Consider the following 115343-nt stretch of genomic DNA (forward strand, 5'->3'; position numbering starts at 1 on the left):
AAGTATCAGGAGCTGTTCGTTTACCGAACGGTAACACCTTAATTACCGAAGGTGATTTTGGTATTTGGGAAGTTACCCGACAAGGTGAAATAGTTTGGAGATTTTCTGCGCAAGGTTTTTTCTGGAGAGCATACCACTATGCAAAAGACGATCCGGCAATATTGGCTCTTGACCTGTAACTATTTGAAAAATATTTAATCTTATTATTTAAAACCGCCCTACAAATATTGGGCGGTTTTTATTTACCTTTGCCCCATGCAAAAAACCACTCAAATTTATGGCTTAAGAGCCATTATAGAAGCTGTCAATTCAAATGAAGAGATAGATAAGGTATTTCTACAAAAAGGTCTTAAAGGCGACCTTATGAAAGAATTGGAAAGTTTATTGCGTCGTAATGAAATCAATATGGTCTATGTACCTATTGAAAAATTAAACAGACTTACCAAAAGCAACCATCAAGGTGCTGTTGCCAACATCTCCCCTATCGAATTTCATACACTCGAAGATTTAGTTGAGAAAGCGAATGAAAAAGAAGGTCCGGCTTTATTTTTATTGCTCGATCAGCTTTCTGATGTACGTAATTTCGGAGCGATAATTAGAACGGCAGAATGTACTGGTGTCGATGGTATTATTGTTCAAAAGAAAGGTGCTGCTCCTGTAACGGCAGATACTATTAAAACCTCAGCTGGTGCCGCATATAGAGTGCCAATTGCAAAGGTTGATCATTTAAAAGATGCCGTTTTCTATTTACAGGCATCGGGTATTAAAATTGTATCGGCTACCGAAAAAACAGATGATTCTGTGTATGATGTACCCTTTACCGATTCTATTGCAATTGTAATGGGGGCTGAAGATCGTGGTATTACACCTTCTATTTTGAAAGCTTCAGATTATAGAGCGAAATTACCGCTACTTGGTGAAATAGAATCATTGAATGTTTCTGTGGCTTGTGCCGTATTCTTGTACGAAGCAGTACGTCAACGCTTATAATTCTATATTATTTATCAGATTCATTTTCGGGATTTTCCTTAAAGATGTAGTTAATTTTCAAACTATTATCTTCATCGATATCTTTCTCTTTGGGTAATTCCCTAAAGTTTCCGTTTTCGTCAAAGTGTCTCAAAAAAAGGTCATCATCCTCATTAAAACCTTCTTTTTCCCATTCATATTTTTTGGTTGGTGGTATACGGGCTTTTACGACCTTAGCTAAAAACAATCCGGTTAAGAAACCTCCCAAATGTCCTTCCCAAGACATACCTTCTTTTACCGGGAATATATACCACAGCATACTTCCGTATATAAAAACAACAATCAGCGACAGGGCTACCAATCTAAAGTAAGAGCTAAATATCCCCTTAAAAAAAATAAAGCTTGCTAGAACATAAATGAGTCCGCTTGCACCAATATGGTATGATGTTCGCCCGATCATCCATGTTAAAAATCCTGATAATAGTATTCCATATAAAACCACCTTCCACGCGACATCTCTATAAAAATACCACAAGGCGGCGAGTAAGATTGCTAAAGAGATCGTATTGTTATATAAGTGTTCAAGTGATCCATGGATAAACGGACTTAATACAACCCCGCGTAAGCCAAGTGCCGTTCTGGGCATTACTCCCATCTCGTTAAAATTGACACCCATAACTATTTCTAGCCAATACACGCCCCATATCAAAATCATTGCTAATAGCGGAATAGCAATTACTTTGTTAGAAAAATTATAATGTGCCATTTCAGACATACGTTCGATTTTGTTTTTGAATAACAATTATACTACCAACGTTTACAAATTGGTCATATTGTCATTCTAAACCTTACTTAACAATCAATTGGCACGCTACTTTTTTATTCTCATTTAAGTTTAGTATACTTTTGTACTATGAACGAACCTTTAGCAGAACGGGTACGCCCTAAAACATTAGATGAGTATATTAGTCAACACCATTTGGTGGGTGAAAAGGGCTCATTAACGCATCAAATTAAAAGGGGTATTATTCCTTCTTTAATACTTTGGGGACCTCCAGGTACAGGAAAAACCACTTTAGCTAATATTATTGCCGAGCAAAGCAAAAGACCTTTTTATATTTTAAGTGCTATTAATAGTGGTGTTAAAGATATTAGAGACGTCATCGATAAAGCAAAACAAGCTGGTGGATTATTTACTGCTAAAAACCCCATTTTATTTATTGATGAGATACACCGTTTCAGTAAATCTCAACAAGATTCTCTTTTAGCTGCCGTTGAAAAAGGATGGGTGACGTTAATTGGTGCTACTACAGAAAACCCTAGTTTCGAAGTTATACCTGCACTACTCTCTCGTTGTCAAGTTTATGTTCTAAATGCCTTCGGAAAAGAAGATTTAGAAAACCTCATAAAAAGGGCAATGGAGAAAGACACACTGCTTAAGTCTAAAAAAATTGAACTTAAAGAAACGGAAGCTTTACTTCGTTTATCTGGAGGTGATGGCAGAAAATTACTTAATATTTTTGAGCTAGTCGTAAATTCCGAAGCAGGCGACACTATCGTTATTACCAACGAATTGGTATTATCTAAAGTTCAGAAAAATACGGTGTTGTATGATAAAACAGGCGAGCAACATTATGATATTATATCGGCTTTTATAAAATCTATTAGAGGTAGCGACCCAAACGGGGCCGTATATTGGTTGGCACGTATGATCGAAGGTGGTGAAGATGTAAAATTCATTGCCCGTAGAATGCTTATTTCTGCATCTGAAGATATCGGCTTGGCAAACCCTACAGCTTTGGTAATGGCAAATACTACTTTTCAAGCAGTAACAGCTATTGGTTACCCCGAAGCGCGAATAGTGTTAAGTCAATGTGCAATTTACCTTGCAACCTCAGCAAAAAGTAACGCAAGTTATATGGCGATCGGTAAAGCGCAACAAGCTGTAAAACAAACCGGAAACCTTACTGTACCATTACCGTTAAGAAATGCACCTACTAAACTAATGAAAGATCTGGGATACGGACAAGAGTATAAATATGCCCATGATTATCAGAATAACTTTGTAGATGCCGAATTTTTACCCGATGAAATAAAAGGAACTACATTCTATAAACCTGGCAATAATGCCAGAGAAAAAGCCCTTAGCGATTTTCTAAAAAACAGGTGGAAGTCAAAATATGATTTTTAGAATTTGATATTTAGTTCTTCTTGAACCAATTTATCATTCTCATAATATTCAAAGACCCAGTTACCATCTTTTTGGTACACCAAACCATTTTTAGTATCGGTCTTGGCCATAAAGACATTATCAGCTGAGCTTTTTAATAAATTCATTCTAACCTTAGGCGAACTATCTACCAACTGATATCCATTATCAGTTGCTTGCGCATACCACATGTCTTTTGTACTTGGCTTTTTAAGTTCTAAACTTTTGAATTCAGGTTTTTCGATTTCTGTTTTCTTAATGTTCGATTCAACTGGAGTATTGTCTTTATAATACTGAGTTTTCTCAGTTTCTTCAGAAATTACTGTGGGTTCTTTTTTTACATTTACTTCTTCCGTTGCCTTTTCTGCTTGTAGAATTTTATAGGCTTTAGACACATCGAGCTTTTTAACGTCATTTCTAAAATTAACGGTTACTGTTTCATCTTTTTTGTCCTTGGCAGTATAACTATAATTCACACCGTTAAATGAGCGCATAGACTCTCTGATTGCTTCATTATAAGCTGATTTATATTCTTTCTCTTTACTGCTGCCCTGCATGGTACTGAAAACAATTTTATCATTACAATCTTTTAGGTTGATAATGGTCTTGGTAGAAAACATACTACTGTCATCTTTCAAGTCTGCAATTACACCTAGGCATCTATTAAATTTTAAATCTTCTGGCAATTGATCGTCATACACGGTATTAAATCCTTTTCCTGTAAAAAGATGCTTTACCAATGTACTAGTCTGGTATTCGTTCATATTCTTGAATGCATCAAACTTTTTTGGAACGATGACATACTTGTAATCATCTAAATTAGTTTGGGCAAAAGTAGAATATCCTATAAATGTAAATAGAAGTGCGATAACTGTTTTCAAAACGTTGTAAATTTTAAATTCACGGTAATATATGAAAAAAGCATGCCAAAAAAATAAAAAGTAGCGTTGAAGCTATGTTACTTTTTACGCCCCCACGATATAATGTTCACTCCGAATTGAAATGACGCATAGTTACTTGCTGCGATATTATTATAAGACAGCAAGTTATCTGCCATCATGTATAAATTAACAGGACCGGCTTGCAAGTTCATTCCTAGACCTACATTGGTATAAGAAAATTTATCGACCGTATATGTACCCTTAAGTGCTAAAATATTTCCTATTCTGCGCGTATAAAATCCGGTGAGTGCCATTTGCGGACCTCTTGGTCGATTGATTATGTAAAGTTGACCGCCAATAGAATTTCTATATTTTGTACGCAATTCTCCACCGCCAGAAGAACCGGCTGTACAATCGCAACTTTGCGACCCACCATTACCAAAGGGCTCACCAAAATCGTTTCTTAATGATGCATACAGTTTTGTCGGTCTGAAGGAAATATAGCTCTTTGTATCGGTTTCAAAAGGTAATTCAGCTTCGATCTCATCTACAAGATCTTGCCAAAAATCTCTATCGAGGTTAGCGAAATTATTTAAGATATCTATTTCAATACCTTCAACCGTGGTATTCCCTTTTAGGCTATAACTTTTTGGATCACTAGAATGATATATAAATCCGACATCTAATAAACTACCGGTTACTGTGGTACGTTCAGACAAGTGATATGTAAAACCAAAATCTAGACCTAAACCTAGATCACCGCCTAAAAGTGCTCTACTTATAATTTCATTACCTAAAGTTTCAGAATCATTGGCATCATCTAAAGCTTGAAACCCCGATGTTCGTAAAAGTAAATCGGCATTAAGATTACTAGCGATCGTGTTGTTTTGACCTTCTACATTACGTAAATGCCCGTTGTTGGTAGAAGAACTATAATCTGCTATTGCTGAATACAATTTAGCTCTTGCACCAATCGTTAAATTGCGGTCTATTATTTTATTGATACCGAAATGAAAAACATTAATTAGAGAACCACGAACTTTTAAATCACCCAAATCGTAACTTCTACCCAATTGATCTGCATTTCCATCAAATAACAAATAGGCATAATCTTGAGGCCAGTAGCTTATATTGTCTAGCTCAAGGTAACCGCCAAATGAATAGAATATATTCGGGTTCTCACTTCTGAATCCGCCGTTTAAATACTCCATTTGAATAGTAGTACTGAATTCGTCTTTAGGGGTAAGTACATCTAAAGCCCGCGCTCTAAATTTTACATTAATGTCAACACCATCGTTTGCGAAAATATCATTGATAGAAATCGCATTAAAACCTGCATACCCAGAAATACCAGATAACAAAGGCACCCCTGCATACCATTTAAAATCAGATTCTACACCAGGGTTAACAGATAATGATTGCGGTATTTCATTAAAATCATAAAGTATTTGCTTATTCTGAGCCTTAAGACTCAAAGTAAATAGCATACTTATAATAATAAGGCAACGGAATAATCTCATCGCAATTCTAATGTGAATTTTGCGCTAGAACGAAGCACTATTGAAGGGTCTGCCAAATTAGACTCACTACTGTTATCGCCAAGATTAATGGCCGTCAATCTAATTTTAGAAGTTATTTTTATAATATCGAGACTTTTACCTGTTGGTCCATAAGCCACATCTCGCATTAAGACCGACGTAGGTGCTGCATCCATATTAAAAACTTCGGTATCTAAAATATTCTCTGCCTCATCTAAAAATTCAAGTCTAATTTCTATGGGTTTGCTGGTCGTATTTTCTAACTCATAGCTAATGACGCCAGATATAACTCTTTTGGTAAAAAAAGGCTCTTCAAAAGCATCAAAATTAAATTCTTGGGTATAAAAACTTAATCCCGATACCCTATTAATTAAACTCTCTTGAGCTTTAACGTAAAAAATACTTGCTTCTAAAGTTGGCGTAACTGCCAAAGCATCTATCTGGTCAAAATCTTGATTCTCAGAACAAGAAGTTACCAGTAGAAAACCGAAAAATAGTAAAAATAGAATACGTACCTCTTTCATCGCCACTGCAGAATTTAAATGCCAAAGCATTAATCTATAGTAGTAGTAACTCTATAAAAACGATTTTATTTCTTGCAAATCATAAATAATTGGTGCTACAGTATGCGTTTTTTCTTTGTGGGCATTAAAGTGTATGGTGTGCAGGCCTACCGATTGTGCTCCCATAATATCAGCTTCTAAACTATCGCCGATCATTAATGATTTTTCTGGTAGTGCGTCAGCTCTGCTTAATGCCAAGTTAAAAATTATCGGATTGGGTTTTTTCACCCCAGCCATTTCCGAGTCTATAATCTGATCAAAATAGCTATGAATACCAGAGTTTCTAAGCTTCTTATCTTGAACTTCTTGAAAACCATTGGTAATGATGTGCAATTTATATTTAGGTTGTAAATAATCTAACACCTCGATAGTATTAGGAAAAAGGGTGTTGAAAGAGGATAAGTGATTTATATATTCTTCTGATAACAGGTTTATTAAATCATCGGAGGCAACATAACCCATAATATCAAAAACAGATTTTAACCGCTGATATCTCAATTCCGTTTTTGTGATTTTTTCTTCACGAAACAATTTCCAGAATTTCAAATTGGCAGGCATATATACTTCTAAAAAATCAGGAAGGGCTATGTCTAATTTTTGATCCTTAAATATCTTTTGAAATGTAAGTGCCGAGTTTTTATCGAAATCCCAAAGGGTGTGATCTAAATCAAAAAATACATCTGTTACCCTATTTTCAAACATGCTGTTGCTTTATTATTTCAGTGTACATACTCATCCAATCTCTATCTTCAGTGTTACCCAATACTTCATTTGAAAACATAGCGATCAGGGTTCCATTAACCTTTTTAACCTCGTTCGTTATTAGTTCAATTTGACGAAACACATCTTGATCTTTTTTTATTTTTGACAGCGATATATCATGAATCGCAAACGGATGCACTTTTATAGGCTGCTTTACTTCTAACGGTATATCGTAAAACTGAAAAGTAGTGCACGTACCCGCTCTAAACCCAAGCTCAAAGGTATAGCCCATGGTATAGTCATTGGTAAATTCGGCTGCAATTAAATTACGATATGTTTGTGGTACATCTACCCTATTATAACGCATTTTAGAGTTATTTACCGGTCTGTTAATCACTTCTTCTAAATTTGCCTTTTCTTTTTTCAAAAGCTCTAAATTTGTAAAAGAACTGTAACTAGCTGCCAATGATACCGGCACATAATCTGCTACATATTTTATAAGTGACTTAAATTTGATACTATTAGTAGATACGTTTTTATCATACTTTGAGTAATCTGCAAACTGAAAAAAGAAATTACATTTAACCTTGTATTTTTTGTGTAGTGCAATTAATTCTGCATAATTATCATAGGGGTCTTTCATCCTATTAAACCCTACTGCAATTCTATCAACGACTCTTTTAATCTTAAATGTACCTAGATCCATCAGCATACCAAACATCCCACGTACAATTCCCCTATTGGCGTAACAATGAGAATTTGCCACATCAATTACAGAAATATAATCATATGTTTTCTGTTTATGTTCTAAATCAGGAAAACGCTCTTTTAACGCATCCAAAAGTTTGAATGCCCAAATATCCACTACGGGTTTTTGAAGGAATCCGTTTTGGAAAGCAATACTATCTTTCGGAGAAAATCTACCGTGAATATCCTTTACATGAGGCAAGTACTCTTCATACCTTGAAAGCAGAAAAAAACTAGCGGCAAAAATATCAAACGGTAGGTTACTACGCTCCCCTGCCTGAAAAAAACAAGGTACATCTTCCCACGCCGCAATATTTAATTCAATATCATTAATGCCCTGCTCAAAAAGCAACTCGTTACTCCGAACAAAAAATTCATTCTGTAGTGGTTGTTTTGTATACGTTATTTTTGGCCCGGTATGTTTTATAAACTCCTCTACCTTAGTGGTAAAATCAAGTTCTACACCCAATATATTCACGAAGATATGCCTCATGATATAGGTAAGACGTGGTGTGATTTTATGTGTATAAATCAATAACATCTATAGAATTTTTTCATCTGCAAAGCTATAGTAACTTTTTTGGGTAATGATCAAATGATCTAACACTTTAATATCTAAAGTTTCACTAGCAACTTTTATCTTTTGAGTAATCTGTTTGTCTGCAGCACTAGGTCTTAATGTACCTGAAGGGTGATTATGAGCAAGTATAATTGCTACTGCGCCTAATTCTAATGCCTGTTTCATAACTATACGAACATCTACCAAAGTACCTGTAATCCCACCTTTACTTAACTGCGCTTTATGCAATACTTTGTTGGAATTGTTGAGAAAAAGAATCCAGAATTCTTCATGTTCTAAATCACCCAACAGCGGTTGTAAAATCTCGTAAACATCTTTACTACTCCCTATTTTTTCAATTTTGGCGGCATCTTCTCCCCTTCTTCTTCTTCCTACTTCTAAAGCAGCTGCTATGCTTACTGCTTTTGCTTCGCCAATACCTTTAAAGGTCATGAGTTGTTTTATAGAAAGTCTACCTAATTCATTGAGGTTGTTATCTACAGATGCCAAAATACGTTTAGACAGTTCAACCGCACTTTCTGATCTACTACCCGAACCTATTAAAATGGCAATCAATTCAGCATCAGATAATACCGAACGACCTTTATGTACTAGCTTTTCTCTTGGCTTATCATCATCTGACCAATTTTTAATAGATAACGAAGTTGGTTTATCATGCATTGGCTAAAGATACAGAACAAATTATTTTATGGTAAATTTACGCGACAATTAAAAAACCAACCATGAAATCGATTTTAAACGAAGAGGCGTACCTAGAAATTAAAGGTAGAATAGAGCAACTCTCAGAAACCTCTGAGAAAGGTTGGGGTAAGATGACCGTTGGGCAAATGTGTTGGCATTGTCAATATCCTTTAAAATTAGCTATTAAAAATACACCCAACACTTCTAAAGGCAATTGGTTCATAAAAACCTTCTTTAAAAAGTCGTTATATAATGATAAGCCATGGCGAAAAAATTTACCGACTGCACCTCGGCTAAAAACAAAAGAAGCTAAAGTGTTCAGTACTGAACATGAAACCCTCAAAACTTTGGTGAATGATTTTTATGCGGTTCGTAATCGTGAAGAATGGTATCCGCACCCTGCATTCGGACCTTTTACCAAAGAGCAATGGGGACAAATGCAATACAAACATTTAGATCATCATTTAAAGCAATTCGGAGTGTAACTTGGTTGTTGGTTGTTGGTTATTGGTTGTTGGAAAAAAACAAGTTCAAGTTCAAGCTCAAAAATCAAGTTCAAAAAGACTCAGTATTTTTTACTTATTACTTTGTACTCTTTAATTTATTTTCTTTCCTCTATTTTCTCTATTCCAACATTGTACCTCGTACTTTGTACTTAATACTGTACTTCCATCTTAACTCATCAACTGTTGAAATTTGTTCAAATCGAATCCGCCGTAATTACCTGAGCTCATAAGTAACAATGTGGTGTTATCGTACGGCTGACTTTCCAAGTATTCATGAAAGGAAGCTGCATCGGTAAATATCTTTAAGTCTTGTCTTTGAAAGGCTTCTGAAATTTGTTCGGGAGTAACTGCCTCTAGCTTCTTAATAGCTACAGATTCTGGCAAGAAGAATATAACCGCCTCGTCGGCAGCATCTAAAGCACCTTTGTATTCCTTTAAAAATTCAGGATTAAAACTACTGTACGTGTGCAACTCTAAACAAGCAATCAATTTTCTATTTGGGTATTGCTCTTTCACCGCTTTTGTAGTAGCAGCAACTTTACTTGGGGAGTGTGCAAAATCTTTATACGCAATACTTGAATTACCTTCAGCTATTTTTTCTAAACGTTTAGATGCGCCTTTAAAAGTTGCAATAGCTTCATAGAAATCATCTTCATCAACACCCATATTTTGGCAAATCCACTTTGCACCTGCCAAATTGCTTAGGTTATGTTTCCCAAAAACCTCAATAGGCATTGGTCCTTCATTCGTTTCCAAAAGAGTTTCTCCGTCTTCAACACTATATTCAGGTGTGGTATACGGTAATTTTCTAATGGCATTTTCAGAGGCTTCAACGATTTCTTTTACTGTTTCATCTTCTATATTATATGTTATGGAACCACCATTTACAATACTATCAACGAATATTTTAAACTGCTCTACGTAATTCTCAAAAGTGGGGAATACGTTGATATGATCCCAAGCTATACCACTTAACAAAGCAATATTAGGTTGGTATAAATGAAATTTAGGTCTGCGATCTATTGGTGAAGACAAATACTCATCGCCTTCTAGCACGATAAAATCATTATCTTCTGTCAAATGCACCATTCTATCAAAACCGTCTAATTGTGCACCTACCATATAATCAACCTCAATATCATGAAAGTTAAGCACATGAAGTATCATTGAAGTAATGGTTGTTTTACCATGGCTACCACCAATAACTACTCGGGTTTTATTTTTAGATTGCTCATATAAAAACTCAGGATAAGAATAAATTGTAATCCCTAATTCTTGCGCCTTCAACAATTCTGGATTATCAGCTTTGGCGTGCATACCTAATACAATAGCATCTAAATCACCAGTAATTTTATCAGAAAACCAACCAAACTTTTCGGGTAGTAATCCTTTTGCTGCCAATCTAGATTTAGAAGGTTCAAAAATAACATCGTCACTACCAGTAATAACATATCCTTTATGTTCTAGGGCCAACGCTAAATTGTGCATGGCACTTCCTCCTATTGCAATAAAATGTATTCGCATTCCTAAATTTTAGGTGGCAAAGATACGTATTGTGCATGTATTATTATGGAATCCACACAAAACTAGAGCCTATAAAATCCTTCGAAAAGAGACATTCTCATCGATGAAATACGTTAATTTTTAACACTTTTTATCACATTTGGTAGTATTCACCCTACATAATGATACTTTCACAACATATAATTTCCTACAAATATTAAGGGAAATACCTTTAAACCCTATTCATATATTTAACAACCAACCCCCTATTAATGAATAAATTAAAACTTAGGTTCTTTGCTGTTGTGATTTTTTTAATCGGTTTTTCAAACTTAGCCGAAGCACAATGTGCAGGTAATGATGCAAGCATAATAGTCTGTGAAAAAGATGCAGATGATGCAAATCGTAATTTTGCATTATTCCCACGCTTAAATGGCACACCTACAGCCGGTGGATCATGGTCAACCACGAACCCAGAAAATTTCTACGCATTAAACCAAAGCACCGGTATTGTAGATCTCTGGCGCATAAATAATTATGGTACCCATTCATTTGTATACACCAATACTGATTGTAATGAAAATGCCACTGTAACTATTACCTTAGGTGGTTACCCAGGCGAAGATAATATTGATGGTAGTGCGAATGCCTGTGGAGATGACAATAATGTAAACCTACACGGCTTTCTAGGAAGTAATATTGATGGAAAAGTACAAGATTTTAATGGTCTTTGGGAAGAAGACCCTAGTACCTTTACCGGTTTTTTAGAGGATAATATTTTCAATGCCCAAGCCGCTGGTACAGGTATATACATTTTCACCTACACGGTACCCGATGTAAATACTTGTGCAAGCAGAACGGCTACTGTCATTTTAGAAGTACACCCACCACCAAACCCTGGTTTTGCAACAAGCGTTAACTTTTGTGCCAACGATGATTTTTCACCCTATACCAATTTTGACCTCAACGGTCAATTAACGGGGGAAGACCCTAATGGAACATGGTCAGAAACCGGTACCAATCAACTAAGTGATCTAAACGATTCATTTATCGATATTCAAGACCTGTACGACAATTTCGGTTACAACTCATTCTCATTTACCTATACAGTTTTTCCTACACACCCAGTTTGCGAAAAGAGGGAAGTATCCGTCATTATCGATATTCTTCCTGTGTTAGTTGGAGATATTATTGCCGATGATATTTGTGTTGGACAGGACTATATAGTTGACCTAGAATATGATGCTAATCTTTTGCATAACGGATCTTTCTTGATAGGATATACAGTTGATGGTATTAATGGCGTCGCAGCCGCATCATTATCTGGAGGTACCGGTGACTTTATAGTCGATCCAGACCTAGTGCCCCTTAATCAGACGGTTACTTTAGAAATAATAGGAATTACAAGCGTTACACCTATTAGGGACGTGTGTTCAAGAGTTTTCGTGCCACCAACAACATTTTTGGTCGCGAGCTCACAAGCAGATATAGAAGATATTTGTGTGCAGAACGATGCCACCGTACAAATAACAGAAATACTTGACACCAGTGGTAATTTTGCCAACGGCACTTTTACTACGCAATATGTATTAATAAGACCAGATAATAGTACAGAGACATCTGCCTCTTTTGATTTAGAGTTTATAAATGGTAATGCGACGTTTAGCATAGCAGGCACCAATTTTTCGGAAGGTGGAGAATATGAAGTTAGACCTACCATATTAAATACATTTCCAACCAATTGTCCTTTAGCAGATATTTTTATCGTAACCCCATTACCAGATGCTATTCAGTTAGATTTGATTATAGACAACAATTGCGATGCCACACAGATAGATGTGCTTGTTGATGCACCTATACTACCAGACGGCACATACACTATAACATATGATGTTACCGAATTAGGTTCCAATACCGTGCTAACCACCAATACTATAAATTTTACAGGTGGTACGGCAGCCTATCAAATAGATGTTGATGCTTTACCAATTGGTAATTACACCGCAAGTGTTCGAAGTATTCAAAACGATACTACACCCTGCCGATTAGATTTTGAGTTCGAAGAGAGCGAAAATTTCTCAAGAGGCGGCGTACCTGAAGCTCCCGTAGCCGATGCCAGCCAGACTTTTTGTTTGAGTGATTTTAGTGAAGCACCTACATTGATGGATATTAATGTTACCGCAGAAGGCGATATCTTATTTTACGATACTGATACAGACACTAATATTCTACCGATTTCTACTACACTGATAGACGGTGAAGATTATTTTGTAACCAATAGCGACCCACTTACTAATTGTGAAGGTACCCAACGTGTTCAAATAACGGTCATTTTTAGTAATCCTGATGCTCCTACGAGTGATAATAGTACTCCGTTGTTCTGTGCAGAAACGAATCCGACGTTGTTGAGTATTACTGTAAATGTAAGTGCAGGCAGTTCGGTTTCATGGTTTAGTGCGCTCTCTGGCGGTATTGCTTTAGACAATGCTACAATTTTAGTCGATGGTCAAACTTATTTTGCTGCTACCAATAATGGAGGTTGTACAAGCACTGAGCGATTAGAAATTACGCCGACCGTAATTACCGTAACACCAACAGCTATTTCTTCAGATGTATTATCTGTTTGTGGTTTAGATGACCCTACAGTTGTAGCATTAAGAACCTTAGAAAACGAAACAGAAAATGAAGTATTCTGGTTTATAACAGAAACTGGCGGTACAGCGCTTACAGATGATATCCCTTTAGTAACAGATACTACGTACTATGCTGAAAATTATAATTCCGTTACCGGATGTTCTTCTGCAACACGTGTTCCTGTAACTGTAGATTTCAGCAATTGTGATCCCAAAAATTATGACTTTTTCATACCCGACGGGTTCTCACCAAATGCCGATGGCAGAAACGATACATTTTTCATTCCTAATATAGAAACCATATTCCCAAATTTCACTTTAGAGATTTTGAACAGATACGGCACAACTTTATTTACAGGTGACAAAACAAACCCCGCTTGGGACGGTAGAAAAGGATCATCTACGGCACCAAACGGAGTCTACTTCTATATTATCAATTATAACAAAGGCAATTCAGAACCTATTCAAGGTCGCTTATACTTAAACAGATAACCCATGCACAAGAAATTAACAAACACACCTTGGGGTATTTGCATAGTTATGCTTTTGTTCCTTTTAAAAACACAGGCACAGCAAGACCCGCAGTATACGCAGTATATGTATAACATGAATGTGGTCAACCCTGCTTACACAACCAATGAACCTGGCATGCTTAATTTTGGTACGCTATACAGAACCCAATGGGAAAATGCCGTGGGTGCACCAAAAACGCTGACCTTTTTCGCCCATACTCCGTTATCAGAAAAAATTGAAATGGGGGCATCTATTATATCAGATGATATTGGCGATGGTTCGTTGAAAGAAAATAACATTTATGTCGATTTCGCTTATATTCTTAAGCTAGATGAGCAAAGTAATTTAAGCTTAGGTCTAAAAGGTGGCATCACCACGTTCGAGACCAATTTTAACGGATTCAGACTACCAGATGTTCAAGATGACCCTGCTTTTAATGAAAATATGAATAACACCTTCCCAAATGTGGGTATTGGTGCATTTTATAATAGAGATAAATTTTACGCAGGTTTGTCCATTCCAAATTTATTGACTTCTAAACATTTAGAAAATAGAGATGGTCTAAACCGTATTGGGTCAGAAGCTATTCACCTTTTTGGTATGGCGGGTTATGTATTTGACATTAATCCTAACCTGAAACTAAAGCCGTCTGTATTAACCAAAATGGTATCGGGTGCACCAATTACTGCAGATGTCTCTTTCAACGCTTTATTCAATAATCGTTTTGAAGGTGGTGTATCGTATAGGTTAGATGATTCTGTCAATGCCATGTTCAATATTGCGGTTATACCTTCTGTACGAATAGGCTATGCTTATGATTACACCTTGTCTAATTTAGGCGCATTCAATAATGGATCACATGAAATTTTCGTGCTGTTCGACCTAGACCTTTGGGGACTCAAAAAAGGCTATGATAAATCTCCTAGATTCTACTAAAATGAAAAACTTACATATTTATATCATCCTATTATTAGGCATTTTTCAATCTGCCTGGTCACAAGACTTAAAACGTGCCAACGACCTATTTGAAAAGAAATATTATGCAGATGCCATTGCTTTGTACGAAGCGGCATTACCTAGCAACAAAAGCAGTCTGGTCGTAAAAAACTTGGCAGACAGCTATTACCATACTTTTGATCTAAATGCTTCGGCACGTTGGTATCGCTACCTTATTTCCAATTATGGCGATACGGTAGATGAGCAATATTATTTTAAGCTAAACCAGTCTTTAAAAGCCATTGGTGAGTATGACGAAGCCGCACAGGTATTTTTTGATTATTACACCAAAGAAGGTAATACGGCGCTATTGCAACAATTGAAAGAAGAAAATATATACCTAGAAAATGTAAAAGCAATTGGTGATCGTTTCACAATTGCAAACAGTAACCTGAATACGACTACATCAGAATTTGGGGCAATGCAGGTAGGCGATGCTATTTGGTACACTGCAGCACATAAAAACTCAGCTTCGAAAACATACCGGTGGAACAATCAGCAGTATCTAGATATTTACACACACCCAATAGATCAAGAACAACTGGGCGATAGTATTAGCGTTAGCTTATCAAATACTATTAATACAAAATTGCACGAAGGCTCTTTTACGGTTTCACCCAACGGAAACACCATGTACTTTACCCGTAACAACTATAACCATGGTAAGCGTAAAACCGATGATCAAAAGGTTTCTAATTTAAAGATTTACAGCGCTAGTTTAGTTGATGGCGAATGGAAGAATATTACCGAGCTCTCATTCAATAGCGACGATTATTCTAATGAGCACCCTGCTTTAAATGCTGATGGTACAAAATTATATTTTTCTTCGGATAGACCTGGCGGATTCGGTTCTTTTGACATTTATGAAACAAGCCTACAAGCCGATAATACATTTAGCACTCCTGTTAATTTAGGTAGTGTAATTAATACAGACAAGAAGGAGCAATTCCCTTTTATATCTTCAGATAATTCTCTTTATTTTTCATCGAACGGACACCCAGGTTTCGGACTTTTAGATGTTTTTATTTCAAAAAATAAGAATGGCACTTTTCAGCATCCAGATAATTTAGGGTTACCAGTTAACAGTGGGTATGATGATTTCTCGTATGTATTAAATACTGATAATGCATCGGGTTATTTTGCAAGTAACAGACCATCTGGTAAGGGAAGTGATGATATCTATAGTTTTAGCGTAACCAAAGAGTTATCAATTGAAGATTGTGAACAATTTATTACCGGTATTATAACAGATCGTACCACTACCCTACCATTAGCCTTTGCAAAAGTGACATTACTAAATACAGAAAACGAGGTAATATCAACATGCATTACTAAAGAAAATGGCGTGTTTGATTTTGATATTGTCTGTGAAGCATCCTACGAAGTAAAAGCAGAAAAAGACGGTTATGAAGGTAATGCCAAGAACATCCGCAGTTCAAAAGAAAGAAATGCCGAACATGACGCTTCTATGCCTTTATATTCCGTCCTAGAAAAACAAAAAACAGAAGCACTGGCATTACAAGAAAAGCAAGAAGCCGAAAAGCTACGTACAGAACAGATAGCTGCTAAAAAGCTAGAAACAGATAAAAAAGCGGCACTGTTAGCAGAAAAACAAGGTATAGAAGAAGCAGCACGTTTAACTCAACAGCGTATAGCCGAAAAAGCAAAGGCAGAAAAAGCATTGGCAAAGAAAGTAGAGGATGCCATAAAGACCGAAAATGCACTTGTAAAAGAAGAAGATAGAACAGTAATACAGACCGAAGAAATACATTTCGATTATAGCCTTTGGTACCTAAGAAGAGAATCGCGCGAACGTTTACAGACCGTAATCGATATCATGAAAAAGAACCCAGGTATGATTATAGAAATTGGCACCCATACCGATATTCGGGGTAACAAAGGGTATAACAAAGACCTATCGCAAAAACGAGCCGATTCTGCCAAAGACTTCTTAATTAAAAACGGAATTGAATCTGGCAGAGTGGTTTCAAAAGGATACGGAGAGTCAAAACCTATTGTAATTTGTGCAACAGAAGAAGCCTGTTCAGAAGAAGACCATGAGTGGAACCGACGTTGCGAATTTGTAGTTATTGGGTGGGATTATGTTGAATAACCGCATACCAAAAACCAGATTTAAATACGCATTTTAAGAACAGCTACTTTACGATTGCGATAGATTCGAGTATCTTTAGTTTAAAAATCAACAATCGATGAACTTGAATCTATCTACCATACCATCAAAAGAAATTATGCCCGGTTTACATGGCAAATTGGTACACTCAGAACTGATGAGTATAGCCTTTTGGGATGTAGAAAAAGGCGCAACAGTACCTGAACATTCTCACATGAACGAGCAGATCATGCATGTTATGGAGGGTGATTTTGAATTTACACTAGATGGCACTACCAAAATATACCGCCCTGGCGATATTGTAATAATTGCCGCGCACAAAAAACACAGCGGTGTTGCCTTGACCGCTTGTAAATTGTTAGATGTATTTAGTCCTACAAGAGAAGAGTATCGTTAGTTATTGGTTGTTTACTTTGACTACGCTCAGTTACCCAATCTAAAATAATAAGAAATGAACATATCGTTAAAAAATAAAAAAGCATTAGTGGGTGGCAGTAGCGCAGGTATCGGCAAAGCAATTGCGATACAGTTAGCGGCAAGTGGCGCCAGCGTAACTCTAATGTCTCATAGCGAAGAAAAGTTAAACCATATCGTTAATGACTTGCCAACAGACCAAGGTCAGCAACATCAATATCTAGCCGTTGATTTCAATAATTTTAAAGATTATAAAAAGGTAATCAGCACCTATTTTGAAAATAATACGGTAGATATATTGGTAAACAATACTCAAGGTCCGACAGCAGGTAGTGCTTTAGAGAAAAAAGTAGATGATTACCAAGTAGCTTTTGACCTTTTGTTCAAAACAGTAGTCTTTACTACAGAATTGGCATTGCGGTCAATGATGAAGAACAATTGGGGCAGGGTTATTAATGTTGCCTCTGTGTCTGTTAAAGAACCATTATCATACTTAGCACTATCTAACTCTATTAGAGCTGCCGTAGTCACTTGGGCCAAATCTTTAGCTACCGATGTTGGCAAACATAATATTACCGTAAATAACGTGCTAACCGGGTATTTTGATACTGACCGTATTGCGCAACTTAATGCCAAAAAAGCGGAACAATTAGGTATTGAACAAAGCCAGGTAAGAAAAGAAATGGAATCTAGAGTTGCAGTGCAACGAATTGGCGACCCAAAAGAATATGGTTATTTAGTTGCATTTTTAGCATCTGATAACGCCGCTTATATTACGGGTATAAATATGCCAATTGATGGCGGACTTTTAAAATCGCTGTAGTTATTCAATATTTAGTATTTACCATTTTCAACAGTATTTTAGGGATACGAATAAAACAATCGTACAGCAACTAGTTTGTCAATCGGAGATTTTAGTATGTAACAAAAGTTACGTGTTAGTCACAAAAACCTTTAATTATTGAATTTGATTTTAAAATAATCAAGTAAAAACAAGAAAATAAAAGAAATCAGAACAAACCTGAAAACTCAGTGCTTTCTATTAACTTGCCAATTATAGCCAAACCTTGCAACTAATTAAAAATGAAACCGAAACTACTAAAAACAAAAATTCAACTTGAAAATGATCGTGTACTCTTACTCCCTTTTGAGGATAAACGAAATCAAGAACTCAAAGAAATAATCTTCGATAAGGATATCTGGGAATTTATGGGTATAAGTATAAATAACGAACAGGGCTTTGAAAATTACATCAATAAAACCATTAAAGATAAGAACAATGGTTTGTGCTATCCTTTTCTTGTTATTGACAAACTAACCAATAAAGTTTCTGGAAGCACCAGATACGGCAACCTGAATACCGCGAGCCAAAAATGTGAAATTGGCTGGACTTGGTACGGAACCGAATTTCAAGGCACCGGTATAAATAAAGCCTGTAAATATGAATTATTGAAATATGGCTTTGAAAAAATCGGATTTAGAAGAATACAGTTTAGTGCTGACAAAGCTAACTTAAGATCATTAAAAGCAATTGAAAAACTTGGCGCACAAAAAGAAGGGGTTTTTAGAAATAATTACATTGCATCTAATGGCGAAAGTAGAACCGATGTATATTATAGTATAATAAAAGAAGAGTGGAGTAGTCTTAAAGATGAACTCTTTTCTGAATTCGAAACCTATTAAGATTTTTAAAGTAATAGCTACAGAATTTCTAAATAGAAAATGAAAAAAATAGCAATTGGTTGCGGAATATTTTTAGTGCTGGTCATTGGTACTGTTACTTTACTATTCTATATAATTACTAGACCTAAATACAGAGATGTATCTACAGAGCAACCATTTTCTGATATTTTAAGCCAGCAATTAACTACGAAAAGACCTACTTTAATTTTAAATGATGATTTGCCTAGATATGAAGACTACAACTATCATTTAGAAGATGGTAGTAGTTTTGGCATGAACTCTAGTTTAGAGGTAATTGCCGAAATACACACTGGCACAGAAATACACATAGACAAAATAGAAATACATACCAATAGAGTTAGCGGCACATCTAGCGCTTATATTTTTGGCACAGTGTATAGTAAAGAAAAACAAGAATCCTATGCTTTTCAATATACTTGGGGCGATTACCATCTGTTATATGAAGACAAGCCTTACTGGACTTTTGACCTTGCCTTTTGGCAAGACGAACCATTGACTGAGAAGTATTTTATAGATCTACCTTGATATTTATAAAGAAACGATGTTATAATGAAACGTTTTATTCATGTTACCTTTTTACTTTTTATGATTTTAAGTACTATTTCGTGCGATAAATCTACCATCGATGGTGAATGGGATGATAACATACATCTTTCTGAAAAAAACATAACTATTTCAGCGGAAGCAACTACTGTTCTCATTACTACAGAAGGTAGTTCTTGGTGGATTGCCGGAATACTATTTTATGATGATTCAGATTATGATATTTCTGATACTGATACTACACAAGAAGATTTTGTGATAGCAACGGAAGACTTTAGCATTGAAAGAAAAAATGCGAAAGAGATACATGTCTCAATGACGCAAAATAACACAGGTTCAGAAAGAACCTTAACAGTATCGCTAAAAGCTGGTAATTATTTTGACGGATTTAAAGTACATCAATCTGCCGACTAATTCTTAGGTGCTGAACATAGTAGCATCAAACGTTCAATAATTCAGCGCATCTTCAGCATTATCAGTGCGTGATTTTGACAATCAATAAACAGTCAATGTATGTGATGGAAATTACATTACCCTATTCTTATTATTATCGCCTTCTAAAACTTTGAACAACCTTACCTACCTAATCGAAAAGTACGTTTCACTCATTAATCATTGCATATAAAATTAACTTGGCACAGTTTTGTATCGTAATTTTATAATGATGAAAAAGATATATCTAATTTTAACGGTGTTCATGTTTTCACAGTTTGGTAATTCTCAACAGAACACTTCTTTCGACCAACTTTGGAAACAGGTTAGAGATTTTGAAGATGAGAACCTTTCCAAATCTGCTTTGAAGCAGATAGAAGCCATATTTAAAAAGGCGAAAAGTGAAAAAAATGAGGTACAGACTATAAAGGCACTTCTTTATAAATCTGGCTTCATTAATAAACTTGAAGAAGATGCCAACTTAAATATTGTCAATGATTTCAAATCAGAAATAGCAACTGCAGATAGTGCAACGAAAAGCATTCTGCATAGCCATTTGGCAAACTTATATTGGCAATATTACCAACAGAACCGATATCAATTTAATAATAGAACCAAGACAGATGATAAGGTTGATTCTGTAGATTTTAGAACCTGGGATTTAGATACGATTTTTAAAGAAATAGATTATCATTTTACTACATCCTTAGAAAATGCTAGTACTACTCAGCAACTTATTATTTCAGATTTTGATGAAATTTTAGACAAAAAAGAAGAAAATCGAAAGTATAGACCATCGCTGTTTGACGTTCTCGCACATACCGCTTTACAATTTTACACGACTAGCGAAAATAGCATCAATAAACCTGCGGATACTTTTGAGATTGACAACGAAGCTATTTTATGCGAGGCATATACTGCTAGCTTTTTAAATTTTGATGATGGTAAAAATCTGTCATTACAATCTAGAGCACTTGAAATTTACCAACAACTAGTAGTATTCCATTTTGGCAATCCAGATATGAGTCCGTTAGTATTGGTAGATATAGACCGATTACGCTTTATTCATGCAAATGCAACTTTCAATAATAAAGACAATCTATTTCTTGAGGTTTTGCAGAATTCAGCCGAAAACATAAAACATAGTCCGCTATCGAGTTTATACACTTTTGAAATTGCACTTCAATACCAAAAATTAGGAATCACCTATGCTCCTAAGACAAATGAAGAAAACCAATGGAAATTAAAAGAAGCCATTGCACTTTGCGATGATGTAATTGCGAGATTTCCTAAGAGTTTAGGTGCTCAGAAATGCATGGTCTTAAAATCTGAAATTCAAAATACCAATATTCAAATCACATCAGAAAAGCATATACCGACCAACACGGTAAGCCGAATATTGGTTAGTTATAAAAATATGGAGCGTCTGTCGTTAAAGGCTTACCAAATTACTCAGAAACAATTAAAAGAGCTTAAAGAATTATATCAAGACAACAAGAAACAAGACTATATAAAAAATCTGCCTGTCGCTAAAACTTGGTCGGCATCTTTAAAAACAGAATACGATTATCAGACGCATAGTACTGAAATCTCTATGCCTGCTTTAGAAAATGGAAATTATGTGATAGTTGCAGAATCTGGCGATAAAAAAGCGAATACATTTAGCTTCACTATTGTTCAGGTAACCAATTTAGCAGTAATAGAAACGCAAAACCTTACACATCAGTTCTATCAAGTAATCGATCGTAATAACGGCAAACCTATTGCTGGTGCAGAAGTTATTTTGAGTTATCGAAAAAATTATAAAGAAACCATAAAGCGTAAAACGTATACCACAGATAAACATGGTAACATCACTATCGAAAAAAACGAAGAAAATTGGAACGACATTTCTATAACCGCTAAAAAGAATAATGATACTGCATATTTTGGAGAGTACTACGTAAACAGAAGGTATGCGCAAAATGAAGAACGAATTAACTATTCGTGCTTTCTATTTACTGACAGAAGTATTTACAGACCAGGTCATCCCATATATTTTAAGGGTATAGCCATTAGCCAAGATAAAGGTGTATCTAAAGTTTTAGAGAACACTGAAATTAAAGTTACGCTGGCAGATGTTAACGGACAAGAATTAGAAACTCTCCCGTTGACCACCAATGATTATGGTTCTATTTCGGGTGAATTTATACTTCCAAATTCCGGACTCACAGGTCAGTTTTCTATTCGTGTTTCTTCAACAAAATATAGTTTAAACGGTTATACCGGCATTTCAGTTGAGGAGTATAAACGACCTAAATTCGAAACAAATTTCGAACCAGTTAAAGACACCTATAAGGTCAATGATAGTATAACGGTAATTGGTAAAGCAACCGCATATTCAGGTAGTTCCATCTCAGATGCAAAAGTAGTTTACCGTGTAAAAAGAGTCGTGAATTTACCAAGATGGTATTATTGGTTCAGACCCTATTTTAATGGCTCTTCTCAAGAAATTAAGCAAGGCGAGACCGTTACCGATGCAGCAGGTAATTATAAAATAAATTTTAAGGCAATACCCGATAATAGTATTAAGAAAGAAAATCTGCCCACTTTTAATTATGAAGTAACAGCAGATGTAACCGATATAAATGGAGAAACTAGAAGTACAGTTACGAATGTTGCAGTTGGCTATCATGCGTTAAACGTAAATTTAGATGTTCAAGAATCTATTGACAAAACCCTAAAGGGTACAGGCTTTACTATTACCAGTAAAAATTTAAACGGAAAATTTGTAGCGGCAACAGGCGATGTAAAATTATATAAGTTACAGGCACCTGAAAATGTAATACGCCCCAGACAATGGGTAGCCCCAGATTACCAAAGTTTTTCAAAAGATGAATTCCTGACGCTTTATCCGCATGACGCTTTTGAAGACGAAGATAATTCTGCCAATTGGATAAAGGGTAAAATGATTTGGCAAACAAACTTTGATACTCAAAACTCAAAGGAAATCAATTTCGGTAAAACCAAGAATTGGGAGTCAGGAAAATATAGATTAGAATTAAACTCAAAAGATAAATTCGGGCAAGCAGTAAAAGATATCGCCATTATTACATTTACTGGTGACGAGCAAACATTAGCTGATAACCAGTTATTTCAAATAAAAACAGATAAAGCACAATATAAGATTGGGGATAAAGCGCAAATAACATTTCTTTCAAGTGCTGAAAATCTGAATATTTATGTAAGGGTTGAAAAAAGTAATACCATAGTTGACGAAAAGTTAATTACGTTGAACAACAATTCAAAAACCATATCGATACCTGTTACCGAAAATGATTTAGGCGGATTTGTAGTTACTTACGGTTATGCATTTGCCAATTATTATGAATGGAACACACATAATATTCTTGTACCCTACCCTTCTAGCGATTTACAAATAGAGACTACGACCTTTAGAGATAACATTGCTCCGGGTGTTGATGAAACTTGGTCTTTTAAGATTAAAGGTCCTAAAGGTGAAAAAGTAAGTGCAGAGTTATTGGCAAGTATGTACGATGCTTCTTTAGACCAGTTCAGACCTCATTTTTGGAGCTTTTATCCGCTAAAAAGACCATATTACTATTCGCGAATTAGAACGAATGCTCATGACAGCTTTTCGACCAGCAGCTTCTATACATTTTCGAACTATGAAAACATGAGCTACCCAAGTCTAAATTTTGATTCGTTCAATTCGTTCGGGTTAGATTTTATGTCACAAGGGAACTTCTATGAATCGAGAGCTATTAGTTATAGTTCTGCACCCATGAGAAAATCAATGATGGCAGACGATGCTGCATTAGATGAAACTGTCGTTGTTGGCTATGGTTCTATTGAAAAAGAAAGTGAATTATCAGGTGCTGTTGCCGGTGTTAAACCTACAGCATTAGAACCTGAGAAAGAGAAAGAAGATTTTGGATCCGTTACTATTCGTGAAAATCTACAAGAAACCGCTTTTTTCTTCCCTACTTTACAGACAGATAAAGAAGGGAATGTATCATTTAATTTTACCACACCTGAAGCATTGACCCGTTGGAATTTACAACTCTTGGCACATACCAAAAATTTGGAAAGCACGATAACAAATTTATCTACGGTAACCCAAAAAGAATTGATGGTGACGCCAAATGCACCACGATTTTTACGTGGGGGCGATGAGATAATAATTAGTACTAAAATTTCTAACCTAACAGAAAAACTACTTTCTGGTCAGGCAAAATTAGAATTGACAGATGCGGTAACAGGTGCAGATATTTCAAAACAATTGTTAGCGACTTCTAATACACTAGAGACAAACTCTTTTGAAGTGGATGCTATGGGGAATACCCAAGTATCATGGAGATTGAATATTCCTGAAGGATTGCAATCCGTTCAATATAAATTCATAGCAAAGGCAGGTGATTTCTCTGATGGTGAACAAAACATGTTGCCTGTATTATCAAACAGAACTTTGGTAACTGAATCATTACCAATGTGGATTCGCAGCAACCAAACCAAGACGTTTACTTTAAACAAGTTAAAAAATACCTCATCGACTACACTGAAACACCATAAGCTGACTTTAGAAATGACATCTAACCCAGCTTGGTATGCAGTACAGGCTTTGCCGTATTTAATGGAGTACCCGTATGATTGTAACGAGCAGACATTCTCAAGGTATTACGCAAATTCATTGGCTAGCCATATTGCAAATAGCAACCCAAGAATTCGTGAAGTATTTGATCAATGGGCAAATTCAGATGCCTTACTAAGCAATCTAGAAAAGAACGAAGAACTGAAATCCCTTCTCATTCAAGAAACACCTTGGTTACGCGATGCACAATCTGAAACCCAACAAAAGAAAAGAGTCGGTTTATTGTTCAATTTAAACAAGATGAAGAACGAGCAACAATCAGCTTTAAACAAGCTTGTTCAAAATCAGAATTCAAATGGTGCATGGTCTTGGTTCAATGGTGGTCCAGATAACAGATACATCACCCAACATATAATTTCGGGTATGGGTCATTTGAATCATTTGGTTACTTCGGCTACGCTAAGCGACCAAAAATCGTCAACTTTGTTCAACTCTCAATCAGAAATGATTGAAAATGCAATTTCATATTTAGATGAGGAGTTTGTGAAAGAATACGAACAAATGAAGAAACATACATCGAATATTAACGATGATCACTTAAGTGCAAATCAGGTTCACTATTTATACATGCGTAGCTTTTTTAAGGATATTAAAACCTCTAAGAAAGTAGATGAGATATCTAGTTACTACATAACCCAAGCAAAGAATTATTGGGCAAAAAGAGGTTTGTATGCACAGGGAATGCTTGCTTTAATATTACATAGGAAGGATGACGCAAAAACATCTGCTAAAATTCTACGGGCATTAGAAGAAAATAGTATTACCAGCGATGAATTGGGCATGTATTGGAAAAGTAATATCAGCTCATGGTTTTGGTATCAAGCACCTATAGAAACACAAGCTTTGCTGATTGAAGCCTTCTCTGAAATTCGCCCGGCGGATATTGAAACGGTTGATAATCTTAAAATATGGTTACTTAAAAATAAGCAGACCAATCAATGGAGCACCACCAAAGCAACGACCGAAGCAGTATACGCTTTATTACTACAAGGTAGCGAGTGGTTATCGGTTACAGATGCTGTTGAGGTTTTGGTGGGCGGAGAGAAAATTAACCCTTCAAGATTAGAAGATGTAAAGGTCGAAGCAGGAACAGGCTATTTTAAAACTTCTTGGAACACCACTGAAATTAAACCAAAAATGGGTGAAGTACAAATTAGCAAAAAAGGCAACGGAATTGCTTGGGGAGCTATGTACTGGCAATATTTTGAGGACTTAGATAAAATTACAAGCGCTGAGACTCCGTTAAAATTAAAGAAGAAAATATTCTTAAAAAAGAATACAGATTCTGGCGAAGTAATTTCTGAAGTAACCGACAACACTACATTAAAAGTAGGCGACTTGGTTAAGATTAGAATTGAACTGAGATCCGACCGAGATATGGAATTTATACATATGAAAGATATGCGTGCAGCAGGGTTTGAACCTGTAAATGTTATCTCTAGATACAAATGGCAAGACGGCTTAGGGTATTACGAAAGCACAAAAGATGCAAGTACCAATTTCTTCTTTGACTATTTACCAAAAGGGATTTATGTATTTGAATATGATGTACGTGTAAATAATGCCGGAGATTTCAGTAATGGCATTACTACCATACAAAGTATGTATGCACCAGAGTTCAGTAGTCATAATGAAGGAGTTCGTGTAACGGTGGAAAATTAACCCAATTACGAACAAAGTGAAGTAATCTACTTATGAGCAGACTAAAAACTCACCAACCACTGAAAACAAACAGATTCACACGTCGCGAAAAACTCCACGCAAAAACGTATTGGAACAAAAAAAAGGCGCTACAATGTAGCGCCTTTTCTTTATAAGATTATTAAAGTCTTACCAAATACTAACTCTCTTTTCAGGAGCTAAATACATAGCATCGCCTTCTTTAATATCAAAAGCATCGTAAAACTCTTGAATGTTTAATAGAGGTTGTGTAGCTCTAACCATACCAGGAGAGTGTGGATCAGTTTTGATTTGAGTTCTTAAAGCCTCATCTCTACTCTTAGTTCTCCAAACTGTAGCCCAAGACATAAAGAAACGTTGTTCTGCAGTAAAGCCATCAATATCTTCAGGACGACCGTTTTCAGCGTAGTATTTTTGAAGTCCGTCATAAGCACCTAGCAATCCGCCTAAGTCACCGATATTTTCACCTAAAGTGAATTTACCGTTTACATAAACTTCTGGCAATACCATAACACTATCATACTGTACCGCTAAAGCATCAGCTCTTTCAGTAAAAGCAGCTAAATCAGCTTCTGTCCACCAGTTTTTAAGATTTCCATCAGCATCGAAACGGGAACCACTATCATCAAAAGCATGCGAAATTTCATGTCCAATAACAGCACCGATTCCACCATAATTTACAGCCTCATCAGCAGTATAGTTATAGAAAGGTGGTTGTAGGATCGCAGCCGGAAAAACAATCTCATTGTTCAACGGATTGAAATAAGCATTTACAGTCTGTGGAGACATTCCCCATTCTGTTTTATCAACAGGCTCACCAATTTCTGAATAATTCTTTAACTCGCCCCACTTACTAACAGCAGTCATATTATCAAAGTAAGACTTATCAGCAGAAACTTCCATCGTAGAATAATCTTCCCATTTATCTGGATAAGCAATCTTCACAGTGAATTTATCTAATTTCTCGATTGCCTTTGTTTTTGTAGAATCGCTCATCCAATCTAAAACAGAGATACGTTCTTTAAAAGCATCGATAACATTGGCAATCATTAATTCAGCTTTAGCCTTAGCTTCTGGCGGAAATTTAGCATCAACATATAATTGACCTAAAGCTTCACCAACAGTACCGTTTACAGTTGCCAATGCGCGCTCATCTGCAGCACGTTGCTCTTTGGCACCACTTAAATATTTGCTGTAGAATTCCCAATCGGCAGTTTCGATATCTGTGGTCAGTTTACCAGCAGCACTATTAAAAGTATCCCATCTTACTAAAGTTTTAATATCATCAATAGGTGTAGTTTTTAAAAACTTGTCTAAAGCTTCGGTATATCTTAATTGCGTAACCAAAAGTGTATCGAACTTTTTAGTAATACCTAAATCAGCGATTAGTTTTTTCATGTCGATAGTAGACATCATCTTATCAACCTCAGCAATAGTTCTAGGATTATTATAATTTCTAGCATCTCTACGTTCGACTTTATTTAAACGTGGCTCAGCCAATTGCGTTTCTAAAGCCAAAATTTTATCTGCAGCTTTCGTTGCATCAGCTTCAGAATCACCTAATTTCTGTAACATTTTAGATACGTGCTTTTTGTACTCTTCACGTATTTCAACAGATTTCTCATCTTCATCTAAGTAGAAATCACGATCAGGCAATCCTAATCCGTTAGCACCTAAATACACAGCATTCATGCTACTGTTATTTAAATCTGCACCTGCACCAATGTTCAAGAACGGAGAAGATACAGCTGCATTGGTTGCCAATACCGTTTGTAAATCATTTAAATTCTTTACCGAAGCAATTGCTTCAAAGGCTGACGTTAATGGCGTAATACCTGCTTTGTTTCTAGCTGCAGAATCTAACTTAGTATCAAAAATCGCCAAAGCTTTCGCTTGATCGGTATCTGCAGCGTAGTTTCCACTTTCTTTCGCAGTAGCCAATATTTTTAATACATCGTCATCGGTTGATTTACGAAGTACACTGAAACCACCCCAGCTTGTTCTGTCATCTGGAATTTCGGTAAACTTCATCCAATTTCCATTCACGTAGTTGTAGAAATCTGATTTAGGACTTTGAGTGGTATCCATGTTCGCTAGAACGATACCAGGTATTGTTTCTACTTCAGCAGTAGGTTTCGCTTCCTCTTTACAAGAAGCCAGCGCTACCAAACCGGCAGCAAAAAAATAAATTTTTTTCATTTTGTGTGAGTTAGTTTTAAACGTGTCTATAATATGACGTTTGTTTTGAGTTTTGTTACAAAAATAACAGGATTTTACTGTCAAAAAATTTATTTAGCTATCATTTGATAACATTAACATTTGATAACCATCCTTTTAACCCTTTAAATAAGCGCATAAAAAATTAAAAATAGCTTCAAAATCATGTTGACTCATTGAAAGTGCCACTACACTCATTCTACATTTTATAAGAATGAGGTTCACCATACTTTAGAGGTGTACTAATAAAACAACCGTATTATGAAAAGCACATTAACAATTGACGTAAAAAAACCATGCAAAGAAAAATTCACTAATTTTAGTAAAACCGAAAAAGGTGGTTTTTGCCAAAGCTGTGAAAAAGAGGTTGTTGATTTTACCAAGTTATCAGACAGTGAGATGATCAGTTACATCACCTCTACCAATAAAAAGAACTGTGGTATGTTCAAACCATCGCAACTAAAAACCTATGAAACCAATACATTACAACATATGACCAATTCTATGTTACATAAAGGAATAGCAATGATGAGTTTTTCTCTACTTGCATTATGCGCTACCGAAGTTAAAGGTCAAGAATCTGCAAGTATAGAACCCCCAATTGAAGTAGTATCTACAGACATTATGGGCGATATATCATATGTTGAAATTTTTCAAGAAAAGCACACTGTAACCGGTACCATTGTCGATGAAGCAAATGAACCATTACCTGGTGTAAATGTGGTATTGAAAGGAACCACAGTAGGAACACAGACAGATTTTGACGGTAAATTTGAATTTCCTCAACAACTAGTAGAAAATGACATTCTAGTACTTAGCTTTATAGGTTACAAAACTAAAATCTACAAAGTCGCAGCAAATGGGAATTCTATCATAGATATCAATATTACATTTGATGAATACGATATGGTAATGATGGGCGATATAGTGATTGGCGGAACTTACAAAAGCAAAAGGAATATTTTTCAAAAGATTGGAGATATTTTTAAATAATGAGAATTTCCATATTATCTTTTTTCCTCTCATTTTCGTTAATGAGTTTTGCCCAACGCACAGATTTTAATCATATAGATTTTAAAAAGGCAGATAGCGTAGCTCATTATTATAAAGATGCCAGCTTAAAAAATTTACCCGTTCTTACCCATAATTTAACAGTAGCATTAGAAACCGATGTAGAAAAATTTAGGGCAATATATACGTGGATAAGCTCCAACATTGCCAATGATTATTCTTCTTATATAAAAATAAGCAACAAGAGAAAAAGGCTTGCCAAAGACAGGCAAGCCTACTTAGATTGGAACACAAGTATTACACCAAAAGTATTTAAAAGTTTGTTAGAGGATCGAAAAACTGCCTGTACCGGTTATGCATATTTAGTAAAAGAAATGGCAAATCTTGCAGGGTTTACATGTAATATTATTGATGGCTACGGCCGTACACCTAACCTATTGTTAAAAGAAGATAGCCCACCCAACCATTCTTGGAACAGTATTGAAATAAATGACAAATGGTATCTATGTGATGCGACTTGGTCTGCCGGGCAAACAATGGTCATTAATGGTACGCCATTATTTCAACCAGATTATTTCGATGGATATTTTCTTGCTGATCCTGAGTTATTCGCAAAAAATCATTTTCCAATACATAAAGAAGAAGTTCAACCTATAAATAAGGACAATCTAAATACTTTTATTGCGGGACCAGTAATTTATAAAGAAGCTTTTTTAACACCGATAATTCCTGTTGCACCAACAGAAATGTATCGCAATATTCAAAAAGGCAGGTCGGTTACTTTTAAACTGCAGGTTCCTAAAGATTTTATTGGAAATGCGCAGCTTTTTCTTAATACAGGTGGGAACCAAAAAAATGGGAATCCGAATATTATAAGGAAAGAAGGTGAAATAAATTTAGTACAACACTTTGAAAAGAAAGGGCTGTACGACGTGCATATTTCAGTCGAAGATCAACTGATAGCTACTTATGTCATTAAGGTAAAATAGGGTTATTCTGGAGGATACTTGCTAAATATCTTATCGACAACCACCTGTAGTTTTTCTGATTTTTCTTGAGGTGTATCACCCTCACGAAACGGACTCTCGCTAACGGCTTGCCAAATCAACATATCTTTGTTAGAATCAACAAAATCAATTTGTAGTTCTCTGGTCATTTTTGGTCCGCCTACAGGAATACCGATAGATACTCCACCTCCGATACCACCATTACCACCACCGAGTCCGACACCAACATTATTTGCTGGTTGCGATTTAAAAACGCTACTTTTTATATTGATAAAAATATCTGGTTCTTCAGCAAACTGGTATCCTTTTTCGCCCAAGGTAGCATCTAAAGCATCCATTAATCTTTTCTCGTCCAATTCACTTAGACCAGTTTCCATATCACCAAAATAGTTATAGGTAGCATATGCCGTAAAATCGGTCTGATTATCGTAATCATAATTAACCCTCGCTGATCCGCAAGAAGTTAAAATTAGTAGTAGAACACTAAAAAAAAGGATTCTCATGATATTGGCTTTCCTTAAAATTAAAGAAAATAAAAGAGTAAGATACTATTTTATGAAGGTATTCGATTAAGCGTTAAGCATCGCCCAAAGCTTATCTTTCAATTCTACGATACCCATTTGTGCCACAGATGAAATAAACATAAATGGAGTACCATTTAAATCTTTATTGAGTTCTTCTCTCATTTCATCCATTAATTCATCATCTAGCATATCGCTTTTTGAGATACAGATAAGGCGTTCTTTATCTAACAATTCTGGATTATACCTTCTTAACTCATCGAGTAGAATCTCATACTCCTTGCTAATGTCTTTGCTATCTGCAGGAATCAAGAACAACAAATTGGCGTTACGCTCAATATGTCTTAAAAAGTAGTGACCTAAACCTTTACCTTCAGCAGCACCTTCTATAATACCAGGTATATCTGCCATTACGAAACTCTTGAAATCGCGGTATTCTACGATACCTAAGTTAGGTTTCAAGGTAGTAAACTCGTAATCTGCAATTTTAGGTTTTGCAGAAGTAATTACAGATAATAAAGTAGATTTACCCGCATTAGGGAAACCAACAAGACCAACGTCTGCCAATACTTTAAGTTCTAAAAGAAACTCACCTTCAAGACCGTCCATACCAGGTTGTGCATATCTTGGTGTTTGGTTTGTTGCTGTTCTAAAATGCCAGTTACCACGACCACCCATACCGCCTTTCAGCAGAATTTTCTCTTCGCCATGTTCTGTAATTTCAAAAAGCACATCTTTGGTTTCAAAATCTTTAACAACGGTGCCTAACGGCACATCTAAATAAACATCTTCCCCATCTGCCCCTGTACTACGACTTTTACTACCGTGCTCACCATGACCGGCTTTAAAATGTTTGGTATATTTAAAGTTGATCAAAGTCCAAAGATTCTCGTTACCTCGCACAATTATATGTCCGCCACGACCTCCATCACCACCATCAGGTCCACCTTTGGTAATAAATTTTTCTCGGTGCAAATGCACAGATCCCTTGCCTCCTTTACCAGAAGTCAAACCCACCTTTACATAATCTACAAAATTGCCTTCTGTCATGGTATACTTTTAATTATTCGATACACCCATTATTTGGGGTGTACAGCTAGCAAATTATTTACGAAATAAATGAATATTGCTGGTCGTTGTTCTATAAGCCAAAATCTAAAGAGTCATCTATGTAAAAAACATAAATTAGATATATTATGGCAATTATTATAAATGTCAAAATAGCAAAACCTACCGTAAGCATGCAACTCTTTAAACCATCCTTAGGTCTTATTACTTCGTCTGGCATAGGTATGTTCTATAATCCGTTTTAGAAATTCTTTACTCTAAATCTTCTATCACCTTTGTTAAACGCTCGGTAATTTCAGCTAAAGTCCCGATTCCGTCCACACTATAGAATTTATCTTGAGATTCGTAAAACTCCTTAACAGGGGTAGTTTTTACATTATACTCTTCAAAACGGTTTCTAATTTTGGCAACATCTTGATCATCACTACGACCACTAACTTTACCACGTTCTAATAGGCGCTCCAATAACACTTCATCGTTGGCTTCTAATGCAATGGTAGCATTGATTTTCATGTCTTTAGACTCCAAAAAATTATCAAGAGCTTCGGCTTGTGCTGCAGTTCTTGGGAAACCGTCAAAAATAAATCCGTCTGCATCAGGGTTCTTCTCCACCTCTTCTTGTAACATTTTAATGGTCACCTCATCTGGAACCAAATCTCCTTTATCAATATATGACTTGGCTAAAGTTCCTAAATCCGTTCCGTTTTTGATATTGAATCTAAAAACATCTCCGGTAGAAATATGCTTCAAATTATATTTTTCTTTTAGGAATTCTGCTTGCGTGCCCTTGCCGGCTCCTGGCTTACCAAAGAGTACAAGATTAATCATATGTTTCTGGTTTAGTTGGTATACTTCTTTTAAATTTCTTCCTTGTTCTTTATAATCTAGACCATAACCAACAATAAAATTATCGGGTATTGCCAAGCCAAAATAGTCAATTGCGTATTCGCCTTTATATACATCTGGCTTATAAAAAAGACTGGCTATTTTAAATTCTTTCACCTTGGTTTTAGAAAATAAATGCACCAATTTCTGCAAGGTACGCCCTGTATCAATAATATCTTCTAAAATAATAACACTACGCCCTTCAATATTTTCTGGCACATCTAACAATGTCTCTACAATGCCCGTAGATGTTAAGCCTTGGTAAGAGCTAAGTCTTACAAAAGAAACTTCGCAAGGGTGCTCATAGGCTTTCATTAAATCTGAAATGAACATGAATGACCCGTTCAACACACCAACAAAAATGGGTGTCTCATCTTTGTAATCTTCGGCAATTTTATCGGCAACCGTTTTTACGGCCTGTAAAATTTCAGATTCGCTTAGATAAGGTTTAAAAAACTTGTCGTGAATTTGTATCAATTTTCATAAATTATCAAGGTTTGCAAAGATAAGGTATTGCCTTGTGTTTTTGATTAGAAAGGAATTGGTTTCTAAGATTTAACCGTATTTTTGTTGTACTTAAGGCGTTTTCTCAACTGCCAAAAGCAACAATTATATGGATTATTTTTCTTCAGGTTTTAAATTAGGCATTTTAGGTGGTGGTCAACTCGGTAAAATGATGTTGTACGAAACCCGAAAATGGGATATTTACACTAAAGTATTAGATGCTTCTTCTGAAGCACCAAGTAGAATGTCGTGTAATGAATTTGTACAAGGCAGTCTATTAGATTTTGATACGGTATACAATTTTGGTAAAGACGTAGATGTACTAACCATAGAGATAGAAAATGTAAATCTTGATGCTTTAGAAAAATTAGAGGATGAAGGTGTAAAAGTATACCCGCAACCAAAAGCATTACGCATTATTCAAAATAAGGCAAAACAGAAATTGTTTTATGTAGATAACGAAATACCTACTGCAGATTTTCAGCGCTTTGCCTACTTGAGTGAAATTGAAGATAGTATTGAAAACGGAGGATTACAATTTCCATTTGTGTGGAAAGTAGCTCGATTTGGGTATGACGGACAAGGAGTTAAAGTTGTTCGTAGTTTAGCCGATTTGAAAGGATTACCTGCAGGAGAATGTATTACCGAAACTATGATTCCGTTTAAAAATGAACTAGCGGTTATTGTTTCTAGAAATGCTGAAGGTGAAATTAAAACATACCCAGTGGTAGAGATGGAATTTCACCCAGAAGCAAATCAAGTAGAGTATGTTATTTGCCCTGCTCGTATTGATGAAAAAGTAGCTGAAAAAGCACGCTCATTGGCATTGAAAGTTGCTGAGAAAATCGGACTCACAGGTTTGTTGGCTGTCGAAATGTTTCAGACAGTAGATGATAAAATATTGGTAAACGAAGTAGCACCAAGACCACATAACAGTGGGCATTATAGTATAGAAGCTAGCTACACGAACCAATTCGAACAACATATACGTAGTATTCTAGGCTTACCGTTAGGTAACACCGATAGTAAAGTTGCAGGTGTTATGGTCAACTTAGTAGGCGCCGAGGGTCATACAGGTGATGTTGTTTACAAAAATATAGAAGAAATTTTAGCGATGGAAGGTGTTACTCCGCATATTTACGGAAAAGCACAAACAAGACCGTTTCGTAAAATGGGTCATGTTACCATAGTTAACAATGATTTAGCAAAAGCAAGAGCAATTGCTGAAAAAGTAAAGGAAACAATTCAAGTGATTTCAAAATAAAAAACATGAGTAAAGTAGCCGTAGTAATGGGTAGTACAAGTGACATGCCCGTAATGCAAGATGCCATAGATATTTTAAGAGGATTTGATATAGAGGTCGATGTAGATATTGTATCTGCCCATAGAACACCAGAAAAATTATTCGATTTTAGTAAAAATGCACACACTAACGGCTATTCTGTTATTATCGCAGGTGCTGGTGGTGCCGCACATTTGCCTGGTATGGTTGCTTCTATGTCTCCGTTACCTGTAATCGGAGTTCCTGTAAAAAGCAGCAATTCTATCGATGGCTGGGATTCTATTCTTTCTATTCTTCAAATGCCCGGTGGTGTACCGGTTGCTACTGTTGCGCTAAATGGCGCAAAAAACGCGGGAATTTTAGCTGCACAGATTATTGGTAGTTCAGACAAATGTGTTTTAGATAAAATTATTCTATATAAAGAAGGTCTGAAGCAAAAAGTTATCGATGGCGCAAAAGCAGTAAACGGTAAACAATAAACAGTTAATACAACGAATTTTAATCTATTTGATTGGTCTTGAATTTGACCCCTTGAACTTGAACTTGAAATATGAATCCATTATTATCCCCTTTCGATACCGCTCCGTTTTCACAAATAAAAAATGAGCATTTTAAGCCTGCATTTTTACAATCTATAGAAGATGCAAGAGCAGAAATAGATGCCATTACAGAAAATACAGATGCTCCGACATTTGAAAATACATTAGAAGCATTAGAATTTTCTGGTCAGCAATTGGACAGAATATCAAGTGTATTTTTCAACCTGAATTCCGCCGAAACAAATGAGGAGATTCAGAAAATAGCGCAAGAGGTTTCTCCGTTATTATCAGAATTCGGAAATGATATTACATTAAACGAAGCATTATTCAAAAGAGTAAAAACTATCTATGACCAAAAGGATTCTTTAGACCTTACGGTGGAACAAAAAACATTACTAGATAAAAAATACAAGAGCTTTAGTAGAAACGGTGCTAATTTATCCGAAGAGAAGAAAAATCGCTTAAGAGCTATAGATGCCAAGCTTGCCAAGTTGAAATTGACGTTCGGCGAGAATGTACTTGCTGAAACCAATAAATATCAATTGCACCTAACGGATGAAGTTGATTTAGACGGATTACCAGAAGGTGAAAAGGAAGCTGCAGCACAGTTGGCAATTTCAAAAGGAAAAGAAGATGGTTGGATGATCACGTTAGATTACCCAAGCTATATTCCGTTTATGAAATATGCCAAAAACAGAGAGTTAAGAAAAGAACTTTCAATGGCGTTCGGTAGTAGAGCATTTCATAATGACGAATTAGACAATCAAAAAAATGTTCTTGAAATTGCAAAATTACGTTTTGAAAGAGCCAATTTATTAGGCTACAAAACACACGCTAATTTTGTTCTTGAAGAGCGCATGGCAGAGACTCCAGAAAAAGTACATTCATTTTTAAACGAATTGCTTTCGAAAGCCAAACCTGCTGCAGAGCGTGAGTTTAAGCAATTAGAAGATTTTGCAAAAAAACTAGATAATATCGACCGTTTAGAAAAATGGGACAGCAGTTATTATTCTGAAAAACTAAAGCAAGAATTATTCAATTTAGATGACGAAAAGCTGAAGCCGTATTTTAAGCTTGAAAATGTCATTAACGGTGTTTTTAAAGTAGCAGAAAACTTATTTGATTTACAGTTCGAAGAAGTACATGACATTGAAAAATACCATGACGAGGTTAAAACGTATAAGGTTTACGATGCCGATAAAAATTTCGTATCACTTTTTTATGCCGATTTTCACCCAAGAGCAGGTAAACGAGGTGGCGCATGGATGACCTCATACAAATCGCAATGGAAGCGAAATGGCGAAAATGTGCGTCCGCATATATCGAACGTGTGCAACTTTACTCCGTCAACAAAAAGCAAGCCATCATTACTGACTTTTAACGAGGTTACTACTTTGTTTCATGAATTTGGTCATGGTTTACATGGCATGCTAGCAAACACCACCTACCCTAGCCTATCTGGAACATCTGTATTTTGGGATTTTGTAGAATTACCGAGTCAAGTTTTAGAAAACTGGTGTTATGAAAAAGAAGCATTAGAATTGTTTGCAAAACATTATGCAACCGGGGAAACCATACCTATGCAGCTGGTTGAAAAAATAAAAGAATCTGCCACTTTTCAAGAAGGGATGCAGACCTTACGTCAATTAAGCTTCGGATTATTAGACATGTCTTGGCATGGTGTTGACCCTACAGGCATTACCAATGTAAAAGCACATGAAGATGAAGCTTTTAAAGATACAAGCCTTTACCCAGAAACACCGGATACGTGTATGAGTACAGCATTCTCTCATATTTTTCAAGGAGGATATTCATCTGGCTATTACAGTTACAAATGGGCAGAAGTTTTAGATGCGGATGCATTTGCTTACTTTAAAGAAGAAGGAATTTTCAATAAAGAAGTTGCCACTAAATTTAAAGACAATGTATTGTCACAAGGCGGTACCGAAAACCCAATGACACTTTACAAAAGATTTAGAGGAGCAGAACCAAAGGTTGAGGCATTGCTAGAAAGAGCAGGGTTGTTGAATTAGCTTGAACTTAAAAGTATATAGCATCTTTACTTTAAAATGAAAAAATAGCCTGATATTGACTTATGAATATAATTCAGATTCTATATCAGGTTAAATTTGTTCAATAAATAAGAAACTACCGGATTTAATTATTGATATTGCTAACACAAGAAGACACTTTAATTTAAATGCAATATTTGATTCTTAAATAACCTTATACCACTTATAATTTTAACCTCTATTTTATCTGCATATTTTTCTTCTTTTACTTAAAATATTCGCTACATATTCCTGTTTTCTTTTTAAATATTCAAATCCTTATCACAAATAAAATTCCGCTGTATTATATGTGGCTAATAAATATCAACTACAAGTAATTAAAAAAATTTGAACCCAAACCTAAACGGTATTATGTTTACTAGCCTGTTAAATGCTGCGATTAGTTACAATAGTTGCCAATATGAAAAGAGAATTACTTTTCAAGAAAGCTACGAACCTTCTACAAATCAATTATTTATTAATTATATTGTAGCTAATTAGCCACAATACAGCTTTACAATCAAAACCTCCCCCGTTTTGTTTTCACATGTTAATTAGTAAACTCTTGAATGAAATGAGTAAAGAGAACACTCTTCTTCAAATAGACCAAGTTGATGGAGCCATCAATAGCAATACTGATATAGGCATATTCAAATTTGAAGTAGATTCTAACAAAGTGACTTGGAACGATGCCTTGAAAGAAATTCATCAAGTACCAAAAACATTCATACCCAATGCAGATAATATCTACGGAAATCTCAAAGAAGGTATTGTAAAAGAAAACCTTATTAAGGCGCACACTCAGGCTTTATTAAACGGAGTTTCATTTGAACTAGAATATGAAGTGTTGACCAGAAAAGGAACTTCTCGTTTTCTACGCTTAGCAACATATGCTATTAAAAATGGTGATAAATGCACAAGCTTACATGGTTTTATTACCGACATTACGCATACTAAAGTAAAAAACACTGAGAGTCATTTTTTAAAAAAACAATTGGAGTATGCTGAGAAATTAGCAAATTCTGGCTCTTGGAAATGGGATATAAATTTAGACAGGCTGACCTGGTCAGATAATTTTTACCATATTCTAAAACGCAATAAAGAAAGTCCTTTATCATTCGATATATTTTTAGAATATGTTCATGAAGAGGATAAAGAAAAAATAGCTACAAAATTTGACCTAGCCTTAAAAAGAAAGCATTTTCCTGATTCAAATTATCGCATTGTTTTAAAAGATGGCACGATTAAAAACATGAAATCTATTGGCGAGGTTATAACCGATACGTATGGCGAGGTCATAACAATAATGGGCACCTGCCAAGATATTACAGAAAGCAAAAAGAGAGATCAACAGCTTATTCAAAAAAATCAACAATTAGAATTAACTGAAAACAGTAGCGAAGCAGGTACATGGCAATTAAATACAAAAACAGGTGCGTTTAAATGGTCAGACAATCTTTACAAGATAACAGATTTTGAATATGGTGAACCCATAAGTTTCGAAATTCTTTACGCTAGAATACACCCAGAAGACAAATTACATGTTGATGAGGCTTTGAAATGTGTACAAAAAAATGGCATAAAGCAAACCTTCACACACCGACTTATTACAAGAAAAGGCAATATTAGAACACTAGAGATAACTGCAGATCAGGTGTCAAATAAAATTAGTAATGAGAGAGAACTAATAGGTACGGCACGCGATATATCTTACAGAATAAAAATCGAACAAGAATTAATAGAAAAAAACCAACTGCTTAATTTTACCGAGCATCTTACAACTATCAGGTACTGGAGATATAAACCCGAAACGAATGATATTTTTTGGTCAGAAAACCTTTTTCAAATGTTCGACCAACCAAAAACCGACAAATTATCTTTTAGTACTTATTTCAATAAAATTCACTCAGATGACAAAGCATTTGTAAAAGAAAAAATAGACCAATCTATTATTGACCACAAATTCTATGATTTTACCCATAGAATTATTCATCGCGATAACTCTGTAAGAATTATTCAAATTATCGGTAAGGTAACGATAAACGCAAATGATGGTTCGCAAGAATTACTGGGAACATGCCTCGATATTACAGAAAATGAATCGAGAGAGTTTGACCTTATCAAAAAAAATCAACAGCTAAACTTTGCAGAAAAAATGGCCATGATTGGGTACTGGCAATGGGACACACCTACAAACAAAGTGTATTGGTCAGATAATTTACACGCTATATATGGTCATGACAAAAATGCCGACTTAACCTTTGAAACTTACATTAGCTATGTACATAATGACGATAGAGAAAGAGTAGTTTCTAGTCTAGAAAACGCCATGTTAACTGGTAAATTCCCTGAATCAACCTATAAAATTCAATTAAACGATGGTAGTGTAAAAACTATTAAAACTGTAGGCCAAATAGTTCGAAATAACCAAGGTGAAGTTTTAAAAATGTCTGGCACTTGCCAAGATATAACTGAGGTAAAAAGAAAAGAATTAGAATTATTACAAAAGAATGATCAATTTAATTTTGCCGAAAAAATAGCGAATATTGGTTCTTGGCAGTGGAACCCACAAACTGAAGAAATTAAATGGTCAGATAACCATTACAGAATTTATGGTTTTGAAATGGGCTGTTCATTACATATAGAAGCCATACTTTCTCGTATTCACCCAGAAGATATTGATGCCGTACAAGAATTAAAAAATCAAATTTTTATTGATAAGAAGTTTGACAAAATACAATTCCGTATACCATTCGATGACGGAATCATCAAAACAGTAGAGGTTATAGGTGAAGCTATTACCGATCAAGAAGGTAATATTATTGTATTTAAAGGCACAAGTCAAGACATTACCAGCCGGGTAAAAGCAGAACAACTAATTAAAGAAAAAAATCAATTACTATCTTTTACCGAAGAAATGGCACTAATGGGGTCTTGGCAATGGAACCCCAACACAGGCGTATCTAATTGGTCAGACAATCTGTACAAGATTTATGACATAGAACAAGGCTTCCCTATAGATATGGATTTATTTTTATCAAGAGTACATCCAGATGATTCTCATAGAATAAAAAAAGAAATAGAAGCCATAGTCAAAGCTAAAACCAACAAATCTATACTGTCATTCCGAATTGTTTTAACAAATGGAAACATTCGTTCTATAGAGCTTTTATCAGAAGTCATAATAGACCGACAAGGAAATATATTAGAAATGATAGGTACCGCACAAGACGTTACAGATCGCATTAGAAGAGAACAAGATTTAATAGAAAAAAACCAACTTTTAAATTTTGCCGAGCAACTATCCAGTCTTGGTCATTGGAAATGGGATATTGTGAACGACAAAATGGAAATGTCCTCAAACTTATTGAAAATTTTAGATTTCGACGAGGATACTCCCTCCGATTTTAAAACTTATTTAGATAGGGTACACCCCGATGACAGAGACAAGGTCATTTCTGAAAGTGAAAAAATTCTTGACACGAAAAACTTTGATAAATTTCAACACAGAATAATTAGAGACAACGGTGACATAAGAACTATCGAAATTATTGGCGCCGTAATACTAAATAAAACCGGTGATGTTGTTGAGCTTATTGGATCAAGTCAAGATATTACTGAACAGGTCGAAGCTCAGCAAAAAATCATAAACTCAAATAAAAATTTAGAAGAATCAACAATCATTTTGACCTCTAAAAATAAACAATTAGCAGAATTTAATCATATTACATCTCATAATTTAAGGTCTCCTGTTAGTAATTTAAATGCTTTGCTAGGTTTATTTAAAAATTCAGAGAGCGAAAGTAAAAAAGTAGAAATTTTTACAAAATTTGAAATTGTAATAAATCATTTAACAGAGACACTAAATACTTTGATCGAAACCATAACTATTAAACACAACGCTGGCGAGATTAAAGAAAACCTCTATTTCGAACAAACTTTAAACAAAACAAAAGAGATTCTAGCTGCCGAAATAATGAATACAGGTGCCATTATAAAATTTGATTTTTCTAAAATGAAAAACGTAATGTATAACCCCATATATTTGGAAAGTATATTTCTAAATCTAATTAGTAATTCTATAAAATATAAAGCACCCGATAGAGCACCCGAAATTTTAATAATTTCTGATGTGGTAAATGGAAAAACTACTTTAGAGTTTAAGGATAACGGATTAGGTATCGATATGGAAAATTACGGAGATAAATTATTCGGACTTAATAAAATATTTCATAAACACCCCGATGCAAAAGGGGTTGGTTTATTTTTAACCAAAGCACAAATAGTTGCAATGAACGGCTCAATTTCGGCGAAAAGTGAAGTTAATGTAGGTACCACATTTTTCATCACCTTAAATTAATAAATAGATGGACAAAAGTATTAATGTTTGCATAATAGATGATGATGAAGTGTTTCAATACACGATACTTCATACATTAGAGGCACATAAATCTGTCGGTAATATAATGCCATTTACAGATGGTGCCGAAGCAATGACTTTTTTTAATGAAAATTTAGACAATCTTGACAAATTACCAGATGTAATTTTTCTTGATGTAAATATGCCGGTAATGGACGGGTATAGATTTATGGATGAATACACTAAAATAATACCCGAAGTTGTTAAGAAAATAACCATTTACATCTTATCATCTTCAGTGGATCTAGTAGATTTTGAAAAGACGAAAAATATAAAAGAGGTTTCAGATTATATTATTAAACCTATACGAGAACCTCAATTGACAAAAATTCTAGCTGAATTGGTAATGAATAATAATTAATAGTGGGAACAAAATGCTATTCTAAATTATTTTTTAGTCGAATATGCATCATACCCACCTTCTAAATCCACTACATTTTTAAATCCGAGTTCGAGCAATCTTGCTTGAGACTTTAGGCTTCTACCTCCTTTTTTACAATAGACATAAATCTTTTTGGCTTTATCTAGTGTTGCGACTTGTTGGTTGAACTCGTTTGACAGCCAATTCATATTTAAAGCGCCATTAATACAGCCTGCAGCAAATTCTTCTGGTGTTCTTACATCAAGTAATATTTCTTTTGTTTCATCGAAGCCTTCAAATTCAACAATTGGTTGCGATTCTATTTGCGCCAAAGCAAAATGTGAGCTAAGTATCAAAACAAAAAAAAGTATATTCTTCATGACATAAGTGTTTACATTCAAAAGTAATCATAATACACAAAATTAAATTACTTTTGAAGACCAGATTATAAAATGGAAACAAACAGCCTAAATCCTGATAAATGGGTGGATCTCTATGCAGACTACCTCTTCAATTACGCCGTAACAAGAGTAAGTGATGTAGAAATCGCAAAAGATCTTGTTCAAGATACTTTTATAGCGGGATTAAAATCTGCAAAAAATTTCAAAGGCGATGCGGCAGAACGCACTTGGTTAATAGCGATATTAAAACGCAAAGTTATTGATCACTACCGAAAAATAAATTCAAAAAAAGGCAAGACAGAGGTTCGCATGAGTTACAGTTCGCAAACCGACGCTGAAGGTGATTGGATTGAAGAACGTATTGCCGATCCGAATAGTAATTTTGAAAATGACGCGCTTGAAAATGAAGAATTAGGTCTTGCTATTCAAAATTGCATATCAAAATTACCTAAAAAGCAAGCACAGGTTTTTACCATGAAAACTATCGAAGGCATGGAAACTGAAGATATTTGTAATGCATTAGGTATTAATGCGTCTAACCTCTGGGTAATGATACATCGAGCAAGAACAGGCTTAATGGGTTGTTTAAATCAAAATTGGTTTTAGTTATGATGATTTCATGTGAAAAAGCGGCGAATATATGCGACAAAGCGCAATACAAAGAAGCTTCGGGTTGGGAAAAAATGAAATTAAAGTTTCACTTACTTATCTGTAAAACCTGTGCAAAGCACAGCAAAGACAATACGAAGTTAACATCACTTTGCAATCAAGCAAGACTTGCTGTTTTGTCTGATGAGGAAAAGAAAAAAATGAAAGAAACTTTTTCTAAAGCAAAATAATATACTTTTTACTTACTATAAAAAGCAACCACCAAAGCAAAGGAATTGCCTCTACCCAAAAAGATGAAAAATATTTCTTTTGGTTTAATTCCGTCTTATAAATCAGTAGTAATAAAACTAAGAACAGAATTGTTTTCACTAAAATATGAGTACAATCCAAATCTGTTTTCAGAAAGGTGATTAAGTAGAATAGAATTGTCCACCCGTACCCAATCATTTTCGCTCCTTTTACCCCTACTCGTTGTGGTAATGTTTTCAATGCGGCATTATCATATTTCAGATCTCGTATTTCGAAAGGCACCAATAGTATCAGTACAAAAAGAAAACGTTGAAAAGTTTCTACCTTCACATTCCAAGAGATAGTATCTAATTGAGATATTGCCGGTAAAATTACCGTTGTACCTGCCCAAACTGCGGCAACAATTAATATTTTCAATCCGCTAAAGCTTCTAAAATTCTTATTCTTCGGCAAAACAGGTAACGCATACAATCCGGTTATAGCTGCTAAAATCAATAATCCGACAAATACTCTTTCAGACAGAAAAAACAACTGATAACCTGCAACAAGAAGACATCCAAAACTAAAAAATTGTATATTTTTTTGATAGGAATTGGCTACAAGAATATATTTCTCGGCCTCAACTCCGAATTTTACAAAATTATAACAGCTTATTGAGCCGAAAAAAATAAAAAAATAAAGCTCAAGAGGCACACTTATGTTTAAGGTAAGTGCAGTTACATGTACCAAACTAAAGATACCCAAGGCAACGTGAATACTGGCATCGAGGTAAAAATCAAATATCTTATTGATTAGACTCATTAAACAAAAGTAGCTAAAGTGTTTATAACCTTTTGTTTTGGTTAAAAACTTTAAACAGTTGAGAAAGTTACAACGCTAATTTAAACACATAAAAGTGGTAATTTTACACATTATATAACAATTAGTATCTATGAAGACTGACGTGTTTGCTCTGCGCCATATCGGCATTAGGGAAGAAGATTTAAATACCATGTTCAACACTGTCGGTGTTGAAAATTTGGAACAACTAATTAGTGAGACCATACCGGATCATATTCGCCTAAAGCAGCCTTTGAAATTAGATGCGCCTATGAGTGAGCATAAATTTCTTGCACACACCGAGGCTTTATCTAAAAAGAATAAAGTTTTTAGAACCTATATTGGTTTAGGTTATCATGAAAGTTTGACCCCTTCGGTAATTAAAAGAAATATTCTTGAAAATCCGGGGTGGTATACCGCCTATACTCCGTATCAAGCAGAAATAGCACAAGGCAGACTAGAAGCACTATTAAATTTCCAAACCATAGTTGCTGATTTAACAGGTATGGAATTGGCCAATGCTTCGCTACTTGATGAAAGTACAGCAGCAGCCGAGGCAATGACGATGCTTTTTGATGTAAGAAGCCGAGATCAAAAAAAGAACGATGTTGTAAAATTCTTTGTGTCAGAAGAAATATTACCACAAACATTATCCCTTTTAAAAACCCGTTCTATTCCATTAGGTATAGAGTTGGTAATTGGCAATCATGAAGAGTTTGACTTTAGTACTGATTTTTACGGTATTTTATTACAATACCCGGGCAAATATGGACAAGTATACGACTACTCTAATTTTGTCGCTAAAGCAAAAGAAAATGATATTAAAGTTGCGGTAGCCGCTGATATCATGAGTTTGGTTTTATTGACCCCACCGGGCGATTTCGGTGTAGATGTAGTTGTTGGTACTACCCAACGTTTTGGTATTCCGTTGGGTTATGGTGGTCCGCATGCGGCTTTCTTTGCCACTAAAGATGAATATAAAAGAAGTATACCTGGTAGAATAATCGGCCTTACAAAAGACACCGATGGCAAACCTGCATTACGTATGGCATTGCAGACCAGAGAACAACATATTAAAAGAGACAAGGCAACCTCTAACATTTGTACAGCTCAAGTTTTATTGGCTGTAATGGCAGGTATGTATGGCGTATACCACGGTCCAAAAGGTCTTACCTATATCGCAACTAAAATTCATGCCACGGCCGTTACTTTGGCAGATGCTCTTGAAAATTTAGGGTTATACCAACTAAATACTGCCTATTTCGATACTATAACGGTAAAAGCAGATTCAGGTAAAGTACGCCCAATTGCAGAAGCGAATGAAGTTAATTTCTACTATGTAGATAATGAAACTATTTCAATAGCTATCAACGAAGCTACTTCATTAGAAGACTTAAATCAGATTATTTCAATTTTCGCCGAAGCACTTGGCAAAACTGCATCTGAGGTTAGCAGTTTATTGAACTCAACTTCAATACCTGAAAATAATAAGCGTACTAGTGCTTTCATGGAAAATAAGGTATTTAACTCTTACCATTCAGAGACAGAGTTAATGCGTTATATTAAAAAGTTGGAGCGTAAAGATTTAGCTTTAAACCACAGCATGATTTCTTTAGGTAGCTGTACTATGAAATTAAATGCCGCAAGTGAAATGTTGCCATTAAGCTCATCGAACTGGGGAAATATTCATCCATTTGTACCAGTTGAACAAGCAGAAGGCTATCAAATTATTTTACGCGAATTGGCAAAAGACCTTTCAATCATTACAGGTTTTGCAGATACCTCGTTACAACCAAATTCTGGAGCGCAAGGTGAATATGCAGGGTTAATGGTTATTAGAGCATACCATGAATCTAGAGGTGAATCTCATAGAAACATATGCTTAATTCCTTCATCTGCACACGGTACCAACCCAGCATCAGCTGTAATGGCAGGTATGAAAGTTGTAGTAACCAAGACAGATGAAAAAGGAAATATCGATGTTGCAGATCTTGAAGAGAAAGCAATATTACATTCAAAGAACTTAGCTGCATTGATGATCACATACCCATCTACACATGGCGTATTCGAATCATCGATAAAGCAGATTACAAAATTAATTCATGATCACGGTGGTCAGGTTTATATGGATGGTGCAAACATGAACGCACAAGTTGGCTTAACGAACCCTGCTACTATTGGTGCAGACGTTTGTCACCTAAATTTACATAAAACATTCGCTATACCACATGGAGGTGGCGGTCCAGGTGTTGGACCCATATGCGTTGCACCACAACTAGTACCATTTCTACCTAGCAATCCAGTAATAAAAACCGGAGGCAAAGATGCTATAACCGCTATTTCAGGAGCACCATGGGGGAGCTCGTTGGTATGCCTTATCTCTTACGGATATATTAAAATGTTGGGTGAATATGGCTTAACACATTCTACAAAAATTGCCATACTGAACGCTAATTATATTAAGCATAAACTTGAAGGTAAGTTCGATGTTTTATATACAGGTGAAAAAGGTAGAGCAGCCCATGAAATGATTTTAGACTGTAGACCATTTAAACAAAATGGTATTGAGGTGACCGATATTGCCAAACGACTGATGGACTATGGTTTTCACGCACCAACAGTATCTTTTCCTGTTGCAGGAACGGTAATGATAGAACCTACTGAAAGTGAAAACTTAGCAGAATTAGATAGATTCTGTGAAGCTATGGTATCTATTCGTGCAGAGATAGATGAATCTAATGCCGATGAGCCGAATAATGTACTTAAGAATGCACCGCATACTTTAGAAATGGCTACGACAGATAATTGGCAATTTCCATACTCTAGACAGAAAGCAACCTTTCCACTTCCTTACATTGCTGAAAACAAATTTTGGCCATCGGTACGTAGAGTTGACGATGCTTATGGAGACCGTAATTTAATTTGCACATGTGCACCAATTGAGGCATATATGGAAGCTGAATAAACGCTCTAAACCTATACTAGTAAGCCTTTTCGAGAAATCGAAGAGGCTTTTTTAATTAAGCTCACTTTTAACAATCTTCATTGAGCATCGTAAATTTTACTATGCATGCATATTATATTTTAACAATTTGCTTAAATTTCGGTTACAATTCAATTATTTAAAATGAGCATATCAATTACGGGAACAGGAAGCTATATACCTGAATTAAAAGTTTCCAATGACGATTTCAATAATCATAATTTTCTAAATTTAGACGGTACTACTTTAAAACACAATAATGAAGTCATTATTGAAAAGTTCAAAGCTATTACCGGTATAGAAGAAAGACGATATGCTCCCCAAAAATACACCACATCTAACTTGGCTTTTTTTGCTGCAGAAAAGGCAATTGAAAATGCTAACATAGACAAAGAAACATTAGACTATATAATTGTTGCCCATAATTTTGGAGACTTAAAAGATGGGTATATTCAAGGCGATACCCTTCCTAGTTTAGCTACTAGAGTAAAACACCAATTACAGATTAAGAATCCGAAATGTGTTGCTTACGATTTAATCTTTGGCTGCCCAGGTTGGCTAGAAGGTATGATACAAGCTAATGCTTTTATTAAGAGTGGTATTGCAAAAAGATGCTTGGTCATTGGTGCTGAAACCCTATCAAGAATAGTAGATGATTTCGACCGCGATTCTATGATATATTCTGATGGCGCAGGTGCTGCGGTAGTGGAAAAATCTGATGATGGTGGCGAAATAATAGCACACGAGTCTGCTACTTACGCAAATGATGAAGCTAATTTTCTGTTTTTCGGAGAAACCTATGACAAGGACGATGACAAAAAGAAATTCTACATTAAAATGCATGGAAGAAAAATCTATGAATTTGCCGTGACTAATGTACCTGCAGCGATGGCATCATGTCTAGACAATAGCGGTATTAGCATTGACGAAGTGAAAAAAATATTTATTCACCAAGCCAATGAGAAAATGGATGAGGCAATCGTAAAACGCTTCTACAAAATTTACGGTAAAGAAATGCCAGAAGGTGTTATGCCAATGAGTATTGCAAAGCTAGGCAATAGCTCTGTTGCGACCATACCCACGTTATACGACCTTGTAAAAAACGGGAAATTAGAAAATCAGGAAATTAAAAAGGGAGATGTTGTTATCTTTGCTAGTGTTGGCGCCGGAATGAACGTCAATGCAATGGTATACAGAATCTAAACATGTACGAAAACAGCTTTCCAAACAAACGATATAAGCATACACTTCATTTTTTACGCAAACATATCACCACCGACGAATCTATTTTAGATTTAGGTGTAGAAAATCCGTTTACCAAAATCATGCTAGAAGATGGTTATTCGGTAACGAATACCCAAGGTGAAGATTTAGATATCGATTATAGCACGGTAACGAATACCAATGCAGATGTTATTACTGCTTTCGAGATATTTGAACATCTTTTAGCTCCGCTGAATTTACTTTCAAATACCAAGGCTACTAAGTTAGTTGCTAGCATACCTCTAAAATTGTGGTTTTCCCCTGCCTACAGAAGTAAAACCGATAAATGGGATAGACATTACCATGAGTTTGAAGATTGGCAATTCGATTGGTTATTGGAGAAAGCCGGTTGGAAAATTCAAGATTCTCAGAAATGGGCACATCCTGTTAAAAAAATAGGATTTAGACCTTTTCTACGATTGTTCACTCCAAGGTATTATATTGTTTACGCAACCAGAAAATAAGAGACTATAATTCATATGAATTACTACATAGTTATTCCTATACACAATGAAGAGGCTTTTTTGAAAAGCACCTTAGACTCTATTTTACTTCAGACATTATCCGCAAAAAAGGTTATTCTAGTTAATGATAATTCGACGGATCGCACAGAAAACATCATAGATGAATACTGTACTATGAGTAGCCTTTTTCAAAAGGTGAACACTACTTCGTCTACACAGCATATGCCTGGCAGTAAAGTCATCAACGCATTTAACAAGGGACTTGAATTGTTAGACGATAACTATGATTTTATTGTAAAATTAGATGCCGATATTATTTTACCATCGAATTACTTTGATGTTATTAGTCGGCACTTCGAAAAAAATAAACATCTAGGTATTTGTGGCGGATTCATTTACGAACAGAATAACGCCAAAGAATGGATTTTAAATCACCCGATGGATAAAAACCATGTTAGAGGTGCCATCAAAGCCTATTCTAAAGCTTGTTTTAAAGCGATAGGAGGATTGAAGAACGCAATGGGATGGGATACAGTAGATGAGCTCTTAGCTCAATTTTACGGATACTCATTACAATCAGACGCAACACTTAAAGTAAAACATTTAAGACCTACGGGAAAAGCCTATAATGCCGAAGCAAAGAAGTTACAAGGTAAAGCAATGTATACCATGCGCTACGGATTTTTAATTACCTGTATTGCCTCGTTAAAGATGGCAATCAAAAACAGATCCATAAATTCATTTTGGAACAATATCATGGGGTATATACAAGCCGCCCAAAATAACTCTGCTTATCTCGTAACAGAATTAGAAGGTAAGTTCATAAGAAACCTTCGTTGGACAAATATTAAGAGAAAAATCAAAGCATAAAAAAAGCCATCTAATAGATGGCTTTTCTCTTATAGTATTAGTTCTCTAATTAGAAACCTAATTGTTTTTTAACATCAGCTAAAAGATCTTTACCTTTTGCTACGATTAGACCACCACCTGCTTGCGCATCGATAACGTAGTCAAAACCTTGTGTCGCTGCAACTTTTTCAATAGCCGCTTTAGCTTTTTCAGAAATAGGAGCGAATAACTCACCTTGCTTCTTTTGAAATTCTTGTTGAGCTCTTTGTTGAGCCTCACCAATATTCTTTTCGTAACCTTGTAACTCTATAGCTCTCTTTTCATTCTCTTCTTTAGACTTAGAGGCTGCTTCGTTTTGGTACTGTGTGTACTTGTTACGCAACTCTGTCATTGAACCTTCGATATCTGCATTATAAGTTTCTTGCAATTTCTTAAGCTCAGCTTCTGCAGATTTCATTTCTGGCATTGCAGATAATAATTGAGTAACGTCGATATGAGCTACCTTACTTTGGGCATTTACAAAACTTGTCGTTGCTACGAACAACAATAAGGCTACCGCAATTTGTTTTACTTGTTTCATGAGTGTAATTTTAATTCTAATTGAGTGTTAATTTTTATGGTTGTTAAACCTATTTAAATAGTACCGTTATTATCATCTTTTTCGGTATCGCTATTTCTCTCTTTTAATTTTTCTTGCTTCTTAGCTTCGCGCTCCTCTAACAATTTCTTTCTTCTTTCTTCGTACGCTTTTTTACGCTCTTCTCGCAATTTCAGTTGTTCGGCTTTCGTATCGGCCACACTTTTCTCTCTAGTTTCTGCTGCCTGGGCCGCTTTATCTAAACGATCTTGTAATGCCTCACTAACCTCTTCTTCCTCTTCACCTTCAAAATCATCTAATCTACTAAGATCTTCTGACTTTTTTATTGGTTTGCTAGTTTTTCTTGTTCTAGCAATACCCCTTAATACCAAATCACTGATATCATGTCTTTTTTCAGAATACAACATTACAACATCCGCAGATTTATCAAAAATAAAATCATACTTTTTATTCGTGCCAATTGATTGTACTTCATTGAACACTTGATCTTGTATTGGCTGTATCAGCCTTCGCTTCTGCAACACTAAATCTCCTTGTGGCCCAAAACGATCTTGTTGATACTCGATCATTTCTCGCTCTAAAATTTGAATCTCCTCTTCGCGCTCAGCAATTAGCTCTGGAGTCAATAGCACTTTCTCTGCCATTAAATCTTTCTTCATTTGCTCCACCACACTTTGCTTCTGCTCTACTTCGACCTTCCAACGTTGTACTTTAGTTTCTAACTGTTCGGTCGCTTCTCTGTACTCATCTACATTCTGTAAAATGTACTCCATATCTACGTAGGCCATTCTTACCCCTCTTTGGGCAAAACCTTGTATTGTCATGAAGATGACCGAAACTACTAATAGAACTTTTGTTTTTGTACTCATTGTTAATGTCGTTTAATCCTATAGAAAATATCGTGCCAAAATTACTAAATCTTTTAAAATTAAAGGATTAGCACTAAGCAGGATTTTAATAATTCAATGAAAATTAAAACTGTTGACCAATAATGAAGTGTGTTTGCCATCCGCTTGGACCTTGCCCAGCAGATTGTGGTCTTAGATCCTCGTCGAATCCGTAACCAAAATCAATACCCAACAAACCAAATGCTGGCATAAAGATTCGCAGCCCCACACCGGCCGATCGTTTTAATTCAAACGGATTAAAGTCTTGAAAATTGTTGAACGAATTACCACCCTCTAAAAATGCCAGTCCGTAAATAGATGCCGAAGGCTTCAATGTTAATGGGTAACGTAATTCTAATGAAAATTTATTATAAATTAATGCACCATCTGGTGTATTAGAATCATTTGAATATGGTGTAATAGACTGATTGTCATACCCTCTAAGTTGTACAACATCTCTACCATCTAATGTAAAGTTACCTAAACCGTCACCACCTACATAAAATCTTTCGAAAGGCACATTACCAACAGCACTGTTATAGCTACCTAAAAAGCCAAATTCAGCATTTGTTTTCAACACCAATTTATCTACTAAGGTAGTATACCAATCTCCTTTAAATTTTACTTTATAATACTCCAGTAACCTAAAACGCTCTTGATCGATAGATGATAATTCAGCTTGATCGGTTGCACTAAGACCAACAGTATTTTTCTCCTGCTCTAGTTCTTCTGATCTATTTTTTAATGCTCTAAAATCTTTATTACTGAATAACGACCAAGGCGGTGTAAATTTAGCAGACAATTCAAATGTCGATCCGGACATCGGAAAAATACGACTAGGCCCTTGAGAACTTCTAGAAATACCAAAGGTATATGCTACAGAATTTGCCTTACCGTCACCAAAGTTAAATAGACCGATGTTGTAATTTCTAAAATCATATAATTGATAACTCAATGAATGAGAAATGGTAAAGAAATCATCTGGCCATTGTACACGTTTTGCCAAGCCAGCTGTAATACCTGTTATAGAAAATTGCTGTTTCTTATCGACCTCAATGTTACCATTATTGCCATAAGTAGCATTAAACTGCTGTGTTCTAGACATACTTAAATTAAAACGTACTGGCTTTTTACCCCCTAACCATGGCTCAGCAAAATTTAAGCTGTATACCCTGTAAGTACGACTTGCCTGTAAACGAAGTGCAAAGGTTTGACCGTCACCCATAGGTACTGGTTTATACTTTTCACCTTTAAATAAGTTCTGTATCGAGAAGTTACTAAAAGACAACCCTAATGTACCAATGAAACCACCGCCACCATAACCACCTTGTAATTCTATTTGACTTGATCCAGATTCTACCAAATTCCATGCTAAGTCAACAGTACCTTCATTGGGGTTTGCGTTTAAAACATCTGGTGTAATTTGTTCGGCATCGAAAAAGCCAAGCTGACCTAATTCACGAATAGTTCTAATAATATCAGCTTTATTATACTTTTGACCTGGTCTTGTACGAAGTTCACGATAGATAACGTGGTCATTTGTTTTATCGTTACCAGAAACGGTAACATGATCCAAGAACGTTTCTTTACCTTCTATAATTCTAATTTCAAAATCAATAGTATCATTAGCAGCTGAAATCTCTACTGGATTAATCGTTGAAAATAAGTATCCGTTATTTTGATAAAGGCTTGTAACATCAGTTGGATCTGGCTTAGAATTATCTGCAATTCTTTCGCGCAATAATACTCCATTATAAGTATCCCCTTTTTTAATACCTAAAACTTGATTTAATTGACGGTCGGTATATACTGTATTACCTACAAAGTCGATATTACCGAAATAATACTTATCACCTTCTTCAACTTTTATTTTAATATCGATGTTATTTTCATCGACCTTAACAATAGAATCAGAAATTACCCTCGCATCTCGATACCCATTTTCGGCAAATTTATCAACCAATAGCCCAAGATCCTCTTCGTAATCTTCTTGAATGTATTTAGATTTTTTCCAGAAACGACCAAATTTCTTCTGCTTTGTGCTCTTCAAAGCCTTACGTAATTTCTTGTCGGCTAACTGCTCGTTACCTTCAAAAATAATGTCACGAATTTTAACCTTATCACCTTTGTCAACATTTACAACCATACTTTGAGTATTCGTATCGGTAGTGTCTTTAGATGTTGCAATGGTTACATCGGCATTTAAATACCCTTGCTTCTTATATTTGTTGGCGATATAGTTCTTCGAATTAGAAATTAAACTTTCGGTAATCTTCTTTCCTTTCTTAAGATCTGTATCCTTAATTAGTCCTTCGATTTTACCTTTTTTAACACCGTAAAATTTTACGTTAGTTAAAGTTGGCCTTTCGATAATATTAAGTTCTAAGAAAACGGTGTTTTCTTCTATGTTAGTTATAAAAAACTCAATCTCGCTAAAAAGCTCAAGACCCCATAACTTCTTAATAACCTCGCTAATTTGCTCTCCTGGCAAAGTAATAGGTTGCCCTACTCTAAGACCGGTATACGTTTTAACGGTTTGTTCATTATAGCTTTGTAGCCCAGTAACATCTAATCCTCCTAAAATATAGCTTTTGCCGTCCTCATAGGAAGCATCCTGTGCGGCGGCAAAAAAGGTGGTTAAAAATAAAAGGGTAGTTAAAAAGTGGTTCAAGGATATGAACCTGGCCATATCTTTAAGTGAGTTGTTCGCTTGTTTTTCCAAATCTTCGTTCTCTGTTCTGGTAATTTTTTATGGCTTCCACCAAGTGGTGCTCTCTAAAATCAGGCCAATATACATCAATAAAATATAACTCTGCATACGCTATTTGCCATAATAGAAAATTGCTGATCCGATGTTCTCCACTAGTACGGATAAGCAAGTCTACGTCTGGTAAATCGTGCGTGTAAAGATGGCTATTAATAATTTCTTGGTCAATGTTTTCAATTGAAATTATATTATTTTTAACTTTGGCGCATATCTCTTTCACCATAGACTGCAGCTCTTCGCGTGCACCATAACTCAAAGCCAAAGTCAACGTCATGCCTGTGTTTTGCTTAGTTTGATCCATTACTTCGACCAACTCTTTATAAGCCCTAGAAGGCAGTGCATCTATGTTACCGATGGTATTTAAACGAATGTTATTTTTGTTAAAAGTTTTAAGTTCTTTCTTTAATGAAGACACCAATAAGCGCATAAGAGTTTGCACTTCTATCTTTGGTCTGTTCCAGTTTTCTGTAGAAAACGTATATAATGTTAAGTAATCGATCTTTAACTGAACACATTGTTCAACAATAATTCTGACAGTTTTTACCCCATGTTCATGACCAAAAACTCTTAGTTTACCACGTTCTTTTGCCCACCTACCGTTACCGTCCATGATAATAGCAAGGTGCTTTGGTACATTCAGTTTGTCAATATCGTTTATATCACTCATCTTAAAATTTACTCAAAACAATCCATACAAGGCTTTCTGCCAAAGGTATAAGTTAGTGTTAAACCAGAAAAAACATACCAATCATCACTAAAAATATTACCGAATTGAAATTCTTCAAAGTTAGAACCTTCAGGATTACTACCATCTAGGTTATCTGTAAAGGTATATCTAGCACCAATTTCGCCCCCAAAAATAAGAAACTGATTGATACGATATTTAAAACCCACGGTCATTGGTACTGCAAAACTACCTTCTTTTTGATTGACATCTTGAAGAAGACCACCATTAAAGTATTGATAATCATACCTAAAATAAGTAAGACCCGTATATAAATAAGGAGTAAAAGCTGGTCCCAGTTTGTGTAAATTATATTCAACAAAGTTAAATTCTAGACCAACAGAACCTTCTAAAATAGAATTATCTACTATATACCCTCTTTGTTGTCTTGCTGTAGAATTAGATTTGGTATCATCGGCAGTAAATTTACCATACGTTAAACTACCACGCCATGCATACCTTTTACTTATGTTCCATTTAAATAATCCGCCAAAAGCAATATTAGACGGCAAAAGATAATCTGTTCTACCAACATCACTAATAGTATTGGCACCACCCGCAAAAATACCCACTTCATAGGTCTGCGCCTGCAAACCCGAAAGTGAAAAAAGCAATACTAATAACGTTATGTAACGCATAAAATAGATTTTATAATTATCGCAGATTCCATATTGAATATTGAAAAAGCAATGATTTTTATGTTCTCAAAAGATAAACAGTGATTAAGGACAATTATTGTTTAAAAGTGGGCTCAATTTCGTCTATCCTCACCCCAAAGCAGCTTATTACGAAGGGTCTTTAAAAAACTTTCTGAAGTATATTCTATCATTTTAATAGTAAAAGGAGCTTTACTAATGGTTATTTCTTCACCATTTTCTAATGAGGCTATTCTTGAATCTAAAGAAACCAGGTGGTTTTCTTCTCTACCAGATACCTTTAATCGAATTACGGTATCATCTGAAATTACCAGAGGCCTAGCGTTTAAGTTATGCGGAGCTATAGGTGTCAATACCAATGATTTTGCCGTTGGCACAATTACCGGTCCACCACAACTTAAAGAGTAGCCAGTGGAACCTGTTGGCGTCGAAATAATTAGACCATCTGCCCAATAAGAGGTTAGGTATTCATTATTTAAATAAGTTTCGACCGTTATCATAGAAGTGGTATCTTTTCTACTAACGGTAATTTCGTTCAATGCAAAATTAAGATCTCCGAATTCTACATCAAGCTCTTTTGTATTTAACTGAACCAAACTACGTTCAATAACAGTATATCCACCTTGCTTAAACTCTTGTACTACCTTTCTAACATCTTCTTTTTTGAAGGTGGAAAGAAATCCTAACCTACCAGTATTTACACCAACAATAGGAATACCTAAATCCTTAACAAAAGTAGTAGCTCTTAATATGGTACCATCACCACCAAAACTAACGAACATATCAAAAGATGTATTTAAACCTTCGTCAATAGTAAATACAGGAAATGTCTGAGCTGTTTTGTTCGTTCTATATAAATCGTAAAAATCTTTTTCAATATAAACTTCGGCAGAGACCTTACTTAACTCATCTAATAATTCGATAAGATATTCAATAGCATTATCTTGATATGTTTGACCGTATACAGCTACTTTCATATTAAACATTAAGATATTTCTCTAAATAGTCTGACCGGTTCTTTAAATCTTCAAGAAACTCATCGTCGCTATTTCCGAATATAATATTATAGTTATATCGTCTAAAAGTCTGCACAACTTTATTATAATTATTCGCAGTAATCTTTAAGGTCACTTGAATAATATCATTTTGGGTGTCTGAAATAAAACCACCATAAAGCTTAGCGTTATTACTTTCAACTATTTGGGCAATCTGGCTAAACGAATAATCTTTGACTCCGGTTGCAACAACCAAAATACTACCTGGATCAGTAAAAAATGGCATATCTATAAAGACAGATACAATATCGGTAAGACAGTAATAGCCAGTAACCTCTTCCTTTTCATTTAAAACAGGTAAAAGATTGGCTTCATTACGTGCAAATACCTCTAAAACATCTAACCAATTGGTATCTCGACGCACAAAAAAACTTTGCAGTTCATATCTAAATTCATCGATTTTAGCATCCGGTTGTAATCCGTCTGCATCATTTTCAGAAAAAAGTCCTAAAAACCGTCCATCGTCTAAAATAGCGACATGAGAATAGGTAGAGTCTTGAAAAAATTCTAAAACTTTTTCAGTGGTATCTTTAATATCGAATACCGGTAAATTTGTAATGATATGTTCTTGAATATCCATAAGCCTATATATAACGCAAAATAACAATTAATAATATCAAAAGGCGTGCCTTATTCGTATTTTTGAAGCTCTTAAAAGGTAAATAAGACATAATGACAAAACTTAGCGTTAACGTGAACAAAATTGCAACTCTCAGAAATGCCCGTGGAGGCAATGTTCCAGATTTGCTTAAAGTTACAAACGATTTAGAGGGCTTTGGCGCACAAGGCATCACTATACACCCAAGGCCAGACGAACGCCATATTAGATACCAAGATGCCAGAGATTTAAAAAAAACGGTGAAGACAGAATTTAATATCGAAGGTAATCCGGTTCCTAAATTTATAGCGTTAGTTCTAGAAGTTACCCCTGAACAGGTAACATTGGTACCAGATTCTGTAGATGCTATTACCTCAAATGCTGGTTGGAATACTATAAAGTATAAAGATTTTTTAACCGATGTTATCAAAACCTTTAAAGACGCAGGTATTCGCACATCAATATTTGTTGATCCAGACCCAAAAATGATTGAAGGTGCAAAAGCAGTGGGCGCAGATAGAATAGAATTATATACTGAAAGTTACGCCGCCGATTACGAGAAAAATAAAGAAGAAGCAATAAAACCTTTTATTAAAGCCGCCCAAAAAGCTAATGAATTAGGTATTGGCATTAACGCCGGTCATGATTTAAGCATAGATAATATTGAATATTTTGCTAAAAACATACCTAATTTATTAGAGGTATCTATCGGTCATGCACTTATTAGCGAGGCGCTTTATTTAGGTTTAGATAATGTAGTAAACATGTATTTACACAGATTAAAATGAAGCAAATTTTACATTCGGTAATTTTAGGCGAAGGCAAACCGTTGTGTATTTTACACGGATTTCTAGGGATGCTCGACAATTGGAAAACTTTAGGGACTTTATATGCAGAAAATGGATTTTGTGTTCACTTAATCGACCAAAGAAATCATGGCAAAAGTTTTCATTCGCCTGATTTCGATTATGATATTTTAGCAGACGACCTTCTTAATTACCTAGACGAACACCATATTGCAAGTACCGCTTTAATTGGTCATTCTATGGGCGGAAAAACGGCTATGCAATTTGCATGCACATACCCTGAGCGAGTCAATAGATTACTCGTCGCAGATATAGCTCCAAAATATTATCCACCACATCATCAAGAAATTATTAATGGTTTAAATGCTATAGACACCACCAATTTAAAATCTCGAAATGATGCCGACCAACAGTTGAAAAAACACATCTCAAACCCAGGTATACGTCAGTTTTTATTGAAAAATCTCGATAGAGATGAAAAAAAAAATTGTGTTTCAAATTTAACTTAGCAGTATTAAGTGAAAAGATGGAAGAAATTGGCGACAACATCAATAGCAACGACAGCTACTACGGACCCACATTATTTTTAAGAGGAGATAAATCTGAATATGTTACCAAAAATGATACTGAAATCATTCGTAGACATTTTCCAAAGGCAACAGTAGAAACCATAGATAATGCAGGTCATTGGTTACATGCTGAAAACCCTGATCAATTTTTCGAAAAATCACTTACCTTTCTAAAACAAGAATAAATAACTATTATAATTTAAAACCAAAACCCATGAAACTAATTTTAAGAATTCTATTAAGCGCCGTTGCCGTTATCATCTTGGCCAATATATTACCAAACGTTTCTGTAGATGGTTTTACGACCGCTGTTATCGTAGCTGTAGTATTAAGCCTTTTAAATTTATTGGTTAAACCAATATTAGTTATTCTAACGCTACCTGTAACAGTTATTACATTTGGTCTTTTTCTATTGATCATTAATGCGATAATTATACTTTTGGCAGATAAACTTATCGATGGTTTTTCGGTCGGAAACATTTGGTGGGCATTGATTTTTAGCCTCTTGCTATCGTTTTTACAATCCATCTTTTTTACACTGTTAAAAGACGACAAGTCATAGTTGCTTGTGATTTGAAATTCAATACTTTAAAAAATTGGTTGACTTTGTAAAATATAGTATTTTTGCATCCCATTTTATACATGCAAATAGATATTAAGGAATGAATATTACGAAAGAGCAGATAGACGATTTAAATGCAGTAGTTAAAGTTGCTATCACAAAAGAAGATTACCAAGATAAGGTAGATACCATTTTAAAGGATTATAAGAAACAAGCTAATATTCCTGGCTTTAGAAAAGGTCAAGTTCCTATGGGCCTTATAAAAAAGCAATATGGTAAAGCTGTTTTGGTTGATGAAGTAAATAAATTGTTGCAAGACAACCTAAACAAATATTTAACCGAAGAGAAATTAGATGTTCTTGGTAATCCTTTACCAAAACAACAAGACAATTTTGATTGGGATAAAGAAGAGTTGGCATTTGAATTCGAATTAGGTTTAGCGCCTAATTTTGAAGTTTCATTGAAAACAAAAAATGCAATTACCCAGTACAAAATAGTTGCAGACAAGAAAATGATCGACGAGCAAGTTGAGCGTATTCAAAAGCAATATGGCAAGCTTGTAAGCAAAGATGTTGTTAGCAAGAATGATGAAGTAAGCGGTACTTTCACTAACGAAGCTGAAGAAATCGATAACAAAACCATGCTTGAAACTGATAAGTTGAAAAGCAAAAAAGCTATAGATGCCCTACAAGGTAAAAAAGTTGGGGATGTTGTTACTTTAAAAACGAAAGGTCTATTTAATGAAGATTATATGTTATCAAGTGCGTTAGGCATTGATAAACAAAAAGCTGAATCTTTGGATATTGAGGTTACATTTACCATTACTGAAATTAACGAAAGAGAAGCTGCAGAATTAAACCAAGAATTGTTCGATAAACTTTTCGGACCTGACAGTGTAAAATCTGAAAAGGAATTAAAAGAACGTATTAAAGAAGATTCTGAAAAGCAATTCGAGCAACAATCGGATCAAAAATTATTGAACGACGTTACTGAATACTTTATTGACAATACCAAGTTTGAACTACCTACAGGTTTCTTAACAAAGTGGATTCAAATGACAGGTGAAGAGCCATTATCTGAAGAGCAAGCTCTCGAAGAATTTGCTAAATCTGAAAAAGGTTTACGTTACCAACTTATTGAAGGTAAAATAATTCGTGAAAACGAGTTACAAGTTCAGTTCGATGAACTAAAAGAATTCTCTAAAGGATTTATTCGTTCGCAAATGGCTCAATTCGGTCAATTAGACCCAAAAGAAGAAGAGTTAGATAATATTGCTGCGCGTGTTCTTGGTAATCAAGATGAAGTAAAAAGACTTTCAGAACAATTGATGAGTCAGAAATTATTAAATCTTTACAAAGAAAAAGCGAATCTTAAGACAAAGGAAGTTACCTATGAAAATTTCGTCAAAGAAGTTTACGGATAAATTCCAAACAATAAATTAAGTATCTTTACGGTGCCGGAAATAAAATTTTCGGCACCTTTTTTTACTCTAAAATATAGACATACAATTTATGGATTACGGAAAAGAATTCAAGAATTTCGCTATAAACGATCAAGGCATTAGCAGCACTTATTACGATTCTATAATGAGCAGCATGTACCCAACGAACATGACGCCGAACATTATTGAAGAGCGTTCTATGAATATTGTTGCAATGGACGTTTATTCGCGCTTAATGATGGATCGCATCATTTTTATGGGTACTGGTATAAATGATCAAGTAGCCAATATTATTCAAGCACAGTTATTGTTTTTAGCAAGTGTTGACGCTAAAAAAGATATTCAAATTTACATCAACTCACCAGGTGGGAGTGTTTATGCAGGCTTAGGTATTTATGATACTATGCAGTTCATTACGCCAGATGTTGCTACTATTTGTACAGGTATGGCAGCTTCTATGGGTGCAGTACTTTTATGCGCAGGTGAAAAAGGAAAACGTAGTGGCCTACAACACTCTCGTGTAATGATACACCAACCTATGGGTGGAGCTCAAGGTCAAGCGAGTGATATTGAAATTACCGCTAGAGAGATCTTAAAATTAAAAGAAGAACTATATCAAATTATTGCAGAGCACTCTGGTACCGACATTGAAAAAGTTCGTGATGACAGTGACCGTGATTACTGGATGAAAGCTGACGAGGCTCTTAAATATGGTATGATTGATGAAATATTGGTAAGGGAAAAGAAGTAAACCCGACTAATTGAATCAAATAAATTAATGATTTTTAAACCAAAAACGATTTTTGATCGTTAAGGAATAGAATAGAGAAGATAGATAATGGCAAAGGAAAATTTAGAGTGTTCATTTTGCGGTAGAAAAAAACCAGAAACCAATTTATTGATTGCTGGTCTTGACGCCCATATATGTGATCGCTGTATTGAGCAAGCTCACGGTATTGTTGCCGAAGAGTCAAAACAGACAAAGACCAACGATCTTTCTTCTGAACTTGTTCTAAAAAAACCACAAGAAATCAAGGAATTTTTAGACACTTTTATCATTGGGCAAGATCGTACTAAAAAAGTAATGTCTGTAGCTGTTTACAACCACTATAAAAGGTTACTACAACCTTCATCAAAAGAAGATGATATAGAAATTCAGAAAAGTAATATCATTATGGTTGGGCAAACCGGTACCGGTAAAACCCTTATGGCAAAAACAATCGCTAAATTACTTAATGTACCCCTAGCCATTGTTGATGCGACAGTATTGACCGAAGCTGGTTATGTTGGTGAAGATGTAGAAAGTATTCTTACCCGTCTTTTACAAGCAGCAGATTACAATCTTGAAAAAGCAGAAAGAGGTATCGTTTTTATTGATGAAATCGATAAAATTGCACGTAAAGGTGATAATCCTTCTATTACTAGAGATGTATCTGGAGAAGGTGTTCAACAAGGTCTTTTAAAATTATTGGAAGGTACAGTTGTAAATGTTCCACCAAAAGGAGGAAGAAAGCACCCAGACCAAAAATTCATCGAAGTAAATACCGAAAATATCTTATTTATTGCCGGTGGAGCTTTTGATGGTATCGAACGTGCTATTACAAAGCGTTTGAATATGCAAGCTGTTGGCTATAGCGCTTCAAAATCTGATAGCTTTTTAGATGATAGTAATTTATTACAATACATCATACCAAGAGATTTGAAAGATTTCGGACTTATACCTGAAATTATCGGTAGGCTTCCGGTTCTTACCCATATGAATCCGTTAGACAAGAAGACATTAAGAGCTATTTTAACCGAACCTAAGAATGCGATTATAAAACAATACGAGAAGTTATTTGCAATGGATGATATTACTTTCACCATTACAGACCAAGCTTTAGATTATATTGTAGAAAAAGCAATAGAGTATAAACTTGGAGCTAGAGGTTTAAGATCTTTGTGTGAAGCCATTTTTACTGACGCAATGTTCGAAATGCCAAGTACAGGTGATAAAAACTTCAAAGTAACAAAACCTTATGCCGAAGAAATGTTATCCCATGATACCATTAAAAAGCTAAAAGCTGTTTCATAATACCTCAGCAAAATATTGAATACAAAAAAAGCGAAGATTTACATCTTCGCTTTTTTTATGCTTTATACTTTTATTTAGTTCAAACCACTTTTTTAATCTGTGGTGCAATTTGCGTTACTTCTTGCAATAGATCCATACATACTTTTTGAATGATTTTCTCATCGGTGTATAATGTATGTCCGTAATTAGGTAATACTTCCATATCTATCCCTAAATTATCTGCCCATTCATCGCTTGGTTTAAATGCATCATTAGCACCATACACCAATTGAAAAGGTACATTAGGGCGATCGTTATTTCTACGTATTCTCGTAGGAGATACACCATATAAAGACTTTACAGGTAAGCCTCTCTTAGCTGCTTCCCAAACAATGGTAGCACCTGTACTAAAAGCAAGATAATAACATGCTTCTTTTTCTTTTTTTAATAAATGAGATGCAGCAGTATCTGTACCGCCTTCTATAAAAGCATTGTGTACATTCTCTTCAGTTTGAATAAGAATATCTAAATTTGCCAGTTGTTGACTATCGTAAAAAGTAATGTCGAAATACTGTTGTAGATACCCTAAATACGAAGTAATCCATAAACCTTTCTTAGCGCCCCACATATCGGAAACGATCACTAATTTGTCTGCCATAATAATAGTATTTATAGTTTGGTTAAGTTTTGCTTCAGCAAGTTGAAATAATAAATGCACTTACAACTATTTAATTGTTTAGCGGGTTAAAAATATCGATGTAGTCCCTATTGATGATACTTATTAGAACTAAAAAAGCTACAATTATGTTGTAAGGTAAAAGCCACCTTAACTACGGCAAATGTATGGCAAGTAATGAGGAAATATATAAAATTGTTGTGATTAGGGTAATATTTGGTGTGAATAGAGATAATTAACTGTTTATTCGTAATAGTTCTTCTAAATAATCTCTCTTATTTGACAATCTAGGAATTTTATGTTGCCCCCCAAGCTTATCATTTAATTTCAACCAATCATAAAATAAATTCTCGCGTGCTATGTGTACCAATGGAGAATTCAGTGTAATATTATTTAACCTTTTGGCTTCATAATCTGAATTAAGAGATTTTAAGGCATTGTCAAAAATCTCTACAAAGGCACTAAAATCTTGCGGTAAGGTTCTAAATTCCATAATCCACTCGTGAGCACCTTTTTCTTTACCTTCCATAAAAACAGGCCCAGCAGTATAATCTATAATTTCAGCTCCTGTTTTTGCACAGGCTATTTTTAATGCTTCTTCTGCATTTTCTATAATCAATTCTTCACCAAAAACATTAATATGATGTTTGGTTCGCCCGGTTACTTTTATACGATATGGACTTTTTGAGGTAAAACGAACGGTATCCCCTATTCTATACCTCCACAATCCTGAATTTGTGGTAATTACTATTGCGTAATTTATACCTAACTCAACATCCCATAAAGCAATCACCTCTTCATTTAAAGCTCCATAAACATCCATAGGTATAAACTCATAGAAAATCCCGTAGTCCAACATCAATAATAAATCATCGGCACCATTTCTGTCTTGAATAGCAAAAAAACCTTCAGAGGCATTATAAATTTCGTAGTATCTGAAATTACTTTTCGGTAATATTTTTTTGTATTGCTCTTTATAAGGACTAAAATTCACTCCGCCGTGAAAGTACACTTCTAAATTTTCCCAAACTTGAAACAGATTCTCATTACCCGTTTCTTCAAGCACTTTGTTCATTAACACCAACATCCAAGATGGAACGCCTGCCAAACTAGTTACATTTTCTTGAACACTTTCATGAATGATAGCCATAAGCTTGCTCTCCCACTCACTCATTAAAGAAACCTTATTACTAGGCGTGCTACTGTACTCTGCCCACAAGGGCATGTTATCTATAAGAATTGCAGATAAGTCGCCAAATAACGACCCGTTATCCTCGTACAACTCTTTACTACCACCTAAACGCAAACTCTTACCCGTAAATAATTGTGAATTTTCGTTATTATTCAGATACAGGCACAATAAATCTTTGCTGGATTTGTAATGGCAATCTTCTAAAGCCTCACCGCTAACAGGTATAAACTTGCTTTTCGCATCTGTAGTACCACTACTTTTAGCGAACAATTTTACTTTAGTAGGCCAAAATAAATTCTGCTCCCCTTTTCTAGTACGTTCAATTATAGGCTGAATTTCTTCATAAGAAACTATAGGTAAGCGTTCTTTAAAATCTGCATATGAACCTATCGAATCAAAATCATAGGTTCTACCAATTTCAGTGTCTTCGGCAAATTCAAGCAATTGCAATAAAACCTCTTCTTGTACCTCTTCAGGATATTTTAAAAATAGTTCTATCTGATGAAAACGTTTTTTCAGTAACCAAGAGGCAATTGAATTAAATAGGGTAATTGGCATTTATAGGTATCTTTGTATTGCTAAAAGTAGCGCATCTTACTATCATTTTCAAATTGAACATTCAATAAGCCGAAATTACATGCAATACGAGGGAGTACTTAGAAAAATGCAGACAGAAATAGGAAGTCCGATTCAATATTATATGTTGTTCGAATCTGATTTCTTGAATGTAAATCAAGTTTTGGACAAAAATGTAAAAATAAATTTCATTAAACACAAATGTCTAAATTGCGGTAATGACCGACCTATTTATAGACAAGGATTTTGCAGGACCTGCTTTTTTGAAATACCATCTGCCGGAGATTGGATCATGCGCCCAGAATTAAGTAAAGCGCATTTAGACCAAGAAGACAGAGATTTAGAATATGAAAAAAAGGTGCAATTACAACCACATATTGTATACTTAGCTAATTCAAGCAATGTAAAAGTGGGTGTAACCAGAAAAGGACAAATACCAACAAGGTGGATTGACCAGGGTGCTCATGAAGCCATTGAAATTGTAGAAGTACCAAATAGGTATTTAGCTGGTATAACTGAAGTTGCCTTAAAAGACCATGTAGGTGATAAAACAAATTGGCGCACAATGCTTACCAATACCGTTGTTGACGAGAATCTTCAAGAATGGCGAGATAAATTAAAACAATATTTACCCGAAGAGGCATTACCCTATTTTCTAGCAACTAATTCAGAAACCGAATTAGAATTTCCGGTATTACAATATCCTACGAAAGTAAAAAGTTTAAATCTTAGCAAAACACCAACCTTTGAGGGTAAGTTAAAAGGTATAAAAGGGCAATACCTCATCTTTGAAGATAATACCGTCTTTAACGTAAGAGGTAGTGAAGGCTATTATGTAGGGTTAACTATTAGTTAGTAGAATCTTTCTTCTTCTTTCCTAAAAATCCTCCTAAAATATCTTTTGCCTTTTCTTTAACCGCTTCTTTATCTGTCTTAACGGGAATAGAATCTTTTTTGACCGCAGTAGACGTGGTGTCTTTTTTGGTAGCTAAAATTCCGCCTAAAATATCTTTTGCATTTGGTTTAGTGGAAGTTCCTGTTTTATCAATAGAATCGGTCTTCACTTTATTGCCCGATATTAAACCACCTATTAAATCTTTAGCCTTGTCTGTTCCTTTATTAATAAGTTTCTGTTTTTCAACCTCAACCAATTTGGTGGTCAATTGTTTAACACCAGAAGTTAAATCTGTAGTAACTGTAGGGCTATTATATAAACCACCAATATTTGCAACAACAGGTATGGTTAAATCTGTTAAGGCGGCATCATCTATCTTGGCGATTAACTTGGTAATATCTGACCCTAAATATTTGGCAGGCACTTGTAAAGTCGCTTTATAATTTAATTTCTGATCAAAAGAATGGTTACCATCAACGTTAATTGCGATATCCTTATAATTTAATGTAAAAGGTTTAACTACGACGATACCATCTTTAAAAGATAATGATGTCTTAAGATCCTTTAAATTAAACTGTTTAAGATCTATAAAATTCAATTTAGACACTAATGAGTTCAACACCGGCGAAGCTTCAGTATTCACTTCTTCAGTCATAATATCAGCAAACAAATCTCCACTCAATGATAAAAGATTCGGCATAAAATCGTCGGTCAAATTACCTGACAAAGAAATGTCTGATGTTAATTTACCGTTCAAAATTTTCGCAATTGGTGCTATAGCTTTAAACAAATCAACAGAAGCAAAAGTTTCTTGAATACCAAGTTGATTTAAGTCTAACTTCATATTGAAAGTAGGCGTCTCATTTTTCGTAGACACGTCGCCATTAAATGCGATTTTACCCCCAAACATACCCGCGGTCATATTACTTAAGGTAGCAGTTTCATCTTTAATCTTTAAAACCCCTTTAACATCACTTAACACGATATCATCATACAATACTTTTTTCGCATCTGCATTAATGGTTGCATCTAAAAAAGATGGAATTTTAATTTTTTCTTCTTGTACTACTCCACCAGAAGTGGACTTACTCTCATTTGTAGTTGCAGGCGTATCTGTATCAGCAACCATAAAATCGCTTAACGCAAAACTATTTGATTTAAGGTTGAAATTACCCTCAACCTTTTCATCATTGAACATAAAACCTAAAAGATTATTAATAGTACCAGTTGCATCAAAATCGGTCGTACCCGTTGTACCGTTCAATTGATTTAAGGTTACAGTCTTTGGATTAAAAGTTAACTTGGCGGTATTGAACTTAACCGGGTTTGCCAACTCATTTGAATTATATTCAAAATTGGTTACACTTAAATCTCCGGTAGTATTTGTTTTCTCGTATTGTTGTTTTTCAACGGATGCCATATCAAAAGCCGTGGTAATATCTGCTTTTAACAACCCCTTTAAATTATACTCTGCAGGCACTGGGTAAGCTTTTGAAATATTTGCCAAGTTCATAGCACCATCAATATGCGCTTTTACAATTGTATTACCCATAAGCTCTGTAATATGTGAAGTAAGATTGAACTTATCTTCATCAATCATAAAAGAAGCCTTATTGATATCGACATATGTATCTTCTGTAATACCAGTCTTATTATTCAATTGAATATCAAAAAACACATTACGAACCGCTTTCGGTAAATCTGGGTATTTGAAAGAGGCATTATCAGATTTAATCTCAATATTAAATTTAGGAATATGGGTATCATCAACAATACCGTTAAAATTACCATTAACGATAAAATCTCCGGTAGTACTTACGGTTGCAATATCTTTAGAATAAATTTCAGGAATTACCCCTAAGAAGTTTTTAAAATCTGACGAGGGCGTTTTAAAGGTTAGATTTACTTCTTGATTAGTTTCATTTAGTTTAACAAAACCATCGAATACCAATGGCAGTTGGTTAAGCAAAGCTTCATTCTTTAAAAAAGAGTATTTATTTTCATTTAAATCGATACCAATAAGCGCATCTAATTTTATTTTATTCTTGTTTAAATAGTTTACACTATCCATTTCTAAAGAAATAAATGCATCGGTATGTGTATCTAATTCTGAAGTAGCCAATGATAAATCTCCAGTTCCTTTATGTTGAAAATCATCTAACTTAAAAGTTATACCCGTAGAATTGTCGGTGTAGTAAATTCTAGAGTTCGTTATTTCATAAGACTGTAAGTCAAAAGCAAATCCGTCGGTTGTACTTGGCTCTTCAACAGTTGTTGCAATTTCTGAAGTGATGGCAATATCGTAATTAGCATTTTCTTCTTTGTCAACCACAATATTGACCAAAGCGCCATCTAAATTTATATTGTTTATCGCAATAGCATCACCCGTGCCTTTAAACAGTTGCATAATACCCATGGTCAATTCTAAATTAGCCGCTTTAAACAAAGTATCTCCTTCAAATGGAGCTTTGTTAGTTAAAACTACATCTTTAAAATTCACCTCTGCATTCGGAAAACTTCGCACCAAACTTAAATTTGCTTCAGAAAAATCTAGCGTAGCATTCACATTATTATTGACATTATTTTTAATAATATCGCCAATTTTAGCTTCTAAGAAAAAAGGCGCCGCAACAATTACGACAATGATTAATACTAAAAGTACCCCAACAATTTTTAAAATTTTCTTACCCATCGTATGTTTTTATACAGTTTATTAATGCTATTACTCTAAAACATCTAAGTCCAATTCTTCATTTGGCTTTAGGTTAAAACGTTTTCTCATAATATATACGAAGAAATAGAGAAAAGGGGTGTCAAAAAATGCTATAAAAATCTTAAAAATAAATCCGCTAACTACGAGTCCGAAAAAAAGATCCCACGGCAATACTTTGAAGACACATAACAACCCCACAACGGTAAACGTATCTAGAAATTGTGATAGAAATGTTGAAAAATTGTTACGCAACCATAAATACTTGCCTTTGGTCAATTTTTTCCAGAAATGATATATAGCCACATCTACATATTGCGCCAGTAAATACGCCATCATAGAAGCTAAAACGGCTATTGGCGACAAGGCAAAAACATGTGTAAAAGTTTCATCGTTTATAGGTGATGAAGGAATTGCAGGGGCAACTTCTGCCAATAAAATAATGCCCATAGAAAAGAAAGAAGCAAAAATACCGGCAGTAACAATTTGGTTTGCCATTTTTCTACCATAAATCTCGGAAATGAGATCGGTAATCAAAAACGTTATTGGGTAAGGTAAAATACCTACGGAAACTTCAAATAGCGAAACCCCGAAAACAGTGAAATCCCCGAAGGGATTCCAATAAAAAAACTTTTGAAATATGAGGTTAGAAACTACTAGAGAAGTTATAAATAAAGCCCCTAGATACAAATAAATACGTTGTGCTAGATTTCTGTCCTTTAAGGTCATAAACTTATTTAATGTCTAATGCAAAAGGCATTCTAGCCTGTATACCTTTTTGTTGTTTGAAAGATTGAAGTTCTTTAAGCACCTTATAAGCCTCGTCGCCAATTTCCTGCTTTAGCATATTCTCTTTAATCTGAATACTGGCACCTTCTAAATCTTCCATAAAACGCTCGAATCCGCTTTTGTATTTCGGGAATTTTTTGACTCCATAAGAGCTTAAAGAGGCAAGCTCAGCTGCAGCTTCTATAGCATCATCTAAATTACCCAATTCATCTATCAAACCAACTTCTAAAGCTTCAGTGCCACTCCACACCCTACCTTGGGCAACACTATCTACTTGCGCCATGGTCATATTTCTACCTTCAGATACCCGTTGAAGAAATGTTTGATATGTTTCTTCAATACTCTCTTGAATTTGATTTTTGAAACTTTCTTGCATTGGTTCAAATAATGAATATTCGACCGCATTTTTATTAGTACCCACTTGCTCTGCATTAATACCAATATTATCTGCCAGTTCAGTCATATTAGGTACTGTACCGAAAACACCTATTGATCCGGTTATAGTTGTTGGCTCCGCAAAAATTTTATCTGCACCTGCAGCTATATAATATCCGCCAGAAGCTGCTACATTACCCATAGATACAATTACCGGCTTCACTTTCTTAGCCAAGGCAACTTCTCTCCAAATAATATCTGAAGTTAACGCACTACCGCCTGGTGAGTTTACACGTAGTACAATAGCTTTCACCTTATCATCATCACGAGCTTTAATTAAAGCTTCGTTAATAATACCTTGACCAATAATATTTGGTCCACCTTCACCGTAGAAAATTTCTCCTTGGGCAAAAACAACGGCAATTTTATCGTCACCAGATTTTAAAGTCTTCTTATTTGAATACTTTACATAATCATCTAAAGTGCTGTAGTTAATTTCGTCATCTTTTTTAATCTTTAGCGCATTTGATAATTTGCTCTCGTACTGATCATAAAAAATAACATCATCGACCAACCCTGATTGTTTTGCGAATTTCGGAGTTCTACCACCTAAGGTATCTGCTATAACATTTAAATCAGATTCAGAAATCGATCTTGTTTTTGAAATATCAACGACCATGGAATTCCAAAGAGACTGTAGCAAAGAAGTTAATTGGCTTCTATTCGCCTCACTCATATTATTCTCTAAATATGGCTCTACCGCACTTTTATATTTTCCATGTCGAATAACCTCCATTTTAATTCCAGATTTCTCTTGAAGTTCTTTATAATAAAGTACCTCGGTGGATAAACCTTTGAAATCTAAAACGCCAACAGGGTTAATAAATACAGAATCTGCCACACTGGCCAAATAATAATCCCTCTGCATGAAAAAATCTGCATAAGCGTAAATAAATTTACCTTCAGATTTAAAGTTTTCTAATGCTTTTCTAATTTCTTGAGTTTGAGCCAAACCAGCAACTATGAAATTATTATTGATGCTAATACCCTTAATACGGTCATCATTCTTTGCTACATCAATAGCCTGTAAAATTTCGTCTAAACCCTGAGATTCTTGAAAAATACCGGCAAAAGGATCTAACTCATCATTACCAGTATAGTCCGAAATTGGTCTTTGTAATTTTAATTCTAGTATAGAATTATCTTTTACCGCCACACCATCTTCGCTACTACTAACAAGGCTGACGAAAATTAAAAACATTACAAATAAGATTCCGAAAGCAAATAAGGAACCTAAAATAGAGGCAAGAAAATTTCTTAAAAAATTCATTTAAATCTTTATTTTAAATAGTGAACAAAGATAAGTAATGTGAATATGTTTTAGTTATTTTGTCCTATTATTATGGGAGTATACAAAACAGCATTTTTATCTATTGGTAGTAATTTAGGCAATCGCCTTTTATTATTACAGAAAGCAATTTTCGAAATCGGCAATTTTACCGGTGAAATTAGGCAGGTTTCGGCTATATACGAAACGCCTGCATGGGGCTTTGACGGAGAAGATTTTTTAAATGTATGTTTAGAATTACAAACACTTCTCCCACCCGAAGAATTACTTGCTAAATTGTTAGCCATAGAAACTGATTTTGGTAGAAAAAGAAAAGAAAGTGATAGTTATCAAAGCAGAACACTTGACATTGATATCATTTATTATGAAAAGGATATTATTGATACTGCAAGTTTAACGGTGCCGCACCCTAAAATGCAAGACCGAAAGTTCATCTTGAAACCACTTGCAGATATTACGCCGCAGTTTTACCATCCAATTTTCAATAAAGACACTAGAAATCTATTACAGGAATGTAAAGACAAAAGCATTATTACGAAACAGGTCAAAAGATTATTTAAAAATCGTCATACCTTTTTTGCAAGTTTGGAATATGTAGCCATAGAAGGAAACATTGGGGCAGGAAAAACTACTTTGGCTACTAAAATCTCTGAAGACTTTAATGCTAAATTAATATTGGAGAGATTTGCCGAAAATCCGTTTTTACCAAATTTTTACAAAGATCAAGACAGATACGCTTTCCCTCTAGAAATGTCATTCTTAGCAGACCGGTATCAACAATTTACCGAAGACACCAATCAACTAGATCTTTTTAAAAGTTTTATGGTTAGTGATTACGATATATATAAATCGTTGATTTTCGCCAAGGTGACCTTGCAACAAAATGAATTCGATCTATATAGAAAGGTTTTTAATTTTATGTACAAAGAAGTTAAAAAGCCCAAGATATACGTTTACCTGTATCAAACGACAGAAAGATTGCTACAACAAATAAAACAGCGTGGCAGAGATTATGAACAGAATATAGAACTTGCCTATTTAGAGAAAATTAACCGTGGTTACTTTGATTTTTTAAGGACTTATCCTAAAGAAAATCAGCTTATTATTGATGTAAGCGAGTTAGATTTCGTGACTCATAAACGTGATTACGAAACTATTTTAATTAAAATCGAAGACTTTGCACTAGCCAACTTATGACAATATAATTCGTATTATTTCTTGCTTAAATGAAAAGAAAATCTTTTATTGCGCAAGCATACGTGCAACTAACTAACTCAAACTATACTAAAAAACCTGGTCTACGACCAGGTTTTTTTTATGTGTTAATTTTGCTCCAGCAATCCCAAATTACAACACCAACACTCACCGAAATGTTCAAGGAATGTTTAGTACCAAACTGCGGTATCTCCAAAACCTCATCACTAGCGCTAACCACATTTTGGGCAACGCCCTTAACCTCGTTTCCAAAAATGAATACTTGCTTTGTATTTTTAGCAGGATGGTAATTATTTAGTTGAGTCGCCTTTTCAGTTTGTTCAACAGAAACAACATGGTACCCATCTTTTTTCAATCTATCGATTAGTTCCATCGTATCGTCAACATGTTCCCAATCAACACTATCGGTAGCACCAAGTGCAGTTTTGTGAATGTCTTTATGTGGAGGTGTAGCAGTAATGCCGCACAGGTATATTTTTTCTATTAAAAAGGCATCTGCCGTTCTAAAAACGGATCCAATATTATTTAAACTTCTAATATTATCAAGAACAATAATAATAGGAGATTTACCAGCAAGCTTATAACCTTCCACATCAATTCGACCTAGCTCCTCATTTCTTAATTTTCTCATACTTTACTGTCCTATTTCAATAATTTCAATGGTTATAAACTTATCCTCAAATATCAACAATTATTAAAATTCAAACGATAAAACCATACTTTCGTAAAGGTGCAAAATTAATGAGATAAAGATAAAGTGGCGGATAAAAGCAAGACAAAAAAGGTAACCCCTTTAATGAAGCAGTATAATACCATCAAGACCAAGTATCCTGATGCGTTATTACTTTTTAGAGTGGGCGATTTTTATGAAACTTTTGGTGAAGATGCAGTAAAGGCTTCACGCATATTAGGCATAATTCTAACCAATAGAAATAATGGTGGCGAGCGAACCGAATTAGCAGGTTTTCCGCATCATTCAATAAACACCTACTTACCCAAGTTGGTAAAAGCAGGTCAGCGAGTTGCAATATGCGACCAGCTAGAAGATCCCAAACAAACGAAAACAATTGTCAAAAGAGGCGTTACCGAATTGGTTACCCCAGGTGTGGCAATGAATGACGATATCTTAAATTCTAAAACCAATAATTTTCTCTGTGCTGTGCACTTCGGAAGAAAAAAAATAGGTATTGCGTTTGTAGATATTTCTACGGGTGAATTTTTAACCTCTGAAGGCAATGAAGAACAGATCGATAAACTGTTGCAGAATTTTTCGCCAAACGAGATTTTAATATCCAAAGCACATAAAAAAGAAATCTTAGAGGTATTCGGCAAAAATTATCACCTGTTCTATCTAGAAGATTGGGTTTTTCAAGAAGATTATGCGCTAGAAAATCTTAAATCGCACTTTAATACAAACACGCTAAAAGGTTTTGGCGTGGACCATTTAACCTGCGGTATAATTGCATCGGGGGTAGTTTTACATTATTTAGGCGAAACCCAACATCGACAATTACAACATATTTCAAAATTACAACGTATTGCTGAAGATGATTATATATGGATGGACAGGTTCACCATTAAAAACTTAGAACTTTATCATTCTACCAATGTAAATGCGGTGACACTTTTAGATGTTATCGATAAAACCATTTCACCCATGGGTGGGCGAATGATCAAAAGATGGCTAGCACTACCCCTCAAAAATCTTGAAAAGATTAATAGGAGACAACAAATTGTTTCTTTCTTATATAATGAAGAAGTTGTCTTAGAAAAGTTTCAACATCATATTAAGCAAATGGGCGATTTAGAGCGATTAATCTCTAAAGTAGCCACAGGTAAGGTAAACCCGAAAGAAGTTGTACAGTTAAAAAACTCTTTAGAAGCCTTAATCCCAATAAAACAATTAGCGACGTCTTCTAAAAACGAATCGCTAGCTTTAACAGGTGATCAAATACAATCTTGCGATTTATTACGTGCCAAGATTAAAGAGATGCTTAGCGAAGAAGCACCTGTTAATATTTTAAAAGGAAGCACTATAGCAAAAGGCTTTTCTGAAGAATTAGACGAGCTTAGGGGATTAGCCACTTCAGGAAAAAACTATTTAAACAAAATGCTTGAAAGGGAAACTGCAGCAACAGGCATAACATCCCTTAAAATAGCCTCAAATAATGTTTTTGGGTATTATATAGAAGTTAGAAACACCCATAAAGATAAAGTACCTGACACATGGACTCGTAAACAAACTTTGGTAAATGCAGAGCGCTATATTACTGAAGAATTAAAAGAATACGAATCAAAAATATTGGGTGCAGAAGACCGCATTTCAACCCTAGAACAACAACTATTTTCTCAATTGGTCGTATGGATGCAAGAATACATTGCTCCTGTTCAGAATAACGCATATCTAATAGCTCAATTAGACTGTTTATGTGGTTTTGCACAGCTAGCGAAAGAAAATGCATATAACTGCCCGACTCTAAATGATTCAACAGATTTAGAAATAACAGACGGTAGACACCCGGTAATTGAAAAACAGTTACCGTTAGGTGAACAATATATAGCAAACGATTTACAGCTAGACAGATCAAACCAACAGTTTATAATGATTACCGGTCCGAATATGAGTGGTAAATCTGCCTTGTTGAGACAAACGGCATTAATTGTACTTCTTGCACAAATGGGAAGTTTTGTACCCGCAAAATCGGCTAAAATTGGTGTAGTTGATAAAATATTCACCCGCGTTGGTGCTAGTGACAATATTTCAATGGGCGAATCTACTTTTATGGTAGAAATGAACGAAACAGCTTCTATTCTAAATAACCTATCTGAAAGAAGTCTTGTACTATTAGATGAAATAGGTCGTGGTACAAGTACGTATGATGGTATTTCAATTGCTTGGGCTATTTCAGAATATTTGCATGAGCACCCGGCAAGAGCGAAAACAATGTTCGCTACCCATTATCACGAACTAAATGAAATGACCAATACTTTTAATCGTATTAAAAACTTTAATGTAGCTATTAAAGAATTAAAAGATACCGTTTTATTTCTGCGCAAATTAGTGCCCGGTGGTAGTGAACATAGTTTTGGTATACACGTAGCTAAAATGGCAGGTATGCCCCAACAAGTTATTCAGAAAGCTAATAAAATTTTGAAAAAGTTAGAAAATAAGCACGTTAATGAAGATATGGGAGACAAGCTTAAAAGTAGTTCTGAGGAATTGCAATTGAGTTTTTTCAATTTAGATGACCCATTATTAGAAGAAATAAAGGAAGAAATCACGAATTTAGACATCGATACCCTAACTCCGGTAGAGGCATTGATGAAATTAAATGAGATTAAAAGGCTGTTAACCAAGGACAAAAAGGCAACATCATAATATTTTTTATTCTTTTGTCAATTTTTACTTTGGTTTTTACAGAATTGTTTTAAATTTGCACCCGCATCTTTTAAGAGATGCACGTTCTTAAAATAATTTGCGAAAGTAGCTCAGGGGTAGAGCATCACCTTGCCAAGGTGGAGGTCGCGGGTTCGAATCCCGTTTTTCGCTCAGAAAATGTTGCCGGTCAACATTTTTTTTAAAGCCAAGTATGCTCGAGTGGTGGAATTGGTAGACACGCCGGACTTAAAATCCTGTGCTCTTTGGGGCGTGCGGGTTCAAGTCCCGCCTCGAGTACTAAAACCCTTGTTAATCTTAAGATTTTCAAGGGTTTTTTATTTACCTACTTTTCAAATCGAATCTTAAGTTATTTATTAACTTTAGTTATTATTACAAATGCATGCTAAAAAAAATTTTCAAAATATCTGGCATTCTGCTATTGGCATTAATTCTAATCATATTCGCCTGTAATAGTATTATTTCAAGCACTACAGATGACAAAACCTTTTCAGATATATCGTTAATACCTGCCAACAGGGTCGGTCTTGTTTTAGGCACTTCTAATCGACTAACAAATGGATCTCCAAATCCATATTACACTTATCGAATAAACGCTACTAAAGAGCTTTATAATGCCGGAAAAATAAAATTCATTTTAGTTAGCGGCGATAACGGCAGTATTTATTATAATGAGCCAAATACTTTTAAAAAAGATCTTATTAAAGCAGGTATACCAGAAGAAGTTATTTTCTTAGATTATGCAGGGTTTAGAACTTTAGATAGTATGTTCAGGGCAAAGTTTATTTTCGGACTAGATAACGTAACGGTAATTTCCCAAAAATTCCATAATGAGAGGGCAATCTACATTGCAGAACAAAAAGGGTTAAAAGCTATAGGTTTTAATGCCGAAGATGTTTCTGCCAGTCAAGGTCTAAAAGTTCAGATAAGAGAATATTTAGCACGAGTAAAGGTATTTATAGATATGATATTGAATACCCAACCAAAATTTTATGGTGCAACTATAGAAATAAAATAGGCGTATTACATCGCTATATCTAAATAGACTACATTTAATACAACCAACCAAACCAATTATAATACGCTGTATGAAAACAATACTAAAAAACTTAGGCCCAGGTCTTTTGTTTGCGAGTATGGCTATAGGTACATCTCATCTTGTTTTATCTACAAAAGCAGGTGCCCAATATGGATGGTTAATGGTTATACCTATAATTTTAGCAAACGTTCTAAAGTACCCGTTCTTCGAATTTGGCGTTCGATATACCAACGTCACCAACAAAACCCTTATAGAGGGCTATTTAAACCGCGGTAAAGGCTATTTATGGTTTTACGCAGTTATTAGTTTCATTACCACATTTACTATTCTAGCGGCATTATACACCGTTACAGCAGGACTTTTTATCAACCTATTCGGTATCGGATACGAATCTATAGCCTTGGTTGCTCTAAGTTTATTTTTATTAATCAGCGTTCTTCTAATTGTCGGAAAATACAAGTTTCTTGAAATAAGTCTAAAGTTCGTGGTCGCGATCCTATTTTTCGCATTGTTGATTACCACCATTTTGGTACTAGCGAAAGGACCTGTTAATCATGTAGTAGATTTTGAACCTTTGCCAATTTTTAACGAAGTAGGAATACTCTTTTTAATAGGATTAATAGGATGGATGCCAACCAGTGTCGAAGCTTCAAGTTGGATCAGTTTATGGAGTATTGAAAAATGGAAAACTCAAGACAAGCCTAGCTTAAAAGAATCTCTACAAGAATTTAATATCGGATATGCCATTACCGCCGTATTAGCTGTCTTTTTTATGATTATAGGATGGTTTACCTTATACGGCACTAATATACAATTAAGTAATAACGCCGTAAGTTTTGCAGATCAAGTAGTTAGATTATTTACCGAACATATAGGGTCATGGGCATATCTATTCATAGCAATTTCGGCGTTCGCCACTATGTTCAGTACTTGTATGACCGCACATGATGCACTAGCAAGGGTAAGCTTAGATATTATCTCTTTGTTAAAACCTAAAAATAGGTGGTATCGAACAAAAACTGCATATGCAGCAGGCGTTTTCACCTTAACGCTAATAAATTTTATAGTAATTGCCGCATTTAGTGCCAACATGGGCAACTTGGTCGCTTTAGCTACATTTGTCTCTTTTGTAGTAGCTCCTATTATTGGTTATATGAATTTGAAAAATGTTACCAGCAATGACCTAGACCCTGAATTTCGACCTGGTAAAAGATTAAAATTATTGACTTATGCAGGCATTATATTTTTATCATGCTTCGCCTTGTACTATTTCTATATAATTATCTTCTAATGTTTTAGAAATAAGTGACTATTATTCTACCACAAATAATATTCGTTCATTTTGTTTATGTAGAAAATCTAAACAATATGCTCCGTTAGTACAATTATTCACAATCATTTCTTCGCCGAAACCAGTTGCTTCTATAATGTTATTTGAAGTTAACCCGTTTTTTAAAAGGTAGTTTTTAATAACATCAGCTCTTTCTTGTGATAATTTTTTGTTACTAGAATTACTACCTCTACTATCGGTGTGCGATTGAATTCTGATTCTCATTTGAGGAAAACGCGCTACAGCATCTACGACCTTTTTCAATTCAGTCTCCACTTGAGCGTTCATAACAGATTTACCTTTGTCAAAATAAAACTTTTCTAGTTTCAACACATTCTTATCTTCACGTATGGTAATTAAATCTTCCATTCGTGCCAATCCCATGTTATAAGCTGACTTTTGAATTTCTTCCATACCTTCTTCTGAGTATGTCGTTGAAAATATAGAATATCCATCGCTCATAGCCTGTATGGTAACTTGAGACATCCATGGTATTTCAATTCTAAAGCTACCGTCATTTCCTGAAATAACTTCTTTAATAACATCACCTTGTTGGCTCAACAATCTAACTTGAGCTCCTTTTAAACCAGCCTTTGTTTTCAGATTAACTACTTTACCACCTACTGCAAACGTTTTTAAGCCTGGTGCATTTTTAAGGTCGAAACCATAAAGATCATCGCCGCCTTTACCCCCTTTTCTGTTTGACGCCAAGTAACCAGACAAACCAGTATTCTCATCATTCTGGATAATGAATCCGAAGTCATCTGCTGTTGAATTTATTCCGTCACCGAGGTTTATCGGTATGGTAAAAGAATCATTAGGCAACATATTCGATTTATAAACATCCATGCCACCAAGTCCGTAAAAAATATCCGAAGAAAAATATAAACTACCATCAAATATATAAGGGGCAATCTCATTTCCCGGAGAGTTTATTCTAGGCCCTAAATTAATAGGAGCAGACATTATTTGACCGCTGTTAGTATACACATAATATAAATCTGTACCACCGTAGCTATCGTCAAAATTAGCTGCAAAATATATTCGTTCGGTTTTATCATCGAAATAAGGATAATAAAAAGAGGTACTTAAATCTTTTAATATAAATCTAAATCGACCACTCTCAGAAATAGTACCTATAGCCAATGCATTTTTACCATTATCATCATACCTCAGTTCTCCATTTTCTGCATTTGAAAGAATGTAAAAAAAAGTAGTCAATTTTTCTGAGTAGTACGGAGTAGATTTATGAAAATCAGTCGCTGGTATTTCTTTAAATGTTTCAACATCAACCAACGTTTTATCAGAACCCAATCTTGCGAAGTAGATATCTAAATATGACTCGCCAGTTGGTTCATATACATTCTTAGTATTTCGACCTCTGCTACTACTAAAGAGTATACCATTTTTATAAAAAGCCGGTGAAAAATCGCCTTCAGCACTATTTACACCCAAATCTCTTATAAAACTATTATCTACACTAGAAGGAATTTCTAACAAGCTGTAGTTAAACTCTGCATTTTCTAAAAGTTCAGGAGATAACTTATCGGCTTTAGACCTTAGAAAGGTCTTTACCCTATCTCTTTCTGAGTTCTTAGAAAGACTCTGCAACATTTTATTGAATCTGTTGACAGACATTATGGTATCGTTCTTATTCACCTCTAAATAAAGCTCAGATGCACTATCATAGCTACCTGTACTAAAATAAGAATCTGCAAGATTCAATAACTGATGATTAGTTAATGAATCTTTTTGCATTTCGATTTTATAGGCTTCTATTGCCTTTTCGTATTGATACCCATAAAAAAGATTATCGGCTTTAGATTTTTTGTCTTGGGCCGTACTTAAAAATGGTACAAAAACTAGTAATACTATGATTATTTTAAATCTCATTTTAGTTCACTTTAAAAGAATCGAGGTGAATCAACTTGTTTCGGTTTACCTTTTGCATTTTTATCACTACTACCTTTAGATTTCGAAGGTCCTTTTCTACCTAAGTAGAACTTAAGTATAATCTCATGTGATCCATTATTGAATTCGCCGAGAAGGTTTGTATTGTAATCATACGAATACCCTGCAAACAAAGTATTAGAAATTTGAAAACCTGCCAAACCACTAAAAGCATTATCTAAACGATAAGAAACCCCTGCTGTAACCACATCAGAAATTAAAAAATTACTAGATAAGTTCACATTTACTGGTGAACCAGAAATCGTGTTCACTAAAAATGCAGGTTTAAATTTTAAGTTTTCTGAAAGCTCAAAAACATAGCCCCCAATAAAATTGAATTGAAGCTTATCTTCTACGATAGATGCTACTTCACCATTATATACCCCTTCGGTTAAAAAATTAGGTACCGAAGCACCAAAGTACCAATCTTCAGAATATAAGAATGCACCTGCCCCTACCGTTGGGTAGAATTTGCTTAACATTTCATCATTAAGGTTCTCACCCGGATTCTCAAACGTTCCTTTTGAAAAATCCACATTTAAAAAAGATCCACCGGCATCAATACCAAATGACAATTTTGTCTCGTCGGAAACCATTATCTGATAAGAATAAGAAATATCGGCATAGGTTTGAGTAGCAGGTCCCAATTCATCATTTACGATATTGATACCTAAACCTACTTTTTCATTTTTAAAAGGCAAGTTTGCGCCAAAACGAAACGTTCTAGGCGCGCCTGGTATATCGATCCATTGAGCTCTGTACAATCCTGAGAATTCAGGGTTTTCTACTGTACCAACATACGCTGGGTTAAAACTACCAATATTATACATGTACTGGGTGTACTGCGGTTCTTTCTGTGAATATGCATTAAAGCTTAACAGAGAAAATAGTACTAAAGCAATAGTATAACTCGATTTATTAAAGTTATAATCCATAATTTATTTTATCTAATAAGCTGTATCCAACCTTTATCCAATACTGTAGGTTGATTATTAATACTATAATTCATGATATAAAAATAAGTCCCTTTTGGCGATTCTTTTCCTTTATAAGTACCATCCCAAACATCACCATCATTTACTTTTTCAGTTTCAAAAACAAGATTTCCGTAACGATCGTAAATTTTAATTTTGTATTGTAAATTAACTTCTATCTGTGCACCGGTATCTGGATTAGTCAGAGTTCTATTTATACGAAGAATCTCATTCTGATTATTACCGTTTGGCGAGAACTGATTAAACAGAAAACCTGGGTCAGCAGGGCTCTTCTGAATTACCTCTACGGTTACAGTTGCTATATTGTTTTCAGTATTACCATCTCTTGGCGTAGACCGAACAATATTTGCTGTATTCGTATACGTACCTATTGCAGGAACTCTAGCTCTAATTCTCAACGTAGCCGTTTCTTCTCTATTCAAAGAAGGGATATTCCAATTACCAGAAGCTTCATCGTACGTACCACCAAAATCTGATTCAGCAGAAACAAATTCAAATCCGTTTTCAATCAGGATCAAATCATTGACAACTATATCTGTTACCGCATCAGATTCAGAAATATTGGTAACACGGATAATAAATTCTACTTCATCACCTACCAATGCCTTATCTGGGCGAGCTTCTTTCTCAATTTTAAGATCTACACCCTCTGGTGCTTCTGTATTTAGCACAACGGTTGCTTCGTCATTCTCAGCATTATTATCTGATGGAATAGATTCTAGTAGTACAGCAGTGTTTGTATACGGTCCTTGTTCTGCCACAATTACTGTGATAGAAAGTTCTAAGGAAATACCTGCTGCAAGTTCTGCTATACTCCAATTACCGGATACCGCATCATAATCGGTAGCCTCAGGAGCATCTGAAGAAACAAAATCAAATCCTAATTCTAAAAAATCACCAACAACAATCGCTCTTGCCGTTCTATCGGACAAGTTGGTAACCAAAATTTTAAATATAATCGTATCGCCTACTAATGCATCGATGTTATCTACAGATTTCAACACCTCTAAATCAATTGGCGCATCGCAATTTGGGGATGCTACAGGATCACAAGGATCATCTGGATCAGAACCATTTGTTTGTTCGTCAAGATCTGAAATTCCGTCACCATCGGTATCACAATTACCATTAAATCGATTAGGTATACACGGATTACTATTTGCAGGATCTTGCTGATCATTTACTCCGTCATTATCGGCATCTGCAGTGTTAGAATCTAGCGCATCGATAATTCCGTCTCCGTCCTCATCTAATGGATTAGCAATGTCATCACCAACCTCAACACCGTCTTCAATACCATCACCATCTGTATCGGGATTATTAGAATCTGTACCCAACGCCACCTCTTGACCACCTAGAAGTCCGTCATTATCGTCATCCGTTTCACAATCACTAACATTTATGGTAACATCTACGGTAGGGTTTACACATGGCGCAGTAGAATCTGTTGTTGTAAATCTAAAAATGTAACCACCAGAAGTAAATCCTTCGAATTGTACCACATTGGTAGAACTAATAGTTACATCGTTTTGCGGACCAGAAACAAATACCCAAACCCCAGGATCGGCGCCCACCAGTCTCGTATCTAAATCGATGCTCGTTAATCCGTTGGCAGCAACATTACAAATAGATCCATTCTGTGCCGTACCAGTAGTAGCCTGAGAACCTATTCTCGCTACAACCGGTTGTCTTTCGGTAGTACATTCATTCTCGGTCGCTTCTACATAATATGTAGCAGTAGCATTTAAAGATGGTGTTGTATATGTTTCGCCCATTGCGATAGGTGTAACGGCATCTATAGAATCGTACCAATTAATAGAAGCACCGTCAGTTGGCACAACGCTTAAAAGCAACGTACCCGGACCACAGCGTTCATTATCATTAACAGTAACCAATTGTGGCAATACATTTCTAACAATTTGAACTTCTATAGTACCACTTGCGCAATTATTGGCTGCATCATAGAAAAAACCATAATAAGAAGCAGGCAGACTTACATCTTGAGCTTCCGCAACCGTCAAATGTGAGTTTGTATTTAATGGATTAGAAACTCTACTCCAGGTTAAAACCGTTCCCGCAGGAGCTGCGCTACTCGTAAAATCAAATAAATTTGCGGAAAAGTCATCACCTGCAGCTTCTACACAATAAATATTTGAAACCGACGTATCCAATGTTGGTGCAGCAACACAATTATCATCATCTTGAATAGTCCCAGTAGCGGTACCGCTATTTGCACGTTGTACATTATTGGTAGGCAACCCTAACTGTACTGTAAACGTTTCTGTATTTTCTAAAATGGCATCGTTATTAATTGGTACCGTAATTGTTCTTATTTCATTCACTGTACCTGTAAAAGTCAACGAACCATTCGTACCGGTATAATCAGTACCATTTATTGCAGTATCATTGATAAAAGAATAGGTAACTGTTGTACCACCAACAACTGCCAAATCAAGAACCACATCAAATACTATTACACCAGAGGTAACATCTTCATTTACAGATTCGTCAGAAATCGTCAATGTCGCTTGATCATTATCATTAATTTGAACAGTTGCAGTACGTGTAGGTCCCGAACCTAAAACATAACCTGTACCTGTTGCTAAAGTTAGTATAACTGTTTCAGCACCCTCTTGAATTGCATCATTAATTGGCAGAATATCAATTTCAGCCTGTTGTTCTCCAACAGGAATACTAACGGCATTAGCATTTATAGCTGTATAATCAACACCATTACCCGCAGTACCACTAACTACATAATTTACTATAATTGGACCAGCTGTATTATTTGGCGCACTTAAGCTAACCGTAAATTCCCCAGGAGAAACTGCCCCATTACTTTCTGCAGCCGTACCATCTGATGCTATAATTTGAGCAACATTGGCATCTTCACTTACAATAACTACTGTTGCACTAATCGGAGTGCCAACAGTGTAACCAGTACCTGCAGCAAGAGTCAGTATTACCGTTTCATTACTTTCTATATCAGTATCATTAATTGGTGTTATTGTTACAAGACCCGTTCTCTGACCATTTGGAATAGAAACTGAACCAGTTAATGCAGTAAAATCAGCTCCCGATGTTGCGGTACCAGTTCTTGTATAATTTACGACTATTGGTGAACCCGTGTTATTTGTCGCTCCCAAATCAATAGTAAATACACCATTACCAAGTGGACTTTCATTTGCGGTAGCATCTGTTGAAGCTATAGAGGCAATAAAAACAACGTCATCGTCTACAATTGTTACCGCATCTGTATTAGGAGTACCTATTTCATATTGAACGCTGTTTACACTATTTAAAGTAATAACTACAGTTTCATCACCTTCAACATCAGCATCGTTCACAGGAATAATATTGATATTAGTAAAGTCTGAACCATCAGGAATAATAGCATTTCCACTAATCGTAAAATCATCCCCTACTGTAGCACTACCAGAAAAAGTATAGCCTACTATAATATCTCCTCCAGTATCGTTTTCCTCGCTTAATTCTATTCTAAAACGCCCATTATTACCAGTTCCATCCTCATTAGTATTTGGTCTATTTGCAACAACAGTAACCTGTGCAAAATCATCATTTAATATTGTACCAATTCCTGTATCACCCGCAGTTACACTGGCGTTGTTATCACTCGTTAGAGTTGCAATAAAGGTTTCATCGTCCTCAACAGTTGTATCATTACCAGTCACTACTGCCATTTGTTTGGTAACTTCTCCTGGTAAAAATGTAACCGTTCGCTGATCCCCATTGTAATCATCAGGATCAACAAAACCAGAAGATCCTTTCGTTGCGGTACCTCCTGAAAAATTAACTGTTACTTCATGTGCATATTCAACTGGTTTATCAGACCTTATATTGAATACTAAATTATTACCTTCTGTATTTTGAACATCACCTATATCTAAAAGAGCAAAATCATTATCTACAACAGTTATAGATTGTGTTCTACCTGATAAAAAAGGGCTTTGTGTATAGTTATCGCCAGGCTCGATGCTTAAGAATAATATTTCATCACCTTCAACCAATGCATCATCGATGATATCCAAATCAATAAACCCTACTGTTTGCCCTGCAGGAATAGTCAACGTACTGGAAATTGGGGCGCGATCAAGATTTGCTAAAGCCGTTGTAAGTCCCGCTTCAACTATAACATTAATCTTGCGCTCCATAGATGGAACTGGAAAAAATCCATTAGTAAGCGTAATCTGAAATTGACCCGGATTAGGCAACCCGTTACTTTCTGAAGCATCAGCATCAGAAACAGACAATGTAGCTACTTGTGAAAATCCTGTGTTAGTAAAAAATATAAAAACAATCAGCATTAAAAGCCTACTGGAATTATGTTTAAATCTTAATTCAATTTTATTTATAATTTTCATAGCATTCTTTATCATTTCCGACAATAAGGCTGGATGATGTTCTAAATCCATAACCAAAAATGAGGGTCCCAATATTACAAAAAAATCAAGGTAAACCGCTCAGAAACAGTTGAAAAAAGGATTTATAGGTTAAATGGTACTATTAAAGAAAAAATGATTAGTCCGTTAGCTCTGGGGACTGCGTAGTAACCGATGGCTCAATTTTTCTCACTAACCCTTGCAATACCTTACCAGGGCCAATTTCAGTAAAAATAGTAGCTCCGTCCTTCACCATTTGTTGAACACTCTGTGTCCATTTTACAGGTGCAGTCAATTGCAACATTAAGTTCTTTTTAATTTCTTCTGCACTATTTACTGCCGTTGTTGGTACATTTTGATAAATTGGACAACTAGGTGTCGAAAATGTAGTATTAGCTATGGCCGCAGCTAATTCTTCTCTGGCAGGCTCCATTAACGGCGAATGGAAAGCTCCACCCACAGGTAACATTAATGCTCGCTTTGCACCTACTTCTTTTAATTTTTCACAAGCTTCTTCAACTGCTGATATCTCACCAGAAATTACCAATTGACCCGGACAGTTATAATTTGCTGCAACCACGATACCAGTAATTTCTGCACATACTTTTTCCACAACGGTATCTTCCAATCCTAAAACTGCTGCCATTGTCGATGGTTTCAGTTCACAAGCTTTTTGCATTGCCAAAGCTCGTTGCGAAACTAATCTCAATCCGTCTTCAAAACTAAGAGTGTTATTTGCAACAAGAGCAGAAAACTCTCCTAATGAATGACCGGCAACCATATCTGGCTTAAATGAATCTCCCATTACTTTACTCAAAATGACAGAGTGAAGAAATATAGCTGGTTGAGTTACCTTGGTTTCTTTTAATCCTTCGGCAGTACCTCTAAACATTACCTCAGTGATCTCAAACCCTAATATATCGTTTGCCTTAAGAAACAACTCTTTTGCAATCGGGTATTTCTCATATAAATCTAAACCCATTCCAACAAATTGAGCACCTTGCCCAGGAAAAACATATGCGTTCATAACTTTTAATTTTGGTGGCACAAAAGTACGTATTTTAGATAGATTGCGATATGTAAATTATTATTTGCATTTACTCAGTTTCTTTAAACCAACCAGAATACATGGTATAAGCTTCGGCAATTCTATTGATTTCACCAGAACTTAATTCGGGACTGATATCCTTAATTTTTTTAGCAGGCATACCGGCAAAAATACTTCCTGATGGCACATGTGTTCCTTTTGTTAACACTGCCCCAGCTGCAATTATACTATTGCTTTCCACAATACAGTCATCCATTATTATGCTACCCATACCAATCAACACATTATCATGAATAGTGCACCCATGTACAATAGCATTATGACCGATTGATACATTATTACCTATGGTCGTAGGCGATTTTAAGTAGGTACAATGAATAACCGCGCCATCTTGTATATTAACCTTATCGCCCATTTTAATAAAATGAACATCCCCACGAAGTACAGCGTTGAACCACACACTACATTGCTTACCCATGCTTACTTCACCAACAATCGTTGCATTTTCAGCAATAAAACAATCTTCTCCAATAACAGGTTCTTTACCTCTAACTGCTTTTATCATTGTAAATTTTTTTAATTAAAATACGATAGAAAATCTTTCTTTTTTGATGCAGATACCATCACTTCTTTTCCGTTAGACATTACAACGCTACCGCCTTTACCCTTGCGGTACTTGACCACTTCGTTTACATTTACAAGGTACGATTTGTGCACTCGAGCAAATGGAAAATCAATAAGTGCATCTTCAAAATACTTCAAGGTTTTGCTGACCAATATTTTCTTGTTCAATAAATATATTTCGGTATAATTATCGTCTGCCTTACAATATAGTATTTCTGCAACGTTCAAAATTTGGAATCCGTCTTGCTGTGGCAAGGTCAACTTCCCTTCTACCCCTTTAGATTTAGTACTTAAAACCTCACCTTCTAAACTTGCTTCTTTTTCACGAACGCCGCTAACATATTCTACGGCATTGATCAACTCATCGATATTTATCGGTTTTGTCAAATAATATGCTGCATGATTATTTAAGGCATCTTTCGCATAGTGATCATAAGCGGTAACAAAAACGGTTTCAAAAGTCCTGTCTGGCAATTGATCAAGCAGATCAAAAGCATTACCGAACGGCATTTCAACATCAAGAAACACCAAGTCTAAAACATTATTCTCAATTAAAACTAAAGCCTCTTTGATAGATGATGCTTCACCCAACAAAGAAACACTAGGGCAGTATTTAGAGATATAATTTCTTAAAATCTCTCTGCTATTAGCTTCATCTTCTACTAAAATTGCTTTTAAGCTCATTTTTCTCTTTTTAAAATAAATAGCACTTTTGTACCTGTGCCATCTGCTTGCAGGTCTGAAATTTTAATATGCACCTTATCGGTATACATATCATTTAAAATAGCAACACGCTTTTTAATAATACCCATACCTTTAGACTTTTGTTTTCTTTGATTTTGGGTTTTAATTTCTGCGGATTTCTTTCTGCCGATTCCATTATCTGTAATAGATATAATTATAGAATCTGCACTATTCTCTTTGACGGTAACCAACAATTCACCCTTATTATCTCTATATCGCAAACCGTGCCAAATAGCATTTTCAATATAGGGCTGCAATAACATTGGTGGAATTTGAAATTTAGACACCTGTACCTTTTCATCTACTTCAATTGAGTAGTCGAACTTATCTTCGAAACGAGAGTGTTCTAAATTGATATAAAGCTCTAATTGTTGTAACTCTTTTTCTAACGGAATAAAATCTTCTTCAGAATTCTCTAGTACAGAACGCATTAAGGTTGAAAAATTACTTAAATACCTATTAGCACTACGTTCATCGCTTTTCGCAATATAGTTATTTACAGAATTCAGAGCATTGAAAATAAAATGAGGATTCATCTGCGACCTCAACGATTTTAGTGCCAAAAGGTTATTTGCCAGTTTTTGTTGTTGATTACTTCGATAAAAAAAGAAAGTCGCCAATAAAGTTAACAGGAGTCCGAATATGAGTGAATAAATTACCAGCTGCTGTCGTTTATTACTCTCTTGCACCAACTCTTGCTCGGTAAGAGCTAAATCATATTTACTTTGCGATAATTCTCTTTCTTGCTCTAAGCCAGTAAGCCTATTTTGCGCATTTGCAATTTCTCTATTAAAACGGTTTGCCCTAGAAATTTCTTGTTCTTTACGCACATACAATGAATCTACCAGTGCAACATAGGTTTGATAGGTATCTAATGCTTTGGTAAAATCGCCTTTTACCTTATATACTTCTGATAATTTTCTTGTTGCGTCTTTCTGAACCACTAAATCGTCATCAGAATTTGCTTCGATAATACTTTTTTCTAAAAATGGTATAGCCTCATTATATTTATCTTGAGAGATATAGGCATTCGCTATCTTGTAATTTATTCGTTGCGACGTTATAGTATCGCCAAGTTCTAATTTCTTTATACCTGCATTGGGCGAATTGAGTTTTTTTAATTCTTGAAGACTACTTTTACGCATGGTAATTTCTTCATTGAATCTATTTTTGGTGTTATAAAAATCAGCCACCTTTTCCTTTTCCTGTAATGCCCTTTTCGGTTCGGATTGATTGGCCAATTCTAATGAACTATCATAATAAGCTTCAGCCTCCATATTTTGATTTACTAAAGAATAGGTATCTGCAATCTTAGAATTTAAATCGATCATTTTTGATGTGATCTGATTTTTATCTGCTATCAACAACCCTCTATTATACAAGTTTAAGGCTAACTGTGTTTTACCTTCACCTTTATTAGCATCACCTAACAACTCATATAATACGGCACTTTGGTTTGGCGGCATGGACTTAATCTCCAATAACGGATTCAACAGTTCTAAAGTTTCTTCATATCTAGAAGTTAGATTATATGCTTTACCCAACAGTAATGAAGTTGCAATGGTTTTATTATTGTCTAAAGCATCTTCATAATTATCAATTGCGAGATCTAATTGTTTATGATATTGATATATTTCACCAAGTTTTGAAAGCGACCTGGCCAACTCTTTCTTACGCCCTCGTTTACCTAAAATTGAAATTGACTGCGTCACTAAATCAATACTTCGCTCAATATCTTGGGCCTTATATTCTTCAGCAGAGTCTAATAATTGTTGATGTTTGACAGCTATATCTGGCAACGATTTTGATCGGCTGCTCATGGTAGATGTCTCGAAATCTTCCACCAAGATTAAAACAACATCATTTTTCTCTACATCGTAACGTAGGGTTTCAATATCATCATGTTCTATTACAAGTTGATCTCCAATTCTGGTTCTAATCTCGAATTCGCCTAATCCGTTTGTAATTACAAAATTTCCCATCTGATTAGAAATGGAAACTCCAGAAATAGGTTTCCCCGAATTTCTGACCTCTACCCTACCTTTTAATTTAAATTTTAGGGCATCATTTTGCGATTGAGACAGAAGGCAATTCCATCCCAAAAGAAAACATATTACGATATAGATACTATAATTTTTCATCTGCTATTACTACGGTAAACTTAGCTGATTATTGTGGCACTAAAAAATGAGAAATATTCAAAGCACACATTTTAAGCATGTACTTTTATGCCTTTACACACTAGGTGGGCGACTTAACTAAGTGAAAAGACCAGTTCGCTCATTCTCGCTTTACAGAGAAATACTTTGCTTTTAGTTTAGCTATGAATTTAAAACAAAAAACGATGAAAACGATTAAACAACTTGCATCATTCGGCATAGCACTTCTAACCTTAACTGCGGCTTTTGCCTGCAATACTAAAGAAAAGAAAAAAACCATTGAACTAATTGCCCAAGCTACTGAACCAGCTGCACCAAAAGAATCGAACACCGTACAAATAGCATTGTTATTAGATACTAGTAATAGTATGGACGGATTAATAAACCAAGCAAAATCTCAATTATGGGATATTGTAAACGAGTTTAGCTATGCTAAATGTGGTAATGACACAAGACCTAATTTACAAATTGCATTGTATCAATATGGCAATGACAATCTCTCTGCAAATGAAGGATACATTCAACAAGTACTAGGTTTTAGTAGTGATTTAGACGAGATTTCAGAAAAGCTTTTCTCTTTAACTACTAATGGTGGTGAAGAATACTGTGGAAAAGTACTGCAGACCTCTTTACACCAATTACCATGGAATAAGAATCCGGATTTACTACGTATGATTTTCATTGCCGGTAACGAACCATTTAATCAAGGCAGGTATAATTACAGAACTGCTTTAGCAAATGCCAATGAAAAAGATGTTGTGGTAAATACTATTTTCTGTGGAAACTATGAACTAGGCATTAGTACCGACTGGAAGAACGGAGCATCGTTAACGGGCGGTGAATATATGGCTATAGACCACAATAAAGAAGTAGTACATATTACTACACCCTATGATGAAATCATAATTAAACTAAATTCAAGATTAAACAAAACATACGTTTCTTACGGGTCGATGGGTAAATCAAAATATATCGCACAAGAAGTGCAAGATAACAATGCCTTAGAAATGCAAGAGGCAGTTGCTGTGAAAAGAGCGGTCAGTAAAAGTTCAAGATTATACAATAATAAAAAATGGGATTTGGTAGATGCCTATGAAGACGAAGAATTCGAAATTAGTTCTGTGGAGAACGATGAGTTGCCAGAAGAATTACAAGATAAAAATGAAAAAGAAATAAAAACTTACGTAGAATCAAAAAAGAATGAAAGAGAAGAAATACAAAAAGAAATACAAGAATATAACACGAAAAGACTAGCCTATATTTCTGAACATCAAAAAGATGAAAAATCGGGAGAGCTTGAAAATGCTATGATTAAAGCAATAAAAAAACAAGCTAAAACTAAAAATTATAGTTGGGAGTAACAATGTAAAAGGTCTGCTCAATTAAGTGCAGACCTTTTTTTTTAATTCGCTGCTGGGCAGTAACAATCGTATTTACGTTCTTTTTGACCAAAATCGTAACCTAAAGTAATTTGATGAAAACCACCGTTATCGAAACGATAATCATTCATTTGATATGAATAATTATAGGAAACCATAAAGTTATTGAAGTTAGCACCAACTATAGGGGTGACCAATTGCAAACGTTGTTCTCCAAAAGAGGCGCCATCTTGAAACTGAGCACCATCAAAACTTCTTCTATACGAGAGTCCGCCCCAAATACGTCCAAAATCAACATCTTTGTAAACTTTTGCATTTATATCTAAACTTTTCTCTTTGGTGAATTCGGTCATTTGAAATAAAATAGAAGGCTCAAACTGCCATTCACTTCTTCCAAAAACATAACCTGTAGAAACTAAAAATCGTCTAATATTATCTATAACCAACTCTTCAGGGTTGTCCTGTCTATCTCTATAATATAAATTTCTCTTGCTACCAGTCAATGCATTTGTAACTGCAAAGTGCATATAAAATTCTTGATAATTATAAGATAACCCAATATCAACATTTGTATATGATGAACTTAATTTAATTCCTGATACTGCAGGATCTGGTGTAGCTGATCTAAACTCGGTCTCATCTAAACTACTTTGTAAAATTGTTGCGCTTAGTCCAAATGACAATTGGTTTAATATTCTTACATCTTCACTTCCCATCCTTAAATGGTGGGCATATGTTAATTTTAAGCCAGTTTGTGAGTGATAACCATTAGCATCATTAAAAAGAATTGCACCAATACCACTAGGGGAATCGCCTAATCTAAAATGAGCGTTAATCGTTTGTAAACTTGGCGCATCATCTACATCGAACCATTGTTTTCTAGCCGTAGCCCTAACTTTACCCCCTTCGCCTATACCAGCCATAGATGGAAAAACCAAATAGTAGTTATCAGATAAATAATCAAAATAAACAGGAATGCCTTCTTGCGCATTAGATTTTAAACCAATCATAAGCACAGTAAACAATAGAAGTATATGGTATTTCATCTTGGGGCTTTAAAACTAAGGTATAGTTTCACTAATATAAAGTTTATAACGAGTTAACCTCAACATTATTATGTAGGTGCAAACTAAGATTTCCTTTGTATTTTTGCTTAAAATTTTTGAACAATGAAAGAGTATTCAATTACGGTCGTTAAGACCAATAACCCAAATATATTAAAGTTCGAAACTAACCACATATTAGTTCAACGAAAAAATTACGAATTCAAGAATATTGACGAAGCTAAAAGCTCACCTTTAGCACAGCAATTATTCTACCTACCTTTTATCAAAACGGTATATATTTCTGGTGATTTTATCGGACTAGAACGTTATGACATAGTTCAGTGGGAAGATGTGAAAGATGAGGTGGCACAGCAACTAGTTGAGTATTTAAATTCAGGGGAGCCTATCGTTATAGAAGAAGACATGGATAAGCCTGTACCTGTAACAGTTTACGCAGAGGTTACACCGAACCCATCTACCATGAAATTTGTTGCCAGCAAGAAAATCGTAGCATCTGCCTTCGAGTTTAAAAATATTGATGAGGCAAGAGATTCTAAACTGGCGATGGAGCTATTTCAGTTTCCGTTCGTAAAACAAGTATTTATAGACGAAAACTACGTTTCTGTATCTAAATATGAAGTTGCCGACTGGGAAGATATCAATATTGAATTACGCGAAGTAATCAGAAATTTCATCGCAGATGGCAAGCAGATTGTTGCTGACAATGCAAAAGCAATAGGCGCAGAAGCGCAAGTTTCTGAAACTGTATCGGCAGAGAGCATAATAGCGCTTGATGAAACCTCTCAAGAAATAGTTGATATTTTAGAAGAATATGTAAAACCTGCAGTGGCTAGCGATGGAGGTAATATCATGTTTCAATCATACGATGCAGAAAGCAAAACTGTAAATGTTATTTTACAAGGGGCTTGTAGTGGTTGCCCATCATCAACTTTTACTTTGAAAAACGGTATTGAAACGATGCTGAAAAATATGATGGGAGATAAAGTAAATGAAGTAGTCGCGCTAAACGGTTAATTAATAATTGAAATGAATTAAAGTTTGCCTCCAATTTTTGTAACTTACGGTAAATCTAAAAATCATTAATTATGGCAGTTTTAAAAGTAATCGAAATATTAGCAAATTCTGACAACGGATGGGAAGACGCAGCTAAAAAAGCAGTTTCTGAAGCATCTAAATCAGTGAAAAATATTAAGTCGGTTTATATCAACGAGCAAAGTGCTACCGTTGAAGATGGAAAAATCAAGAATTATAGAGTGAACGTGAAAATCACTTTCGAAGTGAAATAACCATCACCTAAAAGATTAAAAGCGCCATTAAGGCGCTTTTTTTTGTACTTAAAACTAAAAACATTCGATGTCAACCCCACAAAAGCACACTAATAATCTAATTAAAGAAAGTAGTCCCTATTTACTACAACATGCACACAACCCAGTACATTGGGAAGCTTGGCATGACGAAGTTTTACAACAAGCAAAAGACGAGAAAAAGCTAATACTCATAAGTATCGGGTATGCTGCTTGTCATTGGTGCCATGTTATGGAGCATGAGTGTTTTGAAGATGAAGAAGTCGCCGAAACTATGAACGCCCATTTTGTAAATATTAAAGTGGACAGGGAAGAGCGACCAGATATTGATCATATTTATATGGATGCCCTACAAATGATGACAGGCAGTGGTGGCTGGCCATTAAATATTCTTGCTTTGCCCGACGGCAGACCTTTCTGGGGTGCAACCTTCGTTAAAAAACAAGAATGGATACAAGTTTTAAATCAACTTCAACAACTTTATGTAGCTGACCCTAACAAGATTATTGGTTATGCAGAAAATATGGCAAACGGCTTAAAAGAAATTAATGCTGTAAATTCAAGGGATAATCAAGAATACATACAAGTCTCTGAAATTGAGCTAATGGTCAATGATTGGACCAAATATTTTGATACTTTTTTAGGAGGATATAAGCGCGCACCAAAATTTATGATGCCCACAAACCTTAACTTCCTATTACATTATTCTCATACCAAAAAAGATAATTCCGTAGCAGAATATGTAAATACAACATTAAAAAGAATGGCGTGGGGAGGCATATTTGATCATGTCGGTGGCGGTTTTTCTAGATATTCTGTAGACACGAAATGGCATGTACCCCATTTCGAAAAAATGCTCTATGACAATGGGTTATTAATTAGTTTATATGCTAATGCTTATGCTGCTACAAAAAATGAACTTTACAAGAATGTTGTTGAGAAAAGTATAAGATTTCTTCAAGAAGAGCTCTTAGATAAAAGCAACGGATTCTATTCTTCTTTAGATGCAGATAGTTTAACAAATGATAACAAGTTAGTAGAAGGTGCCTTTTATGTTTGGCAAGAAGTTCAGCTAAAGCAATTGTTAAAAGACGATTACCCGATTTTTAGAGATTACTTCAGCATTAACTCTTATGGGTATTGGGAAGAAGATAATTATGTTCTAATAAGAGATTCTGACGCATTAGACATTGCCATGAATCATTCTATTACAAAATTGGAGTTACAGCAAATAATCTCTAAATGTCTTTCTTTATTGAAAGATGAGAGAGAGAAAAGAAACAAACCAAGATTAGACGACAAAATACTAACGTCATGGAACGGTTTGGCGTTAAAAGGACTTACTGGTGCCTATAAATATTTAGAGAATGACACCTATTTAGAATTAGCTCTAAACAACGCTAATTTCATTCTAGAGCATATGATTGCCGAAGATGGCGGTCTATTTCGCAACTATAAAAATGGTAAATGCACAATTCACGGTTTTTTAGAGGATTATGCCTCGATTATTGATGCATTTTTAGGACTTTATGAGATATCTTTTGATGAACAATGGCTTGATCATAGTTTACAATTAGCCAATTATGTTATCGAACATTTCTCAGATACCGAAACCGGACTATTCTTTTTCACCTCTAATAATGAAGATGGTCTTATTAGAAAAACATTAGAAATTGCCGATAATGTAATTCCGGCTTCTAATTCGATAATGGCTCATAATCTTCATAAACTATCTAAATATTATCCAGAAGATAATTTCGAAGTTCGATTGAACAAAATGATGAAAACCATGAAACCATCCATCATTAAAAATCCTCAAAATCATACCAACTGGCTTCATCTTTCGCTACTAATGGATCAAAAATTCTTCGAAGTGGTCTCTATCGGTGAAAATTTTAAACCCATATGCAAAACGCTAATGAAGAACTATCTTCCAAATGTTATATTTGCTGCATCAAATGCTAAAACTAGTAACTTACCTTTATTGATGAATAGGTATGTAATGAACAAGACGCTCATCTATGTTTGTAATCACGGGAGCTGTCAAATGCCGGTTGAAGAACCTAATAAAGCTTTAGACCTTGTTTCACCGATTATTTAACGATTGTTTAGCCTCTTAATTTTTACAGCATATAGGCTATTAGTTAAGTTGGCTGTTTTAAAAAATACAAATTATGTTGGATAAAATAATGAACCTGCAAGAACATGCAGATAATGCTATAGCTTGGCTTTGGGATGTACTACCTAGTATATTATGGGCCATATTTCTATTAATAGCAGGTACCTATGTCATACGTTTCATAAATAAAATGATACGTAAATTTTTCGCAAATAAAGATTACGATTTAGCGCTAGAAACATTTTTACAAAGCTTTATCAGTATAGCTTTAAAAATAATACTTTTCATATTGGTGATTACCCAATTAGGGGTTCAAACAAGTTCTTTAGTTGCGATTTTAGCTTCTGCAGGTTTGGCCATTGGTTTGGCTCTACAAGGCTCTCTTGCTAATTTTGCCGGGGGCGTTCTTATACTATTATTCAAACCCTTTAAAATAGGCGATTTTATTTCTGCTCAAGGTGTTGATGGAACAGTAAAAGAAATTTCGATTTTCACTACAAAGCTAACTACATTCGGTAATCAACTAGCAATAATACCAAATGGTCAACTTTCTAATAATACGATTACGAACTATAATGCTCAAGATACGAGAAGAGACAAAATTGATGTAGGCATCGGTTACAACTCTAATATTAAAGAAGCAAAAGAAATTCTTTTAGCAATATGTAATGATCGCGAAACAATTCATAAAACACCAGCTCCTGAAGTATATGTTGGTGAATTAGGGGACAGTTCAGTAAACCTAACCCTTCGTTTTTGGGCAAATAATGGTGATTTTTGGGCGGCACATTTCTATGTGATGGAAGAAATTAAATACAGGTTTGATGCAGTAGGTATTGAAATACCGTTCCCACAAAGAGTGGTTACACAAATGAAAAATTAATTTTCGATTTATAGCATATAAAAAGCCCTTGATAACTCAAGGGCTTTTTCAATTTACATCAATTTTATGCTTTTGACTTCTTAGTCTGTAACACAAAATCTTTCAAATAATACGGCTCAAAATAAGCCACATCTTCAAAATCAGCCACTCTAAATTTATCCGCTGAAATAGAAGCCATTTCTTTTGCTGATGGCACTACTTCACAATGATAGGTTATTGTGTCTAATGAAAATAATTCTTTAATCTTCTCTGCACCGCTACCTAAAAAGTAAACATGTTTTGATTTGATATACTCTTGAAAAGATTGCTCATCAATAATTTCAGCTTTTGTTTCTCTTACTTCATTAAGTTCAGCATCAAAAACTGACGAATACACTTCCATACGTCTAGCGTCTAGAACAGGTATCAATACTTCGTTATTCTTAATTTTAACTTGGGATGCCATACTTTTCAATGTGGAAACAGATATCAACGGGATGTCTAATGCATAGCACAAACCTTTTGCCGCCGAAACACCAATTCGAAGCCCAGTATAAGAACCCGGACCTTTACTGACCGCCACAGCTTCTAAATCTTCCATTTTTAAAGAAGCTTCTGTCATCACTTCCTCAATGAACACATGCAATTTTTCCGCATGCGAATAGTTAGCCGAATTCAACTCTCTAATTGATAGAATTTCGCCGTCTTTAGCAACACACACCGAACAATTTGTTGATGAGGTTTCTAGATTTAATAGTACACCCATATTGCAAAGGTATTACTTACTATAAAATGAAAAAGCCTATACACATAAAAATGTTACAGGCCTTTATAATTAAGTTTTTTATCTATTGCAAAGAAATAGGAATCCCAAAATAAAATTCCAGTATTTTCAATCTAAATATATAATCATATTTTGTTCTTACAACATCCGCCTCGGCATTATCAACCCTAGATTGTTCTTGGCTAAAATCAAATGAATTCATTAAACCAACATCAAAGCGCTCTTTAGAATATTGATAAGCCAAACGCCTAGCTTCCAAAGTTTTTTCTGCAGCTTCATATGCTTTATAAAAGCTGGTGACATTTACATAGGCCTGATTCACATCTGTCTCCAATTCTAACATTGTTCTTTCATAAGAAATTCTAGCTTGATCAACACTGATTTTAGACCTTTTTATATTATTTCTTACACTCCACCCATTAAAAATAGGAACGTTCATTTGCGCACCATAAGAAATACCATCATTTAGGTATAATTGATCACTAAGAGGAATTCGCACACCTGTTATACGATCTATATTTTGATCAGAGTACCTTGTATTATAGTTGATAAAAGCGCCTACGGTTGGGTACTTTGCTCCTTTAGAAATTTCCAAGTCTTTCTCGGCCAACTCAACACCTGAAAGTGCAAATTTTATATCATTTCTAAAAGTTAACGCTTTATCAAAAATAACCTTAGCAGAATTGTTTAAAATATCTGAGGGTGGAATTTCAAATTCATCTTCTGCAATATCAAAATTCTCATAATCTGTAATGCCTAACATTTGTGCTAAACTTATCCTAGATATTAATATAAGACTCTCTGCATTTACAATTTGTTGTTCTTGACCTGCTACGGTAGCTTCAATGTTCAATAAGTCACCACGGGGCACTACACCAGAATCAACTAACTCTTTCGTCCGTTTTAAATCTTGTGTTGTTACTTCATTCTGTGCTCTAAAAACCTTAAGAGATTCTTTATTTGACAGCACCTGAAGATAGGCATTGGCTACACTTAATTTTATATCATCTTTAAAATCATCTAATTGATATTGGCCACGAATAACATTGAGTTTAGCTCTTTCTATTCGGTTATAATTTCTAAGACCATCAAATAACGTTACAGATGAGGTCATACTACCAGAAGCAGAAAAAATCGTCGCAGAAACTAAGTTATTTGTAGTTGGGTCTAAAGCAAGACCAGTATTGGCCGAAGCGCTTAATGAACCATTTAAACTTGGCAGCAAAGCTCCCATGGCATCTGACTGGTCGATTCTTGCGTTTTCTAAATTTAATTCAGCTTGCGCCACTGTTAGATTATTTTCTACGGCATAGAACACACATTCCTCTAGAGTCCATTTTTTTTGCTGTGCCATGGTAATTACCATGCCGAACAAAAACGCAAAGACGGTTATTTTAAATTTCATTTTTTGATTGTTTTGATTTGTAATTTGATTGACTTTTTACTCTACTGATTCTTTTTCTTCGCCTTCATCTTCTCCTTTTTTAACAGGCTCAGTTTTATTCCATTGTTTAACATTATCCTCTTTTGTCAAGCCAGAAATAATCTCCACATTAATTCCGTCAGAAATTCCTATTTCAATATCCTTACGTTCAAATTTTTGATCTTCCACAGACCCTACTGCTATTTCAACATAAGGCTTATCGGTTTGTCTATCAAACTGCAATAAGGCTTCTGAGATAACAAGAACACTATCTTTCTTTTCTAAAACTAAAGAAGCATTGGCGCTATAACCTGCACGAATAAAAATATCTTCGCTATTCTCTACATCACCTTCAATTTTGAATTGAACAGCACCAGTTTCTTCAACACCTTTAGGGGCTATAAATCTTAATTTTGCATTTAATTCTTTGCCTTCAATGGCGCCTAAATTTATTTTCAAAGGTGCGCCTACTTTTAATTTTCCTACCTCGCCCTCATCTACTTTACCTTCAAATATCATTTTACTCAAATCTGCAATGGTAGCAATTGTAGTACCATCATTAAAGGTGTTACTTTGAATTACCTGATCACCTACTTCTACAGGAATTTCAAGAATAGTTCCATCAACTGTAGCCCTAATATTGGTATTTGCACTTGTAGAACCACCTGCAGAACCTACTCTAACAATTTGATAATCTGCTTGTGCATTTTGTAGTTCTTGCTGTGCCTGATCGAAACGCAACTTTAAATCATTAAAGTTTTGACTAGAAATAACTCCTTTATCAAAAAGGGTCTTGTTTCTATCAAATTCTATTTTAACATTACTAAGAGATATGTTGGCGCTATTCACTCTACCTTTTGCTTGATTTAATGTTTGCTCGTTCGGAACAACCTTTATCACTGCAATTAAATCGCCAGCTTTAACTTCTACCCCTTCTTCAAGATAAATTTTTTCAATAATTCCTGATATTTGCGGTTTAATCTCAATTTCATCTTCAGGTATTAACTTACCTGTAGCAACAGTCTTTTTCTCAATATTAGAAATGAAAGGATTGGATGTTTCATAGGTAATTGATGATTTGCTGTTACTTTTAATAAAAAATACTGCAGCCCACAAAGCCCCAAGAACTACTAGAGCTATTAATGCATATTTTACAAATTTGTTCATTTTAATAGTTGTTTATCGTTTAATATTTGGTTATTGTTCTTAATTATTCTTCTCTCAAAGCTTCAATAGGTCGTATACTAACTGCCCTTTGTGCAGGAATCAATCCGATTAAAGTACCCAATACAACCATAATAACTAATGCCCCTATAACATAAGGTATGGGTACGGTAGGGTTAGTATATGGAAAATCGATGTCTTTCGTAAATGAATTTATGAGTGCTAAAACTCCTGCGCCTAAAATGATACCAAGTATACCGGCAATAAGTGTTAAAAAGACCGACTCCATTACTATCTGATTTCTAACTTCAGCGGGTGTTGCACCAAGAGCTCGTCTTACCCCTAATTCTTTGGTACGTTCTTTTACTGAAATGAGTAAGATGTTACCTATACCAATTACACCAGCTAAAATTGTAGCAATACCTACTACAAGAGACATAAATGTAAGTCCGTCGGCGAAACCCATTGTTTTAGAAAACACTTCACCTAAATTAAATGAACCAAATGCGCGTTCATCTTCGGGATCTACTCTATGTAAATTTTTAAGCAATGTCTTAATATCTTTTTCTACTTGCACTACATCTACATTATCATACGCAGCAATACACATGTACCCAATATTATCACCAGAATTATATAATTTTTGATAAGTTGTAAAAGGAATAAACATAGCCGTATCAGAATCAAAACTGACCCCTTGTGCAAGTTTATGAACACCGATTACCTGAAAATAAACACTACCAACTCTGATCCAAGTGCCCACAGGATCTTCGTCTTTCGTATATAGTTCTTGCTCAACACGTTCACCTATTACAATTACTTTTCTAGATTGATCAATATCTTCTTGATTAATAAACCTACCACCATCATAAATTTTCTTAGTAGATATTTTGGTATAAATAGGATAATCGCCATTTAAAATATAACTACCAGATTTCTGTCCACGAACAGTATATACTGGTTCTGAACCAAAATCGCCCTGTGTAATTCTTGGCGCTATATATTGAACTTCGGGTATTCTATTTTGTATGGTTTGTACATCTTCTAATTTTAGTTGAAGCGGTCTACCTGTTTTAAAACCATCATACGGCATACTAGTACTTTGAGCCCAAACGAACATACTATTAACAGCTACTGTTTTAAAAACTTTATCAAACCCGTTATCTAGCCCTTTGGCAGCACCAGAAAGCGCTATGTATATAAATATTCCCCAAAGAACACCAATTATGGTAATGATCGTTCTAGTTCTATTCTTGCTAATAGAACCAAAAATCTCTTGCCATGTATTTCTATCAAATAAAAATCCCATATTATTCGTCTCTTAGTGCTACAATAGGTTTAATACGTGCTGCTCTCTTTGCAGGAATATAACCTGCCACACCACCAAAAATAATCAGTACAAGGGTTGCAAAGATTGCTACCGGCATATCTATATATGGATCGGTAATAAAAAAGTCTTCTAAAGTTTTATCTAAGGAACCCAAAATTGCGATACCAATCAACATTCCTAAAACACCAGAGATGGTGGTTATAAATATAGATTCTAAAAGTATAGTACTAATTACAGATTTTGGTGTTGCCCCAAGTGCTTTTCTAATTCCCAATTCTTTGGTTCGTTCTTTTACCACAAAAACCATAATGTTACTAATACCAATGATACCTGCTATAATAGTCCCAAATGCCACAAATGCAACTATCAATTGTAGAACCCTTGCCAATTGTTGGGTCTGCTTTAAGCCTTCAGCAACGTTTCGTATAAAAATACCGTTTTGATCATTCGGGTTTATATATTTCTTTTCTTTAAAAAAAGTAGAAAGACTTTTTTCTAATGCCATTGCACCCGAATAGCCCAATTCTGGTTTAAAAGCTACAATTATCTGATCCACTTTATCATTATTTTTCTCAATCAGTTGTAGTGTGGTATAGGGTACATAGATTCTTCGTTCCTCATCATCACCACCATCATCTTGATAAACCCCAACAACTTTGAATACACTACCCCCAACATCTATATAATTTCCAATTGCATCTTCTTGACCAAATAAATCTTTTTCAACTAACCTACCAATTACGGCTGTTTTAGTTTTTTTTAGAATATCTAATTTGTCTAGATACCTACCTTTCATGATTATGGTTTTCTCAGCAAACTGATGAGAAGGTGCAACACCCCGTGTGGAGTAATTGTTAGATTCATTTTTATATTTGGTAAGGTAAGTTCGCCCTATTCTTGGGGTAACGTACTCCAAAAACATTGGAAAGTTTTTTTCTATATCAGCTAAATCTGATCTGTCAAATTCTATCTGCCGACCAGATTTATACCCTTTATAAGGTTTAGTGGTTTGACCTGGAAAAAAGGTAATTATATTTTGTGCATCATCTTCAAAAAATAATTGAAACGTATTGATTAGACCATTTCCAAAACCAAATAAGACCACAAAAATTAAAATTCCCAGAGCTACCGTAAAACCAGATAAGAATGTTCTTAACTTGTTCTTTTGAATAGTCTGAAAAATTTCTCTCCAATTATCTCTACTAAACATATTTTGAAGCTCTTACTTGTTCAATTTTCTTGTCCTCTATAATAACTCCATCTTTTAAATGCACAATACGCTTACACATATCTGCAATATCAGGTTCGTGAGTAACTATGAGAATAGTATTACCCTGATCATTAATTTTTTGAATAAGGTCCATTACCTCATAAGATGTTGTACTATCTAATGCCCCTGTTGGTTCATCTGCCAATAACACTTTTGGTTCTGCCGCCATAGCCCTTGCTATAGCAACCCTTTGTTTTTGACCACCAGAAAGTTCACTAGGCAAATGATTTGCCCACTCTTTCAACCCTACTTGTGTTAAATATTTTAAAGCCTTTTCTTGACGTTCTTTTCTTGGTACTTTCTGATAGTAAAGTGGCAATGCAACATTCTCAGCAGCACTTTTATAATTGATAAGGTTGAAAGATTGAAAAATAAATCCTAAAAACTTATTGCGATACTGTGCAGCCTTAGTTTCATTTAAATTCTTGATAGCCACTCCGTCTAGTGTATAAGAACCTTCATCTAACTCATCTAGCATACCTAAAATATTCAGTAAGGTAGATTTACCCGAACCAGAAGAGCCCATAATGGCTACCAATTCGCCTTCTTCCACATTAAAATTTATTCCTTTAAGAACGTGAAGTGAATTTTTGCCCATTTTATAGGACTTATGAAGATCTTTAATTTCAATCATGTTGGTTGTTATTTTGAACAATTTTTACACTGTCTACCCATTAGACTAAACCGTGTACAATTTGTTACATGAATTTTATTATTTTTTTACTTTATTCGTTATCGGCAAGCTCGTCTGGTTTTACCTCGTTCCAAACCTTAATTTTTTCGCCCTCTTTTATACCAGAAGTTACTTGAACATAAATACCATCGCTAATACCTAACTCAATATCTCTTCTTTCAAATTGTTGATTGCCAGTAGCAATTTCTACATATGGCTTTTTAGTTTTATCATCGAACTGCACCAAAGCCTCTTTAACTGCTAAAACACTATCTGCACGGGCTAAAATTATAGATGCATTTGCACTTAAACCGGCTCTAATGAATACGGAGTCTTGTTTTTTAAGTGTGCCCTTGATTTCAAATTGAATTGCACCATTTTCTTCATTTCCTTTCGGAGCTATATAGTCTAATACAGCATCGAACACTTTATCTTCTATGGCACCTACAGTAATTTCTAAAGGTAGATTTTCTTTAATTTTCCCAACTTCAGATTCATCGACCTTACCCTCAAAAACCATTTTATCAACATCTGCAATAGCTGCTATGGTAGTACCTTCATTAAAGTTATTACTCTCAATTACCTGATTACCCACTTCTACAGGCACTTCTAGTACCATACCACTCACTGTCGCCCTAATTTGTGTGTTTGCCGCATTACCAAAACCAGAGGTCGTACCCGTTTTTACAATATCATATCTTTTATTAGCAGCAGCGTAAGATTGCTTCGATTGGTCATAGCTCAACTGAGCTCGCTCTAAATCTACTTTAGAAATTACCCCTTTGGTAAACAATCCTTTCTGACGATCTAAATTACGCAATTGATCATCTAGGTTTATTTTTGCTTCATTAATATTATTTCTAGCATCATTTAAGGCACTTAGATTGGGTACCACTTTTATAGTACACAGCAGATCGCCAGACTTTACATAGTCGCCACCTTCCACGAAAATCTTCTCTATCACTCCCGATATATTCGGTTTTATAAGTACTTCTTCTAACGGAAGAATACTGCCCGTGGCCATAGTTTTTTTAATAATGGTCTGCTTAGAAGGTTCTTCTGTTTCGTATACCACTGGGTCTTCTGCATTTTTTGAATACAAATAGAACATAGATCCGCCAAAGGCTAGTACTATAGTTAGCAGGATGATAATTGTTGTTGACTTTTTCATTTTTTGATTGGTTATATTTTGATGGTACTATTATTCTGTTCTTAAAGCTTCAATTGGTCGTATTTTGATGGCACTTTGCGCAGGTATGAATCCCGCTAAAAATCCGGAAAATATTAAAATGACCAGGGCACTGACTACTACACCCAAACTTACACTAGGGTTTACAAACATATCTACAGGCCCAACGGAGTCGAGCACGGCATTGACGCCATATATAAATGCCGCACCGAAAACAATGCCAATCATTCCCGATATGATTGTTAGGAAAATCGACTCCATTAAGATTTGTTTTTTAATAGACCATGGCGCTTCGCCCAAAGCCCTACGAATTCCGATTTCTTTTGTTCGTTCTTTTATGACAATCAGCATAATATTACTGACTCCAATTATACCGGATAGTAGCACCAGCACACCTACAAAATAAGCTACCCAACGTAATGCACCGAACAAACTTTCTACACGATTATACTGTTCATACAAATCAAAATACCCAACAGCGCGTTTATCATCGGGGTGAATTTTTCTATTCTCCTTAACGACATTTACAATTTTTTCTTTGAGATTAGAAATAGAACTACCATCTAGTGCGGTAATCGCCATCCACCCGACATCGTTACCCATATTAAAAGCCTGAGAAAAAGCGGTAAATGGAACATAAATTTCTTTCTGACCTTCTTCTCCACCACCACTATCTTTCTTTTGGTATGTACCTACCACCATAAAATTGACTCCCTGAATTTTAATATAGGTTCCTAGTACTTTTTCTCCTCTATCATAAAGTTCATTTCGTACACCCACACCGATAACTGCAATTTTTCTTTTATCTTGAATATCATTATGATTTACAAACCTACCAGAAGTAATGGTCATGGGTTCTTGCCGTATGATTTCTGGATAATCTCCGTAGACATTGAAAGCTCCAGTTTTTAATCCGCGAACCACATTATTACCACCACCGAATCCGCCTAATTGATTTCGGGGAGAGATGAATCTTAAATTAGGTATATTATCTTTTATAGATTGTACATCTTCTATCTTAAAACTAAAGCGCCTTCCTTTTGGCAACCCTTTATATGGCATGGTCGTATTTCGTGACCACATGAACATGGTATTGGTAGCGATATCGCCAAAATCTGCACGAATGCCATTTTCTAAACCTTTACCTGCAGCAAGTAGTATAATTAGAATAAAAATACCCCAACCCACCCCAAAAGATGTAGCCAATGTTCTAAATACATTGCTAGACAATACTTCTAAGATTTCTTTCCAACGGTCTCTATTGAACATGGTACTATCTTAATTAGTTACACTTTTTCGTTAGTTTACTATTCGTCTTTTAACGCCTCTATTACATGAATCTTAGCCGCTCGCCACGCCGGGAAAAATCCCGCAACAGCTCCTGCGAAAATCAATACAAATACAGTAGTTAAGGCAACATTGAAATTTACAGAGGGATTTAATACATAATCTACCTCCACATGCGGACCCACAATTTCCAACAGCCCCATGCTTAAAATGAGCCCCGTAAAACCTGCAATTGCCGTTATAAAAATTGCTTCGTGTAAAATCATACCCACAATTGACCATGGCTTAGCACCAAGTGCTTTTCGTATACCTATTTCTCTCGTGCGTTCTTTAACCACAATCAACATAATATTACTTACCCCAACAATACCAGCGATTATAGTACATACCCCAACAAACCAAAAGAAGAATTTAATACCACCCATTAAAGAATAGAAGCGTTTAGCCTCTTCCATAGGGTTATATACTTGAATTGCACTTGTATCTTCAGGTGATACCGTATGTGCTTTTTGCAAATATGATTGAAGTTCACGTTTAAATTTGATGGATTGCGCCACGGCAGTTTCGAAATCTTCTACTGCAGGTAATGTATAGGATAAATTATTTAGGTAATCTGCGCCATTAAAAACCTGTTGCGCGGTACTTACAGGAATATAAATACGGTCTTCTTCACGTTCGCCTCCAATATCACCATAGACACCAACAATTTTAAAAGGAATGCCAGACAGGTCTAAAAACTCCCCTACAGGACTTTCTAGTTCTGCAAATACTTCACGATTAATCTTATTACTGATGATTGCCACTTTAGCCTTAGAAGCTACATCTTGCTGATTTAGAAAACGACCCAAGGTCATAAACTCATTTTCAATGAATTGAAACTGATTAGAAACTCCCTGAACGTTATAAGCTAAAGACTCACTACCGTAGTTTACGAATACATCTCTAACAAATAATCTTGGAGATTTATTCTCTATTTGGTCTTCGAATAAGGTAGCCGCCATATCGTAATTCTCATTACGAAATTGAATAGGTCTACCAGGGTTCATACCCTTATATTCTATTGTAGTAACACCTGGCCACACCCAAACACTAGTAGCTGCATCTTGTTCGAACTCTTTGGCTATGCCATTTTGCATGCCTTGACCAAAACCCAATAAAATAACTAGAATAAAAATACCTGAAGCAACGGAAAGTCCGGTAAGAAATGTTCGTAATTTATTCTTACGAATAGTATCGAAAATTTCTTGCCAACGTTCTAAGTCGAACATATGATTGATTGATTAGTTTGATTGATTGATGAATGCAATACAAGTATCACACAATCATAAGACTAACCAAATGGCAGATTGTTACACTATTTGATAAAAAAATATAAAAAACCTAAGCCCTCATCTTTTTGTAGATAAAATAGAAGAGACCTGCAACCAATACATATGGTACTGCCATTAGGTAAACGATACCATTATTAATGCCTTCTGCGGCTTTACCAGAAGATTCACTTTCCAAAACCGCTCTACACATTGCGCATTGCGCTTCAGCATCTAAAGGAATCAATAGAAACAAAACTACTACTAATAAGAAAACATATTTAGTATGCATAGTACGGAGATATCATTAAATACACTACAACACCGGTAACGGCAACATATAACCATACAGGAAAAGTATATTTTGCCAATGCCCTGTGATCTTCAAATTTCTTTAAATATGCCATAGCATATGTTCTAAGCACTAAAGGAATTAAAGCAATAGACAATACGATATGAGTAATTAAAATAAAATAGTAAACATATCTAATTGCACCCTCACCACCATAACTCGTAGTATCTGATGTCATGTGATAGGCTATATACATGATTAAAAATAATAATGACAATGCTATGTTCGTAGTCATCACATTTTGATGCAACTTTTGATTGCCATTTTTAATAGCCCAAACAGCTACCAACAATAGTACTGCCGTAATTCCATTTATTGTAGCATAAATCGGAGGCAAAAATGAAAGGGGTTCCACGTTAGGTAATTTAACCCCAAAAAGAATTGCTACCACTATTGGTATAATAATAGAAACAATTGCAATTACTCTATTAAACTTCTTTTCGTCTGTTACGCTCCCTTTCATACTAATATCTTATTCTTCTAACAATTTCTTAATATCAATTTTCAGAATCCCTATTTCTTCTGTTTCACCGTGATCATTTACTCCTTTTTCTTCTAGAATAGCTCCTCGGTAATATACTATAGGGTTACCAAACTCATCTTTTCTTGAACGTAAGTAACCATCTTTATCTACTAGGGCAAACAAACCTGAATGTTCAAAGCCACCAGGAACATCTGGCATTTCTGCTGCAAAAATATTGAAACCTGCGTTTGCCAATTCATATACACCTGCATGATCACCTGTCATTAAATTCCAGTTTTCATCTTTAATCTTATATTTCTCTTTATAGCTTCTTAGCACTTGAGGAGTATCAAAATCTGGGGTAATACTAAATGATGCTATTGCAAAATCATCAGCATCGTTAAAATGCTTTTGTACGTCAACAAGGTTCGTTGTCATTACCGGACAAATACTTGGGCATCTGGTAAAAAAGAAATCTACCACATACACCTTACCTAAATAATCTTTATCAGATACAACGACACTATCTTGATTTATAAATTCAAAAGCAGGTACTTTTCTTCGCTTGCCATCTAATAAAATATACCCAAGTTTATCATCGACTTTTTTACCTGAAACATTTAAACGGTCATTTTCAACCACTGATCCCGAAGACAATCTTTCTACTATTCTTGGTACTACAATAATGCCAAAAATTAGAACAATTAAAGAAACCCAAACATATGTATATTTTTTATTCATTATTTAGATTGATCAGCATTATTCTTTTTTAAAGCGAGCCTGTATTCTGCCAATACGATTTTTGTGTCATCTATCATTTTATTATTCAAATCAGAAATAGAATTAGAATTGAAACCATATTTAGTACCATCATCTTCATCATCTGACCTACCTCTAAGTGTTCGATCCTTATCTATTATAAAAACATAGGGAGTGCTGTTATTCTCATCTAATACCAGATCAGTTTTTAAGCTATTAAAAAGATCCTTTATTTGAGTATCGTTAGCATATACGAAATTCCATTTATCGTTATCTGCTAGTGTAGCCAGTTCTGCTTTAAGTGCCTCAACTTCACCTTCGGTATCATTAGCAACAACCATTACAAATTGGAAGTCTTTAAACTCGTAGAAGCGTTTATATATCTTTTGATTTAAATTAAACGCATTTCCTTTTCTACCTTCCACATCAGACCCTAAAAAGCCTAATACGGTAATATTGCCTTTGAACTTGGTTTGATTAGAAAAATCTAATTCTTGAACATTTTTAGTCAGTTCAGACAGCTTACCAAAATTTGTAACCCCAGAAGCAAAGAATAAATATGCCACAATAGGTAGCACAAATAAAACAACAAGTACGAAGGTCTTTTTCATAAATCAAGTAGACTAGTTATGGAAACATTTTTAAAAGTCTCAACAGAAATAACTATTAAAATACAAACTATACAAAAATAAAAAGACGGTTATAAAACCGTCTTTTAATACTGTTAATTATAACTTAGAAATTCCAACTTACAAAGCCATCTTTATAAACATTATAGATATAATCTGCCTCTACAAGAAGAATAAATACTAGATAGATAACCAAAAATATTGGTGTCCATACTATAGCTCTTCTTAAAGCAGACTTCTCATCACGTAAGTGCATAAAATCCCAAGCAATATAATACGCTTTAACCAAAGTTAAAATAATGAAAATCCAGTTGATCAATTTCATACCCAATACAAAAGTATCGGTCAAAGATGCTGGCTTAATAATACCTAATACTACTTCTACTGCAGTTATCAAGGTTAAAAAAGCTAATACTCCCCAGATTTTCTGTGTGTTAGATTTGAACTTTACAAGTCCTCTAAAAATTTCTAATTTATGTCCGTCTGCCATTTTACTTTAATCTAAAATTCTATTTTCAGTAATGCTGTTTTCTCTTAATTGGGTTATACTAAGTAGAAGAAGGTAAATACGAATACCCAAACTAAATCTACAAAGTGCCAGTATAATCCGACTTTCTCTACCATTTCATAATGGCCTCTTCTCTCATAAGTACCAATAACAACATTAAAGAAAATGATAATATTAATTACTACACCCGAGAATACGTGGAAACCGTGAAAACCTGTAATAAAGAAAAAGAAGTCAGCAAAAAGTCTGCTTCCATATTCATTATGAATCAAGTTAGCACCTTCAACAACTTGTGTTGCTTCTGCCAATTTTGCCAAAGAAGCCTTTCTATCTAAAAGTGTTTTCTCACCTTCTTCATTGATTTGTTCAGTTCTAATCAAAATATTAGAATCAGCTTTAAACCCTTCAACAACCTCTGTTAGTGAAACACTTGTTAATGTCGGCTCTTGAAAAAACCAAAGTCCGTTCTTTCTTTCATGTATAACTCTTTCATCAGGTATAGAAGCCGCAAAATCTGCTAACGAAGCTCTCTCACCTGTATCAGCTTTTACGAATTGTAATATTCTACCACCCTTAGTTTCTAAAGCACCATGGTCACCTTTAATAAAAGTACCCCATTCCCAAGCTTGAGAACCAACGAAGATTATACCTCCAATTACAGTAGCGAACATGTACCATGTTACCGCATTCTGTTTCATTTTATGACCAGCATCAACTGCTAACACCATAGTTACAGATGACATAATCAAAACAAAAGTCATAAGTGCAACATAAATCATGGGGTAATTTCCATGAAAGAAAGGAACGTGTGTAAACACTTCGTCCGCTATTGGCCATGTTTCAATAAATTTAAATCTTGAAAAGCCGTATGCTGCTAAAAATCCAGAGAAAGTTAACGCATCCGATACAAGGAAAAACCACATCATTAATTTGCCGTAGCTTGCTCCTAGAGGCTGATTGCCACCACCCCATACGCTTGTTTCCGTTCCCGTAGTCACCGTAGAATTCATATACTAATTATCGTTTTAATAAAACTTTAGCAAATTTACATTTTTTTGAACTATTTAAAAACGCAATTTGACTCAAAACTAATTTTGATACACTTTTTATTTCACAAAGAACATAAATAGCACCAAATAGACCCATAATAAATCTAAGAAATGCCAAAATGTTGCCCCTAAGGTAACACCTAAATAGTTCTCTTTACTATATTTTCCTTTGTTTTGATTGTACAGCACCACCAATAAAGATATCATACCCGCAACAACATGCACTACATGCACCATTGCAATCAAAAAGACATAGGATACTTTTATACTACTTGTTGGTCCTGTAAAGTAGTACCCTTCGGCAACCAATTGAGAAAACCCCGAAAATTGCAGAAATATAAAAAGCACTCCTAAACCTAACGTTACCAACAGCCATGTAGTACCGCTAGCATTTTCACCTTCTCTAATTGCCTTTTTTGCCATCATATAGCTAAGACTACTGATAATGATAACGATTGTACTATACAAAAAGGAATTTGGTAGCGCAATGTCGCTAGACCAGTCTTCTCTTGAGCTACTTACAATGTAAGCACTCGTCCACCCTGCAAAACCCATCAGTAAGCTAATAATACCAAACCAAAGCATCATCTTTTTTGCCCTAGCATTTTTCTCTTGATCCGTACCTTGTGTTAAATCCATAATTAAGCTAAAAATTTATCTATTACGTAAACTATTTGCATAAGTGTAATATAAGTAACACTTGCCAACATTAACTTTCTTGCCGATACATTATCTCTTTTTCTATATAACTGAAAAGCAAAACCAAGCATTACCGCCCCCATCAAAAAGATAATGACCGCAGCAACTATAGAAAGTTGCAATCTACCCGTTATACCAAAAACAGGAATTACAGATACTGCCATCATCCAAATGGTATACATTATTATCTGAAGCACGGTCGCCCCATCTTTCTTACCAGTTGGCAACATTTTAAATCCGCCGCTTCTATAATCATCATCTAACATCCACCCTAGTGCCCAAAAATGTGGAAACTGCCAAAAAAATTGAATCATAAACAAGGTGCCAGGCTCAATACCAAAATCATCAGTAGCAGCGACCCATCCTAACATAAAAGGTATAGCGCCGGGTATGGCACCAACAAATACCGCTAATGGAGTAATTGTTTTTAAAGGGGTATACACACTTGTGTAAAGAAATATAGAAATTGCCCCAAACATTGCTGTTTTAGGGTTTAAAAGGTATAGAGAAAATATACCGATCAATGTTAGTACAATGGCAAGAATCATTGCTGTATTTACAGACATACGACCAGTAGGGATAGGTCTATTCTTAGTCCGCTTCATTAACGCATCTAAATCTTTTTCTATAACCTGATTGTATGCATTACTGGCACCTACCATACAGTACCCACCAAAAGCCAATAGTAAAACTTGAAACCATTGTATTTCGTAAGCACCTAAAAAATAACCTGCGATGGAAGAAAAAACGACACTAATAGCCAATCTAGCTTTGGTAATCTCCTTAAAATCGGCAAATATTAATGCAAGAGCATTACTTTTTGTCGAACCAACAGCCGTTTTCATAATTTTTAAAATAGGTCTACAAAGATAACCCCCCTACCATATTTCTGCAACCTTAAAGCTTTATTTCTAATAGAATGGAAAAAGAATATTTTAAGCCTTAACAATGCGAACTAAATAATTTGAAAGAAATAGCAAACAATTAAAAAACTGATAACCGTAAAAGACATTTTTAAGGTTATAATCAAAAAATCAAGCGTAAATGAGCTCGTAGGTTTAAAGCAAAAAAAAATCCTGAGCATCTGCTCAGGATTTTTTCTATATAATTTAAACAGTAAATAAATACTATTGTAATTTAAAGTTAATTGGAATACTAAAAGGAACACGTACCGCTCTACCTCTCTGCTTACCAGGAGTCATTTTTGGTAATTTACCAATAATTCTAGCAGCTTCAGCTTCTAAATTTTTATCTGGCCCACGCATTCTAATGTTACCGATACTACCATCTTTCTGTATAACGAACATAACACTTACTCTACCTTGAACACCCATTTCTTGAGCAATTTCTGGGTAACGGAAGTTTTTACCGATATGCTTCTGGATCATTGAATTGAAACAAGCTCTCTTATCGCTTTCGTTCTCACAACCTGGAAAAACCGGCACATCTTCAATAACTGCGAAAGGTACATCTACGTCTTCTTCAATTTCGTCAACAGCAATATCTTCAACCTCAACGATTTCTTCTTCCTGACTTGTTTCAGTAGACTCAATTACAGTTTCTTCAACCTCTTCTTCATCTTCAACAACCTCAATAATTTCAGGTGCAGCTGGTGGTGGTGGTGGTGGTGGAGTTTTTATCTGTTCGGTCATTGGAACCTCTTCATCTAAAAGATCATCCACATTCATAGAAATATCATAATCATTTGCTTCATCATACGTTTTCCACTCAAATGCTACATAAGTAAATAGCATTACTGCGAACAAACCGATAACGAAATAAAGACTGCTGTTCTTTGTTAAATCCGCCTTTGGATTCTTTTTAGGTTCCATATATATTCAATTTAGTGATTGCTAATTTAACTAAATAATCCTTAAAATTGCAACTAAAATTTTCATTTTAATGAAGGTATCCGAAAAAATAAAATTCTTACGGCTAACATTCCTACAAGAGCACCGGTAGAATTCGCCAATGCATCTAATGAATCACCATGCCTATCTGTAGTTGCCACATGTTGTAATACCTCAATAATTATGCCGTAACATACGGCAAATAAAACCATGTGCCACAATAACTTAGACCTGCTCTTAATAGTACTATTTCGCCTAGATAGCGCCAAGTACCCGAGCACCACTACACCGAAATAAAAGGTAAAATGAACCGCTTTGTCTATATGCGGTATATCAATACCTGAGGTTTCAACACCCGACAAAGAAATTAAGCTGAAAAATGTTACAAACATCATCCAGCTTATGAAAAGTACTTTGTAAATAGTGTTTTTAACCACCAATAATCTCTTTGTATGCAGCATCACTCAACAAATCTTCTAATTCGCTAGCATCGCTAAATTTTATTTTTACCATCCAACCGTCTCCATAAGGATCAGAATTTACTTTTTCTGGCTCATCTTCTAACGCTTCATTGAACTCAACTATTTCGCCAGATAAAGGAGAGAATAAGTCAGAAACAGTTTTTACTGCCTCTACCGTACCAAAAATAGCTTCACGATCTAAAGTTTCATCTAGGGTATCTACTTCAACGTAAACAATATCACCTAATTCACCTTGTGCGAAATCTGTAATACCTACGATAGCAATATCACCCTCAATCTTAACCCATTCGTGGTCTTTTGTATATTTTAATTCAGCTGGTATATTCATTATAATCGTTTATTAATTTTTACTTCGGCAAATGTAAAGTTTTCAACTTAGGTTATCAAAATATTTACCAATGTTATGTTTTGTTTAAATGTGTGCAGAAAGTAGCGATTTATTCTTAAATAAATGGCCGATTTAATTACCGAAATTGTAGCGTATAGTAAACCCAGCATTAATAGTTGTTTGCGGAAATGCTGTTGAAACAGCAAACTGAGAGAACGAATGATCGTAAAAGAACAACGCATTTAAGCTCTTGCTCAACGCATAATCTGCAGTAAACTTCAATGACATTAAATTTTGACCAGATGTTATTTGGTTGTTATTAATGTCTAGATTTCTAATTATAGTAATATTATCTCGTAAGGTAACATCAGCTTTTAAGTTTAAATCACCTTTCAATCTGGTTTTGTTACCACCAATATTGGTTACAAATTTTACATCTTTAAAACGGTACCCTAAACCAACAGTATACTCTTTACCATTAATTTCGGTCATTAAATCATTATCAAAACTTAATGATAATGCTCTATCTGTTCTAACCTCTGCCAATACACTTACCGAATTGATCATTTCAAAATCTACACGTATAAGCGGATTGAACTGATCTGTCAGTACCACGTTGTTCAAAATTAAATCTGGTAAAATATCAAGATTCTCTGCATTAATAGGAGCTTGACCATCATTAATCAATTGTACCTTCTCTAAATTCGTTTGGTACGAGTTAATACTATATGATGCACGATACCCGTGACTTAAAGAAAAACGTTTGAATTTCTTTTTAAACCACTTACTCTTCATAAGACCGGTATACT

General features: G+C 35.0%; 99 protein-coding genes and 2 tRNA genes (2 of these 101 running past the window's edge). 45 read left to right on the forward strand and 56 right to left on the reverse strand.

All coding sequences use genetic code 11. The features are described from left to right. Together ACEN2N_RS01995 and rlmB are read left to right on the forward strand one after the other, a co-directional pair. Nucleotides 1-179, forward strand: the final stretch of a protein-coding gene (locus ACEN2N_RS01995; RefSeq protein ID WP_441822748.1) for an arylsulfotransferase family protein. The gene continues 1168 nt to the left of window position 1, outside the view; 179 of the gene's 1347 nt are visible here — the last part of the coding sequence; its start codon lies beyond the left edge, outside the window; its stop codon occupies nucleotides 177-179. Between the two features lie 76 nt (nucleotides 180-255). Next, nucleotides 256-990 (forward strand): 23S rRNA (guanosine(2251)-2'-O)-methyltransferase RlmB, encoded by a 735-nt coding sequence (gene rlmB, locus ACEN2N_RS02000; RefSeq protein WP_423997939.1) that lies wholly within the window; start codon nucleotides 256-258, stop codon nucleotides 988-990. Nucleotides 991-997: 7 nt separating this feature from the next. On the opposite strand, the gene ACEN2N_RS02005 is transcribed toward rlmB, so the two are convergent. Continuing rightward, complete coding sequence (locus ACEN2N_RS02005; protein ID WP_441822749.1) at nucleotides 998-1744, reverse strand: rhomboid family intramembrane serine protease; 747 nt, start codon at nucleotides 1742-1744, stop codon at nucleotides 998-1000. 138 nt (nucleotides 1745-1882) lie between these two features. Between ACEN2N_RS02005 and ACEN2N_RS02010 the strand changes: the two genes are divergently transcribed. Next, complete coding sequence (locus tag ACEN2N_RS02010; RefSeq protein WP_441822750.1) at nucleotides 1883-3160, forward strand: replication-associated recombination protein A; 1278 nt, start codon at nucleotides 1883-1885, stop codon at nucleotides 3158-3160. Here the strand turns inward: ACEN2N_RS02010 and ACEN2N_RS02015 are convergent. The 6 genes from ACEN2N_RS02015 to radC form a co-directional block, all read right to left on the reverse strand. Next, nucleotides 3157-4059 (reverse strand): hypothetical protein, encoded by a 903-nt coding sequence (locus ACEN2N_RS02015; protein WP_441822751.1) that lies wholly within the window; start codon nucleotides 4057-4059, stop codon nucleotides 3157-3159. The two genes, ACEN2N_RS02010 and ACEN2N_RS02015, sit on opposite strands and share 4 nt — an antisense overlap. Before the next feature lie 77 nt (nucleotides 4060-4136). Beyond that, on the reverse strand, nucleotides 4137-5546 hold the full coding sequence (locus ACEN2N_RS02020) for a DUF5723 family protein (protein WP_441822752.1): 1410 nt from the start codon (nucleotides 5544-5546) through the stop codon (nucleotides 4137-4139). A gap of 29 nt (nucleotides 5547-5575) precedes the next feature. Then, nucleotides 5576-6151 (reverse strand): hypothetical protein, encoded by a 576-nt coding sequence (locus ACEN2N_RS02025; RefSeq protein ID WP_441822753.1) that lies wholly within the window; start codon nucleotides 6149-6151, stop codon nucleotides 5576-5578. 21 nt (nucleotides 6152-6172) lie between these two features. Next, the gene (locus ACEN2N_RS02030; RefSeq protein WP_441822754.1) at nucleotides 6173-6862 is read right to left on the reverse strand and encodes a YjjG family noncanonical pyrimidine nucleotidase; all 690 of its coding nucleotides are present in this window, start codon (nucleotides 6860-6862) and stop codon (nucleotides 6173-6175) included. After that, a complete protein-coding gene (locus tag ACEN2N_RS02035; RefSeq protein ID WP_441822755.1) occupies nucleotides 6855-8102 on the reverse strand; it encodes a polysaccharide deacetylase family protein in 1248 nt (415 codons plus the stop codon). Before ACEN2N_RS02035 ends, ACEN2N_RS02030 begins: the two co-directional genes overlap by 8 nt. 48 nt (nucleotides 8103-8150) lie before the next feature. Beyond that, nucleotides 8151-8849, reverse strand: coding sequence for a RadC family protein (gene radC / locus ACEN2N_RS02040; protein ID WP_299321138.1), 699 nt, complete (start codon nucleotides 8847-8849; stop codon nucleotides 8151-8153). A 62-nt stretch (nucleotides 8850-8911) separates the two neighbouring features. On the opposite strand from radC, the gene ACEN2N_RS02045 reads away from it, so the two are divergent. Further along, nucleotides 8912-9355 (forward strand): DUF1569 domain-containing protein, encoded by a 444-nt coding sequence (locus ACEN2N_RS02045; RefSeq protein WP_441822756.1) that lies wholly within the window; start codon nucleotides 8912-8914, stop codon nucleotides 9353-9355. A gap of 189 nt (nucleotides 9356-9544) precedes the next feature. On the opposite strand, the gene ACEN2N_RS02050 is transcribed toward ACEN2N_RS02045, so the two are convergent. After that, nucleotides 9545-10900: a UDP-N-acetylmuramate--L-alanine ligase gene (locus ACEN2N_RS02050; RefSeq protein WP_441822757.1), complete on the reverse strand. Its 1356-nt coding sequence runs from the start codon at nucleotides 10898-10900 to the stop codon at nucleotides 9545-9547. A 251-nt stretch (nucleotides 10901-11151) separates the two neighbouring features. On the opposite strand from ACEN2N_RS02050, the gene ACEN2N_RS02055 reads away from it, so the two are divergent. From ACEN2N_RS02055 to ACEN2N_RS02095, 9 genes are all read left to right on the forward strand, one after another. Continuing rightward, nucleotides 11152-14004 (forward strand): gliding motility-associated C-terminal domain-containing protein, encoded by a 2853-nt coding sequence (locus ACEN2N_RS02055; RefSeq protein ID WP_441822758.1) that lies wholly within the window; start codon nucleotides 11152-11154, stop codon nucleotides 14002-14004. A 3-nt stretch (nucleotides 14005-14007) separates the two neighbouring features. Next, on the forward strand, nucleotides 14008-14961 hold the full coding sequence (locus ACEN2N_RS02060; protein WP_441822759.1) for a PorP/SprF family type IX secretion system membrane protein: 954 nt from the start codon (nucleotides 14008-14010) through the stop codon (nucleotides 14959-14961). 1 nt (nucleotide 14962) lies between these two features. Then, a complete protein-coding gene (locus ACEN2N_RS02065) occupies nucleotides 14963-17134 on the forward strand; it encodes an OmpA family protein (protein ID WP_441822760.1) in 2172 nt (723 codons plus the stop codon). A 97-nt stretch (nucleotides 17135-17231) separates the two neighbouring features. Next, complete coding sequence (locus ACEN2N_RS02070) at nucleotides 17232-17549, forward strand: cupin domain-containing protein (RefSeq protein ID WP_441822761.1); 318 nt, start codon at nucleotides 17232-17234, stop codon at nucleotides 17547-17549. A 54-nt stretch (nucleotides 17550-17603) separates the two neighbouring features. Continuing rightward, on the forward strand, nucleotides 17604-18389 hold the full coding sequence (locus ACEN2N_RS02075) for an SDR family oxidoreductase (protein WP_441822762.1): 786 nt from the start codon (nucleotides 17604-17606) through the stop codon (nucleotides 18387-18389). A 260-nt stretch (nucleotides 18390-18649) separates the two neighbouring features. Further along, the gene (locus ACEN2N_RS02080) at nucleotides 18650-19249 is read left to right on the forward strand and encodes a GNAT family N-acetyltransferase (RefSeq protein ID WP_441822763.1); all 600 of its coding nucleotides are present in this window, start codon (nucleotides 18650-18652) and stop codon (nucleotides 19247-19249) included. Between the two features lie 39 nt (nucleotides 19250-19288). Further along, nucleotides 19289-19795 (forward strand): hypothetical protein, encoded by a 507-nt coding sequence (locus ACEN2N_RS02085; protein WP_441822764.1) that lies wholly within the window; start codon nucleotides 19289-19291, stop codon nucleotides 19793-19795. A 24-nt stretch (nucleotides 19796-19819) separates the two neighbouring features. After that, on the forward strand, nucleotides 19820-20227 hold the full coding sequence (locus tag ACEN2N_RS02090) for a hypothetical protein (protein ID WP_441822765.1): 408 nt from the start codon (nucleotides 19820-19822) through the stop codon (nucleotides 20225-20227). Nucleotides 20228-20510: 283 nt separating this feature from the next. Next, nucleotides 20511-26558 (forward strand): alpha-2-macroglobulin family protein, encoded by a 6048-nt coding sequence (locus ACEN2N_RS02095; protein ID WP_441822766.1) that lies wholly within the window; start codon nucleotides 20511-20513, stop codon nucleotides 26556-26558. A 168-nt stretch (nucleotides 26559-26726) separates the two neighbouring features. On the opposite strand, the gene ACEN2N_RS02100 is transcribed toward ACEN2N_RS02095, so the two are convergent. Then, nucleotides 26727-28775, reverse strand: a complete 2049-nt coding sequence (locus tag ACEN2N_RS02100; RefSeq protein ID WP_441822767.1) for a M13 family metallopeptidase — start codon at nucleotides 28773-28775, stop codon at nucleotides 26727-26729. Nucleotides 28776-29054: 279 nt separating this feature from the next. On the opposite strand from ACEN2N_RS02100, the gene ACEN2N_RS02105 reads away from it, so the two are divergent. Continuing rightward, nucleotides 29055-29786: a carboxypeptidase-like regulatory domain-containing protein gene (locus ACEN2N_RS02105; protein WP_441822768.1), complete on the forward strand. Its 732-nt coding sequence runs from the start codon at nucleotides 29055-29057 to the stop codon at nucleotides 29784-29786. Further along, complete coding sequence (locus ACEN2N_RS02110; RefSeq protein WP_441822769.1) at nucleotides 29786-30793, forward strand: transglutaminase domain-containing protein; 1008 nt, start codon at nucleotides 29786-29788, stop codon at nucleotides 30791-30793. Before ACEN2N_RS02105 ends, ACEN2N_RS02110 begins: the two co-directional genes overlap by 1 nt. Nucleotides 30794-30795: 2 nt before the next feature. Here the strand turns inward: ACEN2N_RS02110 and ACEN2N_RS02115 are convergent, their stop codons facing one another. The 3 genes from ACEN2N_RS02115 to ACEN2N_RS02125 form a co-directional block, all read right to left on the reverse strand. Then, on the reverse strand, nucleotides 30796-31314 hold the full coding sequence (locus tag ACEN2N_RS02115) for a DUF4136 domain-containing protein (RefSeq protein WP_441822770.1): 519 nt from the start codon (nucleotides 31312-31314) through the stop codon (nucleotides 30796-30798). A gap of 66 nt (nucleotides 31315-31380) precedes the next feature. Further along, nucleotides 31381-32382 (reverse strand): GTPase ObgE, encoded by a 1002-nt coding sequence (gene obgE / locus ACEN2N_RS02120; protein WP_133686411.1) that lies wholly within the window; start codon nucleotides 32380-32382, stop codon nucleotides 31381-31383. A 270-nt stretch (nucleotides 32383-32652) separates the two neighbouring features. Beyond that, nucleotides 32653-33762, reverse strand: coding sequence for an adenylate kinase (locus ACEN2N_RS02125; protein WP_423997885.1), 1110 nt, complete (start codon nucleotides 33760-33762; stop codon nucleotides 32653-32655). A 136-nt stretch (nucleotides 33763-33898) separates the two neighbouring features. Between ACEN2N_RS02125 and ACEN2N_RS02130 the strand changes: the two genes are divergently transcribed. The 5 genes from ACEN2N_RS02130 to ACEN2N_RS02150 all read left to right on the forward strand — a co-directional run bounded on the left by ACEN2N_RS02130 (nucleotide 33899) and on the right by ACEN2N_RS02150 (nucleotide 42442). Continuing rightward, nucleotides 33899-35053 (forward strand): 5-(carboxyamino)imidazole ribonucleotide synthase, encoded by a 1155-nt coding sequence (locus ACEN2N_RS02130; RefSeq protein ID WP_441822771.1) that lies wholly within the window; start codon nucleotides 33899-33901, stop codon nucleotides 35051-35053. 5 nt (nucleotides 35054-35058) lie between these two features. After that, a complete protein-coding gene (gene purE, locus ACEN2N_RS02135) occupies nucleotides 35059-35550 on the forward strand; it encodes a 5-(carboxyamino)imidazole ribonucleotide mutase (protein WP_423997881.1) in 492 nt (163 codons plus the stop codon). Between the two features lie 71 nt (nucleotides 35551-35621). Then, nucleotides 35622-37643, forward strand: a complete 2022-nt coding sequence (locus ACEN2N_RS02140) for a M3 family metallopeptidase (RefSeq protein ID WP_441822772.1) — start codon at nucleotides 35622-35624, stop codon at nucleotides 37641-37643. Nucleotides 37644-38235: 592 nt separating this feature from the next. Beyond that, complete coding sequence (locus ACEN2N_RS02145; RefSeq protein WP_441822773.1) at nucleotides 38236-42021, forward strand: PAS domain-containing protein; 3786 nt, start codon at nucleotides 38236-38238, stop codon at nucleotides 42019-42021. Nucleotides 42022-42028: 7 nt separating this feature from the next. Beyond that, nucleotides 42029-42442 (forward strand): response regulator, encoded by a 414-nt coding sequence (locus ACEN2N_RS02150; RefSeq protein ID WP_423997873.1) that lies wholly within the window; start codon nucleotides 42029-42031, stop codon nucleotides 42440-42442. Nucleotides 42443-42468: 26 nt separating this feature from the next. On the opposite strand, the gene ACEN2N_RS02155 is transcribed toward ACEN2N_RS02150, so the two are convergent. Then, nucleotides 42469-42822 carry a rhodanese-like domain-containing protein gene (locus tag ACEN2N_RS02155; RefSeq protein WP_441822774.1) on the reverse strand — a complete coding sequence of 118 codons (354 nt, stop codon included), beginning with the start codon at nucleotides 42820-42822 and terminating at the stop codon, nucleotides 42469-42471. A gap of 72 nt (nucleotides 42823-42894) precedes the next feature. Between ACEN2N_RS02155 and ACEN2N_RS02160 the strand changes: the two genes are divergently transcribed. After that, nucleotides 42895-43449, forward strand: coding sequence for a sigma-70 family RNA polymerase sigma factor (locus ACEN2N_RS02160; RefSeq protein ID WP_441822775.1), 555 nt, complete (start codon nucleotides 42895-42897; stop codon nucleotides 43447-43449). Between the two features lie 2 nt (nucleotides 43450-43451). After that, a complete protein-coding gene (locus ACEN2N_RS02165; protein ID WP_423997867.1) occupies nucleotides 43452-43682 on the forward strand; it encodes a hypothetical protein in 231 nt (76 codons plus the stop codon). On the opposite strand, the gene ACEN2N_RS02170 is transcribed toward ACEN2N_RS02165, so the two are convergent. Continuing rightward, nucleotides 43669-44502 (reverse strand): hypothetical protein, encoded by an 834-nt coding sequence (locus tag ACEN2N_RS02170; RefSeq protein ID WP_441822776.1) that lies wholly within the window; start codon nucleotides 44500-44502, stop codon nucleotides 43669-43671. The two genes, ACEN2N_RS02165 and ACEN2N_RS02170, sit on opposite strands and share 14 nt — an antisense overlap. Nucleotides 44503-44632: 130 nt before the next feature. Between ACEN2N_RS02170 and gcvP the strand changes: the two genes are divergently transcribed. The 4 genes from gcvP (at nucleotide 44633) to ACEN2N_RS02190 (ending at nucleotide 50100) form a co-directional block, all read left to right on the forward strand. Further along, entirely contained in the window at nucleotides 44633-47485 is a 2853-nt protein-coding gene (gene gcvP / locus ACEN2N_RS02175; RefSeq protein ID WP_441822777.1) for an aminomethyl-transferring glycine dehydrogenase, read from the forward strand. A 162-nt stretch (nucleotides 47486-47647) separates the two neighbouring features. Continuing rightward, nucleotides 47648-48706: a 3-oxoacyl-ACP synthase III family protein gene (locus ACEN2N_RS02180; RefSeq protein ID WP_441822778.1), complete on the forward strand. Its 1059-nt coding sequence runs from the start codon at nucleotides 47648-47650 to the stop codon at nucleotides 48704-48706. Between the two features lie 2 nt (nucleotides 48707-48708). After that, nucleotides 48709-49230 (forward strand): methyltransferase, encoded by a 522-nt coding sequence (locus ACEN2N_RS02185; protein ID WP_441822779.1) that lies wholly within the window; start codon nucleotides 48709-48711, stop codon nucleotides 49228-49230. Between the two features lie 15 nt (nucleotides 49231-49245). Next, nucleotides 49246-50100 (forward strand): glycosyltransferase, encoded by an 855-nt coding sequence (locus ACEN2N_RS02190; protein ID WP_441822780.1) that lies wholly within the window; start codon nucleotides 49246-49248, stop codon nucleotides 50098-50100. Between the two features lie 49 nt (nucleotides 50101-50149). Here the strand turns inward: ACEN2N_RS02190 and ACEN2N_RS02195 are convergent, their stop codons facing one another. The 7 genes from ACEN2N_RS02195 to ACEN2N_RS02225 all read right to left on the reverse strand — a co-directional run bounded on the left by ACEN2N_RS02195 (nucleotide 50150) and on the right by ACEN2N_RS02225 (nucleotide 57346). Next, nucleotides 50150-50659, reverse strand: coding sequence for an OmpH family outer membrane protein (locus ACEN2N_RS02195; RefSeq protein ID WP_441822781.1), 510 nt, complete (start codon nucleotides 50657-50659; stop codon nucleotides 50150-50152). A 53-nt stretch (nucleotides 50660-50712) separates the two neighbouring features. Beyond that, on the reverse strand, nucleotides 50713-51546 hold the full coding sequence (locus ACEN2N_RS02200; RefSeq protein WP_441822782.1) for an OmpH family outer membrane protein: 834 nt from the start codon (nucleotides 51544-51546) through the stop codon (nucleotides 50713-50715). Nucleotides 51547-51649: 103 nt separating this feature from the next. Continuing rightward, nucleotides 51650-54253 carry a BamA/OMP85 family outer membrane protein gene (locus ACEN2N_RS02205; RefSeq protein WP_441823124.1) on the reverse strand — a complete coding sequence of 868 codons (2604 nt, stop codon included), beginning with the start codon at nucleotides 54251-54253 and terminating at the stop codon, nucleotides 51650-51652. 4 nt (nucleotides 54254-54257) lie between these two features. Beyond that, nucleotides 54258-54998 (reverse strand): isoprenyl transferase, encoded by a 741-nt coding sequence (locus ACEN2N_RS02210; RefSeq protein ID WP_441822783.1) that lies wholly within the window; start codon nucleotides 54996-54998, stop codon nucleotides 54258-54260. 8 nt (nucleotides 54999-55006) lie between these two features. Next, on the reverse strand, nucleotides 55007-55693 hold the full coding sequence (locus ACEN2N_RS02215; protein WP_441822784.1) for a DUF6089 family protein: 687 nt from the start codon (nucleotides 55691-55693) through the stop codon (nucleotides 55007-55009). Between the two features lie 113 nt (nucleotides 55694-55806). Further along, entirely contained in the window at nucleotides 55807-56688 is an 882-nt protein-coding gene (locus tag ACEN2N_RS02220) for an NAD kinase (RefSeq protein WP_441822785.1), read from the reverse strand. Between the two features lies 1 nt (nucleotide 56689). Continuing rightward, nucleotides 56690-57346 (reverse strand): CBS domain-containing protein, encoded by a 657-nt coding sequence (locus tag ACEN2N_RS02225; RefSeq protein WP_441822786.1) that lies wholly within the window; start codon nucleotides 57344-57346, stop codon nucleotides 56690-56692. A 92-nt stretch (nucleotides 57347-57438) separates the two neighbouring features. Between ACEN2N_RS02225 and ACEN2N_RS02230 the strand changes: the two genes are divergently transcribed. From ACEN2N_RS02230 to clpX, 7 genes are all read left to right on the forward strand, one after another. Beyond that, complete coding sequence (locus tag ACEN2N_RS02230; RefSeq protein ID WP_441822787.1) at nucleotides 57439-58152, forward strand: pyridoxine 5'-phosphate synthase; 714 nt, start codon at nucleotides 57439-57441, stop codon at nucleotides 58150-58152. After that, a complete protein-coding gene (locus ACEN2N_RS02235; RefSeq protein WP_441822788.1) occupies nucleotides 58149-58679 on the forward strand; it encodes an alpha/beta fold hydrolase in 531 nt (176 codons plus the stop codon). The genes ACEN2N_RS02230 and ACEN2N_RS02235 overlap by 4 nt, the downstream gene beginning before the upstream one ends. Nucleotides 58680-58696: 17 nt before the next feature. Then, nucleotides 58697-58924: an alpha/beta fold hydrolase gene (locus tag ACEN2N_RS02240; RefSeq protein ID WP_441822789.1), complete on the forward strand. Its 228-nt coding sequence runs from the start codon at nucleotides 58697-58699 to the stop codon at nucleotides 58922-58924. A gap of 29 nt (nucleotides 58925-58953) precedes the next feature. Beyond that, on the forward strand, nucleotides 58954-59301 hold the full coding sequence (locus ACEN2N_RS02245) for a phage holin family protein (protein ID WP_423997839.1): 348 nt from the start codon (nucleotides 58954-58956) through the stop codon (nucleotides 59299-59301). Nucleotides 59302-59401: 100 nt separating this feature from the next. Further along, the gene (gene tig, locus ACEN2N_RS02250; RefSeq protein WP_441822790.1) at nucleotides 59402-60724 is read left to right on the forward strand and encodes a trigger factor; all 1323 of its coding nucleotides are present in this window, start codon (nucleotides 59402-59404) and stop codon (nucleotides 60722-60724) included. An 88-nt stretch (nucleotides 60725-60812) separates the two neighbouring features. Beyond that, complete coding sequence (clpP, locus tag ACEN2N_RS02255; protein ID WP_441822791.1) at nucleotides 60813-61493, forward strand: ATP-dependent Clp endopeptidase proteolytic subunit ClpP; 681 nt, start codon at nucleotides 60813-60815, stop codon at nucleotides 61491-61493. 87 nt (nucleotides 61494-61580) lie between these two features. Then, the gene (gene clpX / locus ACEN2N_RS02260; protein ID WP_441822792.1) at nucleotides 61581-62816 is read left to right on the forward strand and encodes an ATP-dependent Clp protease ATP-binding subunit ClpX; all 1236 of its coding nucleotides are present in this window, start codon (nucleotides 61581-61583) and stop codon (nucleotides 62814-62816) included. 79 nt (nucleotides 62817-62895) lie between these two features. On the opposite strand, the gene ACEN2N_RS02265 is transcribed toward clpX, so the two are convergent. Beyond that, a complete protein-coding gene (locus ACEN2N_RS02265) occupies nucleotides 62896-63453 on the reverse strand; it encodes a hypothetical protein (protein ID WP_441822793.1) in 558 nt (185 codons plus the stop codon). Nucleotides 63454-63706: 253 nt separating this feature from the next. Continuing rightward, the gene (locus ACEN2N_RS02270) at nucleotides 63707-65221 is read right to left on the reverse strand and encodes a GH3 auxin-responsive promoter family protein (RefSeq protein WP_441822794.1); all 1515 of its coding nucleotides are present in this window, start codon (nucleotides 65219-65221) and stop codon (nucleotides 63707-63709) included. Between the two features lie 79 nt (nucleotides 65222-65300). Between ACEN2N_RS02270 and ACEN2N_RS02275 the strand changes: the two genes are divergently transcribed. Further along, nucleotides 65301-66095 (forward strand): DUF2797 domain-containing protein, encoded by a 795-nt coding sequence (locus ACEN2N_RS02275; RefSeq protein ID WP_441822795.1) that lies wholly within the window; start codon nucleotides 65301-65303, stop codon nucleotides 66093-66095. Here ACEN2N_RS02275 and ACEN2N_RS02280 read toward each other — a convergent pair. From ACEN2N_RS02280 to sppA, 3 genes are read right to left on the reverse strand one after another with little or no spacing between them, the layout of a single operon-like run. Beyond that, complete coding sequence (locus ACEN2N_RS02280; RefSeq protein ID WP_441822796.1) at nucleotides 66088-68826, reverse strand: AsmA family protein; 2739 nt, start codon at nucleotides 68824-68826, stop codon at nucleotides 66088-66090. The two genes, ACEN2N_RS02275 and ACEN2N_RS02280, sit on opposite strands and share 8 nt — an antisense overlap. Before the next feature lie 30 nt (nucleotides 68827-68856). After that, entirely contained in the window at nucleotides 68857-69573 is a 717-nt protein-coding gene (locus tag ACEN2N_RS02285; protein ID WP_423997823.1) for a queuosine precursor transporter, read from the reverse strand. Between the two features lie 4 nt (nucleotides 69574-69577). Continuing rightward, nucleotides 69578-71338, reverse strand: a complete 1761-nt coding sequence (gene sppA, locus ACEN2N_RS02290) for a signal peptide peptidase SppA (RefSeq protein WP_441822797.1) — start codon at nucleotides 71336-71338, stop codon at nucleotides 69578-69580. Nucleotides 71339-71410: 72 nt separating this feature from the next. On the opposite strand from sppA, the gene folK reads away from it, so the two are divergent. Further along, on the forward strand, nucleotides 71411-72553 hold the full coding sequence (gene folK, locus ACEN2N_RS02295; RefSeq protein ID WP_441822798.1) for a 2-amino-4-hydroxy-6-hydroxymethyldihydropteridine diphosphokinase: 1143 nt from the start codon (nucleotides 71411-71413) through the stop codon (nucleotides 72551-72553). Between the two features lie 118 nt (nucleotides 72554-72671). On the opposite strand, the gene ACEN2N_RS02300 is transcribed toward folK, so the two are convergent. Then, nucleotides 72672-73202, reverse strand: a complete 531-nt coding sequence (locus ACEN2N_RS02300) for an RNA methyltransferase (RefSeq protein ID WP_441822799.1) — start codon at nucleotides 73200-73202, stop codon at nucleotides 72672-72674. Nucleotides 73203-73367: 165 nt separating this feature from the next. Here ACEN2N_RS02300 and mutS point away from each other — a divergent pair, with 165 nt between their 5' ends. The 5 genes from mutS to ACEN2N_RS02325 all read left to right on the forward strand — a co-directional run bounded on the left by mutS (nucleotide 73368) and on the right by ACEN2N_RS02325 (nucleotide 78298). Further along, the gene (gene mutS, locus ACEN2N_RS02305) at nucleotides 73368-75950 is read left to right on the forward strand and encodes a DNA mismatch repair protein MutS (RefSeq protein ID WP_441822800.1); all 2583 of its coding nucleotides are present in this window, start codon (nucleotides 73368-73370) and stop codon (nucleotides 75948-75950) included. Between the two features lie 99 nt (nucleotides 75951-76049). Beyond that, nucleotides 76050-76121, forward strand: a tRNA-Gly gene (locus ACEN2N_RS02310). A gap of 42 nt (nucleotides 76122-76163) precedes the next feature. Beyond that, nucleotides 76164-76247, forward strand: a tRNA-Leu gene (locus ACEN2N_RS02315). Between the two features lie 103 nt (nucleotides 76248-76350). Further along, complete coding sequence (locus tag ACEN2N_RS02320; protein WP_441822801.1) at nucleotides 76351-76986, forward strand: SanA/YdcF family protein; 636 nt, start codon at nucleotides 76351-76353, stop codon at nucleotides 76984-76986. 70 nt (nucleotides 76987-77056) lie between these two features. Then, entirely contained in the window at nucleotides 77057-78298 is a 1242-nt protein-coding gene (locus tag ACEN2N_RS02325) for an NRAMP family divalent metal transporter (protein WP_441822802.1), read from the forward strand. A 21-nt stretch (nucleotides 78299-78319) separates the two neighbouring features. On the opposite strand, the gene ACEN2N_RS02330 is transcribed toward ACEN2N_RS02325, so the two are convergent. From ACEN2N_RS02330 to ACEN2N_RS02360, 7 genes are all read right to left on the reverse strand, one after another. Next, on the reverse strand, nucleotides 78320-80230 hold the full coding sequence (locus tag ACEN2N_RS02330) for an OmpA family protein (RefSeq protein WP_441822803.1): 1911 nt from the start codon (nucleotides 80228-80230) through the stop codon (nucleotides 78320-78322). Nucleotides 80231-80241: 11 nt separating this feature from the next. After that, on the reverse strand, nucleotides 80242-81222 hold the full coding sequence (locus ACEN2N_RS02335) for a PorP/SprF family type IX secretion system membrane protein (protein WP_441822804.1): 981 nt from the start codon (nucleotides 81220-81222) through the stop codon (nucleotides 80242-80244). An 8-nt stretch (nucleotides 81223-81230) separates the two neighbouring features. After that, nucleotides 81231-85715, reverse strand: a complete 4485-nt coding sequence (locus ACEN2N_RS02340) for a Calx-beta domain-containing protein (protein ID WP_441822805.1) — start codon at nucleotides 85713-85715, stop codon at nucleotides 81231-81233. Between the two features lie 106 nt (nucleotides 85716-85821). Then, complete coding sequence (fabD, locus tag ACEN2N_RS02345) at nucleotides 85822-86709, reverse strand: ACP S-malonyltransferase (protein WP_441822806.1); 888 nt, start codon at nucleotides 86707-86709, stop codon at nucleotides 85822-85824. Nucleotides 86710-86779: 70 nt separating this feature from the next. After that, on the reverse strand, nucleotides 86780-87295 hold the full coding sequence (locus tag ACEN2N_RS02350) for a gamma carbonic anhydrase family protein (protein ID WP_441822807.1): 516 nt from the start codon (nucleotides 87293-87295) through the stop codon (nucleotides 86780-86782). A gap of 11 nt (nucleotides 87296-87306) precedes the next feature. Continuing rightward, nucleotides 87307-88038: a LytR/AlgR family response regulator transcription factor gene (locus tag ACEN2N_RS02355; RefSeq protein ID WP_441822808.1), complete on the reverse strand. Its 732-nt coding sequence runs from the start codon at nucleotides 88036-88038 to the stop codon at nucleotides 87307-87309. After that, nucleotides 88035-90239 carry a histidine kinase gene (locus tag ACEN2N_RS02360; RefSeq protein ID WP_441822809.1) on the reverse strand — a complete coding sequence of 735 codons (2205 nt, stop codon included), beginning with the start codon at nucleotides 90237-90239 and terminating at the stop codon, nucleotides 88035-88037. Before ACEN2N_RS02360 ends, ACEN2N_RS02355 begins: the two co-directional genes overlap by 4 nt. Before the next feature lie 203 nt (nucleotides 90240-90442). On the opposite strand from ACEN2N_RS02360, the gene ACEN2N_RS02365 reads away from it, so the two are divergent. Next, complete coding sequence (locus ACEN2N_RS02365) at nucleotides 90443-91618, forward strand: vWA domain-containing protein (protein WP_441822810.1); 1176 nt, start codon at nucleotides 90443-90445, stop codon at nucleotides 91616-91618. 41 nt (nucleotides 91619-91659) lie between these two features. On the opposite strand, the gene ACEN2N_RS02370 is transcribed toward ACEN2N_RS02365, so the two are convergent. After that, nucleotides 91660-92682 carry a PorP/SprF family type IX secretion system membrane protein gene (locus tag ACEN2N_RS02370; protein ID WP_441822811.1) on the reverse strand — a complete coding sequence of 341 codons (1023 nt, stop codon included), beginning with the start codon at nucleotides 92680-92682 and terminating at the stop codon, nucleotides 91660-91662. A 123-nt stretch (nucleotides 92683-92805) separates the two neighbouring features. Between ACEN2N_RS02370 and ACEN2N_RS02375 the strand changes: the two genes are divergently transcribed. From ACEN2N_RS02375 to ACEN2N_RS02390, 4 genes are all read left to right on the forward strand, one after another. Further along, a complete protein-coding gene (locus ACEN2N_RS02375) occupies nucleotides 92806-93717 on the forward strand; it encodes a NifU family protein (RefSeq protein ID WP_441822812.1) in 912 nt (303 codons plus the stop codon). A 71-nt stretch (nucleotides 93718-93788) separates the two neighbouring features. Then, nucleotides 93789-93989: a dodecin family protein gene (locus ACEN2N_RS02380; RefSeq protein ID WP_027064938.1), complete on the forward strand. Its 201-nt coding sequence runs from the start codon at nucleotides 93789-93791 to the stop codon at nucleotides 93987-93989. A gap of 67 nt (nucleotides 93990-94056) precedes the next feature. Further along, the gene (locus ACEN2N_RS02385) at nucleotides 94057-96108 is read left to right on the forward strand and encodes a thioredoxin domain-containing protein (RefSeq protein ID WP_441822813.1); all 2052 of its coding nucleotides are present in this window, start codon (nucleotides 94057-94059) and stop codon (nucleotides 96106-96108) included. Between the two features lie 73 nt (nucleotides 96109-96181). Next, a complete protein-coding gene (locus tag ACEN2N_RS02390; RefSeq protein ID WP_441822814.1) occupies nucleotides 96182-97009 on the forward strand; it encodes a mechanosensitive ion channel family protein in 828 nt (275 codons plus the stop codon). A 64-nt stretch (nucleotides 97010-97073) separates the two neighbouring features. Here the strand turns inward: ACEN2N_RS02390 and tsaB are convergent, their stop codons facing one another. From tsaB to sprA, 21 genes are all read right to left on the reverse strand, one after another. Next, on the reverse strand, nucleotides 97074-97754 hold the full coding sequence (gene tsaB, locus ACEN2N_RS02395; protein WP_441822815.1) for a tRNA (adenosine(37)-N6)-threonylcarbamoyltransferase complex dimerization subunit type 1 TsaB: 681 nt from the start codon (nucleotides 97752-97754) through the stop codon (nucleotides 97074-97076). An 82-nt stretch (nucleotides 97755-97836) separates the two neighbouring features. Further along, nucleotides 97837-99177 carry a TolC family protein gene (locus ACEN2N_RS02400; RefSeq protein WP_441822816.1) on the reverse strand — a complete coding sequence of 447 codons (1341 nt, stop codon included), beginning with the start codon at nucleotides 99175-99177 and terminating at the stop codon, nucleotides 97837-97839. 36 nt (nucleotides 99178-99213) lie between these two features. Further along, nucleotides 99214-100362: an efflux RND transporter periplasmic adaptor subunit gene (locus tag ACEN2N_RS02405; RefSeq protein WP_441822817.1), complete on the reverse strand. Its 1149-nt coding sequence runs from the start codon at nucleotides 100360-100362 to the stop codon at nucleotides 99214-99216. A gap of 43 nt (nucleotides 100363-100405) precedes the next feature. Then, entirely contained in the window at nucleotides 100406-101668 is a 1263-nt protein-coding gene (locus tag ACEN2N_RS02410; RefSeq protein ID WP_441822818.1) for an ABC transporter permease, read from the reverse strand. Between the two features lies 1 nt (nucleotide 101669). Then, a complete protein-coding gene (locus ACEN2N_RS02415) occupies nucleotides 101670-102899 on the reverse strand; it encodes an ABC transporter permease (RefSeq protein WP_441822819.1) in 1230 nt (409 codons plus the stop codon). Further along, a complete protein-coding gene (locus ACEN2N_RS02420; protein WP_423997772.1) occupies nucleotides 102892-103593 on the reverse strand; it encodes an ABC transporter ATP-binding protein in 702 nt (233 codons plus the stop codon). The genes ACEN2N_RS02415 and ACEN2N_RS02420 overlap by 8 nt, the downstream gene beginning before the upstream one ends. A gap of 91 nt (nucleotides 103594-103684) precedes the next feature. Beyond that, nucleotides 103685-104803: an efflux RND transporter periplasmic adaptor subunit gene (locus ACEN2N_RS02425; protein WP_441822820.1), complete on the reverse strand. Its 1119-nt coding sequence runs from the start codon at nucleotides 104801-104803 to the stop codon at nucleotides 103685-103687. Between the two features lie 30 nt (nucleotides 104804-104833). Beyond that, on the reverse strand, nucleotides 104834-106090 hold the full coding sequence (locus tag ACEN2N_RS02430; RefSeq protein WP_441822821.1) for an ABC transporter permease: 1257 nt from the start codon (nucleotides 106088-106090) through the stop codon (nucleotides 104834-104836). Between the two features lie 38 nt (nucleotides 106091-106128). Beyond that, nucleotides 106129-107376 (reverse strand): ABC transporter permease, encoded by a 1248-nt coding sequence (locus ACEN2N_RS02435; protein WP_441822822.1) that lies wholly within the window; start codon nucleotides 107374-107376, stop codon nucleotides 106129-106131. A 112-nt stretch (nucleotides 107377-107488) separates the two neighbouring features. Further along, entirely contained in the window at nucleotides 107489-107707 is a 219-nt protein-coding gene (locus ACEN2N_RS02440) for a hypothetical protein (protein WP_441822823.1), read from the reverse strand. Beyond that, the gene (locus ACEN2N_RS02445) at nucleotides 107697-108230 is read right to left on the reverse strand and encodes a DUF420 domain-containing protein (protein WP_441822824.1); all 534 of its coding nucleotides are present in this window, start codon (nucleotides 108228-108230) and stop codon (nucleotides 107697-107699) included. The genes ACEN2N_RS02440 and ACEN2N_RS02445 overlap by 11 nt, the downstream gene beginning before the upstream one ends. Before the next feature lie 9 nt (nucleotides 108231-108239). After that, nucleotides 108240-108971, reverse strand: a complete 732-nt coding sequence (locus tag ACEN2N_RS02450) for an SCO family protein (RefSeq protein WP_441822825.1) — start codon at nucleotides 108969-108971, stop codon at nucleotides 108240-108242. Further along, on the reverse strand, nucleotides 108971-109600 hold the full coding sequence (locus tag ACEN2N_RS02455) for a hypothetical protein (RefSeq protein ID WP_423997758.1): 630 nt from the start codon (nucleotides 109598-109600) through the stop codon (nucleotides 108971-108973). The genes ACEN2N_RS02450 and ACEN2N_RS02455 overlap by 1 nt, the downstream gene beginning before the upstream one ends. A 124-nt stretch (nucleotides 109601-109724) precedes the next feature. After that, nucleotides 109725-110108, reverse strand: a complete 384-nt coding sequence (locus ACEN2N_RS02460; protein ID WP_423997756.1) for a cytochrome C oxidase subunit IV family protein — start codon at nucleotides 110106-110108, stop codon at nucleotides 109725-109727. A gap of 53 nt (nucleotides 110109-110161) precedes the next feature. Continuing rightward, complete coding sequence (locus tag ACEN2N_RS02465; RefSeq protein ID WP_441822826.1) at nucleotides 110162-111136, reverse strand: cytochrome c oxidase subunit 3; 975 nt, start codon at nucleotides 111134-111136, stop codon at nucleotides 110162-110164. A gap of 96 nt (nucleotides 111137-111232) precedes the next feature. Further along, a complete protein-coding gene (locus ACEN2N_RS02470; protein ID WP_441822827.1) occupies nucleotides 111233-111814 on the reverse strand; it encodes a cytochrome c oxidase subunit 3 in 582 nt (193 codons plus the stop codon). A gap of 2 nt (nucleotides 111815-111816) precedes the next feature. Further along, entirely contained in the window at nucleotides 111817-112719 is a 903-nt protein-coding gene (cyoE, locus tag ACEN2N_RS02475; RefSeq protein WP_423997749.1) for a heme o synthase, read from the reverse strand. Nucleotides 112720-113001: 282 nt separating this feature from the next. Then, the gene (locus tag ACEN2N_RS02480) at nucleotides 113002-113706 is read right to left on the reverse strand and encodes an energy transducer TonB (protein WP_441822828.1); all 705 of its coding nucleotides are present in this window, start codon (nucleotides 113704-113706) and stop codon (nucleotides 113002-113004) included. 62 nt (nucleotides 113707-113768) lie between these two features. After that, a complete protein-coding gene (locus ACEN2N_RS02485) occupies nucleotides 113769-114185 on the reverse strand; it encodes a VanZ family protein (RefSeq protein ID WP_441822829.1) in 417 nt (138 codons plus the stop codon). After that, nucleotides 114154-114534, reverse strand: coding sequence for a glycine cleavage system protein GcvH (gene gcvH, locus ACEN2N_RS02490; protein WP_441822830.1), 381 nt, complete (start codon nucleotides 114532-114534; stop codon nucleotides 114154-114156). The genes ACEN2N_RS02485 and gcvH overlap by 32 nt, the downstream gene beginning before the upstream one ends. A gap of 132 nt (nucleotides 114535-114666) precedes the next feature. Next, nucleotides 114667-115343 carry the 3' portion of a cell surface protein SprA gene (gene sprA, locus ACEN2N_RS02495; RefSeq protein ID WP_441822831.1) on the reverse strand. The gene runs 6502 nt beyond the window's last position, so only the last 677 of its 7179 coding nucleotides appear in the window; its start codon lies off the right edge, out of view — the gene reads right to left on this strand; the stop codon is at nucleotides 114667-114669.

The sequence above is a fragment of the Maribacter spongiicola genome (assembly GCF_052119685.1).
Lineage (GTDB): Bacteria > Bacteroidota > Bacteroidia > Flavobacteriales > Flavobacteriaceae > Maribacter > Maribacter spongiicola_A.

Bases quoted from the DNA above. Each gene is read 5' to 3' on its own strand.
- ACEN2N_RS02185 (WP_441822779.1), top strand. From the start codon at position 48,709: ATGTACGAAAACAGCTTTCCAAACAAACGATATAAGCATACACTTCAT.
- ACEN2N_RS02285 (WP_423997823.1), bottom strand. From the start codon at position 69,573: ATGACCTTAAAGGACAGAAATCTAGCACAACGTATTTATTTGTATCTA.
- ACEN2N_RS02400 (WP_441822816.1), bottom strand. From the start codon at position 99,177: ATGAAATTTAAAATAACCGTCTTTGCGTTTTTGTTCGGCATGGTAATT.
- ACEN2N_RS02190 (WP_441822780.1), top strand. From the start codon at position 49,246: ATGAATTACTACATAGTTATTCCTATACACAATGAAGAGGCTTTTTTG.
- ACEN2N_RS02300 (WP_441822799.1), bottom strand. From the start codon at position 73,202: ATGAGAAAATTAAGAAATGAGGAGCTAGGTCGAATTGATGTGGAAGGT.
- ACEN2N_RS02145 (WP_441822773.1), top strand. From the start codon at position 38,236: ATGAGTAAAGAGAACACTCTTCTTCAAATAGACCAAGTTGATGGAGCC.
- ACEN2N_RS02245 (WP_423997839.1), top strand. From the start codon at position 58,954: ATGAAACTAATTTTAAGAATTCTATTAAGCGCCGTTGCCGTTATCATC.
- ACEN2N_RS02340 (WP_441822805.1), bottom strand. From the start codon at position 85,715: ATGGATTTAGAACATCATCCAGCCTTATTGTCGGAAATGATAAAGAAT.
- gcvP (WP_441822777.1), top strand. From the start codon at position 44,633: ATGAAGACTGACGTGTTTGCTCTGCGCCATATCGGCATTAGGGAAGAA.
- ACEN2N_RS02405 (WP_441822817.1), bottom strand. From the start codon at position 100,362: ATGAACAAATTTGTAAAATATGCATTAATAGCTCTAGTAGTTCTTGGG.
- ACEN2N_RS02130 (WP_441822771.1), top strand. From the start codon at position 33,899: ATGGATTATTTTTCTTCAGGTTTTAAATTAGGCATTTTAGGTGGTGGT.
- ACEN2N_RS02165 (WP_423997867.1), top strand. From the start codon at position 43,452: ATGATGATTTCATGTGAAAAAGCGGCGAATATATGCGACAAAGCGCAA.
- purE (WP_423997881.1), top strand. From the start codon at position 35,059: ATGAGTAAAGTAGCCGTAGTAATGGGTAGTACAAGTGACATGCCCGTA.
- ACEN2N_RS02460 (WP_423997756.1), bottom strand. From the start codon at position 110,108: ATGGCAGACGGACATAAATTAGAAATTTTTAGAGGACTTGTAAAGTTC.
- ACEN2N_RS02280 (WP_441822796.1), bottom strand. From the start codon at position 68,826: ATGGGTAAGAAAATTTTAAAAATTGTTGGGGTACTTTTAGTATTAATC.
- ACEN2N_RS02060 (WP_441822759.1), top strand. From the start codon at position 14,008: ATGCACAAGAAATTAACAAACACACCTTGGGGTATTTGCATAGTTATG.
- obgE (WP_133686411.1), bottom strand. From the start codon at position 32,382: ATGACAGAAGGCAATTTTGTAGATTATGTAAAGGTGGGTTTGACTTCT.
- ACEN2N_RS02080 (WP_441822763.1), top strand. From the start codon at position 18,650: ATGAAACCGAAACTACTAAAAACAAAAATTCAACTTGAAAATGATCGT.
- ACEN2N_RS02030 (WP_441822754.1), bottom strand. From the start codon at position 6,862: ATGTTTGAAAATAGGGTAACAGATGTATTTTTTGATTTAGATCACACC.
- ACEN2N_RS02270 (WP_441822794.1), bottom strand. From the start codon at position 65,221: ATGCCAATTACCCTATTTAATTCAATTGCCTCTTGGTTACTGAAAAAA.
- ACEN2N_RS02415 (WP_441822819.1), bottom strand. From the start codon at position 102,899: ATGTTTAGTAGAGATAATTGGAGAGAAATTTTTCAGACTATTCAAAAG.
- ACEN2N_RS02470 (WP_441822827.1), bottom strand. From the start codon at position 111,814: ATGGATTTAACACAAGGTACGGATCAAGAGAAAAATGCTAGGGCAAAA.
- ACEN2N_RS02385 (WP_441822813.1), top strand. From the start codon at position 94,057: ATGTCAACCCCACAAAAGCACACTAATAATCTAATTAAAGAAAGTAGT.
- ACEN2N_RS02365 (WP_441822810.1), top strand. From the start codon at position 90,443: ATGAAAACGATTAAACAACTTGCATCATTCGGCATAGCACTTCTAACC.
- tig (WP_441822790.1), top strand. From the start codon at position 59,402: ATGAATATTACGAAAGAGCAGATAGACGATTTAAATGCAGTAGTTAAA.
- ACEN2N_RS02450 (WP_441822825.1), bottom strand. From the start codon at position 108,971: ATGAATAAAAAATATACATATGTTTGGGTTTCTTTAATTGTTCTAATT.
- ACEN2N_RS02275 (WP_441822795.1), top strand. From the start codon at position 65,301: ATGCAATACGAGGGAGTACTTAGAAAAATGCAGACAGAAATAGGAAGT.
- ACEN2N_RS02065 (WP_441822760.1), top strand. From the start codon at position 14,963: ATGAAAAACTTACATATTTATATCATCCTATTATTAGGCATTTTTCAA.
- ACEN2N_RS02210 (WP_441822783.1), bottom strand. From the start codon at position 54,998: ATGAGTGATATAAACGATATTGACAAACTGAATGTACCAAAGCACCTT.
- sppA (WP_441822797.1), bottom strand. From the start codon at position 71,338: ATGAATTTTTTAAGAAATTTTCTTGCCTCTATTTTAGGTTCCTTATTT.
- ACEN2N_RS02105 (WP_441822768.1), top strand. From the start codon at position 29,055: ATGAAAAGCACATTAACAATTGACGTAAAAAAACCATGCAAAGAAAAA.
- ACEN2N_RS02455 (WP_423997758.1), bottom strand. From the start codon at position 109,600: ATGAAAAAGACCTTCGTACTTGTTGTTTTATTTGTGCTACCTATTGTG.
- ACEN2N_RS02170 (WP_441822776.1), bottom strand. From the start codon at position 44,502: ATGAGTCTAATCAATAAGATATTTGATTTTTACCTCGATGCCAGTATT.
- ACEN2N_RS02355 (WP_441822808.1), bottom strand. From the start codon at position 88,038: ATGAGCTTAAAAGCAATTTTAGTAGAAGATGAAGCTAATAGCAGAGAG.
- ACEN2N_RS02445 (WP_441822824.1), bottom strand. From the start codon at position 108,230: ATGAAAGGGAGCGTAACAGACGAAAAGAAGTTTAATAGAGTAATTGCA.
- ACEN2N_RS02155 (WP_441822774.1), bottom strand. From the start codon at position 42,822: ATGAAGAATATACTTTTTTTTGTTTTGATACTTAGCTCACATTTTGCT.
- ACEN2N_RS02465 (WP_441822826.1), bottom strand. From the start codon at position 111,136: ATGAATTCTACGGTGACTACGGGAACGGAAACAAGCGTATGGGGTGGT.
- ACEN2N_RS02045 (WP_441822756.1), top strand. From the start codon at position 8,912: ATGAAATCGATTTTAAACGAAGAGGCGTACCTAGAAATTAAAGGTAGA.
- gcvH (WP_441822830.1), bottom strand. From the start codon at position 114,534: ATGAATATACCAGCTGAATTAAAATATACAAAAGACCACGAATGGGTT.
- ACEN2N_RS02420 (WP_423997772.1), bottom strand. From the start codon at position 103,593: ATGATTGAAATTAAAGATCTTCATAAGTCCTATAAAATGGGCAAAAAT.
- ACEN2N_RS02115 (WP_441822770.1), bottom strand. From the start codon at position 31,314: ATGAGAATCCTTTTTTTTAGTGTTCTACTACTAATTTTAACTTCTTGC.
- ACEN2N_RS02330 (WP_441822803.1), bottom strand. From the start codon at position 80,230: ATGAGATTTAAAATAATCATAGTATTACTAGTTTTTGTACCATTTTTA.
- ACEN2N_RS02110 (WP_441822769.1), top strand. From the start codon at position 29,786: ATGAGAATTTCCATATTATCTTTTTTCCTCTCATTTTCGTTAATGAGT.
- fabD (WP_441822806.1), bottom strand. From the start codon at position 86,709: ATGAACGCATATGTTTTTCCTGGGCAAGGTGCTCAATTTGTTGGAATG.
- cyoE (WP_423997749.1), bottom strand. From the start codon at position 112,719: ATGAAAACGGCTGTTGGTTCGACAAAAAGTAATGCTCTTGCATTAATA.
- mutS (WP_441822800.1), top strand. From the start codon at position 73,368: ATGAAGCAGTATAATACCATCAAGACCAAGTATCCTGATGCGTTATTA.
- ACEN2N_RS02195 (WP_441822781.1), bottom strand. From the start codon at position 50,659: ATGAAACAAGTAAAACAAATTGCGGTAGCCTTATTGTTGTTCGTAGCA.
- ACEN2N_RS02390 (WP_441822814.1), top strand. From the start codon at position 96,182: ATGTTGGATAAAATAATGAACCTGCAAGAACATGCAGATAATGCTATA.
- ACEN2N_RS02370 (WP_441822811.1), bottom strand. From the start codon at position 92,682: ATGAAATACCATATACTTCTATTGTTTACTGTGCTTATGATTGGTTTA.
- ACEN2N_RS02100 (WP_441822767.1), bottom strand. From the start codon at position 28,775: ATGAAAAAAATTTATTTTTTTGCTGCCGGTTTGGTAGCGCTGGCTTCT.
- clpX (WP_441822792.1), top strand. From the start codon at position 61,581: ATGGCAAAGGAAAATTTAGAGTGTTCATTTTGCGGTAGAAAAAAACCA.
- ACEN2N_RS02205 (WP_441823124.1), bottom strand. From the start codon at position 54,253: ATGGCCAGGTTCATATCCTTGAACCACTTTTTAACTACCCTTTTATTT.
- ACEN2N_RS02230 (WP_441822787.1), top strand. From the start codon at position 57,439: ATGACAAAACTTAGCGTTAACGTGAACAAAATTGCAACTCTCAGAAAT.
- ACEN2N_RS02220 (WP_441822785.1), bottom strand. From the start codon at position 56,688: ATGAAAGTAGCTGTATACGGTCAAACATATCAAGATAATGCTATTGAA.
- ACEN2N_RS02095 (WP_441822766.1), top strand. From the start codon at position 20,511: ATGTTTTCACAGTTTGGTAATTCTCAACAGAACACTTCTTTCGACCAA.
- ACEN2N_RS02265 (WP_441822793.1), bottom strand. From the start codon at position 63,453: ATGGCAGACAAATTAGTGATCGTTTCCGATATGTGGGGCGCTAAGAAA.
- ACEN2N_RS02140 (WP_441822772.1), top strand. From the start codon at position 35,622: ATGAATCCATTATTATCCCCTTTCGATACCGCTCCGTTTTCACAAATA.
- ACEN2N_RS02360 (WP_441822809.1), bottom strand. From the start codon at position 90,239: ATGAAAAATTATAGTATCTATATCGTAATATGTTTTCTTTTGGGATGG.
- ACEN2N_RS02375 (WP_441822812.1), top strand. From the start codon at position 92,806: ATGAAAGAGTATTCAATTACGGTCGTTAAGACCAATAACCCAAATATA.
- ACEN2N_RS02075 (WP_441822762.1), top strand. From the start codon at position 17,604: ATGAACATATCGTTAAAAAATAAAAAAGCATTAGTGGGTGGCAGTAGC.
- ACEN2N_RS02020 (WP_441822752.1), bottom strand. From the start codon at position 5,546: ATGCTATTTACTTTGAGTCTTAAGGCTCAGAATAAGCAAATACTTTAT.
- ACEN2N_RS02350 (WP_441822807.1), bottom strand. From the start codon at position 87,295: ATGATAAAAGCAGTTAGAGGTAAAGAACCTGTTATTGGAGAAGATTGT.
- ACEN2N_RS02335 (WP_441822804.1), bottom strand. From the start codon at position 81,222: ATGGATTATAACTTTAATAAATCGAGTTATACTATTGCTTTAGTACTA.
- ACEN2N_RS02320 (WP_441822801.1), top strand. From the start codon at position 76,351: ATGCTAAAAAAAATTTTCAAAATATCTGGCATTCTGCTATTGGCATTA.
- ACEN2N_RS02325 (WP_441822802.1), top strand. From the start codon at position 77,057: ATGAAAACAATACTAAAAAACTTAGGCCCAGGTCTTTTGTTTGCGAGT.
- ACEN2N_RS02440 (WP_441822823.1), bottom strand. From the start codon at position 107,707: ATGCATACTAAATATGTTTTCTTATTAGTAGTAGTTTTGTTTCTATTG.
- clpP (WP_441822791.1), top strand. From the start codon at position 60,813: ATGGATTACGGAAAAGAATTCAAGAATTTCGCTATAAACGATCAAGGC.
- rlmB (WP_423997939.1), top strand. From the start codon at position 256: ATGCAAAAAACCACTCAAATTTATGGCTTAAGAGCCATTATAGAAGCT.
- ACEN2N_RS02380 (WP_027064938.1), top strand. From the start codon at position 93,789: ATGGCAGTTTTAAAAGTAATCGAAATATTAGCAAATTCTGACAACGGA.
- tsaB (WP_441822815.1), bottom strand. From the start codon at position 97,754: ATGGGTGTACTATTAAATCTAGAAACCTCATCAACAAATTGTTCGGTG.
- ACEN2N_RS02150 (WP_423997873.1), top strand. From the start codon at position 42,029: ATGGACAAAAGTATTAATGTTTGCATAATAGATGATGATGAAGTGTTT.
- ACEN2N_RS02085 (WP_441822764.1), top strand. From the start codon at position 19,289: ATGAAAAAAATAGCAATTGGTTGCGGAATATTTTTAGTGCTGGTCATT.
- folK (WP_441822798.1), top strand. From the start codon at position 71,411: ATGGGAGTATACAAAACAGCATTTTTATCTATTGGTAGTAATTTAGGC.
- ACEN2N_RS02215 (WP_441822784.1), bottom strand. From the start codon at position 55,693: ATGCGTTACATAACGTTATTAGTATTGCTTTTTTCACTTTCGGGTTTG.
- ACEN2N_RS02180 (WP_441822778.1), top strand. From the start codon at position 47,648: ATGAGCATATCAATTACGGGAACAGGAAGCTATATACCTGAATTAAAA.
- ACEN2N_RS02010 (WP_441822750.1), top strand. From the start codon at position 1,883: ATGAACGAACCTTTAGCAGAACGGGTACGCCCTAAAACATTAGATGAG.
- ACEN2N_RS02435 (WP_441822822.1), bottom strand. From the start codon at position 107,376: ATGTTCGACTTAGAACGTTGGCAAGAAATTTTCGATACTATTCGTAAG.
- ACEN2N_RS02200 (WP_441822782.1), bottom strand. From the start codon at position 51,546: ATGAGTACAAAAACAAAAGTTCTATTAGTAGTTTCGGTCATCTTCATG.
- ACEN2N_RS02235 (WP_441822788.1), top strand. From the start codon at position 58,149: ATGAAGCAAATTTTACATTCGGTAATTTTAGGCGAAGGCAAACCGTTG.
- ACEN2N_RS02070 (WP_441822761.1), top strand. From the start codon at position 17,232: ATGAACTTGAATCTATCTACCATACCATCAAAAGAAATTATGCCCGGT.
- ACEN2N_RS02425 (WP_441822820.1), bottom strand. From the start codon at position 104,803: ATGAAAAAGTCAACAACAATTATCATCCTGCTAACTATAGTACTAGCC.
- ACEN2N_RS02160 (WP_441822775.1), top strand. From the start codon at position 42,895: ATGGAAACAAACAGCCTAAATCCTGATAAATGGGTGGATCTCTATGCA.
- ACEN2N_RS02430 (WP_441822821.1), bottom strand. From the start codon at position 106,090: ATGTTCAATAGAGACCGTTGGAAAGAAATCTTAGAAGTATTGTCTAGC.
- ACEN2N_RS02485 (WP_441822829.1), bottom strand. From the start codon at position 114,185: ATGCTGCATACAAAGAGATTATTGGTGGTTAAAAACACTATTTACAAA.
- ACEN2N_RS02050 (WP_441822757.1), bottom strand. From the start codon at position 10,900: ATGCGAATACATTTTATTGCAATAGGAGGAAGTGCCATGCACAATTTA.
- ACEN2N_RS02240 (WP_441822789.1), top strand. From the start codon at position 58,697: ATGGAAGAAATTGGCGACAACATCAATAGCAACGACAGCTACTACGGA.
- ACEN2N_RS02090 (WP_441822765.1), top strand. From the start codon at position 19,820: ATGAAACGTTTTATTCATGTTACCTTTTTACTTTTTATGATTTTAAGT.
- ACEN2N_RS02005 (WP_441822749.1), bottom strand. From the start codon at position 1,744: ATGTCTGAAATGGCACATTATAATTTTTCTAACAAAGTAATTGCTATT.
- ACEN2N_RS02480 (WP_441822828.1), bottom strand. From the start codon at position 113,706: ATGGAACCTAAAAAGAATCCAAAGGCGGATTTAACAAAGAACAGCAGT.
- ACEN2N_RS02225 (WP_441822786.1), bottom strand. From the start codon at position 57,346: ATGGATATTCAAGAACATATCATTACAAATTTACCGGTATTCGATATT.
- ACEN2N_RS02025 (WP_441822753.1), bottom strand. From the start codon at position 6,151: ATGCTTTGGCATTTAAATTCTGCAGTGGCGATGAAAGAGGTACGTATT.
- ACEN2N_RS02410 (WP_441822818.1), bottom strand. From the start codon at position 101,668: ATGGGATTTTTATTTGATAGAAATACATGGCAAGAGATTTTTGGTTCT.
- ACEN2N_RS02055 (WP_441822758.1), top strand. From the start codon at position 11,152: ATGAATAAATTAAAACTTAGGTTCTTTGCTGTTGTGATTTTTTTAATC.
- radC (WP_299321138.1), bottom strand. From the start codon at position 8,849: ATGCATGATAAACCAACTTCGTTATCTATTAAAAATTGGTCAGATGAT.
- ACEN2N_RS02035 (WP_441822755.1), bottom strand. From the start codon at position 8,102: ATGAGGCATATCTTCGTGAATATATTGGGTGTAGAACTTGATTTTACC.